The sequence below is a fragment of the Streptomyces sp. NBC_01214 genome, assembly GCF_026340975.1.
Lineage (GTDB): Bacteria > Actinomycetota > Actinomycetes > Streptomycetales > Streptomycetaceae > Streptomyces.
Genome location: NZ_JAPEOS010000003.1, coordinates 458,523 through 571,752, shown reverse-complemented (window position 1 = coordinate 571,752; position 113,230 = coordinate 458,523). Strand labels below are relative to the sequence as shown.

102 protein-coding genes and 5 pseudogenes (2 of these 107 only partly in view) are annotated in these 113,230 nt (G+C 71.9%); 54 read left to right on the top strand and 53 right to left on the bottom strand.

Features of this window, described 5'->3' with window-relative positions; translation table 11 throughout:
• From OG594_RS38790 to OG594_RS38780, 3 genes are all read left to right on the top strand, one after another.
• A protein-coding gene (locus tag OG594_RS38790; protein WP_266607098.1) for a ThiF family adenylyltransferase crosses the window boundary here: on the top strand, positions 1–641 show its end. Its footprint begins 1,198 nt before the window's first position; 641 of the gene's 1,839 nt are visible here — the last part of the coding sequence; its start codon lies off the left edge, out of view; it ends in the stop codon at positions 639–641.
• Between the two features lie 133 nt (positions 642–774).
• Positions 775–1,041 (top strand): acyl carrier protein, encoded by a 267-nt coding sequence (locus tag OG594_RS38785; RefSeq protein ID WP_266607097.1) that lies wholly within the window; start codon positions 775–777, stop codon positions 1,039–1,041.
• Positions 1,038–1,628 (top strand): 3-oxoacyl-ACP synthase III family protein, encoded by a 591-nt coding sequence (locus OG594_RS38780; protein ID WP_266607096.1) that lies wholly within the window; start codon positions 1,038–1,040, stop codon positions 1,626–1,628. The genes OG594_RS38785 and OG594_RS38780 overlap by 4 nt, the downstream gene beginning before the upstream one ends.
• A gap of 75 nt (positions 1,629–1,703) precedes the next feature.
• On the opposite strand, the gene pflA is transcribed toward OG594_RS38780, so the two are convergent.
• The 4 genes from pflA to OG594_RS38760 all read right to left on the bottom strand — a co-directional run bounded on the left by pflA (position 1,704) and on the right by OG594_RS38760 (position 8,634).
• Positions 1,704–2,432: a pyruvate formate-lyase-activating protein gene (pflA, locus tag OG594_RS38775; protein WP_266607095.1), complete on the bottom strand. Its 729-nt coding sequence runs from the start codon at positions 2,430–2,432 to the stop codon at positions 1,704–1,706.
• Positions 2,429–4,699, bottom strand: a complete 2,271-nt coding sequence (gene pflB / locus OG594_RS38770) for a formate C-acetyltransferase (protein ID WP_266607094.1) — start codon at positions 4,697–4,699, stop codon at positions 2,429–2,431. Before pflB ends, pflA begins: the two co-directional genes overlap by 4 nt.
• Positions 4,700–4,976: 277 nt before the next feature.
• Positions 4,977–7,679, bottom strand: coding sequence for a pyruvate, phosphate dikinase (ppdK, locus tag OG594_RS38765; protein WP_266607093.1), 2,703 nt, complete (start codon positions 7,677–7,679; stop codon positions 4,977–4,979).
• 82 nt (positions 7,680–7,761) lie between these two features.
• On the bottom strand, positions 7,762–8,634 hold the full coding sequence (locus OG594_RS38760; RefSeq protein WP_266607092.1) for a universal stress protein: 873 nt from the start codon (positions 8,632–8,634) through the stop codon (positions 7,762–7,764).
• A 279-nt stretch (positions 8,635–8,913) separates the two neighbouring features.
• Here OG594_RS38760 and OG594_RS38755 point away from each other — a divergent pair, with 279 nt between their 5' ends.
• Entirely contained in the window at positions 8,914–9,786 is an 873-nt protein-coding gene (locus tag OG594_RS38755; RefSeq protein WP_266607091.1) for a universal stress protein, read from the top strand.
• A 150-nt stretch (positions 9,787–9,936) separates the two neighbouring features.
• Here OG594_RS38755 and OG594_RS38750 read toward each other — a convergent pair whose 3' ends face one another.
• The 3 genes from OG594_RS38750 to gap form a co-directional block, all read right to left on the bottom strand.
• Positions 9,937–10,647 carry a response regulator transcription factor gene (locus OG594_RS38750; RefSeq protein WP_030895875.1) on the bottom strand — a complete coding sequence of 237 codons (711 nt, stop codon included), beginning with the start codon at positions 10,645–10,647 and terminating at the stop codon, positions 9,937–9,939.
• Positions 10,648–10,835: 188 nt separating this feature from the next.
• Positions 10,836–13,493 (bottom strand): bifunctional acetaldehyde-CoA/alcohol dehydrogenase, encoded by a 2,658-nt coding sequence (adhE, locus tag OG594_RS38745; protein ID WP_266607090.1) that lies wholly within the window; start codon positions 13,491–13,493, stop codon positions 10,836–10,838.
• Between the two features lie 252 nt (positions 13,494–13,745).
• Positions 13,746–14,774, bottom strand: coding sequence for a type I glyceraldehyde-3-phosphate dehydrogenase (gap, locus tag OG594_RS38740; RefSeq protein ID WP_266607089.1), 1,029 nt, complete (start codon positions 14,772–14,774; stop codon positions 13,746–13,748).
• Positions 14,775–15,118: 344 nt separating this feature from the next.
• Between gap and OG594_RS38735 the strand changes: the two genes are divergently transcribed.
• The 3 genes from OG594_RS38735 (at position 15,119) to OG594_RS38725 (ending at position 17,927) form a co-directional block, all read left to right on the top strand.
• A complete protein-coding gene (locus tag OG594_RS38735; RefSeq protein ID WP_266607088.1) occupies positions 15,119–15,805 on the top strand; it encodes a CBS domain-containing protein in 687 nt (228 codons plus the stop codon).
• Between the two features lie 305 nt (positions 15,806–16,110).
• The gene (locus OG594_RS38730; RefSeq protein ID WP_266607087.1) at positions 16,111–16,908 is read left to right on the top strand and encodes a sigma 54 modulation/S30EA ribosomal C-terminal domain-containing protein; all 798 of its coding nucleotides are present in this window, start codon (positions 16,111–16,113) and stop codon (positions 16,906–16,908) included.
• A gap of 86 nt (positions 16,909–16,994) precedes the next feature.
• A complete protein-coding gene (locus OG594_RS38725) occupies positions 16,995–17,927 on the top strand; it encodes a universal stress protein (RefSeq protein ID WP_266607086.1) in 933 nt (310 codons plus the stop codon).
• A gap of 703 nt (positions 17,928–18,630) precedes the next feature.
• On the opposite strand, the gene OG594_RS38720 is transcribed toward OG594_RS38725, so the two are convergent.
• The 5 genes and pseudogenes from OG594_RS38720 to OG594_RS38700 all read right to left on the bottom strand — a co-directional run.
• Positions 18,631–20,163 (bottom strand): YfcC family protein, encoded by a 1,533-nt coding sequence (locus OG594_RS38720; protein ID WP_266607085.1) that lies wholly within the window; start codon positions 20,161–20,163, stop codon positions 18,631–18,633.
• Positions 20,160–21,113, bottom strand: coding sequence for a carbamate kinase (gene arcC / locus OG594_RS38715; RefSeq protein WP_266607084.1), 954 nt, complete (start codon positions 21,111–21,113; stop codon positions 20,160–20,162). The genes OG594_RS38720 and arcC overlap by 4 nt, the downstream gene beginning before the upstream one ends.
• A 33-nt stretch (positions 21,114–21,146) precedes the next feature.
• Positions 21,147–22,148, bottom strand: coding sequence for an ornithine carbamoyltransferase (gene argF, locus OG594_RS38710; RefSeq protein ID WP_030817742.1), 1,002 nt, complete (start codon positions 22,146–22,148; stop codon positions 21,147–21,149).
• Positions 22,149–22,221: 73 nt separating this feature from the next.
• Positions 22,222–23,445: an arginine deiminase gene (locus OG594_RS38705; protein WP_266607083.1), complete on the bottom strand. Its 1,224-nt coding sequence runs from the start codon at positions 23,443–23,445 to the stop codon at positions 22,222–22,224.
• Positions 23,446–24,215: 770 nt separating this feature from the next.
• A pseudogene (locus tag OG594_RS38700) lies at positions 24,216–24,371 on the bottom strand (polyphosphate kinase 2); the annotation flags it as partial.
• A gap of 180 nt (positions 24,372–24,551) precedes the next feature.
• On the opposite strand from OG594_RS38700, the gene OG594_RS38695 reads away from it, so the two are divergent.
• Positions 24,552–26,234: a GAF domain-containing sensor histidine kinase gene (locus OG594_RS38695; protein ID WP_266608785.1), complete on the top strand. Its 1,683-nt coding sequence runs from the start codon at positions 24,552–24,554 to the stop codon at positions 26,232–26,234.
• 16 nt (positions 26,235–26,250) lie between these two features.
• Here OG594_RS38695 and OG594_RS38690 read toward each other — a convergent pair whose 3' ends face one another.
• Together OG594_RS38690 and OG594_RS38685 are read right to left on the bottom strand one after the other, a co-directional pair.
• A complete protein-coding gene (locus OG594_RS38690; RefSeq protein ID WP_266608783.1) occupies positions 26,251–26,700 on the bottom strand; it encodes a pyridoxamine 5'-phosphate oxidase family protein in 450 nt (149 codons plus the stop codon).
• A gap of 171 nt (positions 26,701–26,871) precedes the next feature.
• The gene (locus OG594_RS38685; protein WP_266607082.1) at positions 26,872–27,168 is read right to left on the bottom strand and encodes an STAS domain-containing protein; all 297 of its coding nucleotides are present in this window, start codon (positions 27,166–27,168) and stop codon (positions 26,872–26,874) included.
• 290 nt (positions 27,169–27,458) lie between these two features.
• Between OG594_RS38685 and OG594_RS38680 the strand changes: the two are divergent.
• Positions 27,459–27,919: pseudogene (locus OG594_RS38680) on the top strand (response regulator transcription factor).
• 67 nt (positions 27,920–27,986) lie between these two features.
• Here the strand turns inward: OG594_RS38680 and OG594_RS38675 are convergent.
• Positions 27,987–28,862, bottom strand: a complete 876-nt coding sequence (locus OG594_RS38675; RefSeq protein WP_266607081.1) for a universal stress protein — start codon at positions 28,860–28,862, stop codon at positions 27,987–27,989.
• Positions 28,863–29,106: 244 nt separating this feature from the next.
• On the opposite strand from OG594_RS38675, the gene OG594_RS38670 reads away from it, so the two are divergent.
• From OG594_RS38670 to OG594_RS38660, 3 genes and pseudogenes are all read left to right on the top strand, one after another.
• Entirely contained in the window at positions 29,107–31,476 is a 2,370-nt protein-coding gene (locus tag OG594_RS38670; protein ID WP_266607080.1) for a phosphoketolase, read from the top strand.
• Between the two features lie 55 nt (positions 31,477–31,531).
• Positions 31,532–31,684 (top strand): hypothetical protein, encoded by a 153-nt coding sequence (locus OG594_RS38665; protein ID WP_266607079.1) that lies wholly within the window; start codon positions 31,532–31,534, stop codon positions 31,682–31,684.
• 212 nt (positions 31,685–31,896) lie between these two features.
• Positions 31,897–32,638 (top strand): annotated as a pseudogene (locus OG594_RS38660) (IS110 family transposase); the annotation flags it as partial.
• Between the two features lie 605 nt (positions 32,639–33,243).
• Here OG594_RS38660 and OG594_RS38655 read toward each other — a convergent pair.
• Positions 33,244–34,209, bottom strand: a complete 966-nt coding sequence (locus tag OG594_RS38655; protein WP_266607078.1) for a pirin family protein — start codon at positions 34,207–34,209, stop codon at positions 33,244–33,246.
• 105 nt (positions 34,210–34,314) lie between these two features.
• Here OG594_RS38655 and OG594_RS38650 point away from each other — a divergent pair, with 105 nt between their 5' ends.
• From OG594_RS38650 to OG594_RS38620, 7 genes are all read left to right on the top strand, one after another.
• The gene (locus tag OG594_RS38650) at positions 34,315–34,665 is read left to right on the top strand and encodes a M48 family metallopeptidase (RefSeq protein ID WP_266607077.1); all 351 of its coding nucleotides are present in this window, start codon (positions 34,315–34,317) and stop codon (positions 34,663–34,665) included.
• 61 nt (positions 34,666–34,726) lie between these two features.
• On the top strand, positions 34,727–35,929 hold the full coding sequence (locus OG594_RS38645; protein WP_266607076.1) for a methyltransferase: 1,203 nt from the start codon (positions 34,727–34,729) through the stop codon (positions 35,927–35,929).
• 28 nt (positions 35,930–35,957) lie between these two features.
• Positions 35,958–37,103: a MerR family transcriptional regulator gene (locus tag OG594_RS38640; protein ID WP_266607075.1), complete on the top strand. Its 1,146-nt coding sequence runs from the start codon at positions 35,958–35,960 to the stop codon at positions 37,101–37,103.
• Positions 37,104–37,210: 107 nt separating this feature from the next.
• Entirely contained in the window at positions 37,211–37,843 is a 633-nt protein-coding gene (locus OG594_RS38635; RefSeq protein WP_266607074.1) for a DUF6230 family protein, read from the top strand.
• The gene (locus OG594_RS38630; RefSeq protein ID WP_266607073.1) at positions 37,834–38,307 is read left to right on the top strand and encodes a DUF6114 domain-containing protein; all 474 of its coding nucleotides are present in this window, start codon (positions 37,834–37,836) and stop codon (positions 38,305–38,307) included. Before OG594_RS38635 ends, OG594_RS38630 begins: the two co-directional genes overlap by 10 nt.
• On the top strand, positions 38,304–38,954 hold the full coding sequence (locus OG594_RS38625; protein ID WP_266607072.1) for a hypothetical protein: 651 nt from the start codon (positions 38,304–38,306) through the stop codon (positions 38,952–38,954). Before OG594_RS38630 ends, OG594_RS38625 begins: the two co-directional genes overlap by 4 nt.
• Before the next feature lie 276 nt (positions 38,955–39,230).
• A complete protein-coding gene (locus tag OG594_RS38620) occupies positions 39,231–39,449 on the top strand; it encodes a DUF2087 domain-containing protein (RefSeq protein ID WP_266608781.1) in 219 nt (72 codons plus the stop codon).
• Here the strand turns inward: OG594_RS38620 and OG594_RS38615 are convergent.
• The 5 genes from OG594_RS38615 to OG594_RS38595 all read right to left on the bottom strand — a co-directional run bounded on the left by OG594_RS38615 (position 39,422) and on the right by OG594_RS38595 (position 45,220).
• The gene (locus OG594_RS38615; protein WP_266607071.1) at positions 39,422–40,219 is read right to left on the bottom strand and encodes a metallophosphoesterase; all 798 of its coding nucleotides are present in this window, start codon (positions 40,217–40,219) and stop codon (positions 39,422–39,424) included. The two genes, OG594_RS38620 and OG594_RS38615, sit on opposite strands and share 28 nt — an antisense overlap.
• A gap of 127 nt (positions 40,220–40,346) precedes the next feature.
• On the bottom strand, positions 40,347–42,128 hold the full coding sequence (locus tag OG594_RS38610; RefSeq protein ID WP_266607070.1) for a hypothetical protein: 1,782 nt from the start codon (positions 42,126–42,128) through the stop codon (positions 40,347–40,349).
• A 43-nt stretch (positions 42,129–42,171) separates the two neighbouring features.
• Positions 42,172–42,711 carry a hypothetical protein gene (locus tag OG594_RS38605; RefSeq protein ID WP_266607069.1) on the bottom strand — a complete coding sequence of 180 codons (540 nt, stop codon included), beginning with the start codon at positions 42,709–42,711 and terminating at the stop codon, positions 42,172–42,174.
• A gap of 272 nt (positions 42,712–42,983) precedes the next feature.
• Positions 42,984–44,417 (bottom strand): NAD(P)/FAD-dependent oxidoreductase, encoded by a 1,434-nt coding sequence (locus OG594_RS38600; RefSeq protein WP_266607068.1) that lies wholly within the window; start codon positions 44,415–44,417, stop codon positions 42,984–42,986.
• Positions 44,418–44,632: 215 nt separating this feature from the next.
• A complete protein-coding gene (locus OG594_RS38595) occupies positions 44,633–45,220 on the bottom strand; it encodes a TetR/AcrR family transcriptional regulator (protein ID WP_266607067.1) in 588 nt (195 codons plus the stop codon).
• A gap of 353 nt (positions 45,221–45,573) precedes the next feature.
• Here OG594_RS38595 and OG594_RS38590 point away from each other — a divergent pair, with 353 nt between their 5' ends.
• On the top strand, positions 45,574–45,765 hold the full coding sequence (locus tag OG594_RS38590; RefSeq protein ID WP_266607066.1) for a hypothetical protein: 192 nt from the start codon (positions 45,574–45,576) through the stop codon (positions 45,763–45,765).
• Positions 45,766–45,851: 86 nt separating this feature from the next.
• Here OG594_RS38590 and OG594_RS38585 read toward each other — a convergent pair whose 3' ends face one another.
• The 4 genes from OG594_RS38585 to OG594_RS38570 form a co-directional block, all read right to left on the bottom strand.
• Positions 45,852–46,259, bottom strand: coding sequence for a co-chaperone YbbN (locus OG594_RS38585; protein ID WP_266607065.1), 408 nt, complete (start codon positions 46,257–46,259; stop codon positions 45,852–45,854).
• 81 nt (positions 46,260–46,340) lie between these two features.
• Positions 46,341–47,780 carry an aldehyde dehydrogenase family protein gene (locus tag OG594_RS38580; RefSeq protein WP_266607064.1) on the bottom strand — a complete coding sequence of 480 codons (1,440 nt, stop codon included), beginning with the start codon at positions 47,778–47,780 and terminating at the stop codon, positions 46,341–46,343.
• Between the two features lie 155 nt (positions 47,781–47,935).
• The gene (locus OG594_RS38575) at positions 47,936–49,135 is read right to left on the bottom strand and encodes a thiolase family protein (protein WP_266607063.1); all 1,200 of its coding nucleotides are present in this window, start codon (positions 49,133–49,135) and stop codon (positions 47,936–47,938) included.
• A gap of 195 nt (positions 49,136–49,330) precedes the next feature.
• Positions 49,331–50,380 carry a LacI family DNA-binding transcriptional regulator gene (locus OG594_RS38570; RefSeq protein WP_266607062.1) on the bottom strand — a complete coding sequence of 350 codons (1,050 nt, stop codon included), beginning with the start codon at positions 50,378–50,380 and terminating at the stop codon, positions 49,331–49,333.
• A 456-nt stretch (positions 50,381–50,836) separates the two neighbouring features.
• Here OG594_RS38570 and OG594_RS38565 point away from each other — a divergent pair, with 456 nt between their 5' ends.
• The 6 genes from OG594_RS38565 to OG594_RS38540 all read left to right on the top strand — a co-directional run bounded on the left by OG594_RS38565 (position 50,837) and on the right by OG594_RS38540 (position 57,246).
• A complete protein-coding gene (locus OG594_RS38565; RefSeq protein WP_266607061.1) occupies positions 50,837–51,958 on the top strand; it encodes an MFS transporter in 1,122 nt (373 codons plus the stop codon).
• A gap of 124 nt (positions 51,959–52,082) precedes the next feature.
• Positions 52,083–52,778, top strand: coding sequence for an alpha/beta fold hydrolase (locus OG594_RS38560; RefSeq protein WP_266607060.1), 696 nt, complete (start codon positions 52,083–52,085; stop codon positions 52,776–52,778).
• Positions 52,779–52,858: 80 nt separating this feature from the next.
• Positions 52,859–54,265 (top strand): amidase, encoded by a 1,407-nt coding sequence (locus OG594_RS38555; protein WP_266607059.1) that lies wholly within the window; start codon positions 52,859–52,861, stop codon positions 54,263–54,265.
• 78 nt (positions 54,266–54,343) lie between these two features.
• Positions 54,344–55,006, top strand: coding sequence for an O-methyltransferase (locus OG594_RS38550; RefSeq protein ID WP_266607058.1), 663 nt, complete (start codon positions 54,344–54,346; stop codon positions 55,004–55,006).
• Between the two features lie 66 nt (positions 55,007–55,072).
• On the top strand, positions 55,073–55,537 hold the full coding sequence (locus OG594_RS38545) for a type II toxin-antitoxin system PemK/MazF family toxin (protein WP_266607057.1): 465 nt from the start codon (positions 55,073–55,075) through the stop codon (positions 55,535–55,537).
• A 137-nt stretch (positions 55,538–55,674) separates the two neighbouring features.
• Positions 55,675–57,246, top strand: a complete 1,572-nt coding sequence (locus OG594_RS38540) for an immunity 49 family protein (protein ID WP_266607056.1) — start codon at positions 55,675–55,677, stop codon at positions 57,244–57,246.
• 28 nt (positions 57,247–57,274) lie between these two features.
• Here the strand turns inward: OG594_RS38540 and OG594_RS38535 are convergent, their stop codons facing one another.
• A complete protein-coding gene (locus OG594_RS38535; RefSeq protein ID WP_266607055.1) occupies positions 57,275–58,108 on the bottom strand; it encodes a TIGR02452 family protein in 834 nt (277 codons plus the stop codon).
• Between the two features lie 107 nt (positions 58,109–58,215).
• Here OG594_RS38535 and egtA point away from each other — a divergent pair, with 107 nt between their 5' ends.
• The 4 genes from egtA to egtD are packed head-to-tail and all read left to right on the top strand — an operon-like array spanning position 58,216 to position 62,619.
• Positions 58,216–59,535 (top strand): ergothioneine biosynthesis glutamate--cysteine ligase EgtA, encoded by a 1,320-nt coding sequence (gene egtA / locus OG594_RS38530; RefSeq protein WP_266607054.1) that lies wholly within the window; start codon positions 58,216–58,218, stop codon positions 59,533–59,535.
• Positions 59,532–60,890 carry an ergothioneine biosynthesis protein EgtB gene (gene egtB / locus OG594_RS38525; RefSeq protein ID WP_266607053.1) on the top strand — a complete coding sequence of 453 codons (1,359 nt, stop codon included), beginning with the start codon at positions 59,532–59,534 and terminating at the stop codon, positions 60,888–60,890. The genes egtA and egtB overlap by 4 nt, the downstream gene beginning before the upstream one ends.
• The gene (gene egtC / locus OG594_RS38520; RefSeq protein ID WP_266607052.1) at positions 60,890–61,648 is read left to right on the top strand and encodes an ergothioneine biosynthesis protein EgtC; all 759 of its coding nucleotides are present in this window, start codon (positions 60,890–60,892) and stop codon (positions 61,646–61,648) included. The genes egtB and egtC overlap by 1 nt, the downstream gene beginning before the upstream one ends.
• Positions 61,645–62,619 (top strand): L-histidine N(alpha)-methyltransferase, encoded by a 975-nt coding sequence (gene egtD / locus OG594_RS38515; RefSeq protein WP_266607051.1) that lies wholly within the window; start codon positions 61,645–61,647, stop codon positions 62,617–62,619. Before egtC ends, egtD begins: the two co-directional genes overlap by 4 nt.
• On the opposite strand, the gene OG594_RS38510 is transcribed toward egtD, so the two are convergent.
• From OG594_RS38510 to OG594_RS38500, 3 genes are all read right to left on the bottom strand, one after another.
• Positions 62,502–63,452: a 1-acyl-sn-glycerol-3-phosphate acyltransferase gene (locus OG594_RS38510; RefSeq protein ID WP_266607050.1), complete on the bottom strand. Its 951-nt coding sequence runs from the start codon at positions 63,450–63,452 to the stop codon at positions 62,502–62,504. The genes egtD and OG594_RS38510 overlap by 118 nt on opposite strands.
• Entirely contained in the window at positions 63,449–64,300 is an 852-nt protein-coding gene (locus OG594_RS38505; protein WP_266607049.1) for a GNAT family N-acetyltransferase, read from the bottom strand. The genes OG594_RS38510 and OG594_RS38505 overlap by 4 nt, the downstream gene beginning before the upstream one ends.
• A 165-nt stretch (positions 64,301–64,465) precedes the next feature.
• The gene (locus tag OG594_RS38500; RefSeq protein ID WP_266608779.1) at positions 64,466–65,722 is read right to left on the bottom strand and encodes an extracellular solute-binding protein; all 1,257 of its coding nucleotides are present in this window, start codon (positions 65,720–65,722) and stop codon (positions 64,466–64,468) included.
• Positions 65,723–65,892: 170 nt separating this feature from the next.
• Here OG594_RS38500 and OG594_RS38495 point away from each other — a divergent pair, with 170 nt between their 5' ends.
• On the top strand, positions 65,893–66,108 hold the full coding sequence (locus OG594_RS38495) for a dodecin (RefSeq protein ID WP_030663252.1): 216 nt from the start codon (positions 65,893–65,895) through the stop codon (positions 66,106–66,108).
• A gap of 41 nt (positions 66,109–66,149) precedes the next feature.
• Here OG594_RS38495 and OG594_RS38490 read toward each other — a convergent pair whose 3' ends face one another.
• Positions 66,150–66,641, bottom strand: coding sequence for a hypothetical protein (locus OG594_RS38490; RefSeq protein ID WP_266607048.1), 492 nt, complete (start codon positions 66,639–66,641; stop codon positions 66,150–66,152).
• A 61-nt stretch (positions 66,642–66,702) separates the two neighbouring features.
• Between OG594_RS38490 and OG594_RS38485 the strand changes: the two genes are divergently transcribed.
• The 3 genes and pseudogenes from OG594_RS38485 to OG594_RS38475 form a co-directional block, all read left to right on the top strand.
• Positions 66,703–67,692: an LLM class flavin-dependent oxidoreductase gene (locus OG594_RS38485; RefSeq protein WP_266607047.1), complete on the top strand. Its 990-nt coding sequence runs from the start codon at positions 66,703–66,705 to the stop codon at positions 67,690–67,692.
• Positions 67,693–67,716: 24 nt separating this feature from the next.
• Positions 67,717–70,125, top strand: a complete 2,409-nt coding sequence (locus tag OG594_RS38480; RefSeq protein WP_266607046.1) for an excinuclease ABC subunit UvrA — start codon at positions 67,717–67,719, stop codon at positions 70,123–70,125.
• 430 nt (positions 70,126–70,555) lie between these two features.
• Positions 70,556–70,723, top strand: a pseudogene (locus OG594_RS38475) (spore photoproduct lyase family protein); the annotation flags it as partial.
• 66 nt (positions 70,724–70,789) lie between these two features.
• Here OG594_RS38475 and OG594_RS38470 read toward each other — a convergent pair.
• Positions 70,790–71,341, bottom strand: a complete 552-nt coding sequence (locus OG594_RS38470) for a hypothetical protein (protein ID WP_266607045.1) — start codon at positions 71,339–71,341, stop codon at positions 70,790–70,792.
• A gap of 168 nt (positions 71,342–71,509) precedes the next feature.
• Here OG594_RS38470 and OG594_RS38465 point away from each other — a divergent pair, with 168 nt between their 5' ends.
• Positions 71,510–72,373: an AraC family transcriptional regulator gene (locus OG594_RS38465; protein WP_266607044.1), complete on the top strand. Its 864-nt coding sequence runs from the start codon at positions 71,510–71,512 to the stop codon at positions 72,371–72,373.
• 53 nt (positions 72,374–72,426) lie between these two features.
• Here OG594_RS38465 and OG594_RS38460 read toward each other — a convergent pair whose 3' ends face one another.
• The 4 genes from OG594_RS38460 to OG594_RS38445 form a co-directional block, all read right to left on the bottom strand.
• Positions 72,427–73,107, bottom strand: a complete 681-nt coding sequence (locus tag OG594_RS38460) for a hypothetical protein (RefSeq protein ID WP_266607043.1) — start codon at positions 73,105–73,107, stop codon at positions 72,427–72,429.
• A gap of 143 nt (positions 73,108–73,250) precedes the next feature.
• A complete protein-coding gene (locus tag OG594_RS38455; protein WP_030011685.1) occupies positions 73,251–73,997 on the bottom strand; it encodes a succinate dehydrogenase/fumarate reductase iron-sulfur subunit in 747 nt (248 codons plus the stop codon).
• Complete coding sequence (locus OG594_RS38450; RefSeq protein WP_266607042.1) at positions 73,994–75,988, bottom strand: fumarate reductase/succinate dehydrogenase flavoprotein subunit; 1,995 nt, start codon at positions 75,986–75,988, stop codon at positions 73,994–73,996. The genes OG594_RS38455 and OG594_RS38450 overlap by 4 nt, the downstream gene beginning before the upstream one ends.
• Positions 75,989–75,990: 2 nt before the next feature.
• Entirely contained in the window at positions 75,991–76,695 is a 705-nt protein-coding gene (locus tag OG594_RS38445; protein WP_266607041.1) for a succinate dehydrogenase, read from the bottom strand.
• Between the two features lie 326 nt (positions 76,696–77,021).
• Here OG594_RS38445 and OG594_RS38440 point away from each other — a divergent pair, with 326 nt between their 5' ends.
• Complete coding sequence (locus tag OG594_RS38440; protein WP_266607040.1) at positions 77,022–77,900, top strand: LysR family transcriptional regulator; 879 nt, start codon at positions 77,022–77,024, stop codon at positions 77,898–77,900.
• A 48-nt stretch (positions 77,901–77,948) separates the two neighbouring features.
• On the opposite strand, the gene OG594_RS38435 is transcribed toward OG594_RS38440, so the two are convergent.
• Positions 77,949–78,617: a TetR/AcrR family transcriptional regulator gene (locus OG594_RS38435; RefSeq protein ID WP_266607039.1), complete on the bottom strand. Its 669-nt coding sequence runs from the start codon at positions 78,615–78,617 to the stop codon at positions 77,949–77,951.
• A gap of 105 nt (positions 78,618–78,722) precedes the next feature.
• Between OG594_RS38435 and OG594_RS38430 the strand changes: the two genes are divergently transcribed.
• The gene (locus OG594_RS38430; protein ID WP_266607038.1) at positions 78,723–79,826 is read left to right on the top strand and encodes an FAD-dependent monooxygenase; all 1,104 of its coding nucleotides are present in this window, start codon (positions 78,723–78,725) and stop codon (positions 79,824–79,826) included.
• Between the two features lie 89 nt (positions 79,827–79,915).
• Here OG594_RS38430 and OG594_RS38425 read toward each other — a convergent pair whose 3' ends face one another.
• Entirely contained in the window at positions 79,916–82,057 is a 2,142-nt protein-coding gene (locus OG594_RS38425) for a bifunctional diguanylate cyclase/phosphodiesterase (protein ID WP_266608777.1), read from the bottom strand.
• A gap of 104 nt (positions 82,058–82,161) precedes the next feature.
• A complete protein-coding gene (locus tag OG594_RS38420; RefSeq protein ID WP_266607037.1) occupies positions 82,162–82,992 on the bottom strand; it encodes an SAM-dependent methyltransferase in 831 nt (276 codons plus the stop codon).
• Between OG594_RS38420 and OG594_RS38415 the strand changes: the two genes are divergently transcribed.
• The 4 genes from OG594_RS38415 to OG594_RS38400 all read left to right on the top strand — a co-directional run bounded on the left by OG594_RS38415 (position 82,931) and on the right by OG594_RS38400 (position 85,655).
• Complete coding sequence (locus tag OG594_RS38415) at positions 82,931–83,188, top strand: hypothetical protein (protein ID WP_266608915.1); 258 nt, start codon at positions 82,931–82,933, stop codon at positions 83,186–83,188. The genes OG594_RS38420 and OG594_RS38415 overlap by 62 nt on opposite strands.
• Before the next feature lie 709 nt (positions 83,189–83,897).
• On the top strand, positions 83,898–84,047 hold the full coding sequence (locus OG594_RS38410; RefSeq protein ID WP_266607036.1) for a hypothetical protein: 150 nt from the start codon (positions 83,898–83,900) through the stop codon (positions 84,045–84,047).
• A 39-nt stretch (positions 84,048–84,086) separates the two neighbouring features.
• A complete protein-coding gene (locus OG594_RS38405) occupies positions 84,087–84,857 on the top strand; it encodes a DUF4239 domain-containing protein (protein ID WP_266607035.1) in 771 nt (256 codons plus the stop codon).
• Positions 84,858–85,067: 210 nt separating this feature from the next.
• Complete coding sequence (locus OG594_RS38400; protein ID WP_266607034.1) at positions 85,068–85,655, top strand: hypothetical protein; 588 nt, start codon at positions 85,068–85,070, stop codon at positions 85,653–85,655.
• Positions 85,656–85,753: 98 nt separating this feature from the next.
• Here OG594_RS38400 and OG594_RS38395 read toward each other — a convergent pair whose 3' ends face one another.
• A complete protein-coding gene (locus OG594_RS38395; RefSeq protein ID WP_266607033.1) occupies positions 85,754–86,272 on the bottom strand; it encodes a hypothetical protein in 519 nt (172 codons plus the stop codon).
• Between the two features lie 43 nt (positions 86,273–86,315).
• Here OG594_RS38395 and OG594_RS38390 point away from each other — a divergent pair, with 43 nt between their 5' ends.
• Both OG594_RS38390 and OG594_RS38385 read left to right on the top strand, forming a co-directional pair.
• Positions 86,316–86,468: a hypothetical protein gene (locus tag OG594_RS38390; protein WP_266607032.1), complete on the top strand. Its 153-nt coding sequence runs from the start codon at positions 86,316–86,318 to the stop codon at positions 86,466–86,468.
• Positions 86,469–86,637: 169 nt separating this feature from the next.
• Positions 86,638–87,300: a class F sortase gene (locus tag OG594_RS38385; protein ID WP_266607031.1), complete on the top strand. Its 663-nt coding sequence runs from the start codon at positions 86,638–86,640 to the stop codon at positions 87,298–87,300.
• Between the two features lie 44 nt (positions 87,301–87,344).
• Here OG594_RS38385 and OG594_RS38380 read toward each other — a convergent pair whose 3' ends face one another.
• A complete protein-coding gene (locus OG594_RS38380; RefSeq protein ID WP_266607030.1) occupies positions 87,345–88,238 on the bottom strand; it encodes a polysaccharide deacetylase family protein in 894 nt (297 codons plus the stop codon).
• Between the two features lie 141 nt (positions 88,239–88,379).
• Here OG594_RS38380 and OG594_RS38375 point away from each other — a divergent pair, with 141 nt between their 5' ends.
• A complete protein-coding gene (locus OG594_RS38375) occupies positions 88,380–88,820 on the top strand; it encodes a DUF6086 family protein (RefSeq protein WP_266607029.1) in 441 nt (146 codons plus the stop codon).
• 53 nt (positions 88,821–88,873) lie between these two features.
• Here OG594_RS38375 and lysX read toward each other — a convergent pair whose 3' ends face one another.
• On the bottom strand, positions 88,874–92,203 hold the full coding sequence (gene lysX, locus OG594_RS38370; protein WP_266607028.1) for a bifunctional lysylphosphatidylglycerol synthetase/lysine--tRNA ligase LysX: 3,330 nt from the start codon (positions 92,201–92,203) through the stop codon (positions 88,874–88,876).
• 156 nt (positions 92,204–92,359) lie between these two features.
• Here lysX and OG594_RS38365 point away from each other — a divergent pair, with 156 nt between their 5' ends.
• Positions 92,360–92,821: a universal stress protein gene (locus OG594_RS38365; RefSeq protein WP_030716454.1), complete on the top strand. Its 462-nt coding sequence runs from the start codon at positions 92,360–92,362 to the stop codon at positions 92,819–92,821.
• Between the two features lie 464 nt (positions 92,822–93,285).
• On the opposite strand, the gene OG594_RS38360 is transcribed toward OG594_RS38365, so the two are convergent.
• A complete protein-coding gene (locus OG594_RS38360) occupies positions 93,286–94,485 on the bottom strand; it encodes a CapA family protein (RefSeq protein ID WP_266607027.1) in 1,200 nt (399 codons plus the stop codon).
• A gap of 310 nt (positions 94,486–94,795) precedes the next feature.
• Between OG594_RS38360 and OG594_RS38355 the strand changes: the two genes are divergently transcribed.
• The 3 genes from OG594_RS38355 to OG594_RS38345 all read left to right on the top strand — a co-directional run bounded on the left by OG594_RS38355 (position 94,796) and on the right by OG594_RS38345 (position 96,835).
• Positions 94,796–95,335, top strand: a complete 540-nt coding sequence (locus tag OG594_RS38355) for a sigma-70 family RNA polymerase sigma factor (protein ID WP_266607026.1) — start codon at positions 94,796–94,798, stop codon at positions 95,333–95,335.
• Positions 95,336–95,563: 228 nt separating this feature from the next.
• A complete protein-coding gene (locus OG594_RS38350; RefSeq protein WP_266608775.1) occupies positions 95,564–96,040 on the top strand; it encodes a hypothetical protein in 477 nt (158 codons plus the stop codon).
• A 63-nt stretch (positions 96,041–96,103) separates the two neighbouring features.
• A complete protein-coding gene (locus OG594_RS38345; protein ID WP_266607025.1) occupies positions 96,104–96,835 on the top strand; it encodes a DUF4913 domain-containing protein in 732 nt (243 codons plus the stop codon).
• Positions 96,836–96,969: 134 nt separating this feature from the next.
• Here OG594_RS38345 and OG594_RS38340 read toward each other — a convergent pair whose 3' ends face one another.
• Complete coding sequence (locus OG594_RS38340; RefSeq protein ID WP_266607024.1) at positions 96,970–97,446, bottom strand: hypothetical protein; 477 nt, start codon at positions 97,444–97,446, stop codon at positions 96,970–96,972.
• Between the two features lie 98 nt (positions 97,447–97,544).
• Between OG594_RS38340 and OG594_RS38335 the strand changes: the two genes are divergently transcribed.
• Entirely contained in the window at positions 97,545–97,799 is a 255-nt protein-coding gene (locus OG594_RS38335) for a hypothetical protein (protein ID WP_266607023.1), read from the top strand.
• On the opposite strand, the gene OG594_RS38330 is transcribed toward OG594_RS38335, so the two are convergent.
• The 6 genes from OG594_RS38330 to OG594_RS38305 form a co-directional block, all read right to left on the bottom strand.
• Positions 97,796–98,185 carry a hypothetical protein gene (locus OG594_RS38330; protein WP_266607022.1) on the bottom strand — a complete coding sequence of 130 codons (390 nt, stop codon included), beginning with the start codon at positions 98,183–98,185 and terminating at the stop codon, positions 97,796–97,798. The two genes, OG594_RS38335 and OG594_RS38330, sit on opposite strands and share 4 nt — an antisense overlap.
• Before the next feature lie 26 nt (positions 98,186–98,211).
• Complete coding sequence (locus OG594_RS38325) at positions 98,212–99,072, bottom strand: Fpg/Nei family DNA glycosylase (RefSeq protein WP_266607021.1); 861 nt, start codon at positions 99,070–99,072, stop codon at positions 98,212–98,214.
• Between the two features lie 20 nt (positions 99,073–99,092).
• On the bottom strand, positions 99,093–100,346 hold the full coding sequence (locus OG594_RS38320) for a hypothetical protein (RefSeq protein WP_266607020.1): 1,254 nt from the start codon (positions 100,344–100,346) through the stop codon (positions 99,093–99,095).
• Positions 100,347–100,409: 63 nt separating this feature from the next.
• On the bottom strand, positions 100,410–101,066 hold the full coding sequence (locus tag OG594_RS38315; protein ID WP_266607019.1) for a class I SAM-dependent methyltransferase: 657 nt from the start codon (positions 101,064–101,066) through the stop codon (positions 100,410–100,412).
• A gap of 127 nt (positions 101,067–101,193) precedes the next feature.
• Positions 101,194–103,257 carry a SpoIIE family protein phosphatase gene (locus OG594_RS38310; RefSeq protein WP_266607018.1) on the bottom strand — a complete coding sequence of 688 codons (2,064 nt, stop codon included), beginning with the start codon at positions 103,255–103,257 and terminating at the stop codon, positions 101,194–101,196.
• A 7-nt stretch (positions 103,258–103,264) separates the two neighbouring features.
• The gene (locus tag OG594_RS38305; protein ID WP_266607017.1) at positions 103,265–104,566 is read right to left on the bottom strand and encodes a DUF6777 domain-containing protein; all 1,302 of its coding nucleotides are present in this window, start codon (positions 104,564–104,566) and stop codon (positions 103,265–103,267) included.
• Positions 104,567–104,731: 165 nt separating this feature from the next.
• Here OG594_RS38305 and OG594_RS38300 point away from each other — a divergent pair, with 165 nt between their 5' ends.
• Genes OG594_RS38300 through OG594_RS38290 form a run of 3 tightly spaced genes read left to right on the top strand, consistent with a single transcriptional unit; the run spans position 104,732 to position 107,693 of the window.
• Positions 104,732–105,703 carry a YndJ family protein gene (locus OG594_RS38300; protein WP_266607016.1) on the top strand — a complete coding sequence of 324 codons (972 nt, stop codon included), beginning with the start codon at positions 104,732–104,734 and terminating at the stop codon, positions 105,701–105,703.
• Entirely contained in the window at positions 105,700–106,233 is a 534-nt protein-coding gene (locus OG594_RS38295; protein WP_266607015.1) for a DUF1990 family protein, read from the top strand. The genes OG594_RS38300 and OG594_RS38295 overlap by 4 nt, the downstream gene beginning before the upstream one ends.
• 20 nt (positions 106,234–106,253) lie before the next feature.
• Positions 106,254–107,693, top strand: a complete 1,440-nt coding sequence (locus OG594_RS38290) for a lipase maturation factor family protein (RefSeq protein ID WP_266607014.1) — start codon at positions 106,254–106,256, stop codon at positions 107,691–107,693.
• Here OG594_RS38290 and OG594_RS38285 read toward each other — a convergent pair.
• Positions 107,679–108,662 (bottom strand): NAD-dependent epimerase/dehydratase family protein, encoded by a 984-nt coding sequence (locus OG594_RS38285; RefSeq protein WP_266607013.1) that lies wholly within the window; start codon positions 108,660–108,662, stop codon positions 107,679–107,681. The two genes, OG594_RS38290 and OG594_RS38285, sit on opposite strands and share 15 nt — an antisense overlap.
• A gap of 153 nt (positions 108,663–108,815) precedes the next feature.
• The gene (locus tag OG594_RS38280; protein WP_162500713.1) at positions 108,816–108,989 is read right to left on the bottom strand and encodes a hypothetical protein; all 174 of its coding nucleotides are present in this window, start codon (positions 108,987–108,989) and stop codon (positions 108,816–108,818) included.
• Between the two features lie 329 nt (positions 108,990–109,318).
• On the opposite strand from OG594_RS38280, the gene OG594_RS38275 reads away from it, so the two are divergent.
• Entirely contained in the window at positions 109,319–109,834 is a 516-nt protein-coding gene (locus tag OG594_RS38275) for a hypothetical protein (RefSeq protein ID WP_266607012.1), read from the top strand.
• Positions 109,835–109,858: 24 nt separating this feature from the next.
• Here the strand turns inward: OG594_RS38275 and OG594_RS38270 are convergent, their stop codons facing one another.
• Positions 109,859–111,358: an SDR family NAD(P)-dependent oxidoreductase gene (locus tag OG594_RS38270; protein WP_266607011.1), complete on the bottom strand. Its 1,500-nt coding sequence runs from the start codon at positions 111,356–111,358 to the stop codon at positions 109,859–109,861.
• Between the two features lie 291 nt (positions 111,359–111,649).
• Between OG594_RS38270 and OG594_RS38265 the strand changes: the two are divergent.
• Positions 111,650–112,462 (top strand): annotated as a pseudogene (locus tag OG594_RS38265) (DMT family transporter); the annotation flags it as partial.
• 24 nt (positions 112,463–112,486) lie between these two features.
• Here the strand turns inward: OG594_RS38265 and OG594_RS38260 are convergent.
• Positions 112,487–113,230, bottom strand: the 3' portion of a protein-coding gene (locus OG594_RS38260; protein ID WP_266607010.1) for a transglycosylase family protein. Its footprint extends 558 nt past the window's final position; 744 of the gene's 1,302 nt are visible here — the last part of the coding sequence; its start codon lies off the right edge, out of view; it ends in the stop codon at positions 112,487–112,489.

Sequence of the window (113,230 nt, the reverse complement as noted above, 5' to 3'; positions counted from 1 at the left end):
TCGACTCCCTCAGCGTCTCGAACCTCAACCGGTTGCGTGCGGGTGTCCACCATCTTGGTCTGAACAAGTGCGTGCTCGCAGCCCGGCAGATGTTGGAGATCGCCCCCTGGCTGGACATCGAGCTCTACCAGGGTGGTCTGACCGATGCCACCATGGAGGAGTTCTTCACCGGCGGCGCGGGCCCCATCGACCTTCTCGTCGAAGAGTGCGACACCCCCTACGTGAAGATCGCCGCCCGCGAGCACGCCCGGGCGCTGGGCATCCCGGTCGTCATGGACGCAAACGATCGGGGCTTGCTGGACGTGGAACGGTTCGACCTCGAACCCGACCGGCCCCTGCTGCACGGCCTTCTCGGCGAGACGACCTCCAGCGACCTGAGGGACCTCACCCACGAGGAAATGGTCGACGTCATCCTCACCATGGTCGACCGGGAGCGCATCAGCCCGGAGCTGACAGCTTCCGTCTCCCAGATCGGCATCACCCTCAGCAGCTGGCCGCAACTCGCCTCGGGAGTAGCTCTGGGCGGCGCCCTCACCGCCGACGCCGCGCGCCGCATCCTGCTAGGCCAGCCCCGCCCGTCGGGGCGTTTCTACACCGACCTGGAGATCCTCACCGCGGGCGACCGGAGCACCGTCGCATGACACGCGCCCCGAGGATCACTGCAAGCGCGCACGCCGAGCGATGACACCCTGCCGGCACACGCTGCCGCGCCAGGCGCCTGACCGGCGCCACCATCGATAGTCCTTTCCTCGCAGTCCACCGAGATGGAAGTCCATGATGCCTACAGCTGCTGACGTTCTGTACCGGGTCACGGCCATTATTGCCGCCGTCGCCGATTGCCCGGTCGATGAGATCTCCTCGGAATCCCGACTTGTTGAAGATCTCGACCTTGACTCGCTTGAGGTAGTGGAGATCGCAGTCCGAGCCGAGGAGGAATTCGGCAGGCCCATCGACGACTCACTGCTGGCCGAGCAGGGTGTGACCGTGTCCCACTGTGCGCACGTGGTGCAGAAGGCGCACGCCAAGGAGGTCCGGACGTGAGCGGCCAGGCGCCGTCCATCGCGTTCGGAATCCAGGGGCTGGGTGTGCACATCCCGGAGCGCCGAGTCAGCAATGCGGACATCGCCGACCAGTACGGGGTGGACCCGGAGTGGATCGAGCGCATGACCGGTGTCCGGCAGCGGCAGTATGCGGAGCCCGGCCAGGCCACGTCCGACCTCGCAGTCTCCGCTGCCGAACACGCCCTCGCCGATGCTCACCTGTCACCCCGGGACATCGATATCATCCTGGTGGCAACGAGCACACCGGATCAGCTCGCGGTCGCCACAGCCTGTCGGGTACAGCACCGTCTCGGCGCAGACCGAGCCTGGGCCACCGATGTCGGCGGAGCATGCGCGGGGTTCCTCTACGCCTTGAAGACGGCGCGCGACATCCTCGCCGCATCCCACCCCGATGGACGCGCGCTGGTCGTCGGAGCCGAGACGTTCGGCAACACGGGCGCGGCCTCGATCCCCATGGCACTCCACGTGGCACGGGAGCAAGGCCGCCTCCACCCGGAGAGCACCGTTCTGCACGCCGCTGTCGGCGCCGGAATGAGCTGGGCCGGAACCGTACAACGCTGGTTGTGACGCGTCCCAAGGCGGAACAGGAGCCCGCGCGCGGACAAGGCCGACGCTGTCTCGTGTGGAGCGCATCCGGCTGGTTCAGTGTGCCCGCAAGCCGTGCGCCCGGAACTGGTCGCGAACGCGCTCGACCAGTGCGGCGTCCGGAACCGGATTGTCGCGGAGCGGGAAGGGGATGCCGAGCGAGTCGTACTTGTGGGTACCGAGTTTATGGAAAGGCAGGACGTCGACGCGGTCGACATTGTCCAGTTCCGCGAGGAAGCGGCCCAGACCATCGATGGCAGCCGGATCGTCGGTCCAGCCGGGGACCAGGACGTAGCGGATCCAGGTCGGGACGCCGAGACGGTTCAGCCGGGTGACGAAGTTGAGGGTGGGTGCAAGGTGGCCGCCGGTCAGGTGCATGTAGACGCCGGCGTCGAAGGACTTGATGTCGAGCAGGACCAGGTCGGTATCGGCCAGGAGTGCGTCGTCGGCGCGAGTGCCGAGGGCGCCGGAGGTGTCCAGTGCGGTGTGCAGGCCGAGCTCCTTGCAGCGTCGGAACACCTCGGCGGTGAAGGCGGACTGGAGCAGAGGCTCGCCCCCGGTCAGCGTCACGCCTCCACCGGCCAGGGTGGTGAACTGCCGGTACCGCTCAATGCGCCCCACCACTTCGTCCACGGTGACCGGCTGCCCGTCGCGTATGTGCCAGGTGTCGGGGTTGGCACAGTACAGGCAGCGCAGCTGACAGCCACTGAGGAAGAGAACGAAACGGGTGCCGGGCCCGTCCACGCCGGTGGACAGGTCCCAGGAGTGGATGCGGCCCGTGGTCATCGCGCACCGTGGAAGGTGCGGTTGATGACGTCGAGTTGCTGTTCGCGTGTGAGGCGGACGAAGTTGACGGCGTAGCCGGAGACGCGGATGGTCAGGTCGGGGTAGTTGTCCGGGTGTTCCATGGCGTCCTCGAGGGTGGCTCGGTCGAGGACGTTGACGTTCATGTGGAAACCGCCTGCGGCGGTGTAGGCGTCGAGGATCCCGACGAGGTGTTCCGCACGTTCGGCCGGATCGTGCCCCAGGCCCTCCGGTGTGATGGTGGACGTCAGGGAGATGCCGTCGCGGGCCTGGTCATACGGGATCTTCGCGACCGACAGCGCCGATGCCGCCATCCCGTGTCGGTCACGTCCGTTCATCGGGTTTGCGCCCGGGGCGAAAGGCGTACCCGCACGGCGGCCGTCGGGGGTGTTGCCGGTGTGCTTGCCGTAGACGACGTTGGAGGTGATGGTGAGCACCGACTGTGTGTGCTCGGCACCCCGGTAGGCCGCGTGGCGGCGCACCTTGGCCATGAAGGAGCGGACCAGGTCGACCGCGATGCGGTCGGCGCGGTCGTCGTCGTTGCCGTAGGTCGGGTAGTCGCCCGCGACGTGGTAGTCGACGGCGAGCCCGGTGGCATCCCGAATGACCCTGACACGGGCGTGCTTGATGGCCGAGAGGCTGTCGGCCGCCACGGACAGCCCAGCGATGCCACAGGCCATCGTCCGATGCACCGGGTGGTCGTGCAGGGCCATCTCGATGCGCTCGTAGGCGTACTTGTCGTGCATGTAGTGGATCACGTTGAGCGCGTTGACGTAGGTCGCGGCGAGCCAGTCCAGCGTGCGGTCGTACGCGTCGGCCACATCGGCGTAGTCGAGCTGCTCGCCGGTCAGCGGGGCCGTCGCCGGGGCGACCTGCTCGCCGTTCATCTCATCGCGGCCGCCGTTGATGGCGTACAGCAGCGCCTTGGCCAGATTCACACGGGCACCGAAGAATTGCATCTGCTTGCCCACCGCCATCGCGGAGACGCAGCAGGCGATCGCGGTGTCGTCGCCGGTGCGGGGGCGAAGGAGGTCGTCGGACTCGTACTGGATGGAGCTGGTGTCGATGGATGTTTGGGCGCAGAACTGCTTGAAGCCCGCCGGCAGTCGGGGGGACCACAACACGGTCAGGTTGGGCTCGGGGGCGGGGCCGAGGTTGTACAGGGTCTGGAGAAGGCGGAAGGACGTGCGGGTGACCAGGGGGCGGCCGTCCTCTCCGATGCCGCCGATGGACTCGGTGACCCAGGTGGGGTCGCCGGAGAACAGCGCGTCGTACTCCGGTGTGCGCAGGAACCGCACGATCCGCAGCTTGATCACGAAGTCGTCGATGAGTTCCTGGGCGCGGCTCTCGTCGATTTTTCCTTCGTCGAGGTCACGCTGGAGGTAGACGTCCAGGAAGGTGGAGGTGCGGCCCAGGGACATCGCCGCGCCGTTCTGCTCCTTCACGGCGGCGAGGAAGCCGAGGTAGAGCCATTGGATGGCCTCGTGCGCGGTGGCTGCGGGACGGGACACGTCGCAGCCGTAAGAGGTGGCCATCCGTTCCAGCTCGCCCAGTGCCCTGATCTGCTCGGCCAGTTCCTCGCGGTCGCGGATCACGTCGGCCGTGGACGGTGTCTCGTCCAGCCGGATCCGCTCGGCTCGCTTGGCCTCGATCAGCCGGGCGGTTCCGTACAGCGCGACACGACGGTAGTCGCCGATGATGCGGCCTCGCCCGTAGGCGTCTGGCAGGCCGGTGATGATGCCGGCCCTGCGGGCGCCCAGCATTTCGGGGGTGTAGGCGTCGAAGACACCGTCGTTGTGGGTCTTGCGGTATGTGCCGAAGACCTTGGTGACGAACGGATCCGGTTCGAAGCCGTACGCGCGCAGCGCGTTGTCCACCATCCGCAGCCCGCCGTTGGGCATGATCGCCCGCTTCAGCGGAGCATCGGTCTGCAATCCGACGATCAGTTCCCGGTCGCGGTCGATGTAGCCGGGCGCGTGGGAGGTGATGGTGGACGGCATGGCGGTGTCCACGTCGAGCACACCCTTGCGGCGCTCCTCCGGGAAGAGCGCGGTGACGGTCTTCCACACGGTGCGGGTGCGCTCCGTGGGACCGGCCAGGAATGCGGCATCGCCTTCGTAGGGCGTGTAGTTGGCCTGGATGAAGGAACGGACGCCGATGTGTCGCTGCCACTCCTCGCCGGTGAAACCACGCCACGACCGGGTGACGAGGGGGCTGTGGTCGGCAGAGTGCTGGACGGTCACGGTCATGTCGTCATCTCCTGGGCCGGGGCGGAGGCGAGGTGGGCGATCGCCCTTTCTCACTGCTGATGGTTCCCGTCGGCTGTGTCGCCGGCCAGGGTCGAAGAGGCAAGGCGGAGCCCGCTGACCGGCCCCGGTGAGCGGGGCGGAGAGGGCCTGTGGTCCCGTCGAGGCGAGGGACCATGGGCCCTCCCGCAGAGCGTCACGAGCCCTACCCGGCAGCCGCGGCGGGTACGAGTGCATGACGACGCGGCTCTCCGCGCGCCCGGGCAGCACGGTGCGGGGGCTATGCGCTCGCGTCGGTGCCGTTCGCTTCCAGGGCTGCCCGGCCGGCCTCAAGGCGGGCGACCGGGACACGGAAGGGCGAGCAGGAGACGTAGTCCAGCCCGGCCCCGTGGAAGAAGTGGACCGAAGCGGGGTCCCCTCCATGCTCCCCGCACACGCCGATCTTCAGGTCCGGGCGAGCTGCCCGGCCCTCCTCGACCGCGATCCGCACCAGCCGGCCGACGCCTTCACGGTCGATCGTCTCGAACGGGGAGACGGGGAAGACGCCCTTGTCGAGGTACGCGGAGAAGAACGCGGCTTCGACGTCGTCGCGGGAGAAGCCCCAGGTGGTCTGTGTCAGGTCGTTCGTGCCGAAGGAGAAGAACGCCGCCTCCTTCGCGATCCGGCCGGCGGTGAGAGCCGCCCTGGGCAGTTCGATCATGGTTCCTACCGGGCAGGTGACGTCGACGCCGGTCTCTTGCGAAACCTCTGCCAGGACCCGGTCCACTTCCTCCCGTACGAGGTGGAGCTCCTCGACCGCGTCCACCAGCGGGACCATGATCTCCGCCCGAGGGTCGCCGCCCGCACGCCTGCGCGCGACGACGGCCTCCGCGAGGGCCCGTACCTGCATGGCCACCAGCCCCGGCACCACCAGCCCCAGGCGCACACCACGCAGGCCGAGCATCGGGTTCTCCTCGTGCATGCGCGTAACGGCCGCCAGGAGTTCGCTGTCGTGCGGATCGGCCGGTGTGCCGAGCGCTTCGCCGCGTGCGAGACGGACGGCGAGTTCCGTGCGGTCCGGCAGAAACTCGTGAAGTGGCGGGTCGAGCAGCCGGACGGTGACCGGCAGGCCGTCCATCGCTTCGAGGATGCCGATGAAGTCGTGCCTCTGGAGCGGCAGCAGCACCGCGAGTGCCGCCTCTCGTTCGGTGTCGCCGTGCGCGAGGATCATCGCCTCGACCAGGGGGCGCCGGTCGCCGAGGAACATGTGCTCGGTACGGCACAGGCCGATCCCCTGGGCACCGAAGCGACGGGCGCGAGCCGCGTCCTCGGGGGTGTCCGCGTTCGCCCTGACCTCCAGGCCCCGCACGGCGTCCGCCTGCCGCATGAGCCGGTGCACATCACGCACCGGCTGCCGGGCCGTGCCGTCGGCCGGCAGCACGCCGCCCTCCTCGAAGTACCGCATGACGTCGGAGTCGACCAGGGGTACGGAGCCGAGGCGCACCACGCCTTCCGACCCGTCGACGGAGACGACCGTGCCTTCGGGGACCGTCACGCCACCGGCGCTGAAGCGCCGCTCCCGGGTGTCCACGACGATGCCCTCCGCCCCGCACACGCACACCTTGCCCATGCCGCGCGCGACGACCGCGGCGTGGCTGGTCTTCCCGCCCCGGCTGGTGAGCACCGCCTGGGCAGCGACCATGCCCGGCAGGTCGTCGGGCGTCGTCTCCTGACGTACGAGAACGACCTTCTCGCCGGCGGCCGCCCTGCGGACCGCTTCCGCGGAATCGAACACGACGGCGCCCACGGCCGCTCCCGGTGAGGCGGGCACGCCCCGCGCGATGACCTCGCTCGAGTCCGTGGTGGCGAAGCGGGGGAACATCAGCCGTGCGAGCGCCTCGCCGCCGACCCGACCCAGCGCCTCCCGCTCGCTGATCAGTCCTTCGTCGGCGAGCTGGGAGGCGATGGCGAAGGCGGCCTGGGCCGTGCGCTTGCCGATGCGGGTCTGGAGCATCCACAGTGTGCCGCGTTCGATGGTGAACTCGATGTCGCACAGATCGCGGTAGTGGGCCTCCAGCCGGTCCATGTAGCTGCGCAGCCGCGCGAACGACGCAGGGTCGAGACCGGCCAAGTCCTGGAGGGGCACGGTGTTGCGGATGCCGGCGACGACGTCTTCCCCTTGGGCGTTGGGCAGGTAGTCGCCGTAGACGCCCGGTCGGCCGGTCGCCGGATCCCGGGTGAAGGCGACGCCGCTGCCTGAGTCCGGACCGAGATTGCCGAAGACCATGGTCTGGATGTTGACCGCGGTGCCCAGATCGTCCGGAATGTGCTCGCGCCGGCGGTACAGGCGTGCGCGGTCGCCGTTCCAAGAGGTGAAGACGGCGAGTACCGCCCGCCGGAGTTGCTCGGCCGGATCCTGCGGGAATTCCTCCCCGGTCCGCTCTTGGATCAGGTCCTTGAAGGTCTCGACGATCCGGATGAGGTCGCAGGTGTCCAACTGCGTGTCGTCGCCCCGGCTGTGTTGCTGCTTGACGGCGGCGAGCGCCGCCTCGAAGTGGGAGCCGTCGACGCCCATGACCGTACTGCCGAACATCTGCACGAGGCGCCGGTAGGAGTCCCAGGCGAAGCGTTCGCGCTCGGGGGTCTTGGCCAGGCCCAGGACCGAGAGATCGTTCAGCCCGATGTCGAGGATGGTCTCCATCATGCCCGGCATCGAGAACCTCGCCCCCGAGCGGACGGAGAGCAGGAGCGGGTCGTCCACCTGGCCGAGCCGCTTCCCGGCGGCTCGTTCCAGCGCCGCGAGATGCTCGCCGATCTGCCGGTCGAGGCCGTCCGGAGCCTGCCCCGTGGCGAGGAAGATCCGGCAGGCTTCGGTGGTGACGGTGAAGCCGGGCGGCACGGGCAGGCCCATGCGCGCCATCTCCGCGAGGTTCGCTCCCTTGCCTCCCAGGAGACCGGCCATGTCCCGGCCGCCCTCGGAGAAGTCGTACACATAGGTGGTCATGGCTGCTCGCCTGTCTCTTCGGTGGATGTCGGGTCCCGGGAAGCGCGGCGGCATGCCGCACGGTAGCGGCCGGTTCGGTCGGTCAGTCGTGCGGCACGACCGTGACGGGAGCCAGGGAGTGGTGGATGACGGCGTGGGTGACGGCCCCGATGTGCGTGCCGATCCGCGCACGCCGGTTCCGGCGACCTACCACGACCAGCCGGGCCCCTCGCGAGGCTTCCGCGAGGTCCTGCGCCGGCTGGCCCTGGCGGCATTCACGGACGACGGAAACACCGGGGTACTTCTCCGTCCACGGGGCCAGCGCCTCGTCGAGCGCCCGGCGCGCGTCCTGCGCGACTTCCGCCCACATCAGTTGCAGGGCGGCGCCCATGTCGGCTCCGTAGAGCGACGGAACGGCCCAGGTGTGCAGTACCCGCAGACCGCAGCCGTACCGGTCGGCCGCCGCGAAGCCGAAGGCGAGCACCTCGTCGCCGGGTGCGGACACGTCCAGGCCGACCACGACCTCTCCGGCCGGCCCGTCCTCCCCCGCAGCCGGGCCGTTGTGCGGGCGGACCAGGACGACCGGGCGCCGGGTGCGGGCGAGCACGGCCAGCGACACGGACCCAGCGAGGAAGCCGGCCAACCCGCCCAGGCCACGGGAGCCGAGCACCAGCAGCTCCGCCTCGTCCGCGGCGGCACACAGCTCCTCCACCGGGTCACCACAGACCCACTGCGTCTCGGTCAGCAGACCCGGGTGGCGCCGGCGCAGTCGCCTCTCCGCCGTACCGAGCGCCCGCTCACCCCACCCCTGGGCGGTCACCGGGTCCACCAGGCGCGTGCGCCGGCCGTCGTTCTTGCTCCAGACCTGGAGAAGCCGCAGCGGCACCGCGCGGCACACTGCCTCCCTGGCCGCCCAGTCCACGGCGGCGAGGCTTTCACGGGATCCGTCGAAGCCGACGGTGACACTGCGGGACATGAACGGCTCCTCGGGAGAACGGGGAAGGGCCTTGCATCTCCACAGTGGCCCGCCACGACACGCCCGCAGAGGGGCCACAGGTCCCTGCTGCGGGACCTGCGGCCCCACAGGACCGCACCCGGCCGGGCGGCGGGCAGGGATCGTGGCCGAACGGCGGGGACGCAGGGCCAAGTGGCCCACTGCCGACGGCGCCCGCCTCGCCGATGCTGGGGAGGAGAAGAAAGGGGCGGCCTGGACGGCCCGGCCGTGCCCGTCGAACCATAGGAAGGTAGTCCCCCCATGACCCGCGCTATCACTGTCGGAGTGGACGGATCAGAGGCGAGCCTGGCAGCGGCCGACTGGGCGGCACACGAGGCCGAGATCCGCAAGGTCCCGCTGCGCATCGTGCACGCCTGGCTGTGGCATCCGCTGGACGTACCCGTCGTCCAGGACGAGGAGGCCCAGGCCAAGTCCGCCAACGCCGTGCTGCGTCAAGCCGAGAGGCACGTGGCCGGGCGGTACCCGGACCTGACCGTCACCGCTGAAGTGGTGCACGACACTGCGGTCGCCTCACTGCTCCGTGAGGCGGAACGGTCCGACATCCTGGTGCTCGGTTCGCGCGGGCACGGCGCCCTGATGGGCTTCCTGCTGGGCTCGTACGGACAGCAGGTGATCGCCTCCTCGACCCGGCCAGTGGTGTCCGTCCGGACTCGGGACGAGAGGTCGCTTCCCGCGGAAGGCAGCGAGATCGTCGTGGGCCAACAGGGCACGCCCGAGGAGTGCGACGCGGTGCTCGGGTTCGCCTTCGAGGCCGCAGCCGCACGCGGCGCCGCCGTTCGAGCGGTACGGGCCTGGAGCTTGCCACCCGTCTACGCCTACGGGGCGGGCTCGATGCGCCTGGTCGACGAAGCCGGAGGACTGGAGCCGTTCGAGAAGAAGGCGCTGGCTCAGGCACTCGCTCCGTGGCGCGCACGGTACCCCGATGTGCCGGTCGTCGAGCACGTCGAGATCGGGAGCGGCGGGCAGGTGCTGCTGTCGGCCGCTTCGAACGCGCAGTTGCTCGTGGTCGGCCGCCGGGCACGCCACACGCCTGTCGGTACCCGTATCGGGTCGGTCGCCCACGCCGCGCTGCACCACGCCCGCTGCCCCGTAGCTGTCGTGCCGCACGCCTGACGTCCCCGCCCCGCGCCGGGGACGGCCCCGGCCGGCCTCTCCGGCAGACATGCGGAAGCGGCCCGGCCCGACGTCCGAGAAGGACGCCGGGCCGGGCCGCTCAGCCGTTTCGCGGGCGCGTGAACCTGCGCTCAGATCCTGGGACAGCCGTCACACCTTGCCGAGCCGCCCGCTCTGGTCTCCCTGGGCGGCCAGAGCCTGCGTGGCGATGACGGCGGCCTGCACTCGCCGTTCGACGCCCAGTTTGGCGAGCAGCCGGGAGATGTTGTTCTTGACCGTCTTCTCCGCCAGGTACAGCCGCTGACCGATCTCACGATTGGTCAGCCCTTCCCCGACCAGGGCAAGAATCTCACGCTCGCGCTCCGTCAGGCCGGGCAGACCCTGCGGAAGCTCCTCCTGCGGAGGTCCGCCGCGCAGCCGGGCCATCACCCGCGCCGTGGCGCCGGGGTCCAGCATGGACTGGCCGGAGGCGACCGTCCGCACGGCGTTCACCAGGTCGGTCCCGGTGATCTGCTTGAGCACGTATCCGGACGCGCCTGCCATGATCGCGTCGAGCAGCGCCTCCTCGTCGTCGAATGACGTCAGCATCAGGCAGGCGAGGTCGGGCATTCGGGAGCGCAGCTCCCTGCAGACACTCACGCCGTCCCCGTCCGGCAGGCGCACATCCAGTACGGCGACCTGCGGGCGCAGCGCGGGCACACGGACGAGCGCCTGCTCGACCGTGCCCGCCTCCCCTACCACGGTCAGGTCCGGCTCGGCGTCCAGCAGATCGTGCACACCACGGCGCACGACCTCGTGATCGTCGAGGAGGAAGACCCTGACCGGTTCCTTCCCGGTGAGGCCGCCGCTGCTGTCCGTCATCGCACACTCCGAGTTCGCCGAATCTTCCGCCCGCCGGCGGATCCACTGCATCGTGCCGTGCGAGCGGGACCTTCGGCCAGGGCCGGATGGCCCTCATACGCGGCCGCGCCCCAGATGGCTGCCCTGGACCCCGGGTCCCACACGGTCGCGGCGGCCCGCCCGCAGAGCGGCCGCCGCCCTACGCGCGGTCAGAAAGAGGGAAGGGGCCGCGGCCCTGCATAGTAGGCCGTGCGCATGATGTCCTCCATGTCGTCCAGCATCGGCATGCGCGGGTTGGCCGGGGCGCACTGGTCCTCATAGGCGTTCAGTGCCTGCTGCGGCAGCGCGCCGATGAAGGCGGTTTCGTCGAGGCCCAGGGCGCGGAAGGACGGTTCGATGCCCACGGCGTCCCGCAGGCGTTCCACCGCGGCAGCGTACGAGGCCACGCCCTCGGCGGGGGTGGATGCCGGGAGCCCGAGGGCACGGGCAATGTCCTGGAACCGCTCGGGCGCGCGGTAGCTCTCGTACTTGGGCCATCCCGTCAGCTTGCCGGGAACGGTGCCGTTGTAGCGGATCACGTGCGGCAGGAGGATCGCGTTGGTCCGCCCGTGGGCGATGTGGAAGGTGGCGCCCAGGGTGTGGGACATCGCGTGGACGATGCCGAGGAAGGCGTTGCCGAAGGCCATGCCGGCGATGGTGCCCGCGTTGTGCATCTTCTCCCGTGCCACGCTCCGCCGTGCCGCCTCGCCGGTGACCGCCGCCTCGAGGTGGTCGAAGATCAGCCTGATGGCGTGCAGCGCCAGACCGTCGGTGAAGTCGTTGGCATAGACGGAGACGTACGCCTCGGTGGCATGGGTGAGGGCGTCGAAGCCGCTGTCGGCCGCGAGCGACGCCGGCAGGTCGTTGGTCAGGACGGGATCGATGATCGCGACGCTGGGGGTCAGGGCGTAGTCGGCCAGCGGGTACTTCTTGCCGGTCGCCGGGTCGGAGATCACGGCGAAGGGGGTGACCTCGGCGCCGGTTCCCGAGGTGGTGGGGACGCAGACGAGACGGGCCTGCTTGCCGAGCACGGGGAAGCGGAAGGCCCGCTTACGGATGTCGGAGAACTTCTGCCGCATGTCGGCGAAGTCGACGTCCGGCTGTTCGTACAGCAGCCACATCACCTTCGCCGCGTCCATGGGGGATCCGCCACCCAGGGCGATGATGGTGTCCGGCCGGAAGTCGCGCATGAGGGCGGCGCCACGCTGTACGGAGTCGATGCTCGGCTCCGGCTCGACGTCGTCGATGACCTGGATGGTCACGGGTTTCTGCCGCTGTTGCAGGACACGGCTCACGCGCTCCACGTAACCGAGACGGGTCATGGTCGCGTCGGTGACCACGGTGACGCGGTGGACCTCGGGCATCGCGGCGAGGTAGCGGATGGCCTGAGGCTCGAAGTAGATCTTCGGCGGCACCTTGAACCACTGCATGTTGTTCTGCCGGGCGGTGACGCGCTTGATGTTGAGCAGCTGGGCGGCCGAGACGTTGTCCGAGACCGAAGTACTGCCCCAGGAACCGCAGCCCAGGGTCAGGGACGGAACCAGACGGTTGTAGATGCCGCCGATCGCTCCCTGCGAGGACGGCGAGTTGACGATGATCCGTACGGTCTTCATACGACGGCCGTAGCGCTCGGCGAGGGCCGGGTCCCCGGTGTGGATCACCGCGCTGTGTCCTTGCCCGTGGAAGTCGACCATGTCGGCCGCGAGATCGAAGCCCTCCTCGGTGGACGCTGCCCGCAGCACGGTGAGGACGGGGCAGAGCTTCTCCCGCGTCAGCGGCTCGTCGGGCCCGACGTGGCTCGCCTCGGCCAGGATGAGCGAGGTGTCCGCAGGTACGGTGAACCCGGCCTGCTCGGCGATCCGGTCGGGGCTCTGTCCGACGGCTGCCGGGTTGACGCGGCCCTGTCGGCCAGCCGCGTCGGGCGGAAAGAGGTAGGTCTCCAGCTTCCGCTTCTCCTCGGCCGTGGCGACGTACGCGTGCAGGCGCCGGAATTCGGCGAGCGCCTCGTCGTACACGTCGGTGTCCAGGATGACCGCCTGCTCGGACGCGCAGATCATGCCGTTGTCGAAGGACTTGGACAGGACGAGGTCGTTGACCGCCCGGCGCAGGTCCGCGCTGTGGTGCACGTAGGCTGGCACGTTGCCGGCGCCGACGCCGACGGCGGGCTTGCCGGCCGAGTAGGCGGCCTTGACCATGGCGTTGCCGCCGGTCGCCAGGATCAGCGCGACGCCTGGGTGTCGCATGAGGAGGCTCGTGGCCTCGATGGAGGGAGCCTCGATCCACTGCACGCAATGCTCGGGCGCTCCGGCGGCGACGGCGGCGTCCCGCACGATGCGTGCGGCTTCGGTGCTGCATGCCTGCGCGGAGGGGTGGAAGGCGAACACGACGGGGTTGCGTGTCTTCAGCGCCAGCAACGCCTTGAAGATGGTGGTGGAGGTCGGGTTGGTGACGGGCGTGACCGCGCAGAGCACACCGACGGGTTCGGCGATCTCGATGATGCCCTCGATGTCGTCGCGGCCGATGACGCCGACCGTCCTCGCCCGGGACATGCTGTGGGTGACGTGCTCGCAGGCGAACATGTTCTTCGCCGCCTTGTCCTCGAAGACACCCCGCCCGGTCTCCTCCACCGCCGAGCGCGCCAGGGCGGTGTGCTGATCCAGGGCGGCCACCGACGCCTTGGCAACGATGTGGTCGACCTGCTCCTGCGTGAAGGACTCGAAGTCGGCGAGCGCCTTGGAGGCGTTGTCGACCAGGAGGTTCACGGCGATGAGCGTGTCCGACGGGGTACCGTCGATGGTGGTGCGGGGGTCGCTGGTCGCCTGTGTCATGGAAAGCTCCCTGGGTGTGGGTGGCACTGTGGCCACACATGGCCGGCCACCGGGGTGGCCACCCGTTCCGTTCCGTCCTGTCACCTACAGCCTTGCCCGGGACGCGTCCTCGGCTGAGGTCCCGAAGGTCCCTCGACGGGGCCCGATGGTCTCCGGCTGATGTGGCTGCAGCAGTGGCAGCACAGCGGCTTGCGCCACCACCACCTGGCCTTCCGTGCCTCTACGGCGTCCGCTGCCCGGGCTGCCGCCGGCTCACCGGGCGTCGAGCAGCGTGGCGACGTACTGGGTCAGGTCGACGAGACGGTTGGTGTAGCCCCACTCGTTGTCGTACCAGCTGAAGACCTTGACCAGGTTGCCGTTGGCCTGAGTCAGCGGGGCGTCCACGATGCACGAGGCGGGGTCGCCGACGATGTCGCGCGAGACGATCGGGGCATCGCTCACCCTCAGGACGCCCTTCAGCGGTCCCTCGGCGGCTTCCCGGAAAGCGTCGTTGACGTCCTGTGCGGACACCTGCCGTGCCAGCACCAGGCTGAGGTCGGTCAGCGAGCCGTCCTCGACCGGCACGCGCACGGCGATGCCATCCAGGGTGCCCGCGAGTTCGGGGAGCACCAGGCCGACGGCGCGGGCGGCGCCGGTGCTGGTCGGGATGATGTTCACTGCGGCCGTACGGCCGCGGCGCAGGTCCTTGTGCGGGCCGTCGAGCACGACCTGGTCGTTGGTGTAGCCGTGGATGGTGGTCATCAGTCCCTTGACGATGCCGAAGCGCTCACTGAGGACCTTCATCATGGGGGCCACGCAGTTGGTGGTGCAGGACGCGTTGGAGATCACGTGGTCGACGCGCGGGTCGTACGCGGACTCGTTGACGCCCATGACGATGGTGGCGTCGACGCTCTTGCCGGGGACGGACAGCAGCACCTTGCGTGCTCCTGCCGTCAGGTGCCGGCCGGCTTCCTCCCTGGTGCGGAAGCGGCCGGTGGCCTCGATGACGACGTCCACGCCGAGCGCGTCCCACCGGAGGTCGGCGGGGTCGCGCCGGGACGTGACCGCGATGCGGTGACCGTCCACCGTGATGGATTCGCCGTCGTGATCAACGGTGCGGTGGAGTCGGCCGTAGGTGGAGTCGTAGGTGAGCAGATGGGCCAGCGCAGCTGGAGAGGTGAGGTCGTTGACGGCCACCACCTCGATGGGGGTGCCGTTGCTCGTCTCCGCGCGTTCCATGACGCAGCGCAGGTAGTTCCGGCCGATGCGTCCGAAGCCGTTGATTCCGATGCGTACGGTCATTTCCGCCGCCCCTTCCCTTGGGTGCCGATGCGAGTGGTGCCAGCCTGGGGGGCGTGTCGCGCCGCGGGCAGGGGTCGAACGGGGTGCACGCCAGGGCCGTTGGGCCCTCTCCCCGGCGGGCCCCGCCCGGCCCGGCCTGTCACGGGCCGAACGGCCCGGCGTGCGGGTCCTGACCGGTTCTGTCCCCCGGCCGTCCTCCGCCCCACTCTGGAAGCAACGGCAAGCATGAGGAGCAGACGAACCCGGGGCTTCCCGGCCCCCGGCGCGCTGAGCACAGCGGTCGGCGGGCAGTCAGAGGTCGGGGCGCCATCGGCGGTATCCGGAAACCTGCGAGACGAGTGGAGATGAGCACCGTGGCCGAAGAACGGACGGTGGGCCAAGTCATGACCAGCGAGGTGGTCCAGGCCCGCCCGGACACCTCCTTCGAAGAACTGGCTCGCATGCTCATCGCCCATCGGATCGGCGGGCTGCCGGTGGTGGATGACGACGACAAGGTCATGGGCGTCGTCTCACGGAAAGACCTTGCCAGGCAACAGGGCTGTCTCGGCCGGCACGACTCCGGGCGGCATCGGATGGCACACACACCACGGCGACCGGCCGACGCCCACTCCGTCGCGGGACTCGCCCTGGCGGCAAGCGAGCTGATGACCAGCCCGGCTGTAACCGTGCATCCCGAACAGCGCGTCGCCGACGCCGCGCGCATCATGGAACGTCGCCACGTCGACCGGTTGCCGGTGGTGGACGAGGAGGACCGTCTGATCGGCATCACCACGCGACGTGATCTGCTGCGCGTCTTCCTGAGGACGGACGAGGAGATCCTCGCGGACGTCGCCGATGCTGTCTCCGGACGGGCGCCGGCCGCCCATCGCATCGACGGGCTCCGCATCGACGTTCGCGACGGGATGGTCACCATGGTGGGATCATCCGAACCTGCCCTCGATACAGCGGCGTTGATCAGGGTCACGTGGCGCGTGGACGGTGTGGTGGGTGTGGTGAACCGGCTGACAACCGGCCGCGAGAGCGATCACTGACAACAGGGCGGGACACCACGGGCTCTTCCGTCGGTTGAGCGGCCGCGGTCACCGCGGCCGGTCGCGGCGACCTGGAGCCGCCGACCCGAGCCGTGCTGTCGGTCCGGCACGTCACGCGATCTCGGGCCGGGGCTCGTCGGCTTACCCGTCTCTGGGTCTGTAGGCCGAACGGCCTTGCCGGGCCGACCGCAAGTCCCTGGTTCTCGGGTGGTGTCGGTACCAGTGGCGCCGTGGCGGGGTCCGGACGGCTCTGCCCGGGAGCGGCTGCCGGCAGACAGGCTGGAAGGGATCGAGGAGGAGTTCTCATGAGCGGTCTCAAGACCAGCCGGACAGTCGACGTTCAGGTCCGCAACCGAGGGCAGGTGCCCGATGGCGCGGACGTGTACGCCCAGGGAAAGATGCTCGCGGTGATCGGCGACGTGCGCGGACCCGTGCTGACCGTGCGGGTGAAGCTCACGCAATCCGTCAACACTTCGGCAAACCGTCCGGCCACGGCTCAGGCCGTGGTGGACGTCAACGGCCGGATAGTACGCGCCCACGTGGCCGCGAACAGCATGTTCGAAGCGGTCGACCTCCTGCAGGAGCGCCTGGCTGCCCGGCTCACCCGGCCACGGCGGTATGCGGCGGGCGGCCCCCACCGCAACGGCGCGCACAGCCGGACATCGCGGGACGGCGCAGGGCACGACCACCGTCCGCACCGGCATCACGTTCCGGCCGAAGAGCGCCGGATCGTGCGGCACAAGTCCTTCAGCCTGGTCCATCAGACGCCTGAGGACGCCGTGATCGACCTGGAAGCCATGGACCACGACTTCTGGCTTTTCACGGACCTGGCCTCCGGGCGCGACAGCGTCGTCTACCGCGACGTCCGTACCGGGCGGCATCGCATGGCTTCGCTGGGACCTCTGAGTCAGGAACGGGAGGTTGACGGTCTGCTCGGCGTGAGCACGGTTCCCGTGCCGACGAGCAGTGTGACCGAGGCCGTTTCACGGTTGCACCTCACCGGGCTGCCCTTCGTCTTCTTCAACGACACGGCCACCGGCCGGGGCTGCGTCCTCTACCACCGCTACGACGGCCACTACGGGCTGATCACTCCGTCCCGGTAACACGTTCCAGGCGACGCCGCGCGCCCGGCCGCCGGTCCCCGGACCAGTGCCGCAAACCACCCGAAGACCCCTCACCCGGAGGAATCATGTCACGTACCGTCATCGCCGCTGTGGACGGCTCGGCCGAGTCGCTGGCCGCCGCGGACTGGGCCGCCCACGAGGCACAGCTGCGCCGTCTGCCCCTGCACCTCCTGCACGTCTGGCAGGACTGGTCACGGGCCTTCGCCCACGCCCCGTTCACCGGCCTGGACACCACGCCCTGTGAGGGGGCGACCGCCACACAGCACTACGCCGAGCAGGTCACCCACGACGCGTCCGACCGGCTGCGGGCGGCGCACCCCGGCCTGGACATCACCGTCGAACAGGTGCACGGCCGCCCCGCGGAGGTGTTGCTGTCCGCCGCAGAGAAGGCGGAAGTCCTGGTCGTGGGTTCACGAGGGCTGGGTGGCCTGGCCGGCTTCCTGACCGGATCGGTGTCCCTGCCCGTCATCGCGCACGCCGAGCGCCCGGTCGTCGCCGTACGGGCCGGGGAACGGGCCGAGTGTGAACCGCTCCCCGGGACGAACGACCACGGGGACCGCACGGGGCAGTGCCTCGACGTGGTGCTCGGCCTCGACCTCTCCAGGCCGTGCGACGAGCTGCTCGCATACGCCTTCGAAGCCGCCGCTGCCCGAGCGGCCACCCTGCGGGTCGTGCACGGCTGGAGCGTACCGGTGGTCGAAGGGTACGACCCTGCGGCGGCCGACCCCGGCCACGGCGTCGCGCTGGGACTGCGCGAGGCAAGCGCACTCACCGACGTACTGCGGTCGTGGCGCGGCAAGTTCCCCCAGGTCGAGGTCAAGGAGCAGTGCCTGGTGGGACGGCCCGCGGGCCACCTTGTGGAAGCGTCGAAGGAAGCCTCGCTGCTGATCGTCGGACGGCGCATACGCCGGGCGGCGGTCGGAGCACACATCGGCCCGGTCACCCACGCAGTGCTGCACCACGCCACGACGCCCGTGGCAGTCGTCCCTCATCTCTGATCGTCGCGGGCCTCACCGAGGACGGATACGCCCCGGCTGCGGTCCCCCGACGGACGCCATCGCCCCTTGACACCAGGAGCCCTCGTCGCGTAGCTGCGCGACGAGGGCTCCTGGTGTGCTGCGACCGCAGTGGTCGGTGCGTTGCTTGTCGTACCGGGTGGAAAAGACGGAAGCCGCCGCGGCGAGGGGCGCGATGGGGCGGTCGATCCGGGTCCACAGGCCGGCCGGGAAGGACCGTTGCGCCAGTCCCCCGCCCGTCCCCACCACCTCAACCAAAGCGTCCGTGCAGGCCTTGCCCGCCCGCCTGCGCCGGCGCAACTCTCAGGCCTACCACCCCCGATGGGGAGCCGCCCGACGCCGCGAGCGCATCCGCATCAGCAGCCGTAGCGAGACGGCCATCCGGTGGGGCGAGCGCCCCACCAGTGGCCCGTCGGCGCTGTCGCACTGCCAGTCCACAGCGAGGACGGGAATCACGCCCGTGCAGTTGCTCCGATGGCCGGCAGTCCGGGCATGAGTCCCCACGTCCTTGAGCGGCCACGGACACCATGCCCCGCCGGAGCTCACGGTCGCGGCTCAGAGGAGCGCCCTGGGCCCTGTTGGCGCCGTCCGGCGGAGCCCACAGGTCCGCCTCGTGCTGGGCACACGACGGTGGCCGGCTGGTCGGTGTCCCGACCAGCCGGCCACTTGCCTGCCCCGCAGCGATTCAGCGCACTGCCGCACCGAGTGCGAGGAATCCGGCGACGGCCACCAGCAGAGCACCCATCAGTGGTGCCATGAAGCGCAGGTACCGGTCGTAGCGGATCTTGGCAAGGGCGAGACCTCCCATGACGACGGCCGAGGTGGGCGTAACGAGGTTCACCCATCCGGAAGCCGACTGGTACGCGGTCACCACCAGGGCCCGGCTCACTCCGGCGAAGTCGGCCAGGGGGGCGAGGATGGGCATGGCGAGCGCCGCGTGGCCGGACGAGGAGGGGACGAAGAAGGCCAGCGGGAGATTCACCAGGAACATCAGTACGGCGAACACACCGGAGGACGTATCGGCCACCGCACTCTGTAGGACGTCGAGGATGGTGTCGGTGACACTGGCGTTGTTCATGATCACCGTGACTCCCCGGGCCAGCATGACGATCAACGCCGCTCCGATGAAGTCCCCTGCGCCGGCGGTGACGGCGTTCACCGTTCCCTTCTCGCCCAGGCCGCCGACCAGCCCCACGGCGACCGCCGCGACGATGAACAGGGCGGCGAGTTCGGGGAAGTACCAGCCGAGGGTGGGCAGGAAGGTGACGTGCAGATCGGACCAGGGGACGACGGCGAAGATCATGAAGAGGAACGTGGCCGCGAAGAGGTACAGGACCGTGCGCTGGCGACTCGTGAGCTTCGCCGCTTCGCCACCCTCGGCCTTGATGCGGAGGTCGTCCTCGGTGAGGGGTGTCAGCGACCGGGAGGGGTCCTCGGTGACGCGGCGGGCATAGCGCACGACGTAAGCGGCTGCCAGGGCCGTCAGGCAGGCCCACATCACCAGTCGCAGGACGATGCCGTCTCCCGTGCCGATGCCGGCGCTGTCGGAAGCCACCCCGGTGGCAAAGGGGTTGACGGTCGAGGCGAGGGTGCCGACCCCGGCTCCCACCATGACGACCGTCGCGGCGACCATGCGGTCGTAGCCCAGGCTCAGCATCAGGGGGATCATCAGCCCGTAGAAGCCGAGGGTTTCCTCGGCCATTCCGTACGTGGTCCCGCCGAGGGAGAACACCGTCAGCAGGACCACCAGCAGCAGGGTCCTGCGGTGGTGCAGACGCTGCGCGAGGCGCGCCACTCCCGTCGTGAGTGCCCCGGTGCGCATCGTGACGGTGATGAACGCGCCCACGGCCAGTATGAAGAGGAACACGCCCGCCGCGCCCGCGAAGGAGCCGGTCCCGCCGGGTGCGGTGAGGCCGGTCCCGGCATCGGTGACGCCGTACAGACCGTTGACCGGGGCGAGGAACAGGTCTTTGAGCCGCTCCCAGAATCCGGTGGTCAGTTCTACGGAGTGGTAGGTGCCCGGGACGGGGCTGCCGTCCTTGATGTCGTAGCGGCCGGCGGGGATGACGAACGTCAGGGCCCAGACTGCGACGGTGACGACGAACAGGACGGTGAAGGCGGACGGGAACCGAAGCCGCCGCCGTGGGGCGTCGGGCGCGCCGGAGTCCGTTCTAGCTCTGGCCGGCTGCGGGGATGCGGGTGCGCTCTGCAGAGTCATGTCAGGTCCTGTGTTCCGTCGTGGCGGGCTTCGCGGTAGCCGCCGCTGGGTGTGACGACGGTGCCGGCGGCTCCGTCGAGGATGGCTCGGACGTCTTCGAGAGCGCCGATGGCCGCCATTCCGCCGGTGAGCTCGACGAACCGGCACACGGCGTCGACCTTGGGTCCCATGGATCCGGCGGGGAACTGCTGGGCTCTCAGGGCCGCGGGCGTGGTCCGTCCGACGGGCTCGGCGCCGGGGGTGCCGTAGCCGAGCGAGACGTGGGGAACGTCCGTGAGCAGCAGGAGCGCGTCGGCGTCGAGCGCCTCGGCCAGGAGGGCGGCGGTGAGGTCCTTGTCCACCACGGCTTCGACGCCGGTCAGCTGCCCCTGTTCGTCACGGATCACCGGCACGCCGCCGCCTCCTGCGCACACAGCCACCGCTCCCGAGTTGAGCAGCAGCCGGATGAGCCGGGTCTCCACGACGCGTTGTGGACGGGGGGACGGTACGACGCGTCGCCAGTGGGCGCCGTCCTGCTTGACCGTCCAGCCGCGTTCGGCGGCCAGTCGCTCCGCTTCGGTCCGGTCGTAGACCGGGCCCACGAATTTGGCCGGGTCGGTGAAGGCGGGGTCGGCCGCGGAGACGAGGGTCTGGTTGAGCAGGGCGCAGACCTGCCGTTCGGGCAGGGCGTTCTGCAGGGACTGGAGCAGCCAGTAGCCGATCATGCCCTGGGTCTCCGCGCCGAGGACGTCGAAGGGGTAGGGGCTGCTCAGGGAGCGGTCGGCGGCGCTCTGGAGAGCGAGCACGCCGACCTGAGGTCCGTTGCCGTGGGTGATGACGAGTTCGTGCTCGTGCGCGAGGGGGGCGAGCGCGGACACGGCAGCGCGGATATTGGCGAGCTGCACAGCGGCGTCCGGCCGCTCCTCGCGGCGGAGCAGGGCGTTGCCGCCCAATGCGACGACTACACGCATGACGTGTTCTCCGGAGGTCGAGGGGATGCCGGTTCAGTCGCCGAGGGTGGCGACGAGGACGGCCTTGATGGTGTGGAGCCGGTTCTCGGCCTGGTCGAACACGATGGAGTGCGAGGACTCGAACACCTCCTCGGTGACCTCCAGTGCGGTCATGCCGGTCCGTGCAGCGATCTTGGCGCCGACGGTGGTGTCGCTGTTGTGGAAGGCCGGAAGGCAGTGCATGAACTTGACCGCCGGGTTGCCCGTCGCCTCCAGGGTCTTCGCTGTCACCTGGTACGGCTTGAGCAGGGCTATGCGCTCGTCCCACATCTCCGGCGGCTCTCCCATGGAGAGCCATACGTCGGTGTAGACGAAGTCGACGCCGGCCACGCCTTCGGTCACGTCCTCGGTCAGGGTGATCCGCGCGCCGCTAACGGCCGCCGCCCGCCGCGCCTGGTCAACGACGTCAGAGGCGTTGTGCAGGGATCGCGGGCCGACCATGCGTACGTCCATGCCGAGCATCGCCGCGACGATCAGCAGGGAATTGCCGACGTTGTTCCTGGCGTCGCCCAGGTAGGCGAAGGACACCTGGTTCAGCGGTTTGTCGGTGTGCTCCCACATGGTGAGTACGTCGGCGAGCGACTGGGTGGGGTGCCACTGGTCCGTCAGGCCGTTCCAGACCGGAACGCCAGCGTGCTGAGCCAGCTCCTCCACCAGGCGCTGGTCGCTGCCCCGGTATTCGATCCCGTCGTAGTAACGGCCGAGGACGCGTGCGGTGTCCTTGATGGACTCCTTGTGCCCGAGCTGGGAGCCGGCCGGGTCGAGGTAGGTCACGTGCGCGCCCTGCTGGTGAGCGGCCACTTCGAAGGCGCATCGGGTCCTCGTCGACGTCTTCTCGAAGATGACGGCGATGTTCTTGCCGCGCAGCCGCTGTTCCTCGCGTCCCTCGCGGCGGGCCGTCTTGATGGAGGCGGAGAGTTCCAGCAGGTGGCGGAACTCCTCGGGAGTGAAATCGAGTTCCTTGACGAACGGGCGCTGGTGCAGGTCGTCGTGCATGGCGGGCTCCTTGATGTGTACGGGGTGTGTGCGGCGGGCGGATGACGGGGACGCGGGGGCGCGGGAGGGGTGGTCAGGCGGCCTCACGCTCGATGGGACAGGTCATGCACCGCGGGCCGCCACGACCCCGGCCGAGTTCGCTGCCTCGAACGGTGATCACCTCGATGCCGCTCTTGCGCAGGTGGGTGTTGGTGGTCACGTTGCGCTCGTAGGCGACGACCACGCCGGGCTCCACGGCCAGCACGTTGCAGCCGTCGTCCCACTGCTCCCGCTCGGCGGACCGCAGGTCCTGGCTCGGGGTGAGGACGTTGATGGACGGCAGACCCAGCGCGTCGGCGATGGCCCGGTCCATGTCCTCGGGGGCGTGGTCGGTGACCCTCAGCCCCTCCCCGCCTGCCCCCGGTTCGATCGTGGAGGAAGGCAGCATGCCGAGGCCGGCGTATCGGGTGAAGGTGTCGCCGCTGACCATCGTCATGACCGTGTCGAGGTGCATGAAGCTGCGGCTCTTCGGCAGGCTGACGGCCACGACCCGCTGAGCGGAACCCGCCGCGAACATGCGCAGGGCGAGATTCTCCACGGCCTGAGGCGTGGTGCGCTCGCTCATGCCGACGAGCACCGCGCCGTTGCCGATGACCAGGACGTCGCCGCCCTCGATGGTGGCGGGATAGGCCGCCTGCCCGTCGGACCACCGGTGGAACTCCCCCTTCGCGAAGAGGGGGTGGTGCTGGTAGAGGGCTTCGAAGTGAACCGTTTCACGGCGGCGTGCCCGCTTGTTCATCGGGTTGACGCTCACACCGTCGTACACCCAGCACGAGGTGTCGCGGGTGAACAGATGGTTGGGCAGCGGCGCGAGGAGGAAGTCGTCGGGCGCCATGGCGTGCAGTCGTACGCTCGGTATCGGGCCCGTGCGCTCGAGCAGTTCCGCCTTGGTGACACCGCCGATGAGGCAGGCGGTCAGGGCGGCCGGCTCCAGGGAGTCGAAGTGCGTGCGGAGCCGGTCGGTGCCGAGGATGCCGAACTCGCGTTCGTCGAAGACCCGGTCCAGCACGAGCTGCCGCGCCTCAATGCCGTCCAACGTCTCGGTGAGCAGGTCGGCGAGGAGGTGCACGCGCACTCCGCGGTCCCGCAGGACATCGGCGAACGCGTCGTGCTCGTCGCGGGCGCGCTTGGCCCACAGCACGTCGTCGAAGAGAAGCTCGTCCTTGTTGGTGGGTGTGAGGCGTGTCATTTCGCGGTCGGGGCGGTGCAGGATGACCTGCCGCAGCCGGCCGGTCTCGGAGTCGACGTGAAACGTCATGGGGTCCCCCGGAGGTGAGACGGAAGGTGCGCTCGACAGGCGCCGTAATGGGATGTGCGCCCGGCCGGGCGCCCTCTGGGGGCGCCTCGGGGAGCACTTGAACTCTGTCACTTGCGCCCCCTCATGCCCGGCGGCAACAGTCCCTGGTGGCGGGCCGGTCGGCACTCTCCGGGAGGTCCCGTTCGGTCGCTGCGCAGGGCCTTTCGGCCCTGCGCAGCGACGGTCGGAACCGAACGCGTCGGGGCGAACCCTCGGTCAGACGTCTGCGTGCGGTGCGACGGCCACGAGCGGCCGGCAGTGGCGCCGTGCGGCGTGCGTAACGGCGCCCAAGAACGCGCCGCCCACCAGTGACCGGCACGTACAGCAGCCGTCCTGCGCGACCGACCCCGCGTCCCGTGAATCGGCGACCAGGTCACGGGCCGGACGCCCGAGGCCGAACCGTGCGGCCTCCTTGGTGGTCAGAGCCTGCCCCGCCGGAGTCGACTCGGCTTCGTGAAAGGGCAGTTCCCCATCGAAAGCACCCACGCCTGCAACTGGTCGACTGCAGGCGCTTCAAGGGTTCCGCGGACCTGCGTCGTCGCAACCGGGAGAAGCCCGGCTTCGAGGCCCGATCCTGAACACCGGCCTGCCGAACCCCTCTACGACGGCACAGACATCGAGAACACGCCGAGGGGCTTCGCCCCCGTCGAAGTCGGCAGCGAGATCCGGTCTTCTTGCAGTTGAGTGACCATCCAGCCGCTTCGTCGTTGGGCCATGCGTGCAGGAGCTGGTACACGCTTGATCGTGCCGCCCTTGCCCGCTGCGTCGCGGCCCTCGAAGACGACCACGAGCCGGGCGCCCTCTGCACGTACCCACTCCTGGAGTTTGATCAGCTCCGTCTGGAGTCGCAGCAGCTCGTCCTCGTAGACCGCCTTCTTCAGACCCATGGCGCATCCTCCCCGCCTTCGTCCGGCGCTTCGGTCACGTCAGTCTCGGCTGGCATCCGCGTGCAACGATGCCCATCGGGCCCGGGCGTGTCGATACGCTGACCGTGGATCGGGCAACCGAGCGAGCCGTCGGAGGGGAAGTACGTGGGTGTGAGGGATCCGTTGACGCAGGTACCGCGGATGCGGCTGGACGAGCTGCTGGACGAGCTCCAGGTGCGCATCGACGAAGTGCGCGGTACGCGGGACCGGGTGCACAGCCTCCTGGAGGCCGTGGTGTCTGTGGGGCGGGAGCTTGATCTCGCCCAGGTGCTGCGGCGGATCGTGGAGGCGGCCGCGCTGCTGGTCGACGCCGAGTACGGCGCGCTGGGAGTGATCGGCCCGGACGGCCGTACGCTTTCGCAGTTCCTGACCGTGGGGCTCACGGATGAGGAGATCGCCGAGATCGGTCCCCTGCCGGCGGGCCACGGCCTGCTGGGGGAGGTCATCCACCACCCGGAGCCACTGCGCCTGACCGATCTCGGCGCGCACTCCTCGTCCTACGGCTTTCCGGCCCATCACCCGCCGATGCGTACGTTCCTGGGCGTGCCGATCCGGGTCCGCGAGGAGGTGTTCGGCAACCTCTACCTGACCGACAAGCGGGGCGGGATCGACTTCGACACCGAGGACGAGACGGTGATCTCCACCCTCTCGGTGGCGGCGGGTGTCGCGATCGACAACGCGCGGCTCTACGAGGGCTCGCAGCGCCAGCAGCGATGGCTCAAGGCCAATGCGGAAATCACCGAAAGCCTGCTGTCCGGCAGTTCGCGCCCGGCGGTGCTGGAGCTCATCGCCCGCCGCGCACAAGAGATCACCGCGGCACGCCTCGCGGACATCGCCATGCCCGTGACCGGTATCGACGGCCTGGTCGTGGAGTTCGCGGCCGACGCGGACGGAGCCGAGAGGCAAGGTCTCGTCGTCCCCTTCGCGGGCACGCTCGCAGGAGCGGCGCACCTGGCCGGCAAACCCGTCACAGCGGTGCAAGCCTGGGCCGACGAGCGCTATCCCGCTGAGTCCCAGGTTCAGGAAGGGTTGGGGCCCGCCGTGGCCGTCCCTTTGGGCACCGCGGGCGGCGAAAGCAGAGGTGTCCTGCTGCTCGCGCGCCCGGCGGGAGAACCGGCTTTCGGCGAGGGCGAGCTGGAGCCGCTCGTCGCCTTCGCAGGTCAGGCCGCACTCGCCCTGGAGCTGGCGGAGCGGCGCCGGGACGCCGAGCAGATAGCCCTGCTGGAGGAGCGCGACCGCATCGCCCGCGACCTGCACGACCTGGCGATCCAGCGGCTCTTCGCCACCGGTATGACCTTGCAGAGCGCTGCCCGGCTGGTCGACCACGACGGGGCCGCCGAACGGGTGGGCCGGGCGGTCGACGACCTGGACGAAACCATCAAGATCATCCGGTCGACGATCTTCGGGCTGCGCACCAAGGACCGCGAGGGCGGCCCTGGCCTGCGGGCACGCGCCGCCCGTGCCGTCGGCGACGCGGCCACCACCCTCGGCCACCCGCCGCGTCTGAGCATGGAAGGCCTGCTCGACACCGACGTACCACCGCAGATCGCCGACCACGTCATGGCTGTGCTGGGCGAGCTGCTCAGCAACGCCGCCCGCCACGCACAGGCGACCCGGGTCGGCGTGACCCTCAAGGCCGGCCAAGGCGAGATCGTGCTGACCGTCTCGGACAACGGGAAGGGCATTCCGGCCCAAGGCCGCAGAAGCGGCCTGATCAACCTCGACGAGCGGGCGCAGAGCCTGGGCGGCTCCTTCACTCACGAAACTCCGGATGACGGGGGTGCAAGGCTCGTCTGGCGGGCTCCCCTCCCCACCGGGGGCTGAGGACCGGGGCACGGCGTCAGCCCCGGGCCGCGGGCACGGGCTGCGTCGGGTCCGCCTCCAGCCGGAACCCGGTGACGAGATCCGGACGGATCCGCAGGGTGCTGGTCATCCGGTGCGCCACCCATGGACGCAGCAAGTGCGCGTACCGGTCCATCTCGTCGGCATCTGCCACCACCCTCGCATAACCGGTGACGACGACGCTCCAACCGAGGTGCGTGACGGAATCGATGACGTCCGCTTCGTAAGCGACCACCACACCGGGAGCGTCGGCGGGTGCCACCAGAGAGGCCAATGCCCCGTCCTCATGTATCCGGACGATGATGGCCTCGTTCTCGACGAGATGGTTCACCGGGCGGACGGCGGGCAGCGCGTGCTGTGTGAAGACGATGCGCCCCAGGGACACCGTCGAGAGCAGCCGCAGGGCCTCGGCCCTGTCCAGCTCCCGCATGTGGCGGCGGGCTGTCATGTCACCGACCTCTCGGGCCCGTAGTGGGTTGCCTTCGTGATCCATGCTGCTTACCTTCGTCCGGCCCCGATGGGCCCTTGCGGCTTCCGCGTCCCAGCCTTCACCGCGATCCACGGGACAACCAGGGCCGAACGGTCCCCGTCCAGGGGCGGGATTCGGACACCCTCTCGATCACGTCACGGCGAGCGGGAGGCCGCGGTCGACACCGAGCACCTGCATGGACTTGACCAGCAGGGGTGGTACGCCGCAGAGCAGGAGCTGCATGCCCGCGCTACGGCAGCGCTGGTGGAGCCGGAGGAAGAGTTCGATGCCTGAGCTGTCGCAGAAGGAGATCCCGGACAAATCCAGGACCATGTTGCGGTGGCCGAATCCGGCGAGTTCGGCGAGGCGTGGCTCCACTCGTCCCGCCGTATGGAAGTCGAGCTCTCCGGCCAGGGCGATCCTCGGGCCGCGGTCGTCGCGTGCCACGGTCCTCAGGTCAATCGAGGCGGCCGTCATGGTGTCCTCCGCGCTGCGTGCGGCTCCGTCGAGTCGCGCCGTTCCCCGTGCCCCGCAGTTCATCGGGTGCTGAGTGCTCTCGGGAAGGCCCGGCGGGCCCTCGGACAGGGCCGAAGGTCCCTCCTCCTCTGCCCCGACCGGCCCTGCCGCGTGCAGCGGCAGGCCGATGAGGGGCGATCTGCCCTGCCCGTTCGGCCCGTACGGAAGGCAGGATGCCGATGTTCGTGCGTTCAGGACGAACCAGGCGAAGGAGTTGCGTCATGATCGGCAGCGGCGCCCACTCCCACGCGACGAGCGCGAGCGGCGCGACCGTTCCCATCAGCATCTTCCTGCTCGACGACCACGAAGTCGTGCGCAGAGGGGTGCACGACCTGTTGGACGCCGAGTCCGACCTGACCGTGGTTGGTGAGGGGCACGGCGGAACAGGCGCTGATCCGCATCCCCGCGCTGCGCCCCTGGGTCGCGATCCTGGACGTACAACTCGCAGGTGCCGGGGCTTCCCGGCTTCACGGACCGGGAGAAGGAGATCCTCCTCATGGTCAGCGAGGGGCTCACCAACCGGGAGATCGGCAAGCGGCTGTTCCTCGCGGAGAAGACCGTCAAGAACATCATCTCGCGGCTCTTCGTCAAGCTCGGTGTGGAGCGGCGCGTCCAGGCCGCAGTGATCGCCAGCCACGCGCTGACCCCGCCCGGTCGGCGCCCGGTCCCGGCCGCGGAGTAGGAACCGCCCACGGGAAGGGCCGGGCACGCCGTACCACGGCGGGCCCGACTTCAACCGTCGATCGGCGTCAGTGGTGCGGGACGACGGCGACGGGGCAGGCGGCGTGGTGGAGCACGGCATGGGCCACCGAACCGATGCGCGTACCCACCGCCGACTCGCGGACCCGTCGGCCGACGACGACCAGCTGGGCGTCCGAAGCCTCGGACAGCAGCACGTGGCCGGCGCTGCCCCGCTCCACGTGCGCGACGACCTCCACCTCGGGAAACCTCAGCCGCCACGGCTCCAGCGCCTGGTCCAGCGCGGCCTTCTCGAACGGCTCCAGCCCGCCGAACTGCTCGGCTACCCACATCGAGCCGGGGCTGTAGCCGTACACCGGGGGCAGGTTCCAGGCCCGGACGGCGCGGAGCGGGACCTTGCGCGCCGCGGCCGCCTCGAATGCGACGCGCAGTACCTCGGCGGACTCCTCCACACCACCCTGCTGTCCCACGACGACCTCGCCCTCCTCCGGCACGGCCAGCGGCCTGCCGTGGGCGGAACGGACGGAGACGACGGGGCACTCTGCGGCGGCGATCACCTGCTGACCGTAGGAGCCGAGCAGGAAGCCGAGCAGGGCTCCGTGCCCGCGGGTGCCGAGGATCAGCATCTCGGCTTCCTTGGCGGTGCGCAGCAGGGCCGGCACGGGCGCGTCGCACAGGACTTCCGCGGTGAGCGCGAGCGACGGGTACCGATGGGTGAGCTCCTGCTCGACCTCCTTCAGGATGTCATCGGCCCTGCGGGACTCGGTTTCGCAGTCCTGGACGATCGGGACGGCGAGCGGCTGCCACAGCCAGGCGTGGACCACGTGCAGGGGCAGGTCACGCCGTACGGCTTCCCGCGCGGCCCAGTCCGCGGCGGCCCGGCTTTCCGGGGATCCGTCCACTCCGACAACGAGGGTGCGCTTCACAGGTCTGTCCTCCGTACTGATGCGAGAGGCATCGGGGTCGGCCGGCGGGGATGGGCGGCGCCGGCCGGGGGAAGGACCGGCGCCACCGGGATTCACCTTGCTCGTGCCGGGCAGGGGCGCAGAAGGGCCAACGGTCCCTTCTCGAGGGCCGGTCCTCCTCTCGCGGCCGTACCCCGGCAGGGTGCAGGGTGTCGGTATCGGCTCAGTCGACGAACGTCCCGGACCCTCAGACGCAGGAGCGGACATGACCGCGTTGAGTGCGCATTCGATCTCGGAACTGGACGCCCACTGGCGCGCCGCCAACTACCTGGCCGTCGGCCAGATCTACCTCATGGACAACCCCCTGCTGACCGAACCGCTGCGGCCGGAGCACATCAAGCCGCGGCTGCTCGGTCACTGGGGCACCTCGCCCGGCCTGAACCTGGTGCACACCCACCTCAACCGCGTCATCGGGGAACGCTCGCTGGAAGCCCTGTGCGTATGGGGCCCGGGCCACGGAGGCCCCGCCGTGCTCGCCAACTCCTGGCTGGAGGGCACGTACAGCGAGACCTACCCGGACGTGAGCCGCGATGCCGACGGCATGGCCAAGCTCTTCCGGCAGTTCTCCTTCCCCGGCGGAGTGCCGAGCCACGTGGCGCCGGAGACCCCCGGTTCCGTGCACGAGGGCGGGGAGCTGGGATACGCCCTCTCCCACGCCTACGGAGCCGCCTTCGACCACCCCGGCCTGCTGGTCGCCTGCGTCATCGGCGACGGCGAGGCCGAGACGGGCCCGCTCGCCGCGTCCTGGCATTCGAACAAGTTCCTCGACCCGGTCCACGACGGGGCGGTCCTGCCGATCCTGCACCTGAACGGCTACAAGATCGCCAACCCGACGGTACTGTCCCGGATCCCCGAGGCCGAGCTCGACGCGCTGCTGCGCGGCTACGGGCACGACCCGCTGTACGTGACCGGCAGCGACCCCGCCCAGGTGCACCACGCCATGGCCCGCGCGCTGGACCACGCCCTCGACCGCATCGCCACGATCCAGCAGGAGGCCCGGACGGCGGGCACCGACCCGGGACGCGACCACGCACGCTGGCCGGTGATCGTCCTGCGCACGCCCAAGGGCTGGACCGGTCCGGTGTCCGTCGACGGCGACCCGGTCGAGGGCACCTGGCGCGCCCACCAGGTCCCGCTCGCCGGAGTGCGCGAGAACCCGGCACACCTGCGGCAGCTGGAGGACTGGCTGCGCTCGTACCGGCCGGAGGAACTCTTCGACGCCGACGGCCACCCAACGCCCCAGGTCCTGGCCTGCGTTCCGGAAGGCGAGCGCCGCCTCGGCGCCGTCCCCTACGCCAACGGGGGCCGGCTGCTGCGGCCCCTGCCGCTGCCCACGCTCGACCAGCACGCCGTCCCCGTCGACAAGCCCGGCCGCACCCTCCACGAACCGACCCGCGTCCTCGGCCGCTTCCTCACGCAGATCATGCACGACACCGCCGAGCGGCGGGACTTCAGGGTCGTCGGACCGGACGAAACCGCCTCCAACCGCCTCGACGACCTGTACGAGGCCACCGGCAAGGCCTGGCAGGGCATCACGGAGGCCACGGACCGCAACCTGTCCCGCGACGGCCGGGTCATGGAGATCCTCTCCGAACACGTCTGCCAGGGCTGGCTGGAGGGCTACCTCCTCACCGGCCGCCACGGCCTCTTCTCCACCTACGAAGCCTTCGCCCACATCGTCGACTCCATGGTCGGCCAGCACATCAAGTGGCTGAAGACCGCACGCGAACTGTCCTGGCGCGCTCCGATCGCCTCCCTCAACTACCTGCTCACCTCACACGTCTGGCGCCAGGACAACAACGGCTTCTCCCACCAGGACCCCGGATTCGTCGACCACGTCCTCAACAAGAGCCCCGAAGTCGTCCGGGTCTACCTGCCGCCGGACGCCAACACCCTCCTCGCAGTGGCCGACCACGCCCTGCGCAGCCGCGACCAGGTCAACGTCATCGTCGCCGGCAAACAGCCCTGCTTCAACTGGCTGTCCATCGACGAGGCCCGCACCCACGTGACGCGCGGCGCAGGCATCTGGGAGTGGGCCGGCACCGACCACGGATCCCGCGAACCGGACGTCGTACTCGCCTGCGCCGGCGACGTACCCACCATGGAGGTGCTCGCCGCAGCGGCCCTGCTCCGCGAGCACCTCCCCGCGCTGGCCGTCCGCGTCGTCAACGTCGTCGACATCGCCCGGCTCATGCCCCACGAGGAACACCCCCACGGCCTGACGAACCCCGAGTACGACGCCCTCTTCACCACCGACAAGCCGGTGATCTTCGCCTACCACGGCTACCCGTGGCTCATCCACCGCCTCGCCTACCGCCGGACCGGCCACCCCCACCTGCACGTCCGCGGCTACAAGGAGTCCGGCACCACGACCACCCCCTTCGACATGGTCGTGCGCAACGACATGGACCGCTACCGGCTCGTCATGGACGTCATCGACCGCGTACCCGGCCTCGCGACCCGCGCCGAAGTGCTGCGCCAGGCCATGGCCGACCAACGCATCCACCATCACGACTGGATCCGCGCACACGGCACCGACCTGCCGCACGTCGCGGACTGGGCCTGGCCGCACTGAACACGCGCGGAGCGGGGGCCGAACTCACCGACCATGGGCCGGTCCGGTCCCCTCCGTGTCCCACAAGGGCGCTGCCGCGCCCGTGGGCACCCTGATCACGTTCGAGGCCGCCGGCAATGCCCTCGCCGTCGGCTTCACCGCCCGCGCGCTCACCGGCGACGGGCGGCCCGTCATCCTCCCCGTTACCTTTTTCGTGGCTCCGCAATAGGGCCTCCGGCCTTCGGGTCCGGCATGGCTTCCCCCCCTTGTTGTCGATGATCCGGGGTGTGGTGTCACCGGGCCCGAAGGCATCGACGGACCGCTGATGAGGGGCTTGAGCACCGGCTTCACCCAGGCCGGAAGAGCTCTCCGTAACGTGGATGTGGCACCTCGGTGCCCAGGCAATGCCGGACGAAGTGTGAGCGGAGGGGCTCGCACGTGATCGACACCGGCGACATCGACGTCTTCCTCGGCCTGGACGTCGGCAAGGGCGAACACCACGCCACCGCCGTCACCCCGGCCGGGAAGAAGGCCTTCGACAAGCGGCTGCCCAACACCGAGCCCAAGCTCCGCGAGCTGTTCGCAAAGCTGCAGGCCAAGCACGGAACGGTGCTGGTCGCGGTCGACCAGCCGGCCTCGATCGGCGCCCTGCCGCTGGCCGTGGCCCGGGACATGGGCTGCCCCGTGGCTTACCTTCCCGGGCTGACGATGCGCCGGATCGCCGACCTCTACCCGGGCGAGGCGAAGACGGATGCGAGGACGCGTTCATCATCGCGGACGCAAGCCGCACGATGCCTCACACGCTGCGGGCGATCGACGGCGAGGACGAGACAATCGCCAAGTTGGAGATGATCGTGGGCTTCGACGACGACCTGGCCGGGGAAGCTACCCGGGTCGCCAACCGGCTCCACGGCCTGCTGACCCAGATCCATCCGTCGCTGGAACGGGTGCTCGGGCCGCGATTGCAGCACCCGGCCGTCCTCACCCTGCTGGAACGGTTCGGTTCACCGGCCCAGATCCGCAAGGTAGGCCGACGGCGACTGGTCACCCTGTTACGGCCGAAGGCCCCCAGGATGGCCGAGCGGCTCGTCGAGGACATCTTCACCGCACTGGACGAGCAGACCGTCGTCGTTCCCGGCACCGAGGCGCCGCTCTGATCGTCCCGAGCCTGGCCGGATCGCTGACAGCCGTCCTTGACCCGCGCAAACTGCTGGCCACGCGGATCGAGGAACTCCTGGAGGCCCGCCCTCTTTCGAATGGGAACGCCGCACCGAGCTCCACGACGCATTCGTCTCCCTCGCCTGCAGCCTCATCTGCTGACGACGCCTCAACAAGCCCAACTCATGATCGTGTTACGAGCCCTTAGGCCTCCCGCGCCCACACAGGCTTCCGCCACCGCCTGGTGGTCGGGACCGGACCAGTGAGGCTGTTGTCACCTATCCACAAGGTCTGCCAGGTGCCCACGCACACACTCCATCGACGGATCACACGCCTTGGCTGCTCCGTTGACCAGGTCGCAGGCGCCAGCGGCCCAATGGCAGCCGCCACTGCCCATTGCGGGCACCGGAAACTCAACACGACCTGCGAGTAGACCTAACTACTCGTCAGTAAAGTCAGCAAAAGGTCAGCATCCGTCCGACCAAAGTTGATTACAGCCTGCAACACCTGAGACTCGACCACCGGCACCAGCGGCTGCCGAACTACGTCCGGGAGCCTCCCCTCCGCAAGTAGAAGCGGAGGGTTGAGTCCGAGCACCGCACCCGATCCGGATACAACTAAAATAGCAGGTCAGCGCACCCTTCCCCTGGGCTTCAGGTGGGCCGGGGGCAGGTCAGGAGCCGGAAGCGGAGGGCCGTCATACCCCTTCACCTCGCCGAATCTCGTCCCATTCATCCAGTCCTCGCGGGCCTGTGCGATATCCTCATGGGAGCGGCCAATCCAGTTCCAAAACATCACGATCTCCTCCTCGAACGGCTCGCCGCCCAGGAGCATCAGGCCCGCGTCCGAGGTTGCCCGCAGGGGGAGTTCGGTGCGGCCGCAGCCGAGGTAGAGCATCGAGCCCGGGAGGACCGGGACGCCGTCGACGTGGGCCTCGCCCGACATCGACAGGACCGCGTACTCGAAGTCCGGGTCGAGGGGGAGGCGGGTTTCCGTGCCCGCCGCGAGGGCGAGGTCCGCGCCCACGATCGGGCTGTACGCCGTGCCCGGCGAGGTGGCCGTGTCCAGGGTGCCCAGAATGACCGTCGCCGTCAGCCCCGGGGCCGTCACGCGCGGGAGGTCGGTGTGGTGCTGGAAGTGCGGTTCCACGTTGCGGTGGGCGTCCGGCAGGGCCACCCACAACTGGGCGCCGTGCAGGAAGCGGGCGTGCGGGCGCGGGCTCTCCTCCGAGTGGCTGATGCCGCGGCCAGAGGTCATCAGGCCCAGCTCCCGGGGCCGGATCGTCTCCAGGCTGCCGACGCTGTCGCGGTGCAGCACCTCGCCCTCGTGCAGCCAGCTCACCGTCTGGAGCCCGGAGTGCGGGTGCGGCGCGACCTGCATGCCGGGCTCGTCGGCGATGTCGTCCGGGCCGTAGTGGTCCACGAAGCACCAGGCGCCGACCATGCGGCGGCCCAGGTTGGGCAGGAGCCGGCGGACCTCGGAAGACTCTCCGAGCTTGACCGTGCGCGGACTGAGGAGCTCGCGCACCGGTTCGGCCACGACGAAGCCGCGGCCGCCGCAGGCGGAGAGCGCGGGCTGGCGATCGAGATTGCTCATGTGGACAACCTAGCCCCGAGACGGTGGCCGCGGAGAGCGGAATGTTCCGCGGCCGGGGCGTGTTGGAGGCAGCGGACGGACCACCTGAACGGCGGAAGGGACGCGATGAACGCGCCGACGACGTACTTCGAGCACGGGACGGCAGCCGAGCGCTGGGCGCGCGCCCAGCTCTTCTTCGACGCGAAGGAGTACGCGACGGCCGCCCGGATCCTGGAGACGCTGGCGGGCGAGGCGCCCGAGCAGCTGGCGCTCCGGCTGCTGCTGGCCCGCGCCTACTACCACTCCGCCCAGCTCTCCCGCGCCGAGCGCGAGCTCCGCGCCGTCCTGGAGCGCTGGCCGGTGGAGGACTACGCACAACTGATGCTCGGTCGCACCCTGGAGCGTCTGGGCCGGGCCACCGAGGCCCGTCCGTACTTGCGGATGGCCGCCGCCATGGCCGGCGAGTTCCCCGAGTAGCGCACCGCCCGGCCCCGCGCATGCGGGGTCGGGCCTTCGGCTCGGATAGCCTGGGCCCCATATGAACCACCTCACCACGCCCTTCGGCTCCTACGAGCTCACCCGCTTCCCCGAGGACCCGCGCGACCGGCTCCGCGCCTGGGACGCGGCCGACGAGTACCTGTTGCGCCACCTCGACTCCGGTACCGGGGAACGCGGGCCGGTGGACCTGGCCGCCGCCGGCCGGATCGTCGTGCTCGGGGACCGCTGGGGGACGCTGACGACTGCGCTCGCCGCGTACCACCCGACGCAGATCACCGACTCGGCCCTCACCCGCGCCGCCACCGCCGCGAACCTGGACCGGGCCGGTATCGGAACGTCCAAGTCGACGGTGACCCTGCTGACGACCCAGGACCCGCCGCCCGAGCGGATCGACGTCCTGCTGGTGCGCGTGCCCAAGAGCCTGGCGCTGCTGGAGGACCAGCTGTACCGGCTGGCCCCGCACGTGCACGCGGGCACCGTCGTCGTCGGCACCGGCATGGTCAAGGAGATCCACACCTCCACCCTGCGCCTCTTCGAGAAGATCCTCGGCCCGACGAAGACCTCGCTCGCGGAGAAGAAGGCACGGCTGATCTTCTGCACGCCCGGCACCCCCGGGGCGACCCGCCCCACGTCCGCCGGGCCCTGGCCGCTGACGTACACGGTGGACGAGGACGCCGGGTCGGCCTCCGGCCTGTCCGTCGTCAACCACGCCGGGATCTTCTGCGCCGACCGGCTCGACATCGGCACCCGCTTCTTCCTGCAGAACCTGCCGACCAACACCGACGGTGCCCGGGTCGTGGACCTGGGCTGCGGGAACGGCGTCGTCGGCACGGCCGTCCAGGTCCACGACCAGGACGCCGAGGTCGTGTTCACCGACGAGTCCTACCAGGCGGTCGCCTCGGCACGGGCGACCTACCGGGCGAACATCCGCGAGGGCCGGCGCACCGCCGAGTTCCACGTCGGCGACGGGGTCGCGATGCTCTCCCCGGGCTCGGTGGACCTGGTGCTGAGCAATCCACCCTTCCACTCCCACCAGGCCACGACGGACGCGACGGCCCTGCGGATGTTCGCGCAGTCGCGCAAGGTGCTGCGGCCGGGCGGCGAGCTGTGGATCGTCGCCAACCGGCACATGGGCTACCACACCCATCTGCGGCGGCTGTTCGGCAACAGCGAAGTCGTCGCGAGCGAGCCGAAGTTCGTCGTCCTGCGGGCGGTCAAGCAGGATCGTCCGCGGCCCATGTGACCTGCCGGTAAGTCCTACACTCTGGCCCGTGAGCAGCCAGGTGGAGGACGGAAGCGGCGGCAGCGGGAGCGGAAGCGGCGGCAGCGGGCGCTACCGCCGCGAGGACGTGGCCCGGGCGGCCGGCGTCAAGGTGCGCAACCTGCGCTACTACCAGGAGCGCGGGCTGCTGCCGCCGCCGCGCCGGGAGGGCCGGATCGCCTGGTACTCCGACGATCACCTGACCCGGCTGCGGCTGATCAGCGACCTGCTGGGGCGCGGCTACACGGTCAACGGCATCGCAGAGCTCCTGCACGCCTGGGAGCAGGGTGGTGGGCTGTCCCAACTGCTGGGCCTCGAACGGGAGATGACCCGGGACTGGGTGCAGGAGGAGCCGGTGACGATGACCCGGCGCGAGTTGCGGGAGCTGTTCGGCCCGACGGCGACCTCCGCGGACACCCGGCGGGCGGCGGAGCTCGGCTACGTGACGGTCGACGGGGACCTGGTCACGTACCCGAGCCGGCGGCTGCTGGAGGCGACGCTCGCGCTGGTGCGGCAGGGGGTGCCGCTCACGGAGGTCCTCGATGCCGGGGAGTTCGTACAGGCGCAGGCCGCGGCGGTCGCCGACCGGTTCGTGGGGCTCTTCCGGCGGTACGTGATCGACGCCGCGGGCGCGGACGGCTCGACGGACCCGAAGGCCGGTGCGGGCCCGAAGGCCGGTGCGGGCCCAGAGGCTTCGGGCGGCCCAGGGAGTTGGGACGGCTCAGGAGGTTCGGGCGACCCAGGAAGTTCGGACGGCCCAAGGAGTTCGGGCGGCCCAGGAGGTTCGGGCGACCCAGGCGCCCCGCAGGGCCCGGATGGCCCGCAGGGCCCGGATGGCCCGCAGGGCCCGGATGGCCCGCAGGGCCCGAAGGCCGGTGCGGGCTCGAAGGCCGGTGCGGGCCCAGAGGCTTCGGGCGGCCCGGACGCCCCGGATAGCCCGGAGGGCCCGGGCGGCCCGGACGGCCCGGACGGCCCGGGCGCCCCGGAGGGCCCGGAGGGGCTGGAGCGGCTTTCGGCCACGCAGCTGCAGCACATCACTGCGGCGGTGACGGCCCTGAGGCCGGTGGCCGGCGAGGTGGTGGCCACGGAGTTCGCGCGGGCGATGGCCCGGCGGGTGGACGCGGAGGTCGCCGAACTGCTGCGTACGGAGCAGTAGGAGTCGGCTCAAAGGGTGCGCTCGCACAACCTTGCCAACCCCCATTGGCACTCTTACATTCAACTCGTCGGTAACAACGGTGCACAGCCGATATAAGGGACGATCTCATGACCGGTTCCCCGCATTTACCCGACCCCTCCGACGATGACTCCGGGCGTGTCCGCTGGCGCCGGTTCGCCGTCCTGACCATCCCCGCCGTGGCCGTGACCGCCGGCCTCGGCATCGCCCTCGCGCAAGGCGTGCTGGCCGCCTCGTTCGCCGTGTCGGGGCAGCAGTTCAAGGTGTCCGCGAGCAGCCTGGAGGGCGAGGGCTTCGCCCAGTACGGCAGCGTGGACGTCAACGCCCGCCAGGAGCTCATCCCGGTGGCCGTCACCGCCATCCGCGAGGCCAAGCTCCACAGCCTCTGCCAGTCCGTGGTCACCTCGCTCCCGGTGATCGGGGACATCTCGCTCAACCTCACCGCCGGACGCAAGGCCCCGGTCGAGGCGAGCAACCTCTTCGTCGACGCGACCCAGCTCGCGGGCGACGCCGTCTTCAGCAACATCGAGATCGGACGCGACGCCTCGACCCTCGACAAGGGTCCGGCCGAGGCCCAGGGGATGCAGGACCTCTTCGCCCAGCAGGCCGACACGGTCAGCATCACCGATCTCCAGCAGACGGCGTGGGCGACGAACGCCGGCACCTTCAAGCTCTCCGGGCTCAGCATGAACGTCAGCAAGGGCAAGAAGGAATGCTTCTGAACCTGCTGCGGCGCTGGCGGCGGTGGCGGCGCAGCAGGCCCTTCTGGGGCGGTCTGTTCGCGATCCTGGCCGGGTCGTGGATCTGCGTCCTGCCGCTGGCACCGCTGAAGATCATGCTCCAGCAGGGGGTGGCGGGAATCCCGTCCGTCCTGATGGGCATCGTGATGATCGTCCTCGGGCTCACCGCCTGGTTCTCTCCCCCTCAGCGTTCCCTCGCGGGTGTCCTCACCACCCTGATCGCCACCGCCGCTCTGGTCCTGTCGAATCTCGGCGGGTTCCTGATCGGCACCCTGCTCGGCATCCTCGGCGGCGGCCTGATGTTCGCCTGGCAGCCGTACGCCGCCCGGCGCACCGGGAAAGCCGGGAAAGCCGGGAAAGCCGAAGAAGCCGGACCCGCGGAGTCCGTCGTGGCCGCACCCCCTCCCCCCACCCCGCACCACGATCCCCAAGGAGCACAGCCATGAGCCGTACGCGCACCGCGCTCGCCCTCGGGACGGCCGTCGCCGGCGCCATCACGCTGGCCTCGGTCACCGCCTCCGCCGCGCCCTTACCGCTGGCCGGGTCGACCACCGTCACCCCGGCCGGGCACGCATTCAAGGCCACTCTCAGCGGGAAGGCCACCCTCAAGGCCGGTTCGGTGACCGTGACCTGTACGGTCTCCGTCGCCACCGGCAGCGTGCCGGGCGCTCCCGGCAACAACAACCCGGCCGGGCCCGTGTCCTCGCCGATCTCGGCGCCCACGTACAGCTCGTGCACCTCCAGCACGTGGGGAGTGACACCCACGGTCACCACCAGCGGTGCCTGGACGGTGTCGATGCAGAACGGATCCCCGATCAGCGCCACCATGGGTCTGCCGGTCGGCGGTCTGGTGGTCCAGACGAGCGGGCTCGCCTCCTGTACGGTCACCGCCGCCCCCACCGCTCCGGCGAACGCCGGCGGCACCTGGGTCAACGGTGCTCCGTCGACGCTGACCTTCACGAACGTCTCGGTACCGGTCACCGTCACCGGTGGGTTCGGCTGCCCGACGAGCGCGACCACGTCCGTCTTCAACGCGGTCTACAAGGTGACCGACACCACCGACCCTGCGCAACAGATCACCGTCGGTCCCTGACCTCCGCCGGTCCCCGGCCACAGGTCCCGAACGAGCCCGCCCGGCCCCGGAGCGTCCGGTGCCGGGCGGATCGCCGTCCTGCGGAAATTGCGTTGCCGCCACCGGCGCGGACGGGCCAAGCTCGCCGGCATGTCCCAGAGCACCGAGCACCAGCCGTCGCAGTCCGCCACCGCCCCCGCCTCCGCTTCCGTCTCCGCCCCCGCTTCCGCTTCCGCTTCCGCCCCGAGCCCGCCACGACGCGACGTCCGCGACCTCTTCTCCGGCGGCCGCCTCACCGTGATCCCGCGCAAGGCCGCCCGGCGCGAGCAGTTGCTCGCCCACCTCACGGAGACCCTCTTCGCGGTGGACCGGGAGTACACGGAGCCCGAGGTGAACGACGCGCTGCGCACCGTGCACGAGGACTGCTCGGCGCTGCGGCGCTATCTGATCACCTCGGGCCGACTCACGCGGACCCGTGACGGACGTACCTACCGGCGGGCGGCCACCACCCGGTAGTGGGTCGTCAGCCGGCCGTCGTCACCGAGCACGTGGAAGGCGAGAGCCGGCGGCTCGTCGAGGTGCACGTGCTCGGAGGACCCGGTCGGCGCCTCCCAGGGCAGCCGGAGCGTGGAGACCACCCCGGGCGCGACCAGTACCGGCCGGCCCGCGAAGGTGGTGGCCGCCGCGGTGTGCGCGTGCCCGCACAGGAAAGCGGTCAGGTGCGGGTGGCGGTCGACGAGGGCGGCGAGCCGCTCCTCCCCGAACTGGCGGATCTCGTCCACGTACGGGGTGTGCAGCGGCACCGGCGGGTGGTGGAAGGCGACGAGGACCGGGATCTCCGGCGGGGTGTCGGTCAGTACGCCGTCCAGCCAGGCCAGGGTGGACTCCTCCAGGAAGCCGTGGTGCTCGCCGGGAACGGACGAGTCGCACACGGCGAGGACGAAGCCCTCGCCGCGCAGCACCTGATCGACGGGCTCGATGGAGAGGGACTCCCCGAAGGACTTCCCGGAGGACTCTCCGGAAGACTCCCCCAGCAGGCCGCGGCGGAAGGCGGCGCGCTCGTCGTGGTTGCCGGGGCAGACCACCAGGGGGTGGCGCGAGCGCAGCAGCTTCGCGGCTTCCTCGTACTCGGCGTCCTCGGCGTGGTCGGCTATGTCCCCGCTCACGAGTACGGCGTCCAAGTCGTACGGAAGGTCGTCGAGATATTCCATGACGGCGCGGGTACGGTCGGCCGCGCGCCGGTCACCGTCGAGATGGACGTCGCTGAGGTGGGCGATCACGATCACGTGCGGTGTCTCCTTCGTCCCTGGTCAAGAGATGTAGTGGACACCATTCAACATGCCGAACCACCGCCCATCCGCTGCGGGTTGCTGCCGGCCTCCGCCCGGCCCGCGACCAGCCCCCTGCCGGCCCTCAGCCGGTGCTGCGCGCCCGTGCGCGGCGCATCAGCACCCACCCGGCGCCCGTGAGTACGACGGCGCTCCCGGCGAGGGAGGCCACCGCCACTCCGGTGGAGGCGAGCGCGCCGCCGTTGGGGGTGGTGTGATCGCCGCCGCCGACCGTGGCACCGGCCGAACCGCCGCCGACGCTCCCGGGGGTGCCGGAAGTGCCGGAAATGCCGGAAGTGCCGGAAGCATCAGAAGTGCTGTCGGAGCCGCCCGCACTACCGGAGCCGCCGTCGGAACCGCCTGCCGTGCTCCCGGCCGAGCCGGCGGAACCGGCCGAGCCGGCGGCGCCCGTCCCGCCAGTGCCCCCGGTCGTGGTGGAGCCGCCGCCGCTGCCGCCCGTCGTGGTGTCCGCGATGGTGACGGTGAGGGTGGCCGCGGCGGTACGGACCACACCGACGTCGTTGCTGAACTCCGCCCGGTAGCGGCGGCCGCTGTCGGAGAGCGCCGCCGTGAACGTGTACGTCGGCGCGGTGGCACCCGCCACGGGCTGCCAGGTCCGGCCCGCGTCCGTACTGACCTGCCAGGTGACGGTGGGCCGCGGGGTCCCCTCGGCCTCCGCCGTGAGCGAGACCTCGGTCCCGGCCGCGACCGACCGGTCCGCCGGGCTCCGGGTGACGCGCGGGGAGGTGGCCCGTTCCAGCCGGATGATCCTGCCGGCGACCGGGTCCGATACGAAGACGGTCGCGCCACCGGGTTCGACGGCGACGGCCGCACTGCCCAACTGCACGTGGATTCCGGGGAGCACGACCGGCTTCACGACCTCCTGGAGGTCACGGGTGCGGTGGACGGTGAGGGTTCCGTCGTTGTCGCTGCCCGGCTGCGAGGTGTCCCCCGCGTCCTGCCACACGACGAACGCCTCGTGCGTGGTGGCGTCGAAACCCGCCGCGCGGGGCATGTCGCTGCCCGAGCCGCGCAGGGTGCCCAGCCGCTTGCCCGTCGCGTCGTGGACGACGACGGAGGAGTTGAGCCCGACCCACACCGCGCCGGTCTCGGGATCCACCTCCGTGAACCCGCCGAACCCCTCGCCGGCCGGGAGTTCTACGGTCGCGGCGACCTGGAAGGTGGCCGCGTCGATCCGGTACATCCGGCGGTTGCCGATGTCCGTGAACCACACCGTGCCGCGTGCCGGGTCGACCGCGAACCCGTCCCCGCCCGCCAGCGTGACGGAGCGCTTCACGGCGGCGGTCGCGATGTCGACCTCCGAGAGTACGGGGCCCTGCGCGACCAGCACCGTCGCGGGGGTGAGCCCGGCGGTGGCGTGGGTGACGGCCGCACCCGGCACCCACGCGCCCGCCGCGGCGGCGTCGCCGTCCTTCGCGGTACCGATGCCGCGCAGCGGATAGGAGAAGACCGCTCCGTCACCGGGCAGCGGCGCGAGCAGCTGCCGCACCGCCCGCCGGCCGAGCGTGCCGGTGGGCCCGGGGGCCTGGCCGACGGTGCTGCGCACCTTGCCGTCGGCGGGGTCCAGGACGTGCAGCCCGCTCTCGTTGACGTCGGCGGTTTCGGGCAGGTCGTCCGAACCGACGTACAGCTTCTTCGAGTCCGGGTGCAGCAGCAGGTCACGGGGTTTGCCCGCCGTGGCGAACCGCGCCACCGACCGGTACGCGACGGTGCCCTGCGGTACGTCGGCCCCCTCACTCCCGGCTGCCGATACGGGGCTTCCGGTGGCGGCCGAGGCCAGTACGAGTGCGAGCGCGGCGGATGCGGCGCCCGCACGACCGGGGGTGAGGGGGTGTCGGGGTGTCATGGCTTCCTCGTCGACGGGTCGGGCAATCGGTCCCGAAGCGGGATCAGTTGAAGGTGACCGGGACGTGGACGTCGTACTTGCGGTTCGAGGACTTGAAGTGGTCGGCGCGCGTAACGATGGCGCACTCGACCGTCTCGCCGCAGATCTGGCCGCCGCCGAGGTCGGCCTTGACGTGGATGGTGACGCTGAAGGTGCCGCCCGTGCCGAACTTCGAGGTGTTGGCCAGGGTCCCGCCGAAGATGTTGTTGACCCAGTGCGAGGCCCCGGTGGTGCCCGACTGGTCCGAACCGCCCAGGCAGGGGGTGGGCTTGCTCGCACCCGGCGCCCCGCTCACCGCACAGAGGCTCACGTAAATACCCCGGGACGTGTTGTAGCCGCTGCCGGTGACCGTGACGTTCTGACCGGCAGCCGCGGCGGTGGAGGGCGCGGTGAGGCTGAGGTTGTAGGTGGTCCCGCCGTCGGTAACCGTACGCGTCGACGTGGCGGCCGAGGCGGAGCCGGCCGCGCCGACGGCGAGCGCGACGGCGGCGGAGGCGGCGACGGCCGCGCGGGCGGCGGTACGGGACAGGGAGGCAGCACGCATCACTGGAACACCTTTCAGGCACGGGAGGTCACGAAGACTGAGGTAAGGCTAACCTAATATCGATCAAGGTTGTACGCCTGCTTCACGCCATCTCCTGCTCCATGACGTCCAGTCAACTTCGTTCCCAGGAAGGCCGATCCGAGGGTCTGGAGACGACGCTGAAGGGCGGGCGGAAGGAACGGTGAAGGGACGAGGGGCAACGCAGCACGGCCCGGCTGCGCCGTGCGGCGGCGCAGCCGGGCCGTGTCCAGGACGCCCTCTCGGGCCGGTCCTCACCCCCGGTAGGTCTCCAGCAGTCGCAGCCAGACCTCGCTGATGGTCGGGAACGACGGCACCGCGTGCCACAGGCGCTGGATCGGGACCTCCCCCGCGACCGCGATGGTGGCCGCGTGGATCAGCTCCGCGGCGCCGGGGCCGACGAAGGTCACCCCGAGGAGGACCTCGCGGTCGAGGTCGACGATCATTCGGGCCCGGCCCTTGTAGCCGTCGGCGTACAGACCTGCACCGGAGACCTTGGACATGTCGTAGTCGACCGCCCGCACCCGGTGCCCGGCCCGTTCGGCCTCGGCCAGGGTCAGGCCCACGGCGGCGGCTTCCGGGTCGGTGAAGACCGCCTGCGGCAGGGCGCGGGTGTCGGCGGTCGGCGTGTGCGCACCCCAGGGGGCGGTGTCCAGCGGGGTGCCGGCCGCACGGGCGGCGATCACGGCGCCCGTGATCCGTGCCTGGTACTTGCCCTGGTGGGTGAGGAGCACGCGGTGGTTGACGTCGCCGACGGCGTACAGCCAGTCGTGCCCGGGCACCCGGCAGGTGTCGTCCACGTCGATCCACCGGCCGGCGGGCAGGCCCACGGTGTCCAGCCCGATGTCCTCGGTCCGCGGCGCGCGGCCCGTCGCCATCAGCAGCTCGTCGCCCTCCAGCGTCTCGCCGCCCTCCAGGACCACGCTGACGGGTCCCGTCGAGCCGTCCCGCACCACCGCCTCGACGGACACCCCCGTACGGACCACGGCCCCGGCCTCGCGCAATGCGTCGGCGACCAGTTCCCCCGCGAAGGGCTCCATCCGCGGCAGCAGCCCGTCGCCGCGCGCGAGGACGGTGACCTGCGAACCGAGGGCCTGCCAGGCGGTGGCCATCTCGACGGCCACCACCGAGCCGCCCACGATCAGCAGCCGGCCGGGGGCCGCCTGCGCGGAGGTCGCCTCGCGACTGGTCCACGGGCGGGCCCCGGCGATCCCCGGGAGGTCCGGGATCATGGCCCGGGTGCCGGTGGCGACGACGACCGCGTGCCGGGCCGACAGGATGTGGTGCTCGCCCTCGGGGCTCGTGACGGCGACCTTGCGGACCCCGTAGAGCCGGCCGTGGCCCCGGTACACGTGCGCGCCGGTCGAGTCGATCCAGTCGATCTGGCCCTGGTCCTTCCAGTCGCCGGTCCAGTAGTTGCGGTGCGCGAGCACCGCCGCCGTGTCCAGGGGACCCTGGACGGCACCGGCCAGGCCCGGCACCCGGCGCGCATCGGCCCGGGCCAGCGCCGGGCGCAGCAGCGCCTTGCTGGGGACGCAGGCCCAGTACGAGCACTCGCCGCCCACCAGTTCGCTCTCGACGAGCGCCGTGCTCAGCCCGGCGGCACGGGTCCGGTCGACGATGTTCTCACCGGCCGGTCCTCCGCCGAGGACCACCACGTCGTACTCCACCGCTTCCGACACAGACACCTTCCAAGGGTTCCAGAGGGTCCACCAGGACCCATGCGAATCCCGGTCAGGGGCTAATGTCCCGTCACTCTACGTGCGGTGTGCGGGACATGCCCGAGATGACGGGCGGCGTCGGCGTGGTGACGCCCCCACGCCGCCGAGGACCATGCGCCCGCGGGACCACGGCCCGGTCGCCTCCGTCTGCCCGCCCGGCTGCGCCGGCCACGCCGACCGGGTCAGGTGCTGACCGACCGCCAGACGTGGCCCGGCAGTTCACGCGCGGCTTCCTCCAGATCGACGTCTCCCACGGTGAGCCAGCGCCGGACGACGGCGACCACCGGGCCCATGACGAGGGACTCGATCAAGGGGGCGGAGAGTTGGGCGAGTTCGCCCGATTCCTGGTGCGCATGGATCCAGAGGGTGATCGGTGTCAGCCGGGCCTCTTGGGTGTCGCGGATCTCGCGCGAGTGGGCCATGCCCAGGCGATCCGCGGTGACGGAGTGGATGAGGCGGGCCGCGTCGGGATGGTCCCGTACGAAGTCCAGGTAGGCCAGGACGACGGCCCGGATGCCGGCGCGGGCGTCGGTCGCCTGGAGCAGTGCTGCACCCAGTTCCTTCAGGAGCTGTTCCAGGGCTCCGAGCGCGAGCGCGGCGACCACCCCGTCCAGGCTGCCGAAGTGGTGGTAGATGCTTCCGGAACTGACCCCGCTGGCACTGGTGATGGCTCCGAGGGTGAGACCGGCCTCCCCGGACGTGGCGTAGAGGCGGAGCGCCGCGTCCAGGACCTGTTCGACAGTGGCTTCGCCGCGTTGTTGCTTCGGCATCGGTCAGGCGTCCTCGGTCTCATCACGGCGGCGGATCTCGTCGATCCTCGCCGGATTCAGCCTAAAGCACCATTACTAGATTCTTTTCTAGAAACACTTTCCATTGCGTGAGTGGGAGGTCCACAGTGGGCCGCGTCCTGGAGAAGGGGGAGGCATGGTGTACCACGTGGAGTTACCGATCGGTGGGACGGGCGGGCCGCAGGACGTCGTGCGGGTCGCGGTCGCGGAGACCGGCGAGGACGGCCTGGTCCGGGTGGCCCGGCCGGGGCAGGTGATGGCGCGCGCCGAACGGTCAGCCGCCAAGCGAGACCTCCGGCTCCGGCTCCCTCTTCCCGCCACGTCCGTACGCCTTCATGGACATGTCCAAGGACGCCAAGACGGTGATCTACGCCGACCCCGCGGGTCCCGGCGGTGTCCTGCCGCTCGACCCCCGGGCGTGGCAGCGCGACCTGTGCAAGGCCATCGGCAACCGGACGTTCACCGCCGAGGAGCGCAGGAGCCTGCCGGTGCGCGTCCCCGAGCAGCCGGTGTGCGCACCGGGCTGACGCGACCGGGCCGGCACCGATCTGCGGATCCGCAGATCCGCCGGGCCCACGGGCCCGGCGGATCCTCAGGCCTCACACCCCAGGGCTCAGGCCCCGGCCGCGCCGGGGTCCCCGCTGCCCGCGCCCTGGGAGCCCTGCTGCTCCGCGGCGATCTTGGCGCGGACCTCGTCCATGTCGAGCTCCCGGGCCTGCCGGATCAGGTCCGTCAGGGTCGCCTCCGGCAGGGCGCCGGGCTGGGCGAAGATGGCCACCTGGTCCCGGACGATCATCAGCGTCGGGATCGAGGTGATCTGGAAGGCCCCGGCCAGCTCCTGCTGCGCCTCGGTGTCCACCTTGGCGAACACGAGGTCGGGATGGGCCTCGGAGGCCCGCTCGTAGACCGGGGCGAACTGCAGGCACGGCCGGCACCAGCCCGCCCAGAAGTCGATCAGCACGAACGGGTTCTCGCTGACCGTCTGGTCGAAGTTTTCCTTGGTGAGCTCGACTGTAGCCACGGTGTCCAGACCTCCTGATTGAGCCGTCTGCTCCCTTGAACGAACGTCCCGCCTTCCGCATTCCGCTTCGGCGGGACCTGCCTAGAACGGGTGGCCGGCGGGGGTGCTGCGGACCGTGGTCCAGCGCAGTTCCGTGAAGGCGTCCAGGTTCGCCTCGCCGCCGAAGCGGGCGCCGGTGCCGGAGGCGCCGACTCCGCCGAAGGGGGCGACGGCCTCGTCGTTGACGGTCTGGTCGTTGATGTGCGCGATCCCGGTCGGGATGCGGTCGGCCAGGTCGAGCCCGCGCGCCGCGTCCCGGGTCACGATCCCGAGGGAGAGGCCGTAGGGGCCCGCCGAAGCCAGCGCCACCGCCTCCTCCTCCGTCGCGAAGGACCGTACGGGCGCCACCGGGCCGAAGACCTCCTCGGTGTAGGCGGGGGTGTCGTCGGCGACGCCCGCCAGGACGGTCGGCCGGTAGAAGAGGTCCCGGTGCGTGCCGCCGGCCACGAGCTTGGCCCCCTGCCCGGTGCTCGCCTCCACCAGGGCGTGGACGCGGTCCAGCTGGGCGCGGTCGATCAGCGGGCCCAGGTGGACCTGCTCGCGGTACGGGTCCCCCACGGCCAGTTCCTCGGCGCGCGCGGCGAGCCGCTCGACGTACTCGTCGTAGAGCGAGGTGTGGACGAGGTGGCGCCCGGCGGTCATGCAGATCTGGCCCTGGTGGAAGAAGGAACCCCAGGAGGCCTGGGCCACGGCGGCCTCGACGTCGGCGTCGTGGAGCACGACGAGGGCGGAGTTCCCGCCCAGTTCCAGGTGCACGCGCTTGAGGTGACGGCCGGCCAGTTCCCCGACGGACCGGCCCGAGGCGGTGGATCCGGTGAAGGACACCACCCGCACGCGCGGGTCCGCGACCACCGCGGCGCCGGTTGCGGCGTCGCCGGGCAGGACCTGGAGCAGCCCGCCCGGCAGCCCGGCGGCGGCGAAGACCGCGGCGAGGGCGAGGCCGCCGCAGACGGCGGTGCGCCGGTCCGGCTTGAGCAGCACCGCGTTGCCGAGCGCCAGCGCCGGCGCGACCGAGCGGATCGCCAGGATCAGCGGGACGTTGAAGGGGGCCACGACCCCGATCACCCCGGCCGGCACCCGGCGGGTGAAGGACAGCCGGGGGGCCTCGCTCGGCAGCACCTGCCCCGTGGGGCGCGAGGCCAGCGCCGCGGCCTCGTAGCACTCCTGCGCGGCGACGCGCAGCTCGAAGTCGGCCTTGCCGGGTATCGAGCCGGACTCGCGCACCAGCCACTCCCGCAGCTCGTCGGCGTGTGCGGTGAACAGGTCCCCGGCGCGGCGCAGCACGGCCGCCCGCTCCGGGTGGGTGGCGTGCGCCCAGTCCTGCTGCGCCGCGAGGGCCCGTACGGCGGCCTCGGCCACGTCGGCGGGTGCGGCGAGCTCGATGGTGGCGAGGGTGCGGCCGGTGGCGGGTTCGACGACCGGGGCGGAGCCGCCGGTGAGGGTGGGTCCGTCCTGCCAGAGCGTCGGATCGAGGAGCGGCATGGCGCGGGGCCTCCGGATGGGGATGGGCGGGGCGGGGGGGCGGCAGCACGCGCCATCGTGCCAGACCGGAGGCTCCACATCTGTTCAGTTATTGGGCAGTTGACGGCGAGCGGTGACCGGAAACGATCGACGTCCGCGCGCCGCACCGGCCCGGGTCAGCGCTCCAGGACGAGTGCGATGCCCTGCCCGACCCCGATGCACAGGGCCGCCATGCCGGTGCCGGAGCCCGCCGCCGCCAGCTGGTGCGCGACCGAACCGGCCAGCCGGGCGCCCGAAGCACCGAGCGGATGGCCGATCGCGATGGCGCCGCCCCGCGGGTTGACCACGGCCGGGTCGAGCTCCGGCCAGGCAGCGAGGCAGCCCAACGCCTGCGCGGCGAAGGCCTCGTTCAGCTCGAAGGTGGTCAGGTCGGCGAGGCCGCGGCCGGACTTGGCGAGCGCCCGCTGGACGGCTTCCACCGGCCCCAGGCCGAAGAGCTGGGGCTCGATGCCGGTGACGGCGGACGCGCTGATCCGGGCGAGCGGCTCCCGGCCGGTGGCCGCCAGGCCCTCTTCGTCGGTCAACAGCAGCGCGGCGGCGCCGTCGTTGAGCGGCGAGGCGTTGCCCGCCGTGACCGTGCCCGTGCCGTCCGTCCGGAAGGCCGGCTTCAGTCGGGCCAGCGCCTCGGGCGTGGAACCCTCCCGGATGCACTCGTCACGCACCAGGTCCACACCGGTGTACGGGACGACCTCGTCGTCGTACAGCCCGGCGGACCAGGCGGCCGCCGCCTTGCGGTGGCTCTCCAGGGCGAAGGCGTCCTGCGCGTCGCGGGTGATGCCGTGCTTGTCCGCGACGAGTTCGGCCCCCTCGCCGAGCGAGCCGGTCCACTCCTCGGGCATGCGCGGGTTGGTCATGCGCCAGCCCAGGGTGGTGGACCACATCTGCTGGTGCCCGGCCGGGAAGGCGCGCTCGGGCTTCTGCACGACCCAGGGGGCGCGGCTCATCGACTCGACCCCGCCCGCGATGGCCACGGAGGCATCACCGAGCGCGATGGCGCGGGCGGCCTGGATCACGGCTTCGAGGCCGGACCCGCAGAGCCGGTTGACGGTGACCCCGGGGACGCTCACCGGCAGTCCGGCCAGCAGCACGGCCATCCGGGCCACGTCCCGGTTGTCCTCGCCCGCGCCGTTGGCGTCGCCGAAGACGACGTCGTCGATGCGGGCCGGATCGAGGTCCGGCGTACGCTCCACCAGCGCGCGCACGACGTGTGCGGCCAGGTCGTCCGGCCGGACCCCGGCGAGGGCGCCGCAGAACTTGCCGATCGGGGTGCGGACGGCGTCGACGACGTAGACGTCGCGGACGGTGCGGATGCTCATGGGGTCTCTCCTGGGCGGATCCGTACGGGCGGTGGCGCGTCGGTGCCGGTGTGGACACCGGGGCACGCCGCCGGGCACGCCCGGTGGGGCGCGCCCGCAGTCTCCGTCCGCACGTCACCGCCTGTCAACGGCTCCCCTGACCGGGGCCGGCGGCCGTCCGGCCCCGCGCCCCGCGCACCCCGGACCCGGGCACCGTCAGGTCGACTCCCGGCGGATGGCGGAGGCCGCCATCAGGTCGTGCCGCTCCGTGACCTCCGACGGCTCGCGCACCGCGTGGTCCACCAGCGACGCCAGATGGGCGCCGGTCGGCATCTCCAGCCGTACGGTGCTCAGGCGGGGCCGCAGCAGTCGCCCGATCAGCAGGTCGTCCGCGCCGATGACGGCCACGTCCTCGGGGACGCGGAGCCCCTCGTCCTGGAGGGCCCGCATCAGCAGCATCGCGTACTCGTCGTTGTACGCGAACGCCGCGTCCAACCCGAGCCCGCGCCAGCGGACCGCGAGGGCCGCGGCCGATTCCTCGGAGTAGGCCATCGGCAGGGCGGAGACCTCGGCGCCGTCGACCGAGCGGGCACCCTCCAGCCGGGGCACGGAGAACAGCTCCAGGCCCTCCTCCTCCGGGACCACCACGCCGATCCGCGCGCGTCCGCGCTCCACGAGGTGGGCGGCGGCCCGGACGCCGACCTCCTGCTGGTCCATGACGAGCGCGTGCGCTCCGGGCACTCCGGCGGGCCCGATCGTGATCACCGCGCGGGCTCCGGCGCGCTTGAGGGTGGCGACGTTGCGCGCGGAGAGGGTGATCTCACCGAGGGAGATCACGGCCACCGGACGCAGTTCCGCCCAGGCGCGCACGGCCTCGTCGCCGGTGAGTCCGAGGCTCCCGTACTGGACCACCGTGTAGTCGAGACGGCGCAGCGCCCACTGGAGTTCGTTGAGGAAGGTGCTGTAGAGGGGCCCGACCGGTACGTGGGAGGTGGGCAGCAGCACGATCCTGGTGTGTCCGGCGCGCAGGCTGCGGGCGGCGGCGTGCGGGACGTACCCGAGCTCCTCGGCGGCCTCGCGGACCTTGCGGCGGGTCGGCTCGCTGATGCGTACGGCTTCCGCGTTGTTCAGCACGTACGAGACCGTCGCGCGCGAGACGCCGGCGAGGCGGGCCACGTCGGCGCTCGTCGGAACGGGGGGCGGCGGCGGGGTGGCCGATCCGGACGCCGGGGTGGGTGGCTTCGGCGATTTCGATGACTGAGACATTGCCTTGGCATCTTTCCAGACCGATCACTCCCGAGGGCTAGCGGATGGCCGGAAACGGATGCTACACAGTGGTTACACGAGTCATTGACACGTGTAACCACGGCGCCACATCCCTTTACGACCGATGTGCCGACGCCGTGCCCCGCCGTGCCGCCACCCTGTCGCGCTCCGTCGCACCCCCGCCGTCGCGACAGGGCGGCGCGCACTCCACCGCACCCCACTGCGCCTCCCTCTCCGCACCTCCCCTCCACACCTCCTCCCCGCATCCGCCCGTATCTGTCCACATCTGTCCTCATCTGCCCAGGAGGGCACCGTGGCCCTTTCCTCCCCCGGCACCGGCTCCGCCGCCACCACCGACGCGTCCCCCGGCCCCGACACCGGACCCGGACCCGCACGGCGCGCTCTGCTCCCCCTGCTGCTCGTCGGCAACAGCGCCCTGTACGCCTTTACATCGGCGTGGCCGGCGTGCTGCTCGCACTCCAGGTCGAGGACGTCGACCCGGCGAACAAAGTGGCGAACTTCGGCCTGATCGCAGGGGTCTCGGCGGTCTTCGCCACGGTCTTCAACCCCGTCGCCGGCGCCCTGTCCGACCGCAGCGGACGGCGCAACCCCTGGATCCTCGGCGGTGGGCTCGCCGCCGTACCCGCCATGTTCCTGCTGGGCCTCGCCGACACGATCCTGCTGATCACGATCGCCTGGTGCCTCGGGCAGGCCGTCATGAACGTCTACCAGGCGGCCATCACCTCCGTGGTCCCGGACCGGGTCCCGACGGACGCCCGCGGCAAGGCCTCCGCGGCCGTCGGCCTCGGCCTGCCCTTCGGCTCCACCCTCGGCGCGCTCATCGGCGCGGCCTTCTCCGAGGACTACCGCACCGGCTACCTCGTCTTCAGCGCGCTCGTCGCGGGCGCCGCGGTGCTCTTCACCGCGTGCGGCCGCGAGCAGCGGCTCCCGGCCCGCGCGCCGATGCCCGTCAAGGACCAGCTCGCCGCCTTCACGAGCGCGCTGCGCGACCACGACTTCCGGTGGGCCTTCATCGGGCGGGCGCTGCTCGTCCTCGGCTACGTCGCCGTGAGCGGCTACCAGCTCTACATCCTCCAGGACCACACGGTGCTGCCCGACGGCATGGAGCCGGAGGCCGCGGTGGCGGTGCTGATGCCGCTGACCAGTGTGGCCATGGTCGTCTCCACGGTCCTCGGCGGGTACCTGTCGGACCGGTTCGACCGCCGCAAGCTCTTCGTCGGCGCTTCCGCCCTGCTGTCGGCCGTCGCGCTCGTCATCCCGGCCGTCTCCACCAGCTGGACCGCAATGGTGTCCTTCGCCGCGGTCAACGGGCTGGCGTTCGGGTGCTACATAGCGGTGGACACCGCCCTGGTGACCATGGTGCTGCCCAAGGCCGAGGACGCCGCCCGCGACATGGGGGTCCTCAACGTCGCCAACGCCGGCCCCCAGATCATCGCGCCGTTCGTCGCCTCGGTGATCGTCTCGTTCAGCGGCGGGTACACCGCGCTGTTCGTCGTCGCGGCCGTGCTGGCCGTGGCGGGGGCCCTTGCCGTGAAGCCGATCCGCAGCGTTCGCTGACGCCCTGACCGGCGCTCCACACCGGCGCCCCACACCGGCGCTCCAGACCGGCGGCCCGCACCCGCCGCCCCCTGCACGCTTTCCCGCTCAGCCGACCGACATCCACCGCCGAGAAGGGCACACCGTGCACCTGCACACCCAGACCTGGGGCGAGGGCGACCGCATCGCCCTCCTGATCCACGGCATCATGGCCGACCACCGGACCTGGCGCCGGGTCGGCCCCGCCCTCGCCGACCACGGCTACCGCGTCATCGCCGTCGACCTGCGGGGCCACGGCGCCAGCGGGCGCGGCGCGTACGGCCCCGAGCTCTTCGCGGACGACGTGGTCGAAACGCTCCCGGCCGGCGCCGAACTCGCCATCGGCCACTCCCTCGGCGGCCTGACCCTGTCCCTCGCGGTGGACCGGCTGCGGCCGGCCCGGGCGGTGTTCTCGGATCCCGCGTTCCACCTGGCGGCTCCGGCCGACGGCATCGGTCCCGAGCTGCTCGCGCAGTTCAAGACGGCGTCCAAGGAGCAGATACGGGCGTTGAACCCGCGCTGGGATGAGGTCGACGTCGACATCGAGCTGGAGACCCTGGCGGTCTGGGACGAGCGGACCGCGCTGAGCCTTGCGCCGCTGGTCGGCACCGACCTGATGCCGCCCGCGCCGGTGGTCCCCTCCCTCGTACAGCTCGCCGATCCGAGCGTCCTGATCGACGAGGAGCGGGCGCAGCTGCTCAAGAACCGTGGTTTCGAGGTGCGTTCGGTCGCCGGAGCGGGACACACCATCCACCGGGACGACTTCGACGGGTTCATGGCCTCCCTGGAGGGCTGGCTCTAGAACTGCCCGGCCACTCCCCATTACGGTCTACCTACCGAATTACGGTCTACCTACCGACCGGTAATGGGGAGTGGTACGCGATGTCCGATTCAGCTGTTCCAACGGCTTCCGGCCTGGTCGACATGGTCGGCGCACTCGCCGAAGGGACCGTGTCGGCGAGGCGGTTGACCGAGGAGGCGCTGCGCCGGATCGCCGCGGCCCAGCCGGAGCTCAACGCCTTCCGGACCGTGCGCGCCGAGGCCGCCCTCGCGGAGGCGGACGCGGCGGACCGACGGCTGGCCGCGGGCGAACGACTGCCGCTGCTGGGGGTACCGCTGGCGGTCAAGGACGACATGGACGTGACCGGTGAGCCGACCGCCTTCGGCTGCGCGGGAGCCTTCCCCCCGAAGACCGCCGACAGCGAGGCGGTACGGAGGCTGCGCGCGGCCGGCGCCGTGATCGTCGGCAAGACCCAGACGCCGGAGTTGGGGCAATGGCCCTTCACCGAGGGCGGGGCCTTCGGCGAGACCCGAAACCCCTGGAACCCGGCGTACACGCCCGGCGGCTCCTCGGGCGGCTCGGCCGCCGCCGTGGCGGCGGGCCTGGTCCCGGCCGCCCTGGGCTCGGACGGGGCCGGCTCGGTCCGGATCCCGGCGGCCTGGACCCATCTGGTGGGGGTGAAACCCCAGCGCGGGCGCATCTCCACCTGGCCGGAGCCGGAGTCCTTCCACGGGCTCACCGTCAACGGCGTCCTGGCCCGCACCGTCGCCGACGCGGCGCTCCTGCTGGACGCCGCGAGCGGCCCGCACCCCGAGGACCTGCACCGCCCCGCGCGGATCTCGGCGGTCGAGGCGACCCGCCGCACGCCCCGTCGGCTGCGGATCGCCCTTTCTTTCGCGATGGCCTTCACGGCGACGCCCAAGTCCCTGGACCCGGAGCTCCGTTCCGCAGTGGAGCGGCTGGCAGCGCGGCTCGAGTCACTGGGCCACGAGGTGATCCCGGAGGACCCGCGCTACGGCCCGATCGGCCTGACCTTCGTACCCCGCGCGACCAGTGGCGTACGGGACTGGGTGGCGCGGGTGCCCGATCCCGCGCTGCTGGACCCGCGCACGCACGAGGCCGTACGGACGGGCCGCGTCCTGGGCGGGGTCGCGCTGCGGGCCTCCCGCCGGGCGGAGGCGGTCCTGCGGCGGCGGGTCGGCGAGGTCTTCGACCGCTTCGACGTGGTGCTGACCCCGACGACGGCCACCCCGCCGCTGCGGATCGGCGCCCTGACCGGGCTGGGGGCCATGGCCACGGACCGGGCGATGATAGCGGCCTGCCCGTACGCCTGGACGTGGAACGTGCTGGGCTGGCCGGGGGTGAACGTCCCTGCGGGCCTCACGGCCGACGGACTGCCGATGGGAGCCCAACTGCTGGGCCCGGCCGACTCGGAGCCGCTGCTGCTGGGGCTGGCCGCGCAGTTGGAAGCGGCGGAGGGCTGGGCGGCGGTGCGGCCGGGTCGGTAGGCAGCGCCGCCCTCCCCTCCTGTAAGTTCCCATGAGGAACTATCAAGCGCCACATCACCGGAAGGGGCGAGGCGACCCATGGTCCAGCAGACGTGGACGGCCGTTGACGACTACTTCGACGGACTCCTGGTCGAGGAGGACGAGGCCCTGGTCGCCGCGGCCGCCGCCACCGAGACCGCAGGTCTCCCCGCCCACCAGGTGGCCCCCAACCAGGGCAAGCTGCTGAACCTCCTCGCCCGCGTCCGCGGCGCCCGCCGCATCCTGGAGATCGGCACCCTGGGCGGCTACAGCACCATCTGGCTGGCCCGCGCGCTCCCGGCCGACGGACGGTTGGTCACGCTGGAGGTCGACGATCGGTGCGCCGACGTCGCGGCCGCCAACATCGCCCGGGCCGGGCTGGAGCACGTCGTCGAGATCCGGCGCGGCCGCGCCGTCGAGCTGCTGCCCGGACTCACCGGCGAAGCGCCGTTCGACCTGGTCTTCATCGACGCCGACAAGCCGTCCAACCCCGCATACCTGGAGTGGGCGCTCGAGCTCACCCAGCCCGGCAGCGTCATCATCGGCGACAACGTCGTCCGCGACGGCGCCGTCGTCGACGCGGACAGCTCCGACCCCCGTGTGCAGGGCGTGCGCCGGTTCACCGAACTCATTTCCGAGCACCCGCAGTTGACCGCCACCGCCCTGCAGACCGTCGGCAGCAAGGGCTACGACGGGCTCATCCTGGCCCTGGTCACCGACTGACCCGTGACACGGGCGCTGATGCCCGCCTCCTCCACCAGGGCCGCCGGACCCAGTAGCCTCGCCCGGATGACGGCACTTTCCCACCACAGCAACGGCCACCCCGAGCTGCCCGGCCAGGGCGGCGACACCGCGACGACGGAGGCTGATCCGCACGCGATCGGCCCCGTGCGGACCGAGTACGCGCCGGACCCCGACGGTGATCCCGACCCCGGCGAGATCGTGTGGACCTGGGTCCCCTTCGAGGAGAACGACGGGCGCGGCAAGGACCGTCCCGTGCTGGTCGTGGCCCGGGAGGCGGGCGGGCGGACCCTGCTCGCCGTGCAACTGTCGAGCAAGCGGCACGACCACGACCGGGAGTGGGTGCCGATCGGGACGGGCCCGTGGGACAGTGCCGGGCGCGAGTCCTGGGTGGACGTGGACCGGGTGCTGTGGGTGCACGAGGCGGGGATGCGCCGCGAGGCCTGCGCGCTCGACCGCGGCCGCTTCGGCCTGGTCGTGGACCGGCTGCGCGAGCGCTACGGCTGGCAGTGACCCGCAGGTCCGGGCGGTGGTCACGGTCAGACCCGCGGCCACCGCCCGGACCGTACCGACCTCCCGTGTCCCTGATCCGGACCGTCCTGGACACCCCCTAGGGTGAGCCCCGTAGGCGGACACAGGGAGTAGCGGGCATGCGAATAGAACGACACAGGGTGAGCGGGGCGGCCCTGGCGGCGGTGCGCGAGGACTTCGCGAACAAGATGATCTCGGACGTGTACTCCAGGTCCCGGGGCGGTCCGATGGACGCCTACGACTGGTGGGACATCACGCTGCGGTTCCTCGACGGCCTCGGCGCGCTCTCGGCGGTGACCCCCGACCTCGACACCCCGGAGGCGAAGGCGATCCTGGGCGACGCGGCCGAAACGGCCGCCGCCACCGTGTCGTTCGCCGCCTACCCGAACGCGTCCTTCCGCGTCTTCCTCACCTACGTCGACTTCGGCCGCGACTACGACTCCGGGGCGGGGGGCAGCGCCCAGCCGGTCAGCGCCGCGCGCTGGATCGACGCGTTCTGCGTGGCGGTCGTCGCCGACAAGACCGAACGGCACGGCGAGGCCTTCCACTTCGCCCGTGCGGCACCGCAGCGGGCCGGCGGGCCCGGGCTCCCGCCGGTGGAGCTGATCAACGGCCTGCTGGCGTACGTCAGCGGGGACATCGGGGTCGAGCACCAGAAGTTCCCGCCCTCCCCGCAGGAGAAGCTCGCCGCGCTGGATGCCGCGCTCGCCCGGATCGCCGACCGGCACGCCCGGGCGGGGGCCGGAGCCGACCGGACCGGGGCGACCGACCCCGCCACCGGCGCACTGCGCGCCCTGCGCGCGCTGGCCGCCCGGGACCGGGAGGCCTTCGCCACCGAGCTCGCCGCACTGCTGCTCCCGTACTCCTACCTGGATGACCCCCGGGCCGAGCCGCGCACCCTGCTGCCCCTGCTGCCGCTGGCGCTGGCCGCGCTCGGCTACCGCCGCGAGGGCTGGCGGCCCCCCGTCGAGTCGGGGTACCTGCCGCGGGCGCTGGTCACCGGCTTCGAGACGCCGCCGCCGCGCGTGGGGCCGTACGGGCGCGAGCGGCACGCGGACGCCGTAGCGGCGCTGGCCACGGGCCCCCTGGTCGTCGAGCGCCCCGAGATGCCGGAGCCCGCGGGGCACGCCGACCACCTGGTACGCGGGCTGTACGAGGCCGTCCGCGCGGGTGCCGGTTCCGAGGACTCCGCCCGCCCGGACCACCCGCTCGCCCCCGGGAACTGGCACGCGTCCCTGAAGCGCGCCCTGATCACCGGCAGCCGTGCGGAACTCGCCCCGCTGGTCCTCAGCGGCCCCGCCGCGCTGGAGGAAGACCGTTCCGCGTACGCCTCGTACCGGCAGGCCCTGCACGACTACCTGCGGGGCGAGGACCCGGAGCCCGCCACCGACCGGGCCGTCGCCGATGTCGGGCAGACCCGGGAGTGGGGCTTCCTGCCGGCGCCGGCCGTGCTCTTCTCCCAGCTGGTGGAGGGTGACGAGGAGAGCTTCAACCTGGCCCTGGCCGATGCTCTGGAGGCCCACAGGGACTACTACGCGGTGAGCGACCGGCTCTTCGGCGCCGGGGCCGACGCCGCGGTCGATTTCGACGTCCTGGCCCTGGCCTGCCACGCCCGCCGCCGGGGCTGGCGGATCCGCGTCTCGTCGCCCTATCTGCCGGAGAGCCTGCTGGGGGCGGCGCACCCATTCTGAGGGCCGCTGGCCCCGCCACCCCCGCCCCTCAGGCCGGGAAGGCCCTCTCGAAGGCCTCGCGGGTGGTGGGGTCGCGGTCGAGGATGCCGAACACGACCTGCTCGAAGACCCCGGCGAACCGGTCCTCGAGCAGTCCCCGGAAGGCCTCGGCCACCTGGGCCGGGTCGTTCTGGAACACCCCGCAGCCCCAGGCCCCCAGCACCAGCCGCCGGTACGCGTGCAGCACCGCCACCTCCAGTACGAGCTCCGCGCGCCGCGCCAGCGCCGCCGGGATCTCGGCGGTGCGCTCGGGCTCCTGCCGCCGGATGGTGCCGGCGTTCGGCGCGGGCGAGGTGAGGAAGCCGACCCGGAACGGGGTCTCCAGCAGATCGCCCCGGTCATCGCGGAAGACCGGGACCCCGGGCGAGTGAATCACCCGGTCGGTGTAGAAGGTGCTCCGCTCCGCGCGGTGCACCTCGTAGTACTCCGGAGCTTCGAGCAGGGTCTCGTACAGGGCCGAGGCGCGGCACAGCGCCTCCTCCTGGGCCTTGGCCCCGCGGACGTAACCGCCCCCGGGGTTACGGGCCGAGGCGAAGTTCAGGACCGCAACGGGACCGGGATCCGGGTGGGCCGGGGTGGCGGTCGCGAGCCTGCGGGCGGCGACGGTGCTGCTCTCGCCGGTGACCTCGACGGCGGTCGCACGGCCGCCGGAAGCGAACTCCTCATCTGGAATGACCCGATTTGGTCCATATATCCTGGTTCCTGCCTTGGCTTCCGCCAGGGCGGCGGCCAGCGGAACGTGCCGTCCCGACCGCGTCCGGTACCCGCCGGCCGCCAGGATCTCCGCGTTCTCCCGCGCGATCTCGCGCAATCTGCTGCTCACGCCGCCATCTTCCGCACCGCGATTCCCGGCGGCAAAGGGTTTTGTGCCCCGAGGAGGGGTAGGCACGGGTGATGTCACGACCGACGACAGGAGACGAGGACCCGGTCATGCCCCAGGACTCATCCGCTCCCCCACCTCCACCCGCGCCCGGCCCGCCCCCCGTGCCCTCCATCAGCGAGACGCAGGCCGAGGACCTGATCCACGGCATCTGTTTCAAAACCGGTCCGCCCCGCCTCATCGGCGCCGAGCTCGAATGGCTGGTCCTGGACGCCGAGCGGCCGGAGCAGCCCCTACCCCCCGAGCGGCTACGGGCCGCCCACGCCGCGGCCCGCGCCCTGCCCCTGCACGCACGGGTGACCGTCGAACCGGGCGGCCAGCTCGAACTCAGCTCGGCCCCCGCCACCTCCCTCAGCAGCTGCGTGGACGACCTACAGGCCGACCTCACCGCCGTCCGCGCCACCCTGCTGGCCCAGGGCCTCGTCCTGCGCGGCCTCGGCCGCGATCCCCGCCGCCCGTACCGCCGGCTGCTCAGCAGCCCGCGCTACGACGCCATGGAGGCCTACTTCGACCGCACCGGCCCGGCCGGGCGCGCCATGATGTGCGCCTCCGCCTCCGTACAGGTCTGCGTGGACGCCGGGCACGAGGAGCCGGGCGTGCTCGGCCACGGCCGGCGCTGGCGGCTCGCGCACCTGCTGGGTGCGGTCCTGGTGGCCGCCTTCGCCAACTCCCCCGCTCACGAGGGCCCGTACGCCGGCTGGCGCTGCGCCCGGCAGGGGATCTGGAGCGACCTGGACACCCGGCGCGCGCTCGCCCCGCCGCTGGACGCGGAACCACGCACCGCGTGGGCCCGGCAGGCCCTGGACACCGAAGTGATGTGCGTGCGGTCCTACGAGGACGACGGCCCGTGGGAGACCCCGCCCGGCACGACCTTCCGCGACTGGCTGCGCACGGGCGGACACCCCGCGCTGCGACCGCCCACCGTCGAGGACCTGGACTACCACCTGACCACGCTCTTCCCGCCGGTCCGGCCGCGCGGCCACCTGGAGCTGCGGATGATCGACGCGCAGTCCGGCGACGACGGCTGGCTGGTCCCGGTGGCCGTCGTGCACGCGCTGTTCGACGATCCGGAGGCCACCGAGACCGCGTACCGGGTGGCCAAGGGGCTGGCCGACTCCTACGGCGGCCACCCCGCCCCCCGCAATCCGCTCTGGCGGTCGGCCGCCCGGCACGGCCTGGCCGATCCGGAGCTGCGGGCCTCCGCGAAGGCCTGTTTCCGGGCCGCCGTCGAGGCCCTGCCCCGGCTCGGCGCGAGCGCGCACGTCCGGGACACGGTCGGTGCCTTCACCGAGCGCTACGTACTGCGCGGCCGATGTCCGGCCGACGACGCATCCACACAGGTGCTCACCGGAAAAGAGGTCCGCCGATGACCACCGGAACACCCTCACCCTCACCCTCACCCTCACCCTCACCCTCCGGCTCCGACTCCGACTCCGATTCCCGCCTGCGGGAGCGGGCGGCCGCCGCCCTGACCGCGGCACGCATACGCACGGCCGGCCTCACCGACGCCGTGACCGACGAGGACCTCACCGCCCAGCACTCCCCGCTCATGTCGCCGCTGGTCTGGGACCTGGCGCACATCGGGAACCAGGAAGAGCTCTGGCTGCTCCAGCGCGTCGCCGGACGCGCATCGATGCGCCCCGAGATCGAGCCGCTCTACGACGCCTTCCAGCACCCCCGCGCCGAGCGGCCCAAGCTGCCGCTGCTCGGGCCCGCAGAGGCCCGCCGGTACGCGGCCGACGTGCGCGGCCGCGTCTTCGACCTGCTGGAGCGGACACCGCTGGAGGGCAGCACGCTCCTCGACGACGGTTTCGCCTTCGGGCTGATCGCCCAGCACGAGCAGCAGCACGACGAGACCATGCTGATCACCCATCAGCTCCGGCGGGGCGCGCCCGTACTGGCCGCCCCGGAGCCGGACGGCCCCTACGATCCCCCGTCCGCCGCCGAAGTCCTCGTCCCCGGGGGCCCGTTCACGATGGGCACCTCCGCCGAGCCGTGGTCGCTGGACAACGAACGCCCCGCGCACGTCCGGGACGCCGCGCCGTTCTGGATCGACACGGTTCCCGTGACCAATGCCGCGTACCTGGCGTTCATCGCCGACGGCGGCTACCGCGATCCGCGCTGGTGGGCGGCTCCGGGCTGGGAGCAGATCCGCGAGCACTCCATCGAGGCCCCGCTGTTCTGGCACCGGGAGGCCGGCCAGTGGCTGCGCCGCCGCTTCGGGGTGATCGAGCCGGTGCCCGTCGAAGAACCGGTTCTGCACGTCAGCTGGTACGAGGCGGACGCCTACGCCCGCTGGGCGGGGCGGCGGCTGCCCACGGAGACGGAGTGGGAGAAGGCCGCCCGGCACGACCCCGCGACCGGCCGCTCCACCCGCTACCCGTGGGGCGACGCCGACCCGACGCCCGCACACGCCAACCTGGGGCAGCGGCACTTGCGTCCGGCGCGCGCGGGCAGCTACCCGGCCGGCGCCTCCCCGCTCGGGGTGCGCCAGCTGATCGGCGACGTGTGGGAGTGGACCTCTTCCGATTTCCTGCCGTACCCGGGCTTCCGCGCCTTCCCGTACCGGGAGTACTCGGAGGTGTTCTTCGGCCCGAAGCACAAGGTGCTGCGCGGCGGCTCCTTCGCCGTGGACCCGGTGGCCTGCCGGGGCACCTTCCGCAACTGGGACCTTCCGGTGCGGCGGCAGATCTTCTCCGGCTTCCGGACCGCGAGGGACGTCTGATGTGCCGTCATCTCGCCTATCTGGGGCCGGTGGTGGCGCTCGGGGAGCTGCTGAGCGGGCCGGAGCACTCGCTGGTGCGCCAGTCCTGGGAGCCGCGCCGCCAGCGGTCCGGGACGATCAACGCCGACGGCTTCGGCATCGGCTGGTACGCGGAAGGGGACCCGGTGCCCGCCCGCTACCGGCGTTCCGGGCCGATCTGGGGCGACCTGACCTTCGCCGATATCGCCCGGGTGGTCCGCAGCGGGGCCGTGCTGGCCGCCGTACGGGACGCCACGGACCCCGGGGCCGACGGGGAGGCGGCCGCGGCGCCGTTCGCGGACGGGCCGTGGCTGTTCAGCCACAACGGCGCGGTGCGGAACTGGCCCGGGTCCGCCGCCCCGCTCGCCGCCGGGCTACCGCCCGCAGAGCTGCTCCGGTTGGCCGCGCGCACCGACTCGGCGCTGGTCTGGGCACTGGTCCTGCACCGGCTGCGGGCCGGGGACGACCTGGGCACGGCGCTCGCCGAGCCGGTCCGGGAGTTGGCCTCGGCAGCTCCCGGCTCCCGGTTGAACCTGCTGCTCACGGACGGCGTCACGATCGCCGCGACGGCCTGGGGCGATTCGCTCTGGTACCTGGCCGACGCGGAGCAGCGGCGCACCGTGGTGGCCTCCGAGCCGTACGACGACGACATCCGGTGGCGCGAAGTGCCCGACCGGACCCTGCTGACCGCCACCCGCACCAGGGTCGAACTGACCCCGCTCAAGGAGAACTCCCTGTGAACGACTTTCAGTTGACCCGGACGCTCGACGAGAACGCCGCGGAGACGGCGCTGCGTGCGGATGTGTTGCACGGGCTGACGCACTCGCCGAAGGTGCTGCCTCCCAAGTGGTTCTACGACGCGCGGGGCAGTGAGCTCTTCGAGGAGATCACCCGGTTGTCGGAGTACTACCCGACGCGCGCGGAACGGGAGATCCTGCTGGAGCGGGCGCGGGAGATCGCCACCGAGAGCGGCGCCCGCACCCTGGTGGAGCTGGGCTCCGGGTCCTCCGACAAGACCCGGCACCTCATCGAGGCGATGCCCGCGCTGGACACGTACGTGCCGGTGGACGTGAGCGAGAGCGCGCTGCGGGGGGCGGCCGAGACGCTGCTGGCGGAGCATCCGGGGCTGCGGGTGCACGCCCTGCTGGCCGACTTCACGCGTGCGCTGCACCTGCCGGACTCCCCCGGGCCCCGGCTGGTGGTGTTCCTGGGCGGCACGATCGGGAACCTGCTGCCGCCGGAGCGGGCGGTGTTCCTGGCGTCCGTACGGGCGATGCTGTCGCCCGGGGACGCGCTGCTGATGGGGACGGACCTGGTGAAGGACGAGGCCGTGCTGGTGTCGGCCTACGACGACGCACGGGGGGTGACGGCCGAGTTCAACAAGAACGTGCTGGCGGTCATCAACCGGGAGCTGGGGGCGGACTTCCACACGGCCGACTTCGCGCACGTGGCGGTGTGGAACGAGGAGCAGGAGTGGATCGAGATGCGGCTGCGGGCCCGGTCGGAACTGGTGGTGAAGATCCGGGCGCTGGATCTGGTGGTGCCGTTCGCGGCGGGTGAGGAGATCCTGACGGAGGTCTCCGCGAAGTTCCGTCAGGAGGGCGTGCGCAAGGAGCTGGCGGCGGCCGGACTGGAACTGACCCAGTGGTGGACGGACGCGGGGGGCCGGTTCGCGCTGTCCCTGTCGGTCGCCGACGGCGTGGCCGGCTGAGCGGGGATGCCCGGTAGCAGGTCCGGGGCGGGGGTCGCGGTCCACGCCCCGGCGACGGCCCGCTGAGCGGCCGCCGCGAGGTCCCGCCGGTGCGCGTACCGGCCCGGCGGGATCCGCGGCAGGAGCATGACCTCGGCCCGCACCCCGCGGGCGCGGGCGATCCGCCACAGCGAGGCCGTCAGCGGGTCGTCCCCGACGAAGGCGGGCGCCCCGGCCGGGTTCCCGTCGCGGCACAGGTAGGTGAGCCGCAGCGGCTGTACGGGGACCCGGGCGTCCAGGGCCGCCTGGAAGGCGGCCCTGCGGAAGGTGCCCTGGGCCCGCCCGCACCACGTGGAGCCCTCGGGGAAGACGGTGACCCGGTCCCCGGCCAGCAGCGCGCCGGTGATGGTCCCGATGGTGGCGGGCAGGGCGCGGATCCGGTCGCGCTCGATGAACAGGGTGCCGGCCCGTCCGGCGAGGCGGCCGAGCACCGGCCAGGCCCGGATGTCGCTCTTGGCCAGCATCCGGCAGGGCAGGGCGGCGGCCACCAGCGGGATGTCCAGCCAGGAGATGTGGTTGGCGACCAGCAGCCGGCCGCCGCCCGGACCCGGGCTGCCGTGCACGGTGATCCGGATGCCGAAGGCTCGTACGAGCGCGGCCGACCAGGCCCGTACCACCGTGTGGCGGGGGCCGGCCGGCAGCAACCGGACCGGCGGGGCGCCCAGGATCCCCAGCAGGATCAGGGCGACGGCGGCGGCCAGTCTGAGCACCGCCCGTGGCACGCTCGCGGTGTCCCCCGCGTGCCCGGCGCAGGCCTCGGGGGTGCAGGGCGAGGTGGGCAGCCAGACGCTCATGCGCCCGGGGCGAGCGAGCGGAAGTGCTTGAGGTAGCGCGGGTTGGTCCGGCGCAGGGAGAGCAGGACGTACAGGTCGGCGCAGCCGAACTCGGCGTCGAGGGCGGGCTCGCCGCACACCCAGGCGCCGAGGCGGAGGTAGCCGCGCAGCAGCGGGGGGAGCTCCATGCGGTCGGGGAAGGTGATGCCCTCGGGGCTCCAGGGGAGGTGGGGGGTGACCCGGTACTCCTCGGGGGCGAGGCTGCGGGTCAGGGCGGTCTCCCGGGTGGCGGCGGCCAGGACCCCGCCGTCGGCGAGCGGTATCGAGCAGCAGCCGGCGAGCCAGTTGTGCCCGGTGCGGTCCATGTAGTGGGCGAGGCCGGCCCAGATGAGGGCGATGACGGCGCCGTTGCGGTGGTCGGGGTGGACGCAGGAGCGGCCGACCTCGACGAGGTCGGGGCGGATGGGGGCGAGGGCCGAGAGGTCGAATTCCCCCTCGGAGTAGAGGCGGCCGGCGACGGCGGCGCGCTCCGGGGGCAGTAGCCGGTAGGTGCCGACGACCTGCTCGGCTTCCTCGTCGATGACGAGGAGGTGGTCGCAGTACGCGTCGAAGGCGTCGGCGTCGAGGCCGGGCTCGGGCCCGTCCAGTCGGGCGCCGAGCTCGCCGACGAAGACCTGGTGGCGCAGCCGCTGGGCGGCGCGGACCTCGTCCTCGTCGCGGGCGAGGCGGACGGCGTAGCGCGGTCCTTCGGACGGCGCGCCGGGCGCCGCGACCCGGTCCCTGACGGGGGCGAGGCGGGTGGCGGGCGCGGGTGAGGGGGCCGGCGCCGAGGCGGTGAGGGGGGACGGGGACAGGGGTGCGATCGTCATGGCGGCTCCTGATCCGGGCACGGATGGCCAGGCCCGCAGGTGTGTGGCCTGGCTCCTTTACTTCTTCCGTGACCGGCTGGATTCGACATGACCGCTCAGCGGCCCTCGGATGTGCGGACGCTGAACTCGGCGTACCCCCGGGCCGGCGGCGGCCGGGGCAGCGGCTCAGCGGTCGGAGCTGAGGACCTTGCCGATCTCCTCGGAGGCGGCGCGGGCGGCCTGCTTGGGGTCCCGGCCTGTGAGCACGGCCGTCATGAAGGGCTTGATCGGGTTCTTCGCCTCGACCTCGGCCCAGCGGGCGGAGGTGGGGGTGGCGCGGCCCTGGGCGGCGCCGGGGGCCATGGCGGCCGCGCCCTCGTTGCCCTCGACGGCGCGCGCGAGGGTGGTCTTGTTGGGCACGTAGCTCATCGTGCGGGCGAGTTCGGTCTGCCACTTCTCGCTGACGAGGGCCGTGATCACGTCCACGGCGCCCTTCCGCTGTCCGGTCCGCGCCGGGATGATCAGGTCGGAACCGCCGGTGAAGACGGCCCCCGCCTTGTCGGAGGTCTTGCCGGGGATCGGGAAGAAGCCGAGCTTGCCCTTCAGGGCGGGGTTGGCCGCCTCGATCTCGGCGGCCTGGCCGGGCGGGGCGATGATCTGGGCGACCTGGCCGCGGGCGAAGACCTGCGATTGCGGGGGCGTCTCCTCGTCGGCGCCCTTGGGTCCGTCGCCGAGGGCCTGGAGCTGCTTGTAGAAGTCCATGCCGGCCAGGGCCTTGTCGTCGTCGAGCCCACCGACCCACTTGCCGTTGGTCTCGACGGCGAGTTCGCCGCCCTCGTCCCAGATGAAGCCGGCGAGGACGTACCAGTTCTGACCTGCGAGGTAGATGCCCTGCTGGTCGCCCTTGTCGAGCTTCTGGGTGGCCTGTATCCACTCCTGGCGGTTCTTGGGCGGGGTCTTGATGCCGGCGCTCGCGAAGAGGTCCTTGTGGTAGATGACCACCCGGTTGGCGGCGTACCAGGGGACTCCGTACTGGGCGCCGTTGATGGTTCCCGGGTCGGCGAGGCCCTTGAGCCAGTCCTTGCTGCCCCATTCGCGCAGGCCTTCGAGGGTGAGCTCTTCGAGGCCGCCCTTCTCGATGTACGTGGCGACCTGGGTGTTGCCGACCTCGATGACGTCGGCTCTCTCCTTGCTCGTGCCGTCGAGGATGGCGTTGACCTTGTCGCCGATGCCCGTCCACTCCTGGATCTTGACGTCCAGGTCGATGCCGGGGTGTTCCGTCTCGAACTCCGCGGTGAACTTGGCCGTGAAGTCCTCCGAGGCGCTGCCCTTCATCAGCCAGAGCGTGACCTTCTGCGACCCCCCGGCCGGGTCGGCCGACCCGCTGCAGCCCGTGAGGGCGGTAGCGGCCGCGAGGGCGGTGCACACGGCGAGGAAGCGCATCTTCAAGAGGGTCCCCTTCTGGGCTCGATCTCGGATGGCTCGAAATTGGCATAGACCAATAGGCCGGTCAAGGGGCTTTCGCTCGAGACTGTTCGCCCAAAGTTCGCGGACCCGGACTTACTGGGGCACCGTAGAACCAGGCAAAAGCCACCCACTGTCGGGAGACCTCCATGTCCAATCACACGTACCGGGTGACCGAGATCGTCGGCACCTCCCACGAGGGCATCGATCAGGCCATCCGCAACGGCATCGCCCGGGCGGGCCAGACCGTACGGAACCTGGACTGGTTCGAGGTGGTTCAGGTGCGCGGCCACATCGAGAACGGGGAGATCGCCCACTACCAGGTGGGGCTCAAGGTCGGCTTCCGCCTCGAGGGCGAGGACTGAGCCCCGCCCCCGGTCACGTCACGTCCGTCCGTCCGGTCACCTCACGTCCGTCCGTCGCCCTCCTGGGCGGACTCCAGCTCGGGCGCGTCCGCCGCCCAGTCGGCGAGCACCACCCGGAATCCGGCGGCGCGCGCGGCCCGGCAGACGAGCTCGTCGTCGTCGACGAGCATCCGCACCTCCCGGCCCCGGGAGATCCGCCGCAGCACTTCCAGCTTGGTCGTGCGGGCCGGCCGCCGGTCCTGGTTGCCGCGCATGAACAGCCGCCCCTCGGGCAGGTCGTGCCGGGCGAGCCAGTCGAGCGTGTCCGCGCGGCACCGCTCGGGGCGCCCGGTCAGGTACACCACCTCGCAGTCGGCCGCACTCTCCACGGCCAGCGCGACCCCGCGCGCGAGCGGCGGATCGGCGGGGGCGGCGGCGAAGAAACCGGTCCAGTCCCGGGGCCGGCGCTCCAGGAAGCCCTGGCGATGGCCAGTGTCCGCCAGGGTGTTGTCGAGGTCGAAGACGGCCAGCGGCCGGGTGGTGTGCTCACTCATCCCGTCAGCGTAGGAGAGCCGTACGGGGGAATCCTCACGGCCGCCGGGCGTTGAGTCCTGTGTGATCCGAAAACTCTCGATACTCGACCGCTCCCGCACCCGTCAGGGCCACCCGGCCCCGCAGGCCCTGCGCGACACCGTGGAGCTGGCCCGGACGGCCGAGGAGCTCGGCTACCACCGCTTCTGGGTCTCGGAGCACCACAGCGTTCCCGGCGTCGCGGGCTCGGCGCCGACGGTGCTGGCCGCCGCCGTCGCCGGAGCGACGCACCGGATCCGGGTCGGCACGGGCGGGGTCATGCTGCCCAACCACCAGCCGATGGTGGTGGCGGAACAGTTCGGGGTCCTGGAGTCGCTGTTCCCCGGCCGGATCGACATGGGCCTCGGGCGTTCGGTCGGCTTCACGGGCGGCATCCGGCGGGCGCTGGGCCGCGACACCGGTGACGCCGACCGCTTCGAGGAGCACCTGACCGAACTGCTGGGCTGGCTCGACGGCACCCAGCGGGCCCACCCCGAGGTGCACGCCCGCCCCGCCGAGGGCCTGCACATCCCCGCCTACGTCCTGGCCACCGGCGAGGGCGCCCGGACCGCCGCCCGGGCCGGGCTACCGCTGGTGGTGGGCGACCTGCGGGCCCGCGGCCGGGTGGGCGAGATCGTCCGGGCGTACCGCGAGGAGTTCCGGCCCACCGCCCACGGCGCGCAGCCGTACGTCGTGGTCTCGGGCACGGTGGCGGTCGCCGCCACCGAGGAGGAGGCCCGCCGCATCCTGGTCCCGGAGGCCTGGGCCCTCGCACACTCCCGCACCCGGGGCAGCTTCCCGCCGCTGCGGCCGGCGCAGGAGATCGAGGCACTGGAGATGACGGCGAAGGAGCGCGAGCTCTACGAGGACGCCCTCGCCGGCCACCTCCACGGCACGGAGGACCAGATGGCGGCGCAGCTGTCGGAGGTGGCGGACCGGACCGGCGCGGACGAACTGCTGGTCACCACGTCCACGTACGACCGCACGGCGCTGCTGGACTCCTACGCACGCCTGGCCCGCATCGCGGGCCTCTGAAGGGGAACCTTTAAAATAGGACGAATGCACCAGGCCGCACGTACCCCCGCCCCTTCCCCCACGTCCCTCGACCCCTACGTACGGGTCCGGGGCGCCCGGGAGCACAATCTGCGCGGCGTCGACGTGGACATCCCGCGCGACGCGCTGACCGTGTTCACCGGGGTCTCCGGCTCCGGGAAGAGCTCGCTCGCCTTCGGCACGCTCTACGCCGAGGCCCAGCGCCGGTACTTCGAGTCCGTGGCCCCGTACGCCCGGCGCCTGATCCACCAGATCGGCGCGCCGAAGGTGGACTCGGTCACCGGGCTGCCGCCGGCCGTCTCGTTGGAGCAGCGCCGCTCCTCCCCCGGCTCGCGCTCCTCGGTCGGCACGGTGACCCTGCTGTCCAACTCCCTGCGGATGCTGTACTCGCGGGCCGGGACCTACCCGCCGGGTGCGGAGCGGCTCGATTCCGACGCCTTCTCGCCCAACACCGCCGCCGGGGCCTGCCCGTCCTGTCACGGGCTCGGCCGGATCCACCGCACCGGCGAGGAACTCCTCGTCCCCGACCCGGAGCTGTCGATCCGTCAAGGTGCGATCGCCGCCTGGCCGGGCGCCTGGCAGGGCAAGAACCTGCGGGACATCCTGGAGACCCTCGGCCACGACGTGGACCGGCCCTGGCGGGAGCTGCCGGCGAAGGACCGCGAGTGGATCCTGTTCACCGAGGAGCAGCCGGTGGTGACCGTGCACCCGGTGCGGGAGGCCGAGCGGATCCAACGGCCCTACCAGGGCACGTACATGAGCGCCCACCGCTACGTCATGCGGACCTTCGCCGACAGCAAGAGCGCCACCCTGCGGGCCCGCGCCGAGAAGTTCCTCGCCGACTCGCCGTGTCCGGTGTGCGAGGGCCGGCGGCTGCGCCCGGAGGCCCTCGCCGTCACCTTCGCCGGGCGGACCATCGCGGAGCTGGCGGCGCTGGCACTGACCGACCTGGACGGCGTACTGGCCTCCGCGCCCCTGGACGGGGAGGCGGCGCGGGTGCTCACCGAGGACCTGCGTTCCCGGATCGGGCCCGTCACGGAGCTGGGGCTGGGCTATCTGAGCCTGGACCGGACCGCGCCGACCCTGTCCGCGGGCGAGCTGCAGCGGCTGCGGTTGGCGACGCAACTGCGGTCGGGGCTGTTCGGGGTCGTGTACGTGCTGGACGAACCGTCGGCGGGGCTGCACCCGGCCGACACCGAGGCGCTGCTCGGCGTACTGGACCGGCTGAAGGAGGCCGGGAACACGGTCTTCGTCGTGGAACACCATCTCGATGTGGTGCGGCACGCGGATTGGCTGGTGGACGTGGGTCCGCTGGCCGGCGAGCACGGCGGGCAGGTGCTCCACAGCGGGCCGCCGCAGGACCTGGCCGGGGTGGCGGGGTCGGCGACGGCCCGGCACCTGTTCGCGGCGCGGGAGCCGGCCGCGGCCCCCCGGCAGGTGCGCGCGGCGACCGGGGCGGTGCGGCTGAGCGGGGTGCACCGGCACAACCTGCGGGAGCTGGAGGCACAGTTCCCGCTCGGGGTGTTCACGGCCGTCACCGGGGTGTCGGGGTCGGGCAAGTCCACGCTGGTGGGGCAGGTGCTGGCCCGGGAGGTCGGCGAGCGGCTCACGGAGGCGGACTTTCCCGTACGGCGGCTGGTGGAGGTGGACCAGAAGCCGATCGGCCGGACGCCGCGGTCCAACCTGGCCACGTACACCGGGCTGTTCGACGTGGTGCGCAGGCTCTTCACGGCGGCTCCCGGGGCGCGGGAGCGCGGCTGGAAGGCGGGCCGGTTCTCCTTCAACGTGCCGGGCGGGCGGTGCGAGACCTGCCAGGGCGAGGGCTTCGTCTCGGTGGAGCTGCTGTTCCTGCCGAGTACGTACGCCCCGTGCCCCGAGTGCGCGGGGGCCCGGTACAACGCCGAGACCCTGGAGGTCCGGTACGAGGGCCTGAACATCGCCGAGGTCCTGGGCCTGACGGTGGAGTCGGCGGCCGCCTTCTTCGCCGACGCCCCGGCGGCGGCGCGCAGCCTGCGGGCGCTGGAGGAGATCGGGCTGGGCTACCTGCGGCTGGGGCAGCCGGCCACGGAGCTGTCCGGCGGCGAGGCCCAGCGGATCAAGCTGGCGACGGAACTGCAGCGGCTGCGCCGGGACCACACGCTGTACCTGCTGGACGAGCCGACGACCGGGCTGCATCCGGCCGATGTGCGGGTGCTGCTGCGGCAGTTGCACGGGCTGGTGGACGCCGGGCACTCGGTGGTGGTCGTGGAGCACGACATGGAGGTGGTCGCGGGCGCGGACTGGGTCATCGACCTGGGTCCGGGCGGCGGCACGGCGGGCGGCCGCGTGGTCGCCGCGGGCACGCCCTCGGAAGTGGCCTCCGCACCGGGCAGCCGCACGGCCCCGTACCTGGCGCGGGCCCTCGGGTCCGGCTGAGAACTGCCGCTGGCAGACTGCCGCCTCGATCGCTCAGGCACGGGTCCGCGAACACGTGGGGAAAGTGGGGAAGTGGGGAGCAGGGCGCAAGGCGAGGTGGGTGGCCGCGGTCTCCGGGACGGTGCTGTTGGTCGCGGGTTGCAGCAGTGAGAACGGTTCGGAACGGGCAAGGGCAGTGACGCGGCCTCAGCTGCGGCCTCCGCGGGCGGCCGGGTTCATCGAGAAGCCCAAGGACGACGTCCCACCGACCCGAGGAAGTCCTACGACACCACGGTCGCAGCGCTGGTCAAGGGCGGCTGGCACCTTGCACTTTGCCGGTACGTCGCTGCTCTTCAGCGGGGCCCGGGGAACCTCCGGCACGACGCGCCCCGCGCCACCGGCGCCGGCCGGAACGTGGACGGGAGCACCTGTGTGGACCAGGCCGCCGCGGAGGGCGGAGGAGGCGTCGTGGCGGCCGGAGCTCCAGCAGCCCAAGCGCTCCGAGAACGGAAGCTGGAACGTCCGCTACCGCAACGGGGTGAAGGCCGGGGCCGTCGAGACGATGCGCGCACTCGTCGCCACCCGTGCGCCGTGGCTGCGGATCCGGTACGCCTTCTGACGGTGCGCCGGGCGGGGTCCGGAGGCTCGGTCGGAGGCTCGGTCCGGGGAGCGGCCCGCACCCGGCTCAAGGGCGAACCGCTCGGACGTGGTCGGCCGAGAGATGGAGTTCGTACGGCAGGCAGCAGTCGGAGCAGAGGGTCGCGACAAGGGTTCCGCAGGCGCACAGCTGGTTCATTCCGCCGTTCGGAGTCGCTCCGCAGCAGGCGGGCGATGCGTGCTGCAACTCCAGGCCCCGGGCATCGTCCGGGTTGATGACGATGTTGCCCCGCGGGCCCTGCGACACCAGGTGCTCGCCGTCCACGTTCATGTGGCCCCCGTGGCGCGGCATCACCGGCCCGGGCGTTTCGGTGACGACCAGGGGCGCACCGTACGGCTGCGTCTCGATCGCGTAGCATCCCGACGGCACGGTTGCCGGTGACGGACCCCGCTCGTCGACTTCCCACCATGCGTAGTAGGGCGCCTCGGGAACTTCGGGCAGCCGTGTGAGCGGCCCCGTCAGGGGGACGTCGCATGCCGCGCACACGAACACCACCGCTTCGGCCGCTGCGGCAGGCTGATCCGCCTGCCCGTGCTCCGGCCCTCCGGTTACCTGGCCGTGGTCTCGCTGATCGTGCATGCGTCGACCGTACGCGCAACGCTGCCGGGCTCCGCGTCCGGCCCCGGGCGGGACGGTCCCAGACGTCCGGACCGGACCCGACCCCACCCGACCGGACCGGGCACAGGATGTCGGGTCCGCCGTGGTGGGTCCCTCCTAACGTGAGTGGTCGAAAGGGAAGGACACAGGATGCTGGAGCGGTTGAACCAGGCCATGGAGCACGTCGAGCACCGCCTCGATCAGCCGATCGAGGCGGCCGACCTGGCACGGATCGCGGTGACGTCGGAGTACCACTTCCGGCGGCTGTTCTCCGCCTTGGCCGGGATGCCGCTGTCGGAGTACATCCGCCGCAGGCGGCTGACGGTCGCGGGCGCCGAGGTGCTGGGCGGGGAGCGGACGCTCCTGGAGATCGCGGTGCGCTACGGCTACACCTCCGCAGAGGCGTTCGCGCGTGCGTTCCGGGCCGTGCACGGCGTCGGTCCCGGCGAGGCGAGGCGCCATGGTGCGACGCTGCGTTCACAGCCACGGATGTCCTTCCGCCTCATCGTCGAAGGGAGCAGCAGCATGGAGTACAAGGTCGTGGAGAAGGACGAGTTCCGTGTGGTCGGCAGGAAGGCGCGGGTCCCGCTCGTGCACGAGGGGCCGAACCAGGCCATCGCCTTCATCCGCGGGATCGGCCAGGAGACGCTGCGGCGCATCCAGAGCCTGTCCGACCAGGAGCCGGAGGGGATCATCTCGGCGAGCGACAACCTGCACGACAGCCGCGCGGAGGGAACCGAACTCGACTACTACCACGGGGTGGTGACCCGCGCCGCCGTGCCCGAGGACATGGACGCGCTCACCGTCCGGGCCGGAGCGTGGGCGGTCTTCGAGAGTTCCGGCCCGTTCCCGCAGACGCTCCAGTACCTGTGGCGGGACGTGTTCACGCAGTGGTTCCCGTCCAACCCCTACCGGAGCCGGCCGGGGCCCGAAATCCTGCGCACCCGGGTGTCCCGGGACGGGACAGAGGCGAAGGCGGAGCTGTGGATCCCGGTGGAGCAGACGGTGGCCTGAACAACGGCGCGGCATCGGCGGGCCGATCCGGAGGGCCGATCCGGCGGTACGACTCAGACGTCGCCGGGGAGCAGGTGCTGCGGCAGTTCGCGGAAGCTCCACCGCCCCCGGCGGCGGGTGAAGATCCAGACGAGGTCGTGCCGGTCGGGCCAGGTCGCCGGGGTGCCGGGGACCATGTCGGCGCCGAGGGCCCGGGTCAGGCGTGGGATCCCGCTGTGCTCCCAGCAGACGAGTACGGGCATGGGCGCGGCCAACGCGGCCTGCACGAGGGCGGCTTCGGCGCCGACGGCGAACTCGGCGCGGACGGGGGTGCGCAGGGCGGTGGCGAGCGCCGCCACCGTCTGCTGGCACCGCGCGGGGGCGGCGGCCCCCTTCCCGCCTGCCGCGAAGACCGCCGCGGGGCGGGGCAGCGAGGAGCCGGGAGCCGGCGGGAAGAGGCGCGGGAGCCGCTCGGCCCGGCGCCAGCCGCGGCCGGCCAGCGAACCGGGGTCGTCCTCGCCCTGCGCGTCCCGGCCGACGCCACCGGCGTACGGCTTCTCCGCGTGCCGGATCACCATCACCAGGGCGTCCCTGGGCCCGACGGGAGTACTCGGCGCACCGGGAGTACCGGGAGCACCCGGCGCCGGGGTGCGCCAGGCTGCCTCGCCCGTGCACCCGGCTCCGGCGAGCGGGGCAAGGGCGGCGGCCAGGACGGCTCGGCGACGCGGTCCGGACCTGGCGGGGGCTTCTGGCATGGCGCCACTGTCCCCCACGGCCCGGGCGGCGCCGGGGCGCGGCGCGGTACGGGCCGTACCGGTCAGCCGATCGGCGCAGGGGGCAGGGGCGGGCAGGGGCGGGGCGGTGGCGGAGCAGGAGCAGCCGCCCCGGGACCTCGGGGTCAGCGCGGGCCCTTGCGCACCGCCCGCAGCCACTCCTTGTTCATCGCGGCGATCGACGGCAGCGGGATGCCCTTCGGGCAGGCCGTGGCGCACTCGCCGGTCAGGGTGCAGCCGCCGAAGCCCTCCTCGTCCATTCGGGCCACCATGTCCAGCACCCGGGTCTCGCGCTCCGGCGAGCCCTGCGGGAGGACGTTCAGGTGGTTGACCTTGGCGGAGGTGAAGAGCATCGCGGAGCCGTTGGGGCAGGCCGCCACGCACGCGCCGCAGCCGATGCACTCGGCGTGCTCGAAGGCGAAGTCGGCATCGGCCTTGGGCACGGCGGTGGCGTGCGCCTCGGGGGCGGCGCCGGTGGGGGCGGTGATGTAGCCGCCGGCCTGGATGATCCGGTCGAAGGCGCCGCGGTCGACGACGAGGTCCTTGACCACGGGGAAGGCGGCGGCCCGCCACGGCTCGACGTCGATGGTGTCGCCGTCGGCGAAGGACCGCATGTGGAGCTGGCAGGTGGTGGTGCGTTCCGGGCCGTGGGCGTCGCCGTTGATGACGAGGCTGCAGGCACCGCAGATGCCCTCGCGGCAGTCGTGGTCGAAGGCGACCGGATCCTCGCCGCGCAGGATGAGGTCCTCGTTGAGGGTGTCGAGCATCTCCAGGAAGGACATGTCCTTCGAGATGCCGTCGACCTCGTAGGAGGCCATGTGACCGGGGGCGTCGGCGCCGCGCTGGCGCCAGACGCGCAGGGTGAGCTTCATGCGTAGCTCCGCTGGGTGGGGTGGACGTACTCGAAGACGAGGTCTTCCTTGTGCAGGACGGGGGCGGCCCCGGTGGCCGTGAACTCCCAGGCCGCGGCGTAGGAGAAGGCCTCGTCCTGACGGGCCGCCTCGCCGTCGGGGGTCTGGGACTCCTCGCGGAAGTGGCCGCCGCAGGATTCCGCGCGGGCGAGCGCGTCGAGGCACATCAGCTCGGCGAGTTCGAGGTAGTCGACGATGCGGTTGGCCTTCTCCAGCGACTGGTTGAACTCCTCGCCGCTGCCCGGGACCTTGATCCGGCGCCAGAACTCCTCGCGGATCTCGGGGATCCGGTCGAGCGCCTTGCGCAGCCCCTCCTCGCTGCGGGCCATCCCGCAGTACTCCCACATGAGTTCGCCGATCTCGCGGTGGAAGGAGTCGGGGGTGCGGTCGCCGTCGACGGCGAGCAGCTTCGCGAGCCGCTCGCGGGTCTCGTTCACGACGGCCACGGCCTCGGGGTGGGCGTCGTCGACGGCGCTCCGGTGGGGGTGGCGGGCGAGGTAGTCGTTGATCGTGGAGGGGAGCACGAAGTAGCCGTCGGCGAGGCCCTGCATCAGGGCGGAGGCGCCGAGGCGGTTGGCTCCGTGGTCGGAGAAGTTGGCCTCGCCGATGGCGAAGAGGCCGGGGACGGTGGTCTGGAGGTCGTAGTCGACCCACAGGCCGCCCATCGTGTAGTGCACGGCGGGGTAGATCCGCATGGGGACCTCGTACGGGTTCTCCGCGGTGATCCGCTCGTACATCTCGAAGAGGTTGCCGTACTTCTCGGCGACCTTGTCCCGGCCCATGCGGCGGATGGCGTCCGCGAAGTCGAGGTAGACGCCCTGGCCGCCGGGGCCCACGCCGCGACCCTCGTCGCAGACGTTCTTCGCGGCGCGGGAGGCGATGTCGCGGGGCACGAGGTTGCCGAAGGAGGGGTAGATCCGCTCCAGGTAGTAGTCGCGCTCCGCCTCGGGGATGTCGGCCGCGGCGCGGGTGTCGCCGTGGGCCTTGGGGACCCAGATGCGTCCGTCGTTGCGCAGGGACTCGCTCATGAGGGTGAGCTTGGACTGGTGGTCGCCGGTGCGCGGGATGCAGGTGGGGTGGATCTGGGTGAAGCAGGGGTTGGCGAAGTACGCGCCGCGCCGGTGCGCCCGCCAGACGGCGGTCGCGTTGGAGTTCATGGCGTTGGTGGAGAGGTAGAAGACGTTGCCGTAGCCGCCGCTCGCCAGGACCACGGCGTCCGCGTAGTACGTGGAGATCTCGCCGGTGATCAGGTCGCGTGCGACGATGCCGCGGGCCACGCCGTCGACGACGATCAGGTCGAGCATCTCGGTGCGGGCGTGCATCTCGACGTTGCCCGCGGCGATCTGCCGGGAGAGTGCCTGGTAGGCGCCGAGCAGGAGCTGCTGGCCGGTCTGGCCGCGGGCGTAGAAGGTGCGGGACACCTGGACCCCGCCGAAGGATCGGGTGTCGAGGAGGCCGCCGTACTCGCGGGCGAAGGGGACGCCCTGGGCCACGCACTGGTCGATGATCTCCACGGAGATCTGGGCGAGGCGGTGGACGTTGGACTCGCGGGCGCGGAAGTCGCCGCCCTTGACGGTGTCGTAGAAGAGGCGGTGCACCGAGTCGCCGTCGTTGCGGTAGTTCTTGGCGGCGTTGATACCGCCCTGGGCGGCGATGGAGTGGGCGCGGCGCGGGGAGTCGGAGAAGCAGAACTGGACCACGTGGTAGCCCTGTTCGGCGAGTGTCGCACCGGCCGCTCCGCCCGCCAGGCCGGTACCGACGACGATGACGGTGTGCTTGCGGCGGTTGGCCGGGTTGACGAGCTTGGCCTCGAAGCGGCGACGGTCCCAACGGTCGGCGATCGGGCCTTCGGGGGCCTTGGTGTCGACGACGGGCTCGCCGGTCGCGTAGGCGGCGTAGTGGGGGTGCTGCTCGCGGTCGTGCTGATCGCGGTCGTGCTGGGGTGCGCTCATGGTCAGTTCACCACTCCGGTCATGACGGCTACGGGGACGGACACGAAGCCGGCGAAGAGGACGAGGGCCAGGCCGTTGGCCAGGAACTTCAGCGTCCGCTCGCGCCGGGCGCTGCCCGCGCCGAGGGTCTGCGCGGCGCTCCAGAAGCCGTGGCGGACGTGCAGGCCGAGAGCGGCCATGGCCACGATGTAAATGGTGTTCCCGTACCAGGTGGAGAAGGTGGACAGGACGTTCTCGTACGGGTGGCCGGCCCAGGCGCGCTCGTTGACGGTGAGCGTGGTGAGGTCGAGCAGGTGCCAGACGATGAAAAGGCCGAGGATGATCCCGCCCCAGCGCATGGTGCGGGTGGCGTAGCTCGCGCGGCGGCGCTTGTGGGCGTACTTCACCGGGCGGGCCTTGATGTCGCGGCGGCTGAGCTGGTACGCGGATACGGCGTGGGCGACGACCGCGGCGAGCAGTCCCGCACGCACGAGCCACAGGGCCCACTCGTAGTGCAGGAAGGGCGAGCCGAGGGTGCGCAGCCAGTGGGCGTAGCCGTTGAACTCGTCCGCCCCGAAGAAGATCTTGAGGTTTCCGAGCATGTGCACGACGAGGTAGCCGAGCATGATCAGGCCGGACACGGCCATCACGGACTTCTTGCCGACGGAGGAGTCCCAGATCGTGCGCGTAATGGACGGCCGTCGATCCGTCCGCGTTGCCAGAGCCATGTCCTCGACAGTACGGACGGGGCTCCCGAAAGGTCCAAGACATGATGGAGCTGATATCGATAGATGATGGCTATCAAAGGAGGGACGCCCCCAGGCCCTGTTGCCAAAGGGGCGTCAGCCGAGCCCGCGGCGTCCGGCGCCTGGGGCCTCCCCAGGCCCACAGGGCCGCGGGGAAGCAGGGCGGGGCGGAGGGACGCCCGTGCACGGGACGTACTCGGGCGCCCCGACAACCTGGGGGTCCCCCCGGACGGAGTCTGGGGGATCAGGTGCGGTGCCGGACGCCGCGGGCCCGACGGGACGTTGACGACAGGGCCTAGCCTGAGCGGATGCAGTTCCAGCAGCTCCTGTACTTCGTGGCCGTCGCCGAGACCCTGCATTTCACCCGGGCCGCGGAGCGCGTGCACGTGGCCCAGCCCTCGCTCTCGCAGCAGATCAAGGCGCTCGAACGGGAACTAGGGGCCGAGCTGTTCAGCCGGGCCCGGGGCAACATCACGCTCACCGACGCGGGCGAGACGCTGCTGCCGCTGGCCCGGCGGATCCTGGCGGACGCGGACACCGCGCGGCTGGAGGTGCAGGAACTGGCGCAGCTCCGACGCGGCCGCGTGCGGCTCGGCGCCACGCCCAGCATCTGCACGGGGCTGCTGCCGGACGTACTGCGGGCCTTCCACGACGCGCATCCCGGGATCGAGCTGCTGATCGAGGAGAGCGGCTCGCTCGACCTCGTACGGGAGCTCGCGCGCGGAGCCCTGGACCTGGCCCTGATCGCGCTGCCGCTGCCGCCTTCGGCCCCGGCCCTGACCACGGTGGAACTACTGACGGAAGACCTCGTGGTGGTCTCCTCGGCGGAAAGGCCGGCACCCGGCGGGGGCGGCGAGCTGACCATCTCGGGGCTGCGGAACGAGCCGATGGTGATGTTCCGACACGGCTACGACCTGCGGGAGCTCACCGTGGCGGCCTGCCGGGCGGAGGGCTTCGAGCCGGTCTTCACCGTGGAGGGCGGCGAAATGGACGCGGTCCTGGGCTTCGTCCGGGCAGGGCTCGGCATCGCGGTGGTCCCGGCGATGGTGGTCGACCGCTCCGGTCGGGGCCTGCGGGTGACCCCGCTGGCCGGCTCCCCGCTGCGCCGCACGATCGCCCTGGCCCACCGCACCGACGTGGCTCCGCCGCGCGCGGCCCGCGAGCTGAAGCGCCTCCTGCTCGGTTGACCCCGCCCGCCCGGACCCGCGGGCGGGGCGGCCGTCAGGGCGCGGCCGTCAGGGCGCGGCTGGGGATATCAGCGGGGCAGGGGCTGCCGGCAGGGCCTTGTCGAGGCCCTCCGCCAGCATGGCGAAGGCCTGGTCGGCATCGGCCACCGCGGCCGCGTGGGCCTCGTCCGCGCTCTGACCCGCCTCGATCCGCCGCCAGTTCAGCCGGCCCAACTCGTGGCGGACCGCCACGAGATGCGTCGCCGCGAGCCGGGCGGCGAGCGGGGGCACCTCCTCCGCCTCCAACTCGGCGGCGAGCAGGTCCACCTCGAGCTCGGTGTAGCGGTTCAGTCGGCTCTTCAGACTGGCGGTGCTGTAGACCAGCTGCTGGAAGGCCATCACGTTCGCGTGGTCGCACAGCCCCGTGATCGGATCCCGCTCGGCCAGGGCGGCCAGGAAGTGCGCGTGCACGGCGCCCACCGGGGTGTGGCCGGCGGGCCGCTCGCGCACGATGCGCGCCGCCTCGTCCTGATGGTCGGCGAACCGGTCGAGCAGCAGGTCCTCCTTGGTCGGGAAGTAGCGGAAGAGCGTGGGCTTGGAGACCTCGGCCGCGGCGGCGACGTCCGCCACCGACACGGCGTCGAAGCCCCGTTCCAGGAAGAGCTCCAGCGCCGTCGCCGCCAGCCGGTGGCGCGTACGGAGCTTCTTGTTCTCGCGCAGACCCGTCGTGTTCTCCATGCGCACAGCGTAGCACGAATTCGTGACCGAGTTAATTTTTTAACCGGGTTGCTTTTTTCGTCGGGAGCCGCTTTCCTTGAGACATCGACGAGGAGAGGACTTCCGATGAACCACACCGATGTACTGATCGCTGGCTCCGGCCCCACCGGTCTGACGCTCGCCTGCCACCTCGCCCTGCGCGGATTCGCCGTCCGCGTCATCGAGCGGCGCACCGAACCGCACCGCGAGTCCCGGGGCAAGGGGCTCCGGGCCGGCAGTCTCGCGATCTTCCAGGAGCTCGGCATGGCCGAACCCCTGATCGCCGCCGGCACCGCGGGGGTGGTCCTGCGCAAGTACTTCGACGGCGAGCACATCAACGACACCCCCACCCCGGCGGACGCCGGCCTGCTGATCGGGCAGTGGCAGACCGAGGAGGCGCTGCGCGACCGGCTCGCCTCACTGGGCGTGCACGTCGAGTACGGGGCGGAGCTCGTCGGCATCGCCCAGGACGAGGAAGGGGTGCGCGCCGAGCTGGCGGACGGAAGCGTGATCGCGGCCCGCTATCTCGCCGGGTGCGACGGCGGGCGCAGCACCACCCGCAAGCTGCTCGGCATCCCCTTCGAGGGGAACGGGGACACGGAGCCCGCGATGGTCATCGGTGACGTCAGGGCGCCGGGACTCGGCCGGGACGTCTGGCACCAGTGGTTCACCTCGGAGGGCGGCGGAATGCTGCTCTGTCCGATCCCGGGGACGGACTCCTTCCAGCTCCAGGCCTCCCCCGAGCACGACGAGCACGGCGAACCGGTGCCGCCCTCCCTGGAGAGCTTCCAGCGGATCTTCGACCGGTGCGCCGGGGTGCCGGGCATCCGGCTCGAGGACCCCACCTGGCTCTCCTCCTGGCGGGTCAATGTCCGCATGGCCACGCGGATACGGGAGGGCCGCGTCCTGCTCGCCGGAGATGCCGCGCACGTGCATCCCATAGCCGGCGGGCTGGGCATGAACACCGGCATCGAGGACGCGGCGGCGCTCGGCCGGGCCCTATCCGCCGCCCTCGCCGGGCCGGACGCGGACGCGGCGCTCGACGCCTACGAAGCGGAGCGGCTGTCGGTGGCCGCAGGGGTCCTGGCCGACACGGCCGAACGGTACGAGCGGGTCGTGGAGGCCGTACGGACCCCCGGACAGGGAACGGAGGTCGGCCTGGACTCGGCCGCGCCGCCCGCCGGAGCCTGAGGCGGACCGGGCCCCGACGGGGGCCCGTCGCCCCGGGCTCCCCGCCCGGGCCGCGGGCCGAGGCTCGGGTCCTCCCGACGGGGCGGACGTCAGGAGGGCGTGGGCACCGCGTCCGAGAGGGAGAGGCTGTGGATGCGGTCCGGGGCCCCGGGCCGGGCGTAGTACCAGCCCTGAGCGGTGTCGCAGCCGAGGGCGCGCAACTGGGCGGCCTGGGCTCCGGTCTCCACTCCCTCGACGGTGACGGCGAGTTCGAGGCTGTGCGCCAGGGCGACGATCCCCTCCACGATCTTGACGTCGACCGGGTTGGCGGGCTGCTGCTGCATCCCTTGGGTGAAGGAGCGGTCGAGCTTCAGGACGCTGACCGGCAGCCGCCGCAGGTTGGCCAGGTTCGAGTAGCCGGTGCCGAAGTCGTCGAGGGCGATGTCCACGCCGAGGGCGGCGAGCCGGCGCAACGGTTCTAGAAGTTCGTCGTCGGCCCCTATCAGGGCCGATTCGGTGACCTCCAGGCATAGCGCGCCCGGAGCGAGGCCCGACTTCTCCAGCACCGCCACGGTGTCGGCGACCAGGCCCGGGTGGTGCAGCTGGGTCGGCGAGAGGTTGACGTTGATCCGCAGGGCCGCGCCTCCGTGCTCGCGCTGCCAGCTGCGGGCCTGGCGGACGGCCTCCTCCAGGACCCAGCGGCCGAGCGGCACGATCAGTCCGGTGCGCTCGGCGAGCGGGATGAAGCGGTCCGGGCCCAGGACCCCGTACTGCGGGTGCGACCAACGCACCAGCGCCTCGGCCCCGTGCACGCTGCCGTCGCGCATGTGGACCAGCGGCTGGTACTCGATGAAGAACTCGCCGCGTTCCAGCGCCGCGGGCAGGGCGTTGGTCAGGCCGTGGCGGGTGATCGCGCGGGCGTCGGCCTCAGCGTCGGCGAACTCGAAGCGATTGCCGCCCGCCGCCTTGGCCCGGTACATCGTGATGTCGGCGCTGCGCAGCACCTCCGCCGGGGTGCGTTCCTTGGCCCGTCCCTCGACGATGCCGATGCTGCCGCGGACCGTCAGTTCCCGGCCCTCCAGCCGGATCGGCGTGGACAGGGCGGTCAGTATGCGGACCGCGAGGTCGGTCACCTTCTGCTCGGTGTCGGACCCGGTGGTCAGGGCAACGAACTCGTCACCGCCGAGCCGGGCGACCACCTCGCCGGGGCCGGTCGCGCAGCTCTGTAGCCGGTCGGCGACCTCCACCAGCAGCCGGTCCCCCGCCGAGTGCCCGAGGCTGTCGTTGACCGCCTTGAAACCGTCGAGGTCGAGGTAGCACAGGCCGTAGCGGTCGCCGCCGGCCCCGCCGAGGGCCTTCTCCAGCCGCTCGAAGAACAGCGTCCGGTTGGGCAGGCCGGTCAGGGCGTCGTGGGTGGCCTCGTAGCGCAGGCGCAGGTTCAACAGCCGGCGTTCGGTGGTGTCCTCCATCAGCGCCAGCTGGTACTGCGGCTTCCCGTCGGCGTCGCGCAGCAGCGACACCGTCAGATTGGTCCAGAGCACGGTGCCGTCGTGCCGGTAGTACGGCTTCTCGACGCGGTAGCTCTCGCGCTCGCCGCGCACCAGCTCTCCGTACATCCGCCAGACGTGCGGGGTGTCGTCGGGGTGTCCCCACTCGCTGACGTTGCGGCTGCGGACGTGCCCTTCCAGGCCGCCGAACATCTGCAGCAGCGTGTCGTTGACCTCCAGGACGTTCCCGTCGAGGTCGGCGATGCCGATCCCCACGGCCGCGCCTTCGAAGACCGCCCGGAAGCGCTCCTCGCTCGCGTGCAGGGCCTGCTGCGCGTCGGTGCGCGCGGTCAGCGCGGAGCGCGCGATGGCCTCCTGCTCCCTGAGGGTGCGCTCGCGCAGCGCGCGGGCGTATCCCGCCGCGATGGCGTGCTGGAGCCGGGCGCAGCGGGAGCGGTACTCCTCGGTGCCCTCCACGCCGGTGCCCTCGGGTCCGTCCGGGCCGCAGTAGAGCACCAGGTACGACTCGATCACGCCGAGGGTGCCGGCCAGGGCCTCGGGATCGGTGCAGTGCACGGCGACGAGTTCCGCCCCGACCTGCTGGGCGACCGAGGCGTCGAAGGGCCTCGCGTGCAGGGCCTCGGTGAGCGTGCGGGTGAGGGGTACGAGGTGCCGTTCGAACTCGGTGCGGGTCAGCGAGGTCGCCGTGACCGGGAAGATCGCCCGGCCCCAGATCGTGGCGAAACGGGCGATCCGGTCCTCGATGCCGCCGTGCGGGGCGGCCGCGGACCCGCTGGCCGGTGCCGCGGCCGGTGCCGCGGCGGGTGCCGCGGCGACTTTCGGCGCGCCCGCCGTCTGTGCCGGAAGTCTCACGCCTTGCGTCCCACGCCGCCGAAGCCCGAGAAGGCGTAGGGGTCCTCCGGTGTCTCGCCATCCTCGCCGTTGTCGGGCCGGTCCGGCCGCCAGTTGGGCATGGACACGAGGCCCGGCTCCAGCATCTCGAACCCGTCGAAGAAGCCGCTGATCTGTTCCTGGGGCCGCATGACGAGGGGGTTGCGCATGTCCCGGTAGACGCCCACGGTGCCGGCGGCGGTTTCCTGGGTGAGCGGGATTCCCTCGTACGAGGCGTGCGTGAGGATCAGGAGGCTGCCGGGGGCCAGCGCGTCGCGCAGCTCTGCGACGGCGTCGTACGGGTCGTCCGTGTCCTCCAGGAAGTGCAGGACGGCGACGAGAAGGAGGGCGACCGGGCGGCCGAGGTCGAGCAGCCGGCCGACCTCGGGGGCGGCCAGGATCTCCTTGGGCTTGCGCAGGTCGGCGGCGACGATGCCGCTCTGGTCGTCCCCCGCGAGGACGGCCCGGCTGTGCGCGACGGCCACCGGGTCGTGGTCGACGTAGACCACGCGCGCCTGCGGGCTGGCGGCTTGGGCGACCTCGTGGACATTGCCGAAGGTGGGGATGCCGGAGCCGATGTCGAGGAACTGCGTGACGCCCTCGGCGACGGCGTGTCGGACGGCGCGGCGCATGAATGCCCGGTTGGCCTGCATGATCTTGGGCAGTCCCGGCATGAATTCCATGGCACGGCGAGCCGTCTGGCGGTCGACCTCGAAATTGTGGGACCCACCCAGATAGTAATCATAGATGCGGGACACGCTCGGCACCGATATGTCGATGCCTGGCGGGGCCCAGGCGGGGCGCTCCATCGGGGTCTCCAAGCGTTGGTCCTGCGGTCGTCCGTGTGAGGTCGGACTCCTGTCCGAGCCGAATGTACTGATCATTTCCCAACAGGGCGAGCAAAAGCGGAAATTGGCGATCCGTTCTTCGTCACACACCAAAGGCACCGCCTCGCCGGGCGAGGGAATGACCGATACCGACAAGTCCCTTATGGGAATTGACTGAGGCTCGATCGGAGTCACCACACTACCGACCTAAGGATGGCTCAAACCTCTCTGGTCGGCAGTCCACCCGTTCAGGCGAACCGGGGGCCGAGCCTCGCGTGCCCGGGCGCGCGCGGGCCCATGCTCCCGGGGTGAACAGAGCCTGTGCCAGGCGCCTGCTGGCGGTCCCGGTCCTGCTGTGGGCGGCCTTGTCCGTCACGCCGGCCGTGGCTGATAGCCGCGCCTACGCGACGACCGACTCCGGCGACGGCCCGGCCGCCGCCGTGGTGGCCGCAGTGGCCGGTGGCAACGACCGCGGACGCGACCCGCGTGGCGGACATCACGGTGACGACCAGGGCTCCGACCACGGGAAACGCCGTGGAGGCGGGCACGGCGGGGGCCGTCACGGCCACCCCCACTGCCCACCACCGCCGCCCCCTCCGCCCTGCCCTCCGAAGCCGCCGCCCAAGCCGCCGAAACCACCGAAACCCACGCCGCCACCCGAGCCGACTCCCCCGCCGCCGCCCGAGCCCCCACCGCCCCCGAAACCCGCACCGCCGAAACCGCCGCCTCCCGAGCCGGCGCCCAAGCCCGTACCGAAGCCCGCACCGCAGCCGGTCCGGCCCGTGCCGCCCCCGCCGAAGCCGGCGCCCCCGCCGCCCCGCGTGGTCAGGGCTCCCGCACCGCCCCCGCCCGCACCACCTGCACCACCGCCACCGCCCGCCCCAGAGGTGAAACCCGCACCACCGAAACCGGTGGCCCGGCCCGCGTATCACGCGGCCGCCCGCAAACCCGTCGAGCACCACATCTCGCCGGTGACTTTCACCCTGCTGACCGCCGCTCCCGCGGTGCTCGCGATCGTCGCGCTGCGCCCGCGCTAGCGCTTCTTCCGCCCCACCAGTAACCGATTGGGAGTCATCTTGTCGGAATGGCTCGTCCTGTCCCTCGCGATGGCCGCGGCCTGTGCCGTGGTGCTGTCCATCGCCTTCTTGAACCACAGGAGGATCGGCGACGACGACGATCCGAACGAGACCCCGGACGTCATCGAGTACATGACGATGATGATCGGGGTGATCTACGCGATCGTGTTGGGCCTGGCGATCGCCGGTGTCTGGGAGGGCCGCGGGGCCGCCCAGGAATACGTGCGCCAGGAGGCCCAGGCCCTGCACGAGATCAGCGTCCGCTCCGAGGTCTACCCGGCCGAGGTGCGCAAGAGGATCCGGTCCGACGTCGATGCCTACGTGACCCACGTCGTGGACACGGAGTGGAAGCGGATGGCCGACCACGGCGAGCTCACCGAGCACGGCGGGGAACTGCTGGAGCGCATCCGCCGGGACGTCACCGACTACGAGCCGCAGACCGACCACGAGGGGCAGGCCTACCAGCCGCTGGTCGACCAGGTCGCGGTGGTCGACGACGCGCGCAGCGCACGCGGCTCGAGTGCCGGGGCCACCATGCCGGGAGTGGTGTGGTTCGGGCTGATCGTCGGCGCCCTGGTGACCGTGGGCCTGATCTTCACCCTGCAGATCAGGCGCTCCTTCCGGGAGATGCTGCTGGCGGGCCTGTTCAGTGCCCTCATCGCGTTCCTGCTGTTCCTGATCTGGGACTTCGACGCGCCGTTCGGCCGTGGCATCTCCGCCACCGCCGAACCGTTCCTCGCCCAGTTCCCCCACCTGGACCTCGGCGGCTAGGCCGGCTCGCCCGGCCGTCTCGGCCCGGGCCACCCGCAAACCGGGGACGGGCCTCCCGTCCCCGGTTCGGCCCAGGGCCGTGCCCCATTCGCCCGTTCCTGATCGCGGGTCACCGCACCCCGACCTAGCGTGTCGAACATCGAGGCGCACGACCCCCCACGTGCGGAAAACCGTTCCGCGGCTGCTCCTCGGGGATCCGGAGAATCAACCATGGGTGCGATACGTACCTCCGCCACCTCCCTGCTGAGCGTCGGCGCCACGGGCGCCGTCCTCGCGCTCGGCGTCCTCGGCGCGCCCGCCGCGACCGCTGCCGAGGCCCAGCCCATCACCTCGTTCGGCTTCACCCTCACGCCTTCGACCGTCGCCCCCGGGGGGCAGACGGTCCTCGCGGTCAGCCGCTGCAACGCCGCCTACGCCACCGCCTCCTCCGGGGTCTTCGACACCGTGAGCATCGCGCGCGGCCAGAGCGTACGGGTCACCGTGGACCGGGACGCGCGTCGCGGAGCCGTCTATTCCGTCTCCTTCACCTGCAACGGGGAGACCGGCTCGGCCGATCTGACGATCGCCGGCGGCACCACCGGACCCACCACGAGCTCCACGCGGACCGGCACCGGAGCGACCCTCTTCCCGACCCCAACCCCGACCCCGACCTCCGCCCTCGGGGTCCGCGGCGGTCTGGGCGGCAGCGTGGCCGGCATGGATCGCGTGGAGCTCGGCGCCGGCGCCGGTCTGTTCCTCGCCGCCGCGGGCGGCACCGTGTTCGCCCTGCGCCGCAGGGGGTCCGGCCGTAGCCATTGAACCCGCCGGACGTCCTCCGCTACCGCCGATCGCCCCGGGTCCTCACGTGGACCCGGGGCGATCTGCGGTAGCGGGGGATCTGCGTCCGGGGTGACCGGTCAGGCCCGGCTGCGGAGCGGGCGGCGACGGCGCAGCACGTGGGCGCCGGCGCCGAGGGCCGCGGCGCCGACGAGGCCCGCACCGATGGCGGTCTCGGCCGTGGACGGACCGAAGGATCCGCCGATGCCGCCCTGCGACGGGTTGCCCTCCAAGATCGTGAAGCGGTGCGTGGCGACCAGATTGCTGTCGTTGCACTTGACCGCCAGCGTGTGGTGCCCCGGCGAGGCGTGGTTGAAGATCCGGACGGTCGCGAAGCCGATCGACCCCGCGGACAGGTTGGCCGGTGGAAAGTTGCCGGGCGACGTGACGGTACCGCCGTGACCGCAGCCCGCCGCGCTCACCTGCATCGTGGAACCCTGGTGCACGGAGTACGGGTTGACGGAGATGTTGCTGGGGCCGTTCCCACCCCCATTCCCACCCCGGCCCCCGGGGTCCTGGTTCGCGGAGGCGAACGGGGCACTGAGGCCGATCACGGCGCAGGCTGCCGCCGTCACGGTAAGAGCGCGCAAGACACGCATGGTGGAACCTCCAGCGGGAAGCGCCCCGGAGCGTCGGCCCCGGATGATCGACGAGAACGCCTCCCACGTCGAACCCTCGGGTCGTCCCGCCATCTCCGCATTTCAGGCTTTGGGCCGCCCGGTTGAGCGACACGCCGAAGCGCGGGAAATGCAACTGACGGATCCGCAGGTCACGACCCGTCAGGCATTTATGTGACGATTACCTGGATGGGCGCACCCCGTCCGGCTCCCTCCGGGTGGCGGCCACCCGTTCGCCCCTCCCCCCCTCGCCGTCCTGCCGACTCGGCCTTAGCGTGCGTGAAGTAGGGCGTACAGGGGTGGGACAGGATCGCGGGTCGGGACCCCCGCGTCGGGAAGGGAGAACGATGGGCGAGGACGAGACCGGGCAGTCACGCAAACGCTCACCGTGGGGCGTACTCGCCCTGGTCATGCTCACCGGACTCGCCATGGTGCGCAACGGTGTCGACGTCGGCGACGGGCCGCCGCAGCCCACCGCGGCCTCGGCCGTCGCGGTGACGGCCGACCAGTTGCCGGCGAATCCACCCACGCCCCCGGCGGACATGGAGGTGCTGGAGCACTCGTCGGTCCAGCGCATCCGGATCCCCACGATCAACGTGGACGCGCCGGTGATGACGGTCGGGCTGGACGCGGAGGGCTGGATCGACGCGCCGCCCCCGCAGGACCGCAACCTCGCCGGCTGGTACCTCAACGGCATCTCGCCGGGCCAGCGGGGCTCCGCAGTGATCGTCGGTCACGTGGACAACGCGCAGGGCCCCGCGGTCTTCTACGGCCTGGGCTCAGTCAAGCCGGGCAACCACATCGAGGTGGAGCGCTACGACGGCCGCACGGCGGTGTTCGAGGTCTACGGGGTGGAGGTGTTCTCCAAGGAGGCCTTCCCCGGGGCCCGCGTGTACGGGGACACCGGGCACGCGGAACTCCGGGTGATCACCTGTGGCGGCGGATACTCGAAGGCCCGCGGCTACGACGGCAACGTGGTCGTCTTCGCCCGCATGGTGGAGTCCCGCTGAGCCGTGCGCATCCGCCGCGGTCGGCCCCGCCCCCGGCCCCCGGTTCAGCGGGGCGGCAGCACCGGGAGGGTCATCCGGTAGCCCCGTGCGAGCAGTTGGGGAAGGTACGAGGAGATCGCCTGGACGCTCTGCGACCGGTTGCCGCCGGCGTCGTGCGAGAGGACGATCACTCCGGGGGCCGCGCCGCCCAGTACCCGGGAGATGATCGTCGGGGTCCCCGGTTCCTTCCAGTCCAGGGTGTCCACGGTCCAGGCGAGCGGCTCCATGCCGAGCTCGGCCCCGATCTCGAAGGCAGCCCGGTTCCAGGCTCCGTAGGGGGCCCGGAACCACAAGGGCGCCTCGCCGACGGCCTGCTGCACGACCTCGCTCGTGCGACCGATCTCGGAGGCGAGGGCGGGCCGGCTGAGCCCCGGGATGAGCGGGTGGGTCCAGGTGTGGTTGCCGATGACGTGGCCCTCGTCGACCATCCGGCGCAGCAGGTCCCGGTTCTCGGTGGCCATCTCCCCGCAGACGAAGAACATGGCGCGTACGCCGTACCGGGCGAGGGTGTCGAGGATGGCGGGGGTGTAGCGGGGGTCCGGGCCGTCGTCGAAGGTGAGCACCATGCCGGCCGACGCGGCTTCTTCGGCGGGGAGTTCCAGGATGGGCCGGGTCCGTACGGCCGGCTTCAGGGCCTCAGCGCGCATCGGCGCGTCGGCGGTCATCGGCCGCAGCCGGTACGACTTCTCGGGCAGCGCCTGCGCCCGTAGCCCCGGCGCGCCCGCCGCGGGTCGCGCCCCCGGTCCGGCCGGCGCCCCGGACCCGCCCGGTCCCGGCCCCGGGTTACCCGCACCGCCCTCACCACCCACGCTGAGCAGTCCGGAGGCTGCGGCGACCCCGAGGAAGACAGCGGTACGCAGGACCGTGCGCCGCCCTACTGTCGGCTCGTCATTTTTCATTATTACTACGTATCAACGACATCGTCGAAGTTGTCGAGAGGCGCGGACGCACCCCCTCCCCCTCACCCGGTCGGCCCACGCCGACCGCTTCGATCACGCTGGCTAGGGTGACCCGTAGGGACGAGCCGGAAGGGGCCGACGATGAGTCAGTACTTCGACATGGGTGACGTGACGCTGTGGAACCCGTCCAACGGGGCTTCCCGGATGTTCCGCCGCCAAGTGGCGGTCTTCGAGGCGGAGCTGGGGCTCGGCTCGGGCATCGGGCCGATGGAGAACGACGAGTGCCAGATCGACCCGGTCGCGTTCGCGGCCTTCGTCGAGGCCCTGCTGGTACAGCACCGCAGGACGAGCCACGCCATCTTGCTCGCGCTCTCGGAGGGCTTCACCGCCACCGTGGTCGTGCTGGCGGAGCGTGCCGGGATCCGGGTGGACTGGGAGCGGCTCGGCGCCGCCCCGCAAGGCCCCCGTACGGACGTGCAGGTCTCCGCCGCGGGAGCGGCCGCTCCGGCGGACGGCGCCGGCTGGTCCACGGGGCTGCGTGCGAAGGCGCTGGAGCTGGGGCGGCGCATGCCGAGGGAATGAGGTCGGTCCCGCCGTAGTGGCGGCGCGGCCGCCCCGTCCGTCCCGCGGCCCGGTCAGCCGCGGCGGACCAGGGGGAAGGGCAGGGTTTCGCGGATCGTCAGGCCCGTGAGGAACATGACGAGGCGGTCCACGCCGATGCCGAGGCCGCCCGTGGGCGGCATCGCGTACTCCAGGGCGTCGAGGAAGTCGTTGTCGAGTTCCATCGCCTCCGGGTCGCCGCCCGCCGCGAGCAGGGACTGGGCGGTGAGGCGGCGGCGCTGTTCCACGGGGTCGGTCAGCTCCGAGTAGGCGGTGCCCAGTTCGGTGCCGAAGGCGACCAGGTCCCAGCGTTCGGCGAGCCTGGGGTCCCGGCGGTGCTGGCGGGTGAGCGGGGAGACGTCGGTGGGGAAGTCCTTGTAGAAGGTGGGCAGCTTGGTGCGCTCCTCCACGAGGCGCTCGTACATCTCCAGCACCACGTCGCCGCGGGTGTCCTCGGGGGCGTGCGGGACCGACGCCCGGTCGCACAGCCGGCGCAGCACCCCTTCCTCGGTGTCGGCGTCGACCTCTTCGCCGAGGGCCTCGCTGATGGCCCCGTACATGGTCTTGACCGGCCAGGTTCCGGAGATGTCGTGGACGACGAGCTTCCCGTCCGGTCCCGCCTTGTGGGCGATGGGCGAGCCGAAGGCGGCGGTGGCGGCGCCCTGGATCAGTTCGCGCGTGAGGTCGAGCATCACGTCGTAGTCGGCGAAGGCCTGGTAGGCCTCCAGCATCGTGAACTCGGGGTTGTGCTTGTAGGAGACGCCCTCGTTGCGGAAGGTGCGGCCCATCTCGAAGACCTTCTCCATGCCGCCGACGCAGAGCCGTTTGAGGTAGAGCTCCGGCGCGATGCGCAGGTACAGGTCCAGGTCGTAGGCGTTGATGTGGGTGCGGAAGGGCCGGGCGTTGGCGCCGCCGTGGATCTGCTGGAGCATCGGGGTCTCGACCTCCAGGTAGCCGCGGTCGAGCAGTCCCTGGCGCAGGGCCTGGACCGCGCTGGAGCGGGCCCGTACGACGTCCCGGGCCTCGGGGCTCGCGACGAGGTCGAGGTAGCGGCGCCGGACCCGGGCCTCGGGGTCGGCGAGACCCTTGCGCTTGTCGGGGAGGGGGCGCAGGCACTTGCCGGTGAGCTGCCAGGACCGGACCACCAGCGACAGCTCGCCCGCCTTGCTGGCGCCGGTCTCGCCGCTGACGAGCACGTGGTCGCCGAAGTCGACCTGGGAGGTGAAGGAGTTCAGGACCTCGGCCCCGGCTTCGTCGCGGGTGAGCATCAGCTGGATGTCGCCGGACCAGTCGCGCAGGACGGCGAAGACCACGCCGCCGAGGTCGCGCACGAGCATCACGCGCCCGGCGAGGGTGGCCCGTTCGCCGGTCCGGGCGCCGGGCGCGAGGGCGGGGCGGCCGGGGGCGCCCTCGTGGGTGGCCTTCAGTTCCGCGACGGTGTGGGTGCGCGCGCGGATCCCCACCGGGTAGGGGTCGGTACCGGCCGCCCGGATGCGGTCCAGCTTCGCGTGGCGGACGCGGACCTGCTCGGGCAGCCGCTCGGCCGGGGCCCCCGCGTCCCCCTGCTCGACCGCGTCCAGGCCCAGGGATTCGATGGAGGGCAGTCCCTCGGTGGAGGCGATGGCGGTGAGGCCCTTGGGATGGCCGTTGCCCCACAGGGTGCGCAGGCTGGGTACGGAGACGAAGCCCTCGGCGATGCCGGAGGCGAGGCTGACCCGGGCGAGCGAGCCGGCGTCCTGGTAGCAGAGGTAGCGCGGGTACCACTCGGGGTCGTACTTGACGTTCGAGCGGTACAAGGCCTCCAGCTGCCACCAGCGGGAGAAGAAGAGGAGCAGCTTGCGCCACAGTTTGAGGACGGGGCCGGCGCCGATCCGGCCGCCCTCCTCGAAGGCGGAGCGGAAGACGGCGAAGTTGAGGGAGATCCGGTGCACGCCGAGGGCGGGGGCCGCGGCGCAGAGCTGGGCGACCATGAACTCCATGACCCCGTTGGGAGCGGTGCGGTCGCGTCGCATGAGGTCGAGGGAGATGCCGTCCTTGCCCCAGGGGACGAAGGAGAGCAGGGCGATCAGCTCGCCCTTGTCGTCGAAGGCCTCGACCAGCAGGCAGTCCCCGTCGGCGCGGTCGCCGAGCCGGTCCAGGGCCATGGAGAAGCCGCGTTCGGTCTCGGTGTCGCGCCATGTGTCGGCGCTCTCCACGATCCTCTGCATCTCGTCCTCGGAGAGGGCGGAGTGGCGGCGGATGACGGTGGTGGCCCCGGTGCGCCGGACCCGGTTGACGGCCTGGCGGGTGACGCGCATGTCGCGGCCGTCGAGGTCGAAGTGGGCCACGTGCAGGATGGCCTCGTCGCCGAGCTGGAGTGCGCCGAGTCCGGAGCGGGCGTAGGCGGTGGCGCCGTCTTCGGAGGCGCCCATGACGGCGGGCTGCCAGCCGTAGCGCCGGGCCACGGCCAGCCAGGCGTCGATGGCGGCGGTCCAGGAGGCGGGGTCGCCGACCGGGTCCCCGCTGGCGAGGCAGACGCCGGCCTCGACGCGGTAGGTGACGCCGGCCTTGCCGTTGGGGGCGAAGACGACGGCCTTGTCGCGCCGGGTGGCGAAGTAGCCGAGGGAGTCGTTGCGGCCGTAGGCGCCGAGGAGGGCGCGGATGCGGGATTCCTCGTCGCCGTGCAGGGCGGCGGTCAGGCGCTGGGAGCGGAAGAGGGTCATGGCCGCGTTCAGCAGGGCGGCGGCGCCGAAGAGGCCGAGCAGGAAGGAGAGCGGGCGGGGCGGGTGGCCGTCGAACTCCCTGGCCGAGAAGAGGCCGCCGAAGACCTCCTTGGCGGCCCAGTCCAGCCACTGGCCCTGGGGCAGGGAGCCGGGGAAGAGGGCCACGAGCGCCCAGCCCACGAGTACGGCGGCGAGCAGGCCGAGGCCGAGCACGAACAGGGCGTGCCACAGCGCCCCGGGGCGGGAGGCGGCGTAGAACTCGTCGCGGGCGGCGATCAGCACGGCCAGCGCGGCGACGGCGATGACCATGGAGGGGATGCCGATCCAGTACGCGCCGACGGCCATCTCCAGCACGTCGTCGACGATCAGCAGGGCCAAATAGGTGATGACGATCCACCAGGCGACCTTCTTGCGGGTGCCGAGGGCCGCTGCGAGGAGGAAGAGGAAGACGGCGTAGGCGAGGTTCGCGCTGACCGGTACGACGATCAGGTCGAGGAACCGCACGATGGGCCGCAGGAGCCGCCGCAGCGTGGGGGAGAGCGCCAGCAGGGCGCAGAGCAGGCCGAGCGTTCCGAAGAACGCGCCGAACCCGTCGGGCACCCGGTTCAGGAAGCGGTTCCGGGTGCCGTGCTTCTCCTCCACGGTGGTACTGGTGGCACTCATGGTTCGCACTGTAGGGAGGGCTGCGGCGGGGCGCGCGGCGAGCGGCGGGCGGCGGCGGGCGGCGGGAGCACTCCCCCGGCTGTGTCCCCGAGCGGGCCGGGGGCGTGCCCCGGTCCGTACCCCGGGCGTTGCGGGGCACGGCCTATCCTCGGCAGGGTGACGGAGCACGTGAATACGGAATTCGAACGCGGTACCGACGGCCCGAAGGTGATCCTGGCCGGGGTGGACGGGTCCGAGTCCTCGCTGCGGGCCGCGGCCTACGCGGCGGGGCTGGCCCGGCGGCAGAACGCCCTGCTGGCCCTGGTGTACGTCCAGCCGGTGATCCCGGCCGGCGCCGCGCTGGGTGCGCCGGTGGCGGACACCACCGGGGAGATCGCGGAGGGTCTGGTGGCCGAGATCCGCGCCTCGGCGGAGCGGCTCAAGGGCATCTACGAGGTGCGCTGGCAGTTCCACACCTTCCGCGGCGACCCGTACGCCGGCCTGGTGAGCGCGGCGGACGAGCTGATGGCGGACGCGGTGGTGGTCGGCGCCTCCGAACAGGCGGGCCACCGCATCGTGGGGTCGGTGGCGATCCGCCTGGTCAAGGCGGGCCGCTGGCCCGTCACCGTGGTTCCGTAACGTCCCGGGGCCCGAGGTCCCAGGGGCCGACGTCGCAGGGCCCGACGTCCCAACGTCCCGGGGCCCGACGTCGCGACGTCCCAACGTCCCGGGGGCCCGACGTCCCGGGAGCCCGACGTCCCAACGTCCCGGGGCCCGACATCCCGAGGCCCCGACATCCCGAGGCCCCGGGGCCCGAGGTCCCGAGGTCCCGAGGTCCCGAGGTCCCGAGGTCCCGAGGTCCCGAGGTCCCGAGGTCCCGAGGTCCCGGGGGCCCGAGGTCCCGGGGGCCCGGGGGCCCGAGGTCCCGGGGGCCCGAGGTCCCGACATCCCGACATCCCGGGGCCCCGAGGCCCGACGTCCCGACATCCCAACGTCCCGGGGCCCGACGTCCCGAGGTCCCGGGGCCCGAGGTCCCGACATCCCGACGTCGCGGGGGCCCGGGGGCCCGACGTCGCGGGGGCCCGGGGGGCCCGTCACCGGGACTAGCTGCCCATGGTCAGCCCGTCCTTGGCGGCGCCGCGGCTGAGGACGGCCTCGCTGATGGCGTCGCGCGCGCGCTCGTAGTCCTCCCGGCCGGGATCCTTCGCGAGGGCGTCGGGCAGGTGGACGACCCGGCCCGCGGACAGGTCCATCATCTGCGGCACGAACTCGGCCTTGGTGACCTGCCAGCGCTGCCCGGCAGCGGCCGGCGGGGCGAAGGTGAAGCGGCCGATCGAGCCGTAGTTGCCCCGCATGTCGCGCGCGCCCGTGTGGTTGAACATCTCGCCCGCGACCTGGTCGCCCATGCCGTAGACGATCCAGGTCCCGTTGACCTTCTCGTAAGGCTGCGGAACATGAGCGTGCGTTCCGAGGAGAACGTCGATGTCGGGGCGGCCGCCGGTCTGCGAGGCGGTGAGCGCCTTGCCGAGCGAGAGCTGGGTGTCGTCCGGTTCGGTCTCCCATTCCGTGCCCCAGTGCACGCTCACCAGGACCACGTCCGCGCCCGCCTTCCGGGCCGCCCGCGCATCCGCGATGATCTTGTCCTGCTTCATCAGGTTGACCGCCCACGGCTGGCCCTCGGGCAGCGGATAGCCGTTGGTGTCGTAGGTGTACGCGAGGTGCGCCACCTTGGCCGAGCCCGCCGTGTACGTGGTCACCGTGGCCGCCTCGGCGGCCGTGCGGGCCGACCCGGCGTGCCCCAGTCCGACCTTGTCGAAGCGGTCCAGCGTGCGGCGCAGGCCCGCGCCCCCGTCGTCGAGGGTGTGGTTCGAGGCCGTGGAGCAGCCGTCGTACCCGGAGTCCTTCAGCCCGTCGGCGACCTCCGGGGGCGATGTGAAGGCCGGGTAGCCGGAGAAGGGCCCGCCCTCCTCCCCGTAGATGGTCTCCATGTGGCAGAGGGCGAGGTCGGCCGCCGAGACCACTGGCTTAACCCCGGAGAACATCGGCCTGAAGTCGTACCCGTCGCCGTCCGCGTCGTTCGCCGCGTGCTGGATGACGGAGGTGTGCGGCAGTACGTCGCCGCTCGCGACGAGGGTGAAGCCCCGGGCGGGGGCCGATCCGGCGGCGCGGGAGGGGGCGGCCGGCCCCCCGGAATCCCCGAGGCGTGCCGGTGCGGAGCTCTGGGTGGCCGAACAACCGGCGGCGGCGGACAGCAGCACGGCCGACAGGAGGGCGAGCACCTGCGGCCGGATTCGCGTGGTCATGTGCCCTGCTCTCATTAATACGATTATCTGACGTGTGATCACATGCAATCCATATAACTACACGCCGTAAGTCAAGAACCGGGGCCGCCGGGCGGACGCGCGCCCACCCGAACGGCGGACGGGGCGACGCCGACCGCCTGCCGTTCGCCGCGCCGTTCGACCGTTCACCGACCCGCACGGCCGCCCGGCGGACGACCCGGGTGCTTGGGCGCAACGCCGGGGCCGGACGGTTCCGGGTCGGCTCCGTGCAGGTCAGGGTGGACGGGTCGCCGCTTCCACGGCCCCCCACGCACCCCGGAAGGAGCCCCTCGTGCCGCTCTCCCCCACCCTCCTGCGTACGGACCCCGAGGCACTCGCCGAACTCCAGCGCGATCACGGGCGGGCCCTGTTCGGATTCCTGGTCGGCCTCACGGCGGGGGACGCCCAGCGCGCGGAGGACCTCGTGCAGGAGACCCTCGTCCGGGTCTGGCAGCACCCGGAGGCCCTGTCCAGCGAGCACGACTCCATGCGGCCCTGGCTGTTCACGGTGGCCCGGCGCCTCGCGATCGACGCCCGGCGGGCCCGACTGTCCCGGCCGCTGGAGGTGGATCCGGAGGGGCTGGAACACGCACCCGAGCCGCAGGACGCGGTGGCCGGCTCGGTCACGGCGATCGACGTCCGGCGGGCCGTGGGGTCCCTGGGGCCGGAGCACCGCGAGGTGCTGATGCAGGTCTACTTCCGCGACCGCTCGGTGGCCGAGGCCGCCGCCGAGCTCGGCATCCCGGCCGGAACCGTCAAGTCCCGGACGTACTACGCCCTTCGCGCCCTGAAGAAGGGTCTCCAGGGGTACGGGTACGGCCTCGGCGCCTGAGCGCGCCGCGCGGCGAAGGATCGGTCAACGCCATGAATGGATGCGGACCGGACATAAAACGCGTCGATTTCGGCATCAGAGCGTGCAAGTTGAGTAAACATCCCCCGCTCCGCGAGGCGCTCGGTGAAGGCTCGGGACTGACGACGGGACGCTCGAAGCGCGGGAGAAGGTGGAACGGTGCAGCCCGAGGGTAGTAACGGCACCAGTGACGGCGGGCTCGCGGTGCCCATGGCCTGGCTGTACGCCGAGTACATCGCGGACGAACTGCTGCGTACGGGCCGGCTCATCCCGGCCAGCACCCTGGAGTTCAGGGCCGGACGGGACACGCTCGCCCTGACGATCTACCTCTCGGACGCGGCCGGTGAGCTCTCCGGCATCCGAGTGGTCTCGCAGCTCGACGAGTGGCTGTCGCTCACGGCGTACGGACACCCGTGGCGCGACTGGGTGCACACCCGCTTCCTCGCGCTCGACGAGGAGGCTCGGGAGCGCGGCGACGGCGGGGACCCCGACCTGGAACTGGCCCGGGCGGCATGGCGCTGGCTGGACAGCACCGAACTGTTCGCCACCAACCTCGACCCCGGGCGGCCCGACCACGACCACGACCACACCGACATCGCGCCGGGACTGGACGAGAACGCGCGCGTGTGGACGCCGGCCTGGCAACTCGGCCTACCCCTCGGACACTTGGCGATGCACCTGTTCTGACAAAGCCACGAGCACGGACACGGGCACAGGACGCTGAACTCGTATGATCAGCACACTCCTCACGTGGCTCGAAAGGCACTCATCAGTTCCATGGACAGCAAAGCGATCGAGAACGCGCAACGGGTGGCAGCGCGGGTGACGGCCGAAGCCGATGGCGATGCCTGGAAGGAACACCACTGGACGGTGGCCCGCTTCCTGGCCGGTTCCCGGTCTGCTGCCGAAGAGGACCACTGGAGAAGGCAGTTGAACGACTGGAGGGAGCGGCTCGTCGCTTCCCTCGCGGCGGACGCCCTCGCCGAGGTCGCGGAATCCCAGGACCTCCTCCTGGGCTGGCTCCTGACGGAGCTTCGGCGCAGCGACGACGCCCTCGGCTCGCTGCTGGCGCTGTACCCCCTGCCCAGGCCGAAGCCGGAGCCGCGTTCCCTCTTCCCCATGCCGGCGTCGGAGGTCTACGGCGACGGACCCGAGTTCTACTTCAGCGACGTCTTCGCCTTCGTCACCGACTACCTGGCGGTCACGATCCGACGCCCCCTGGACGGTGCGTCCGCGACCTGGTGTCCGCTCTGGTGGGAGCACCCGGAGGCGGGGGCCCGGCTGTCCGCGCTCTGGCTGGCCTGGGAGCACCTGCGCCACGATCCGGCCCTCGGCATGACGACGTGGTGGATCCAGCACGCCGATCCGCACCTGCGGGTGCTGATGGACCCGCGGCAGGGCCCGTTCGCCTCGTGCTCGCCGAAGGGGCACACGCAGCAACCGCTCGCCCCGCTCCCGGTGGAACCGTACGAGCCGACGTAGACCGCCGGTGCCCGTGCCAGCACCCCCGTTGCGCCGGAAGTCGCCGGTCCGGGGCCGGTCCACGGGAAGATGGCGTCACGACGGTCGTCTTCGGCCGGACCCGCCGTCATCGCCGGACTGGGCCCGCGACCTGTTCACGCGTTGCTGGGGCAGTCGGTCTCGGTCCAGGTCGCGACGAGGTCACGGCAGACGATGGCGAGTGAGCCGTTCCAGAACGCGATCTCATGGCTGCAGCCGTTCTCGTGGGGCAGGACCTCGTCGAGGATCACGGTCCCGAGGTGTGCCCCGTCGTTGTCCTCGGTGCTTCCGGAATGGAAGCTGGACACGCCCGTGTAGCGGATGACCAGGTCTTCGTCGTGCTTCCAGCAGTTGTGCCGGAACTGGACCTCCAGCTGCTGGTCATCAGCTCCGACACCCCGGACGTGCTGGAGCTCCAGATCCTTCACGCACCGCTTGCTGGAGAAGTCGTAGTGCCCCGGGGCTGTGGCGAAGTCGCGCGCCCCGACCGGCAGATCGCCGGCCAGTGAGGGCAGGCGCTCCAGATAGGGAGCGGGGTCCAGGACGCCCGACAGGTTGCCGACCCGTGCGTCCAGATTGATGTACTCCATCATCCTTCGTCCCGCTCGTGGCTCTGTTGGCCAACACATCGTCGCACGAACTCCATCCTGCGGAGCCGGACCCAGCGGCCCTTGACCGTGACGGTGCCGCCATGGGGTCCTACTTCGTCAACGAGGTCACCGTCATCGACGTCAGGCCCTCCGTCCGCGGCGCCGGTCTCGTCGACCTCACGGTGACGCTCTGGCGCGAGAACGCCCCGCCCGGAGCGGAACGACCGTGGGAGTCGGTCCGCACCGGCCAGCTGGACCGCGCCGGAATGCGGCACGAGCTCGGGCTGTTCGATCGGCCCGGGGAAGGCCGTTCCGTGCGTCCCGCGATCCCCGAGGGAAGACGGAACGGCCGTTAGCCGCGGTCGGCCGGGTCCATCACCAGGCCGGTGAAATCCGCCTCGTTGCGCTCCGCCCGGGTGACGTACCACCGGGCGATGAGCCACATCACCGGATACACCAGCAGGCCGAGCGCCACCCAGACCAGCGGACCCGACGCGTCGCGCGACAGGGCGAACACCAGCGGCAGGGTCCCGATCAGTGATACGAGTGCGGCCAGTGCCCCCAGAGCAGCTCGCAGTTGGCTGCGCATGAGGGCCCGGACATAGGTGGCCCCGAGGGTGGTCTGCTCGGAGATCTCCGAGCGGGCGGGGGTGTGCGCGGGCGGCCGGCGGCGGGCGCCCCGGGGGACCCCGGTGACGATCTCGCGCCGTGGCGGTGACTGTTGCTGCTGCTCCTCGGCCATCGTGGCGGAGTCTACGCAGCGACCGCCTATTTGAGGAGGCGTGAGAGCCGCCGGTCCGCGAGCGGCTTCCCCCCGGTCTGGCAGGTGGGGCAGTACTCCAGGGACGAGTCGGCGAAGGACACCGAGCGTACGGTGTCCCCGCACACCGGGCACGGCTCGCCGGCGCGGCCGTGCACCCGCAGACCGCTCTTCTTCTCGGCCTTGAGCTTGCCCGCGGCCACCCCGTGGGCCCGGCCGACGGCTTCGCCCAGGGTGCTCCGCACGGCCTCGTAGAGCTGGGTGAGCTGCTCCTCGGTGAAGGAGGCGGCGAGCTTGAACGGTGAGACCCCGGCCGCGTGCAGGATCTCGTCGCTGTAGGCGTTGCCGATTCCCGCGATCACGCTCTGGTCCCGCAGCACGCCCTTGATCTGGCGCCGCTCCCCCGCGATCAGCGCGGCGAAGGCGTCCCGGTCGAAGCCCTCGGCGAGCGGATCGGGGCCGAGGCGGGCGATGCCGGGCACCTCCTGCGGGTCGTGGACCACGTACACGGCGAGGCGCTTTTGGGTCCCGGCCTCGGTGAGGTCGAAGCCGCCCCCGCCCACGAGGGAGACGCGCAGCGCGAGCGGCCCCTTGCCGGGGCGCGGCGGCTGCGCGGGCAGGGTGTCCTGCCAGCGCAGCCAGCCGGCCCGGGCCAGGTGCGTGACGAGGTGGAGCTCGCCGACCGGCACGGCCAAGAACTTCCCGTAGCGGGCGGTGGTGCCGGCCGACTGCCCTTCGAGGGCGGTCAGCGGTGGGTCGTAGGTCTTGAGCACGCTCACGGCGAGCGGGAGGACGCGCTCGACCACCCGCCCGGTGAGGTGCTCGTCGAGGTACTCCCGCAGGGCCTCGACCTCGGGCAGCTCCGGCATGGTCCCAGCCTGCCGCCGCCTCAGGCGAAGCGCGAGCTGGGCACCGGGCCGGGCGAGGCGACGCGGTCGCGGGGCGCGGTGAGCCAGCCGTCCTGGACGGCGGTCACGAAGGCCCGGAAGGCCTCGTCCGGGTCGGGCGGGGTCGTGCCGTCGCCCTCGTCCGGGTCGGCGGCGGCCTGCGCGATGTCGCGGGCGATCTCCTCCTCGGGCCGCGGGTCGTCCTTCCACGGCGGGGAGACGAACTGGCACAACAGCGTGCTGAAGTCCGCGCTCACGGCGGGCGGATCGGTCCAGCAGGTCGCGTGCTCGAACAGGATCTGGCCGTCGGCGCGCGCGTGCAGGGTGCGCAGGAGGTCCGGGTCGGTCGCGTTCAGGTCGTAGGCGACGACGAGGGTGTCGGTACGGGCGGGCTCGTACGGTACGGCGGGCAGCCCCAGCACGCGTGCGGCGGCGAGCCCGAGGATCCGGTCGGACCGGCCGGGCAGCAGCGAGACCGTGGCGGGGCGGCGCCCGGCGGCGTCCAGGGCGAGTGCCAGGCGGGCGAGGCCCCGGCGGCACTGCTCGTGGGTGTCCCCGAGGTAGGCGTACCGGCCGGTCATCCCGGCGTCCCAGCCGTACGGGGAGAGGGTGCCCAGCAGTCCGCCGGTCAGGCCGTAGTGCCAGCCGCGCAGGTCGGCGCGGCCGAGCGGATCGGCGTGGCCGGCCGCGCCCTGGGCCCGGCGGGCCCGGTCGGAGCGGTGCAGCCGGTGCTTCTGGCGGTCGTGGGCGCCGGACCACTGCGGGTCCTCGGGGGCGGGGAGGGCGCGGCCGATGCGCTCGGCGGTGTCCAGGTCCCCGGCCAGCAGGGTGTGGTGCACGAGGAGGTACGTCTCGGGCCAGGCGGGCAGCTCCTGGCCGCGGCCGGAGAGCAGGGCCACGGCCTCGGCGTGCCGGTGCTCGTCCTCCAGGGCGGACACCAGCTCGGCGAGGAGCGGCCGCGAGTCGGGGAGCAGCCGCAGTGCCTCGCGCAGCGGTGCGACGGCGAGGAAGGCTATGCCGCGCTCGACGCACGCGTAGCCGAAGTCGTAGAGGGTCTGGGGCTCGCCGGGCCGCTTGGCGGCGGCCTTGGCGGCGCCTGCCAGGTCCTTGAACCCGGCGGCGTCGGCCAAGGCCCTTGCGGCCTTGGCGAGTTCGGTGATCGATGCCGTCTCGGCGTGCGGCCGAAGGGAGCGTACCGCTCCGGGCAGATCGTCCGTCTTCAGGAATCGGCGCACTTCATCTATGGCGTTGGTCATCGCCCCAGATCCTCACGGAACGGGACCGGGCCCGCAACGGACTTTCCCGCTGCGCCGCCCGGGTCAGATCCGGGCGATCAGTGCGTACCGCTCGTCGGTGACCGGTCCGCCCCACAGCTCGGTGTTGCCGCCGAGTGGTTCGATGCGCAGGTCGGACACCAGGGGCCGGACCGCGGCGGTCAGCTCCGCGGCGGTGATCCCGCCGTACCAGGGGAGCGATTCGGCTCCGGCGACGTAGGGCGCGCCGCTCTCACCGGCTTCCCGCCACCGCCCCTCGACCAGGACGAGCCGCCCTCCCGGGCCGAGCCGCGCCACCCACGCGCGCAGCGCGGCCCCGGGATCGGGCAGGGTCCACAGCAGGTGCCGGCACAGGAGGACGTCGTACCGCTCCTGCCCGGTGGGCGGATCCGCGGCGTCGCCGACGAGGAACCGTCCTTCCAGGCCCGCGGCCGCGAGTTTGGCCTCGGCCCGCTCCACCATCCGGGGCGCGAGGTCCACACCGGTCACCCGGTGTCCGGCCGCGGCCAGCAGCAGGGAGAGCGACCCGGTGCCGCAGCCGACGTCGAGGACGTCGGCCGGCCCGGTGGGCAGCCAGGATCCCAGCAGCCGGGCCCATGCGGCGCGGGTGTGCTCCTGCCGCAGGCCGTGATCCGGTTCGTCGTCGAACGCGGCCGCGGCGGCGTCCCAGTACGCGGTGATGGCGGGGGTGGGTTCGTACATGGCGGTGATCCTGCCAGCCGCCACCGACAACCGGCATGACGCAACGTCATCCCCGGGTAGCGCGGGCGGCCCGGGGGCCTGGGGGGGGCCGGGGGCCGGGGGGCGGGGGGCGGGGGGCCGGGGGAGTTCAGCCCATCACGAACTCGCACCACACGCATTTGCCGCCGCCCCGCGGCTCCACGCCCCAGACGTCCGCCAGGCGGTCCACCAGCATCAGGCCCCGCCCCGAGACGCCCGACTCCCCCGCCTCGCGGCGGCGCGGCAGTGCGCTGGAGCGGTCCTCCACCTCCACCCGGAGCCGGCGCTGCGGACCCGCCAGGACCCGTAGGGTCACGATCGCCGGGCCGTCCGTGTGCATCAGGGCGTTCACGATCAGCTCGTCCGCGACCAGTTCGATCTCGTCGGCCCGTTCCCGCGCGCCCCACGACCGCACCGCCGCACCGATCATGTGCCGGGCCGCCACCAGGGCCTCCGGATCCCCCGGTGCCACGTGCTGCTGGAGGCGGCCGCCGCCCTCCTGGGCGGCCACCACGTGGCGGCGCAGGAGGAGCAGCGCCATGTCGTCGTCCCCGCCCCGTTCGTCGACGATCTCGCACAGCAGGTCCGCCAGGGCCTGCAGGTCGGCCGGTCCGCGGCGGATGTGGGAGGTCAGGAGCTGGATTCCGTCGTCGAGGTCCGCGCCGGGCTGTTCCACCAGGCCGTCGGTGCACAGCAGGACCGTTTCCCCCGGGTCCAGCTCCACCGTGGTCACCGGGTACTCCAGGCGGCCGAACTCCGCCGAGAGGCCGAGCGGCATCCCGCCCGCCACCGGGAGCCGGTGGCAGTCCCCGTCGCGGGTGCGCAGCAGCGGGTCGATGTGGCCCGCCCGGACCACCTGGAGGACGCCCGTCGAGAGGTCGGCCTCCACGTACGTGCAGGTCGCGAACCGGTCGGTGTCCAGCTCGTGCAGGAAGACGGAGGCCCGGGCCATGACCGTGCCGGGCGAGTGCCCCTCGGCGGCGTACGCGCGCAGCACGATCCGCAGCTGGCCCATGACGGCCGCCGCGTGCGTGTCGTGGCCCTGGACGTCGCCGATGACGGCGCCGACCCGGCCGCCGGGCAGCGGGATGACGTCGTACCAGTCGCCGCCGATGTCCTGGCCCATCCGGGCGGACCGGTAGCGTACGGCGATCTCCCCACCGGCCACCGAAGGGATCCGCCGCGGCAGCATGGCCTGCTGGAGGCCCTCGGCCAGGTCGTGCTCCTGCTCCAGCAGCATGGCCCGCTGGAGGCTCTGCGCGATGCTGCTGCCCAGGGCGACGAGCAGGTTGCGCTCCTCCTGGGTGAAGCCGTCCTTGTCCTGGTAGAGCAGTCCGATCGCGCCGATCGGGCGGGCCTGGGCGATGAGCGGCAGGTAGGCGGCGGCCGAGATCCGCATGTACGAGATCTTCGCCCAGAGCCCGGGGTAGTCCCGGGCGAATTCCTGCGCGGAGTCGAGGAAGCGCGGCTCGAGCGAGCGGACGACCTCGCTCATCGGGTACTGCTCGTCGATGCGGGTGTAGCGGGTGCCGGGGACGAAGCTGTCCTCCGGGCCCTCGGCGACCAGGTGGATCCGGCCGGCTTCGACGAGGCCCATCACCATGCCCATCGAGCCGAGCCGTTCCAGTCCGTGGGCGTCGCCGATGACGTCGATGACGTCCTGCACGGTCCGGGCGTGCGCGAGGGCCGCGGTGGTGGACTCGACCACCGACGTCTGGCGGCGCCGCTCCTCGTCCAGGCCGAGCCGCTCCGCCGAGTGGCTGAGCTCGTCGGTGGCGTCCCGGACGATGCCGATGATCCGGTACGGGCGGCCGTCCGGGCCGCGCATGACGCGGCCCTGGGTGTGCGTCCAGCGCAGCCGCCCGTCGTGGCAGCGGATGCGGAAGTAGGCGCCGTAGCTGTCCTCGCCGCTCTTGAGGGCGGAGGAGACGAGGGCGTCGAGCCGGGTCGCTTCGGTGGCGGGGACGCGCGGGTTGAGCGACTCCGGCCGGCCGTCGTACTCCTCGGGAGTCGCATCGAAAACGTCGAGGGCGGCTTCGTCCATGTGCATGAGACCGGTGATCAGGTCCCAGTCGAAACTGCCCATGCGGTTCAGCGAGAGCGACCGGTCCGGGTGTGCGGGCCAGTCGTCCGGCAGCGATACGGTGGTCGGCACCGATCCACCATGACACACGGGCCGGTCAGGCGCTCTCCAGCGGATGGCCCCCGTCCGACGGCTGCGGCTGAAGGTCCGGGTCCGGGACCGCGTTGGGGTCGGACGGGTTGTAAGGGGCGTACGGGTCGGACGGGATGTCCGGGTTGAAGGGATCGACGGGGTCGGCTGGGTCGGCGGGCAGCAGGCCCGATCCGTCGGGGTCCGCGGGAAGCAGCCCCAGCTCACCGGGGTCCAGCGGCGGCAGCCCGGCCAGCGGGTCCGAGGGCTCGGCGGACGGCGGCCGCTGCTGCGGCTGCTCCGGTACCTGCGGCCGGGTGGACGGGTTCGACGGCGTGCCCGGCTTCCGCGGGAGGTTCCCGCCGGGCGGGTTCTGCCCGGCCTGCGGGTCCTGCGGGCAGTCCGTCGCCCCGGGCGCCGGCGCCGCGGGGACGTTCGGTGAGGCCGGTGAGGCCTGGTTCGGCGGGCAGGGGTCGCCCGAGGCGGACCCCGGCGGGGTGACGGGCCCGTCCGGGATGCCGGCGGACGGGTCGTAGGCGGGCAGCACCTTCGGGGCCCGGTCCTGCGCGCCGTCGTCCCCCCGCTTGCGCTCGATCCACGTGTTGTCGGCGATGTTGACGATCACCAGGTTGTTGATCACGTGGGTGGTCGGTTCGATGACGACGACCTGGTTGGCCTGGTACCCGCTCCACGGGTCGCCCTTGTGCACCGGGGATCCCTTGGCGGTGCGCGGGGAGCCCAGCGGGTTTCCGCAGCCGCAGCGGACCCGGGGCATGCCGTGCTCGTCCACGAGCACGGCGGTGCCGGCCTGGAGGACGGACTGGAAGCCGTCGGCGGCTCCGTCGCGGAAGGCGTGGTTGGTGACCCTGGTGTCGGCGCGCAGGACGACGGGCGTCAGGCCGCGCAGGAATTCGGGGATCTTCCCCGCGTCGATGTTCGACGCCTCGGCGAAGGCCTGGGCCTTGTCCTTGTCGTCGGTCAGGAAGCGGACCTGCTGTTCCACGTCGCAGCTGCCGAGCCGCTGGGTGCCTCCGTACAGGCCGGGGGTCGCCGCGTTGACGGTCCGGATGCCCTGGCCCGTCGGGTTGGGCAGCGGGGGCTGTACGGGGGCCGACTCGGCGGTGGCCGAGGAGGCCGTGAAGGGATCGGGGCCGGCGGAGGCCACGGGCTGGAGGTAGACCTCCTGGCTCTCGGCTCCGGGGGCGCCCGCCGGCTGCTCGGGGCTGCCGCACGCTGCGGCGAGGAGGCCGAGGAGGGCGAAGAGGGCGGCTCCGGCGGGTGCATGACGACGCGATGCCTGACGCGGTGTCGGAAGTGACGATCCGTTCACTTGATTCTCCCTGTTCGCCCCGGTTGCTCCCCTCTTGTCTGCCGCATCCCTGCGGGAGCCGCAACCGGAGAGGCGTCTTGAACATGTTCAAGGAACGCCGTAGGCTCACCACCGTGGATTGAACGCGTTCAAAGCGTTCGGCATCGGCATTGGGGGGAGTCCAGCGTGACGGTACTGGTGAACGTGATCGTGACCCTGGGCATGCTCTACGTCGTCCCGGCCGGCCTGCGGCTCATCGACCCGGCCCGGTTCCTGCGCACGGCCCGCCTCTGGCCGGTCGCCGCCGCACCCGGAGCCCTGTGCCTGTGGCTGCCCCGCGGAACGCCCGCCACCGCGCTCGCCGCACTGTACGCGGCGGCCTGCCTGGCACTCGCCGCACGGGCCCCGGTCCGGCTGCTGCGCGCCCGCTCCCTGACCCCGCCCGAGATCGCCGTCGCCACCGCGCTGGTCTCGCCGTCGATCGCCGCCACCGCCCTGGTCGCCGAGCGCGCCGGGTACCGGCTCTTCGGTTTCGACCTCGACATCCTGGCGCTGACGGTGCCCCACTTCCACTTCGCCGGGTTCGCCGCCGCCCTGGTCGCCGGGCTGGTGTGCCGCGCCGCGGGCGGCCGCGCCGGAACCGGCGGCCTCGCGCGCTGGGCCGCGTACAGCGTCCCGGCGGGCACCCTGCTCGTCCTCCTCGGCTACTTCGTCGACGACTGGGCCGAGCTGTTGGGCGCGGTGGTGCTGACCGGCGGGATGTGGGCCGTGGCCCTGCTCACCTGGCGGGAGGTCCGGCCCGCCGCCGCGGACCGGACCACACGGACCCTGCTCGCCATCTCGGCGGCCGTGCTCGTGGCCACCATGCTGCTCGCCCTGTGGTGGGCGGTCGGCGAGGCCACCGGGATCACCCACCCCACGCTGACCTGGATGGCCGCCACCCACGGCCTCGGCAACGCCCTGGGGTTCGCCCTGTGCTCGGTGCTCGCCTGGCGCCGGCTCGCCACCGACGCGCGAACCGCCGACCGCCCGGACCACGGACCGCACCCGACCACCGCCCGCCCGGACCACCGACCGCACGCCACCACCGCCGGCCTCGCGGACCACCGACCGCACGCCAGCACCACCACCACCGACCGAGTGGAGACCTCGCCATGACCCGCCTCATCAGCGCCGGCCGGGACACCGTCAACTACCCCGACCGGGGTGCGACGGCCCACCGGCCGCTGCCCGCCGGATACAACCACCTGCACCACCGCACCCGCCTCGGACAGGGCCGGGCGGTCTTCGAGGCCGCCGGAACCGCGGTCACCACCTTCGAGGCCCACCGGACCTCGGGCATGCGCGTGCGGGCCGATGCCGGCGCGGTCCGGCCCGGCAGCCGGGTGATCGTCGGGATCGGCCTCGGGCCGCTGCGGATCGATGCTCCGTGCGAGGTGATCTGGACCGCGTACGAGCCCGCCCGCATCGGTTTCGCCTACGGGACCCTGGCCGGGCACCCCGAGTGCGGGGAGGAGTCCTTCCTCGTGGACATGGACCCCGACGGGACGGTGTGGTTCACGGTCACCGCCTTCAGCCATCCGAACACCTGGTACACCCGCCTCGCCGGCCCGGTGGTCCCCTTCCTCCAGCTGCGCTACGCCCGCTGGCTCGGCCACCACCTGCGCAAGCTGGCCGCCACCGGCTGAACGGTCCGATACTGGAGGCGATGGACTGGTTCACGGCGCCCGGATACTGGCTCGCCCGGCTGGTCTTCCAGCGGGCCCTGGCCGGGGTCTACCTCGTCGCCTTCCTCGGGGCCGCCCTGCAGTTCCGGGCCCTGATCGGGGCGCACGGCATGACGCCCGTACCGCGCTACGTACGGTACGTGCCCTTCCGGCGCGCCCCCAGCCTGTTCCAACTGCGCTACTCGGACCGGCTCTTCGCCGGCTGCGCCTGGACCGGCGCCGCACTGGCGGCGGCCCTGGGCGCCGGGGCGGGGGACGAGGTGCCGCTGGGCGCGGCCATGGCGATGTGGGCCGTGCTGTGGCTGCTCTACCTCTCGATCGTGAACGTGGGCCAGACCTGGTACTCCTTCGGCTGGGAGTCGCTGCTGCTGGAGGTGGGCTTCCTCGCCGTGTTCCTCGGCAACGCGCGGGCCGGTCCGCCCGTGCTGGTCCTGTGGCTGCTGCGCTGGGTGCTCTTCCGCGTGGAATTCGGGGCCGGGCTGATCAAGATGCGCGGGGACCCCTGCTGGCGCAAGCTGACCTGCCTGTACTTCCACCACGAGACGCAGCCGATGGCCGGGCCGCTGAGCTGGTTCTTCCACCATCTGCCGAAACCGCTGCACCGGGTGGAGTGCGCGGCCAACCACGTGACCCAACTGATCGTCCCGGTGCTCCTGTTCACCCCGCAGCCGGTGGCCTCGTACGCCGCCGGGATCGTCATCGCGACGCAGTTGTGGCTGGTGCTCTCGGGCAATTTCGCCTGGCTGAACTGGCTGACGATCACGCTGGCCGTCTCGGCCGTGGACTTCACCGGGCTCGCGGGCGCTCCCCCGGCGGCCGCCTCGCGCACGGGTCCCGTGTGGTTCGTGGTCCTGGTGTGCGCGGTGACCGCACTCGTCCTGTTCCTCAGCCGGCACCCGGTGCTCAACATGGTCTCGCGCCGCCAGGTGATGAACCGCTCCTTCGACGCCCTGCACCTGGTCAACACCTACGGGGCCTTCGGCTCGGTCGGCCGGGTCCGGATGGAAGTGGCGGTGGAGGGCACCGCGGACCGGGTGCCGCGCGCGGACGGGGACTGGCGCGAGTACGGGTTCAAGGGCAAGCCGGGTGAACCGGGCCTCCTTCCGCGCCAGTTCGCCCCGTACCACCTGCGGCTGGACTGGCTGATGTGGTTCGCCGCCATCTCCCCCGACTACGCGCGGGACTGGTTCGGGCCGTTCGTGGAGCGGCTGCTGGCGGGCGACCGGGACACGCTGCGGCTGCTGCGCGACAACCCGTTCCCGGACGCCCCGCCCCGCCACGTCCGCGCCCTGCTGTACCGCTACCGGTTCACCACCTGGCGGGAGCTGCGCGAGACGGGGGCCTGGTGGCACCGCACGCTCGTGCGCGAGTACCTCCCTCCGACCCGTCTCGCGGACGCACGCCGCTCAGAGCCCGAGTAGGGCGGCCTCCCGCTCCGCGGAGATGCCCTTGGCCGGCACGTCGGGGCGCTGCGGGGCGGCTCCGCCGAGCCCGCGCAGCCAGGCCCAGGTGTCGGCCACGGTCTCCTCGACCGGCCGGCACGTCAGACCGGCCGCCAGCGCCTTGGAGACGTCCCCGCGGTGCATGTGGTCGTGGGCCTCGCCCTCGGGGACCCAGACCGGGAGCTCGGTCCAGGGCTGCACGCCCGCCTCCAGGAGCCGGTCCGGGTCGGTCCAGCGCAGTTCGGCGCCGCCCCCGGTGGTGGTGGCGCAGGCGTCGAGGAGTCCGCCCATCGTGGCGTGCCCGGACGGGGAGACCAGGTTGTACGCGCCCGAGCGCCCCGCCGCAGCGGCGTCCAGGGTCCAGTGCGCGAGGTCGCGCACGTCGATGTACTGGATGGGGAGGTCCCGCGGTCCCGGGGCGAGCACCGGGCCGCCGCGGGCGGTGCGGTCCAGCCACCACGGCAGTCGGCCGACGTTCTCGTACGGGCCGAGGATCAGTCCGGCGCGCACGAGCAGGGCGCGGTCCGCGAAGGCGTCCAGGGCGGCGAGTTCGCCGCCCCGCTTGTCCTCGGCGTAGGCGGTCGGCCCGGCGTCCGGCGAGCCGCCGACCAGGGGGCCGTCCTCGGCGAGGCCGGCCGGGGCGGGGTAGGCGTACACCGAGCGGCTGGAGACGTACGCGTACCGTCCGACCCGGTCGCGCAGCAGGCGGGCGCTGTCGCGCACCGCCGTGGGGGCGCCGCCCCAGGTGTCGACGACCAGGTCCCACTCGCCCGTGCCGAGGGCGGCCAGCCCGTCGGGGGCGGTGCGGTCGCCGTGGAGGGCGGAGGTGCCCGGCGGGGGCGTGTGGTGTCCGCGGTGGAAGACGGTCACCTCCCAGCCCCGGGTCAGGGCGTCCTCGGTGATCGCGCGTCCGACGAATTCGGTACCACCCAGCATCAGCAGCTTCATGGGCGCCAGCCTGCCGGGAGGGGGCGGAGCGGCGGAAGCGGTGATCGCCGTCGGCGAAGACGCTGAGGGCGTAGCCGTGAGGGGAACCGTTTCGGGCAGGGCAGCGCCCCCGGTGCGCGTGGGCACGGGGGGCGCTTGGCACCGCTGTGCGGACTAGTCGATACCGGGCAGGATGTGCGCTTCCGCCAGGTCGTCCTCGTACCCGGCCAGCCGGATCGGGGCGGATCGGGCCCAGACCTCTAGGCTTCCGAGTTCGTCGGTCCGGGGCTTCGCCCGCGTTCCCGTCCGCTCCATGACCGTCGGTTCGGGCTTTGTCTTCTCAGTCACCGCGCACTCCTTCGTGTCGCGTAACCCGGTAAGCGGACCGCGCGCCGGGCAAGGGATGAAAGGTTTCCGGACGCGGTGGCGCCTTAGTGGAGCGCGGCCCGGATGGGGGCCGTCTTGATGCCCCAGAGTACACATATGAGCGGACCTCCGCTCGATAGGAAGGCAAAATCCGCTGCGCCCTCTTACTTTCGCTCCTAGTTCAGCAAGTCGTGGGTCTGCGGGTACGTGGCGCCTGATCTGCTCGACCCCGGACGTGCGGGACGTGACGGAAGGGGTCGGTGGTGGCGAGGTCCAAAGTTCCCGGGGCTCAAGTCCCTTATGTCACAAGCGTGCTGGAGCTGATGGAGCTGTTGCGCGCCGACCCCGACGACCGGGGTCTACGGACCGCGGCCCTGCTGCGCCGCTCGCGGCCCTTCGACAAGGAACTGCAGATCGCGGGCCTGGTGCACCGCCTCGGGCGTTTGCTCCGTCTGAGTGACGGGACGGTTACCGTCGGGGTGGCGGCGGAGTCGATCCGCCCGCTGCTGGGCGAGCGGGTGGCCCGGCTGGTACGTCTGCAGTCGCCGGACCGGCCCGTCGGCGCGGACGACGGACACCGCGACGGCGACGGCTACGGCGACGACGCCGAGGCGGTGGCCACCCTGCGCCAGGCCCGGGACTCGGCCGCCGCGGCCGGCCTGGACGCGGGCGTGCTGGAGGACTGGCAGCCGCTGCTGGAGCTGGTCGCGGCCGGGTCCTGCCGGGCCGCGTCCCCCGGGAACGCACTCGACCCCCTCGGTCCATCGAAGGGGCCGAGGGGGCCGAGGGGGTCAAGAGGGTCGAGCAGGCCTGACGGGACCCTGTAGGACCAGGACGGGGAGCGTCCCGGGCTACCAGTTCGCCGGGGCGTAGTCCTTGAGGAAGACGCCGAACAGGTCCTCGCCGGCCTCGCCGCGGACGATCGGGTCGTAGACCCGGGCAGCGCCGTCGACCAGGTCCAGCGGGGCGTGGAAGCCTTCCTCGGCGAGGCGCAGCTTGTCGAAGTGCGGGCGCTCGTCGGTGATCCAGCCGGTGTCGACCGAGGTCATGAGGATGCGGTCGGTCTGGAACATCTCCTGACCGCTGGTCCGCGTCACCATGTTCATCGCGGCCTTGGCGGCATTGGTGTTCGGGTGCCCCGCACCCTTGTAGCCGCGGCTGAAGACGCCCTCCATGGCCGAGACGTTGACGACGTACGCCCGCCCGTTCGCCGCCTTTCGGGCGGCCTGCGCCATGGCCGGTCGAAGTGCGCTGATCAGGATGAACGGCGACGTGTAGTTGCACAGCTGGGTCTCGAGCAGCTCCACCGGGGAGATCTGGTCGATGGTCTGCACCCAGGTGTTGCTCTCGACGACGTCGGGCAGCAGGCCGCCCGCGTCGATGGCCGTGCCGGCGAGGTGCCGCTCCAGGCTGGCGTTGCCCGCGACCAGGGCGAGGTCGGCGACCTTCTGTGCCTCCAGCCCGCTCACTCCGACGGGCAGTGCCGCCAGGCCGTCGACCGCGCCGGAGTTGAAGGCGCCGATGACCTGGTGGGCGGGGAGCTCACCGGCGGGAAGCGGCGCGGCCTCCCCCTCGACCAGCGCCGCGTAGGCGCTGGGCAGGCGGCGCACGGTCTGCGTCGCGTTGTTGATCAGGATGTCGAGCGGCCCGGCCGCGGCCACCTGGTCGGCGAGGGCCACGGCCTGGGCCGGGTCGCGCAGGTCGATGCCGACGACCTCCAGGCGGTGCATCCAGTCCGCGGAGTCCTCCATCGCCTTGAAGCGGCGGATGGCGTCCTTGGGGAAGCGCGTGGTGATCGTGGTGTGGGCGCCGTCGCGCAGCAGCCGCAGCGCGATGTACATGCCGATCTTGGCCCGGCCGCCGGTGAGCAGCGCGCGCTTGCCGGTCAGGTCGGCGCGGGCCTCCCGCCTGGTCCGGTTCTCGAGGGCGCACCCCGGGCAGAGCTGGTGGTAGAAGTAGTCGACCTCGACGTACCGCGTCTTGCAGACGTAGCAGGAGCGCGGGCGCTGGAGTATCCCGGCGATCCGGCCGGCCTCCGTGACCGAGGAGGGCAGGATGCCCTCGGTCTCGTCGTCGATGCGCTCGGCGGAACCGGTGGCGGTGGCCTCGGTGACGGCCTTGTCGTTGGCGGTCTTGGCGGCGCGGCGCTCCTGGCGGCGGCGCTGCTTGACCGTCCGGTAGAGGCCGGCGGTGGCGCGGCGTACGGTGATCGCGTCGGGGTGGTCGACGTCGATCTTGTCCAGCTCGTCGAGCACGCTGAGGCAGAGGGCCAGTCGGTCGGGGTCGATACCGGGCCCGTAGGTGGGCTCGGAGTCGTGGCCGTAGTCCTGGCTGTCTTCGGTCACCGTCATTGCCGCTGCCGTTCCTTGATCACTCGTCCGCATCCGCCTGCTGCGGAAGTCCTCAAAAGGGAAACTGTACGGATCCCCCATGCCCGGAGCCAAACCCGCTCCCGCCCCCCTCACCCACCGCGAGTGGGGCGTCACCGTATGCGGCGAACCGGCGGCGTCGGGGCCCCGTCGGGGGTCGCTTTCCGCTGCCCGAGGGGCCACGCTGCGTACTCCCGTACTACGTCGGGAGTATGACTGATCACCACCTGTGGACGGAGGAATAGCGCAGGTGGGTCGGGCATTGTGGAGCTTATGAGTGCACTGGCGCTGTCGGTCCTACTCTGCCTCGTGTCCGCCCTGGCGTACGCGGGTGGCGCGATCGTCCAGGAACGGGTCGCGGCGAGCACGCCGGACCGCCGGTACGCCCCGCTGCGCCGGGGCGTCTGGTGGGTGGCGGTGGGGCTGAACGGCCTCGGTGCGCTGTTGCACGTGGTGGCCCTCGCGTACGGGCCGCTGAGTCTGGTCCAGCCGCTGGGCGCCCTGACCATCGTCTTCGCCCTGCCGATGGCCGCCGTCTTCGTACGGCGCCGGGCGGGCGCGGCCGCCTGGCGCGGGGCGGTGCTGGCCACGGTCGGCCTGGCCGGGCTGCTGGCGCTGACCGGCGGGAGCGGACGGGCGGAGCCGGCGCTGGCGGGGGACGAGCGGCGCGTGCTGCTCGTGGTGACCGCCGGCGCGGTGCTGGTGCTGTTCCTGGCGGCGCACCGGATGCACCGGGCGGTGCTGCACAGCGTGCTCCTGGCCTCGGCCGCCGGTACCGCCTTCGGTATGGCCTCGGTGTTCACCAAGTCGGTGGCCGAGGACTTCCGGCCGGGCGCGCTGCCCGGTTTGTGGCCGGACCTCGCGGCGATCGCGGTCCTTGCGGCCGGCGGGCTGCTCTTGTCCCAGGCGGCCTACCGGGGCGCCGGGCTGACCGCGCCGCTGGCCACGGTGACGGTGGTCAACCCGGTGGTGGCGGCGACGGTCGGCATCACGCTGTTCGACGAGGGCTTCCGGTACGGGGCCGCGGGCGCGACGGCGGCGGTGGCCAGCGCCGCGCTCGCGGCGGCCGGCCTGATCCTGCTCACCGTCGTGCCCTCGCATGTGCGCGGGTCAGATGCGGACCCCGTGGCCACGGAGGTACTTGAGCGGGTCGATGTCGGAGCCGTAGCCGGGTCCCGTGCGCATCTCGAAGTGCAGGTGCGGGCCCGTGGTGTTGCCGGTCGAGCCGGAGCGGCCGATGCGCTGGCCTCCGGAGACCTGCTGGCCGGCCTTGACGCCGAGGGCGGAGAGGTGGGCGTACTGGGAGTACCGGCCGTCGGTGTGCCGGATGACGACCTGGTAGCCGTAGGCCCCGGCCCAGCCGGCGGAAACGATCTCGCCGGGACCCACCGACTTGACGGCGGTGCCGGTAGCCACCGGAAAGTCGACGCCCGTGTGGTAGCCGCTGGACCAGGAGGAACCCGAGACGCGGTAGGCGGTGCCGAGGGCAGCGTCGACGGGGGCGGAGAATCCGCCCGCAGCCGGCTTCTGCTGCGCTGAGGCGGCCTCCGGCGCGGGCTTCTCGACCGGCTTCTCGGCGGGCTTCTCGGCGGGCTTTTCGACCGGCTTGGGCGCGGGCTTCTCGACCGGCTTCTCGGCGGCCGGCTCCACGGGGGTCACCGGGTCGGCGGTCCGCGGCGGCTTCTCGGGGTCCTGCCTGGGCGGCGGCGGCAGGGCCGGCGCCGTGGTGACCCGAAGGGTGAGCCGCTGGCCCGGGAAGATCAGGTTCGGGTTGCCGCCGATGGCGGTCCGGTTGGTCTCGTACAGCGCCTGCCAGCCGCCCTCGACGTGCTGGTCGGTGGCGATCGCGGAGAG

Coding starts and splice junctions, on each gene's coding strand:
- adhE (WP_266607090.1), bottom strand. CDS start 13,493: ATGACACAGGCGACCAGCGACCCCCGCACCACCATCGACGGTACCCCG.
- OG594_RS38455 (WP_030011685.1), bottom strand. CDS start 73,997: ATGAAGCTCACCCTGCGCGTCTGGCGCCAGCGCGGCGCCGACGCCCCC.
- OG594_RS38695 (WP_266608785.1), top strand. CDS start 24,552: ATGCGGCTGGACGAGCTGCTGGACGAGCTCCAGGTGCGCATCGACGAA.
- OG594_RS38420 (WP_266607037.1), bottom strand. CDS start 82,992: ATGGAGCGCCCCGCCTGGGCCCCGCCAGGCATCGACATATCGGTGCCG.
- OG594_RS38465 (WP_266607044.1), top strand. CDS start 71,510: ATGCTGGAGCGGTTGAACCAGGCCATGGAGCACGTCGAGCACCGCCTC.
- OG594_RS38725 (WP_266607086.1), top strand. CDS start 16,995: ATGTCACGTACCGTCATCGCCGCTGTGGACGGCTCGGCCGAGTCGCTG.
- OG594_RS38550 (WP_266607058.1), top strand. CDS start 54,344: ATGGTCCAGCAGACGTGGACGGCCGTTGACGACTACTTCGACGGACTC.
- egtB (WP_266607053.1), top strand. CDS start 59,532: ATGACCACCGGAACACCCTCACCCTCACCCTCACCCTCACCCTCACCC.
- OG594_RS38655 (WP_266607078.1), bottom strand. CDS start 34,209: ATGAGCAATCTCGATCGCCAGCCCGCGCTCTCCGCCTGCGGCGGCCGC.
- OG594_RS38480 (WP_266607046.1), top strand. CDS start 67,717: ATGCACCAGGCCGCACGTACCCCCGCCCCTTCCCCCACGTCCCTCGAC.
- OG594_RS38380 (WP_266607030.1), bottom strand. CDS start 88,238: ATGAAAAATGACGAGCCGACAGTAGGGCGGCGCACGGTCCTGCGTACC.
- OG594_RS38295 (WP_266607015.1), top strand. CDS start 105,700: ATGACCCGCCTCATCAGCGCCGGCCGGGACACCGTCAACTACCCCGAC.
- OG594_RS38625 (WP_266607072.1), top strand. CDS start 38,304: ATGAGCCGTACGCGCACCGCGCTCGCCCTCGGGACGGCCGTCGCCGGC.
- OG594_RS38505 (WP_266607049.1), bottom strand. CDS start 64,300: ATGACGATCGCACCCCTGTCCCCGTCCCCCCTCACCGCCTCGGCGCCG.
- OG594_RS38325 (WP_266607021.1), bottom strand. CDS start 99,072: ATGCCGGAGCTGCCCGAGGTCGAGGCCCTGCGGGAGTACCTCGACGAG.
- OG594_RS38570 (WP_266607062.1), bottom strand. CDS start 50,380: ATGTCTCAGTCATCGAAATCGCCGAAGCCACCCACCCCGGCGTCCGGA.
- OG594_RS38440 (WP_266607040.1), top strand. CDS start 77,022: ATGCAGTTCCAGCAGCTCCTGTACTTCGTGGCCGTCGCCGAGACCCTG.
- OG594_RS38630 (WP_266607073.1), top strand. CDS start 37,834: ATGCTTCTGAACCTGCTGCGGCGCTGGCGGCGGTGGCGGCGCAGCAGG.
- OG594_RS38575 (WP_266607063.1), bottom strand. CDS start 49,135: ATGAGCATCCGCACCGTCCGCGACGTCTACGTCGTCGACGCCGTCCGC.
- lysX (WP_266607028.1), bottom strand. CDS start 92,203: ATGAGTGCCACCAGTACCACCGTGGAGGAGAAGCACGGCACCCGGAAC.
- OG594_RS38670 (WP_266607080.1), top strand. CDS start 29,107: ATGACCGCGTTGAGTGCGCATTCGATCTCGGAACTGGACGCCCACTGG.
- OG594_RS38705 (WP_266607083.1), bottom strand. CDS start 23,445: ATGACGTTTCACGTCGACTCCGAGACCGGCCGGCTGCGGCAGGTCATC.
- egtC (WP_266607052.1), top strand. CDS start 60,890: ATGTGCCGTCATCTCGCCTATCTGGGGCCGGTGGTGGCGCTCGGGGAG.
- gap (WP_266607089.1), bottom strand. CDS start 14,774: ATGACCGTACGCATCGGAATCAACGGCTTCGGACGCATCGGCCGGAAC.
- OG594_RS38460 (WP_266607043.1), bottom strand. CDS start 73,107: ATGCCAGAAGCCCCCGCCAGGTCCGGACCGCGTCGCCGAGCCGTCCTG.
- OG594_RS38330 (WP_266607022.1), bottom strand. CDS start 98,185: ATGGCCGAGGAGCAGCAGCAACAGTCACCGCCACGGCGCGAGATCGTC.
- OG594_RS38490 (WP_266607048.1), bottom strand. CDS start 66,641: ATGAGTGAGCACACCACCCGGCCGCTGGCCGTCTTCGACCTCGACAAC.
- OG594_RS38645 (WP_266607076.1), top strand. CDS start 34,727: ATGAACCACCTCACCACGCCCTTCGGCTCCTACGAGCTCACCCGCTTC.
- OG594_RS38650 (WP_266607077.1), top strand. CDS start 34,315: ATGAACGCGCCGACGACGTACTTCGAGCACGGGACGGCAGCCGAGCGC.
- OG594_RS38340 (WP_266607024.1), bottom strand. CDS start 97,446: ATGATGGAGTACATCAATCTGGACGCACGGGTCGGCAACCTGTCGGGC.
- OG594_RS38360 (WP_266607027.1), bottom strand. CDS start 94,485: ATGACCACGCGAATCCGGCCGCAGGTGCTCGCCCTCCTGTCGGCCGTG.
- ppdK (WP_266607093.1), bottom strand. CDS start 7,679: ATGACCACCTATGTGTACGACTTCTCCGAGGGCGGCCGGGACATGGCC.
- OG594_RS38270 (WP_266607011.1), bottom strand. CDS start 111,358: ATGACGGTGACCGAAGACAGCCAGGACTACGGCCACGACTCCGAGCCC.
- OG594_RS38375 (WP_266607029.1), top strand. CDS start 88,380: ATGAGTCAGTACTTCGACATGGGTGACGTGACGCTGTGGAACCCGTCC.
- OG594_RS38390 (WP_266607032.1), top strand. CDS start 86,316: ATGATCGACGAGAACGCCTCCCACGTCGAACCCTCGGGTCGTCCCGCC.
- argF (WP_030817742.1), bottom strand. CDS start 22,148: ATGCACGACGACCTGCACCAGCGCCCGTTCGTCAAGGAACTCGATTTC.
- OG594_RS38315 (WP_266607019.1), bottom strand. CDS start 101,066: ATGTACGAACCCACCCCCGCCATCACCGCGTACTGGGACGCCGCCGCG.
- OG594_RS38545 (WP_266607057.1), top strand. CDS start 55,073: ATGACGGCACTTTCCCACCACAGCAACGGCCACCCCGAGCTGCCCGGC.
- OG594_RS38635 (WP_266607074.1), top strand. CDS start 37,211: ATGACCGGTTCCCCGCATTTACCCGACCCCTCCGACGATGACTCCGGG.
- OG594_RS38755 (WP_266607091.1), top strand. CDS start 8,914: ATGACCCGCGCTATCACTGTCGGAGTGGACGGATCAGAGGCGAGCCTG.
- OG594_RS38415 (WP_266608915.1), top strand. CDS start 82,931: ATGCGGGACACGCTCGGCACCGATATGTCGATGCCTGGCGGGGCCCAG.
- OG594_RS38395 (WP_266607033.1), bottom strand. CDS start 86,272: ATGCGTGTCTTGCGCGCTCTTACCGTGACGGCGGCAGCCTGCGCCGTG.
- OG594_RS38590 (WP_266607066.1), top strand. CDS start 45,574: ATGGACATGTCCAAGGACGCCAAGACGGTGATCTACGCCGACCCCGCG.
- OG594_RS38290 (WP_266607014.1), top strand. CDS start 106,254: ATGGACTGGTTCACGGCGCCCGGATACTGGCTCGCCCGGCTGGTCTTC.
- OG594_RS38445 (WP_266607041.1), bottom strand. CDS start 76,695: ATGGCTCTGGCAACGCGGACGGATCGACGGCCGTCCATTACGCGCACG.
- OG594_RS38610 (WP_266607070.1), bottom strand. CDS start 42,128: ATGACACCCCGACACCCCCTCACCCCCGGTCGTGCGGGCGCCGCATCC.
- OG594_RS38580 (WP_266607064.1), bottom strand. CDS start 47,780: ATGCCGCTCCTCGATCCGACGCTCTGGCAGGACGGACCCACCCTCACC.
- OG594_RS38785 (WP_266607097.1), top strand. CDS start 775: ATGATGCCTACAGCTGCTGACGTTCTGTACCGGGTCACGGCCATTATT.
- OG594_RS38720 (WP_266607085.1), bottom strand. CDS start 20,163: ATGACTCTGCAGAGCGCACCCGCATCCCCGCAGCCGGCCAGAGCTAGA.
- OG594_RS38385 (WP_266607031.1), top strand. CDS start 86,638: ATGGGCGAGGACGAGACCGGGCAGTCACGCAAACGCTCACCGTGGGGC.
- OG594_RS38595 (WP_266607067.1), bottom strand. CDS start 45,220: ATGCCGAAGCAACAACGCGGCGAAGCCACTGTCGAACAGGTCCTGGAC.
- OG594_RS38750 (WP_030895875.1), bottom strand. CDS start 10,647: ATGACGGACAGCAGCGGCGGCCTCACCGGGAAGGAACCGGTCAGGGTC.
- OG594_RS38430 (WP_266607038.1), top strand. CDS start 78,723: ATGAACCACACCGATGTACTGATCGCTGGCTCCGGCCCCACCGGTCTG.
- OG594_RS38540 (WP_266607056.1), top strand. CDS start 55,675: ATGCGAATAGAACGACACAGGGTGAGCGGGGCGGCCCTGGCGGCGGTG.
- OG594_RS38605 (WP_266607069.1), bottom strand. CDS start 42,711: ATGCGTGCTGCCTCCCTGTCCCGTACCGCCGCCCGCGCGGCCGTCGCC.
- OG594_RS38335 (WP_266607023.1), top strand. CDS start 97,545: ATGGGGTCCTACTTCGTCAACGAGGTCACCGTCATCGACGTCAGGCCC.
- OG594_RS38500 (WP_266608779.1), bottom strand. CDS start 65,722: ATGCGCTTCCTCGCCGTGTGCACCGCCCTCGCGGCCGCTACCGCCCTC.
- egtA (WP_266607054.1), top strand. CDS start 58,216: ATGCCCCAGGACTCATCCGCTCCCCCACCTCCACCCGCGCCCGGCCCG.
- OG594_RS38350 (WP_266608775.1), top strand. CDS start 95,564: ATGGCCTGGCTGTACGCCGAGTACATCGCGGACGAACTGCTGCGTACG.
- OG594_RS38285 (WP_266607013.1), bottom strand. CDS start 108,662: ATGAAGCTGCTGATGCTGGGTGGTACCGAATTCGTCGGACGCGCGATC.
- pflA (WP_266607095.1), bottom strand. CDS start 2,432: ATGACCACGGGCCGCATCCACTCCTGGGACCTGTCCACCGGCGTGGAC.
- OG594_RS38450 (WP_266607042.1), bottom strand. CDS start 75,988: ATGAGCGCACCCCAGCACGACCGCGATCAGCACGACCGCGAGCAGCAC.
- OG594_RS38690 (WP_266608783.1), bottom strand. CDS start 26,700: ATGACAGCCCGCCGCCACATGCGGGAGCTGGACAGGGCCGAGGCCCTG.
- OG594_RS38400 (WP_266607034.1), top strand. CDS start 85,068: ATGGGTGCGATACGTACCTCCGCCACCTCCCTGCTGAGCGTCGGCGCC.
- pflB (WP_266607094.1), bottom strand. CDS start 4,699: ATGACCGTGACCGTCCAGCACTCTGCCGACCACAGCCCCCTCGTCACC.
- OG594_RS38495 (WP_030663252.1), top strand. CDS start 65,893: ATGTCCAATCACACGTACCGGGTGACCGAGATCGTCGGCACCTCCCAC.
- OG594_RS38760 (WP_266607092.1), bottom strand. CDS start 8,634: ATGTCCCGCAGTGTCACCGTCGGCTTCGACGGATCCCGTGAAAGCCTC.
- OG594_RS38435 (WP_266607039.1), bottom strand. CDS start 78,617: ATGGAGAACACGACGGGTCTGCGCGAGAACAAGAAGCTCCGTACGCGC.
- OG594_RS38730 (WP_266607087.1), top strand. CDS start 16,111: ATGAGCGGTCTCAAGACCAGCCGGACAGTCGACGTTCAGGTCCGCAAC.
- OG594_RS38320 (WP_266607020.1), bottom strand. CDS start 100,346: ATGACCAACGCCATAGATGAAGTGCGCCGATTCCTGAAGACGGACGAT.
- OG594_RS38555 (WP_266607059.1), top strand. CDS start 52,859: ATGTCCGATTCAGCTGTTCCAACGGCTTCCGGCCTGGTCGACATGGTC.
- OG594_RS38470 (WP_266607045.1), bottom strand. CDS start 71,341: ATGCACGATCAGCGAGACCACGGCCAGGTAACCGGAGGGCCGGAGCAC.
- OG594_RS38510 (WP_266607050.1), bottom strand. CDS start 63,452: ATGAGCGTCTGGCTGCCCACCTCGCCCTGCACCCCCGAGGCCTGCGCC.
- arcC (WP_266607084.1), bottom strand. CDS start 21,113: ATGCGTGTAGTCGTCGCATTGGGCGGCAACGCCCTGCTCCGCCGCGAG.
- OG594_RS38735 (WP_266607088.1), top strand. CDS start 15,119: ATGAGCACCGTGGCCGAAGAACGGACGGTGGGCCAAGTCATGACCAGC.